96 protein-coding genes, 1 pseudogene and 3 riboswitches (2 of these 100 only partly in view) are annotated in these 115343 nt (G+C 51.0%); of the genes and pseudogenes, 24 read left to right on the top strand and 73 right to left on the bottom strand.

Annotated elements, in window-relative coordinates:
* The 7 genes from Dvar_RS32080 to Dvar_RS32110 form a co-directional block, all read right to left on the bottom strand.
* Positions 1–109 carry the 5' end (the start) of an adenylate/guanylate cyclase domain-containing protein gene (locus Dvar_RS32080; protein ID WP_419657200.1) on the bottom strand. 1058 nt of this gene lie to the left of the window's left edge, so only the first 109 of its 1167 coding nucleotides appear in the window; the start codon lies at positions 107–109; the stop codon falls past the left edge of the window.
* Between the two features lie 174 nt (positions 110–283).
* Positions 284–4297 (bottom strand): acyl-CoA dehydratase activase, encoded by a 4014-nt coding sequence (locus Dvar_RS32085; protein ID WP_419657201.1) that lies wholly within the window; start codon positions 4295–4297, stop codon positions 284–286.
* An 18-nt stretch (positions 4298–4315) separates the two neighbouring features.
* Entirely contained in the window at positions 4316–5011 is a 696-nt protein-coding gene (locus tag Dvar_RS32090; protein ID WP_419657202.1) for an FmdE family protein, read from the bottom strand.
* A 127-nt stretch (positions 5012–5138) separates the two neighbouring features.
* The gene (locus tag Dvar_RS32095) at positions 5139–6422 is read right to left on the bottom strand and encodes a hypothetical protein (protein WP_419657203.1); all 1284 of its coding nucleotides are present in this window, start codon (positions 6420–6422) and stop codon (positions 5139–5141) included.
* A complete protein-coding gene (locus Dvar_RS32100) occupies positions 6419–7246 on the bottom strand; it encodes an outer membrane lipoprotein-sorting protein (protein ID WP_419657204.1) in 828 nt (275 codons plus the stop codon). The genes Dvar_RS32095 and Dvar_RS32100 overlap by 4 nt, the downstream gene beginning before the upstream one ends.
* A 12-nt stretch (positions 7247–7258) precedes the next feature.
* Positions 7259–10555, bottom strand: coding sequence for an MMPL family transporter (locus Dvar_RS32105; protein ID WP_419657206.1), 3297 nt, complete (start codon positions 10553–10555; stop codon positions 7259–7261).
* Between the two features lie 144 nt (positions 10556–10699).
* A complete protein-coding gene (locus Dvar_RS32110) occupies positions 10700–11176 on the bottom strand; it encodes a MarR family winged helix-turn-helix transcriptional regulator (protein WP_419657208.1) in 477 nt (158 codons plus the stop codon).
* Positions 11177–11602: 426 nt separating this feature from the next.
* On the opposite strand from Dvar_RS32110, the gene Dvar_RS32115 reads away from it, so the two are divergent.
* Complete coding sequence (locus Dvar_RS32115) at positions 11603–12277, top strand: class I SAM-dependent methyltransferase (RefSeq protein ID WP_419657209.1); 675 nt, start codon at positions 11603–11605, stop codon at positions 12275–12277.
* A 33-nt stretch (positions 12278–12310) separates the two neighbouring features.
* On the top strand, positions 12311–12877 hold the full coding sequence (locus tag Dvar_RS32120; RefSeq protein WP_419657211.1) for a GyrI-like domain-containing protein: 567 nt from the start codon (positions 12311–12313) through the stop codon (positions 12875–12877).
* Positions 12878–13008: 131 nt separating this feature from the next.
* On the opposite strand, the gene Dvar_RS32125 is transcribed toward Dvar_RS32120, so the two are convergent.
* From Dvar_RS32125 to Dvar_RS32140, 4 genes are all read right to left on the bottom strand, one after another.
* Positions 13009–15162 (bottom strand): TonB-dependent receptor, encoded by a 2154-nt coding sequence (locus Dvar_RS32125; RefSeq protein ID WP_419657213.1) that lies wholly within the window; start codon positions 15160–15162, stop codon positions 13009–13011.
* A gap of 102 nt (positions 15163–15264) precedes the next feature.
* Positions 15265–15903 carry a class I SAM-dependent DNA methyltransferase gene (locus tag Dvar_RS32130; RefSeq protein ID WP_419657214.1) on the bottom strand — a complete coding sequence of 213 codons (639 nt, stop codon included), beginning with the start codon at positions 15901–15903 and terminating at the stop codon, positions 15265–15267.
* Between the two features lie 521 nt (positions 15904–16424).
* Entirely contained in the window at positions 16425–17447 is a 1023-nt protein-coding gene (locus Dvar_RS32135) for a helix-turn-helix transcriptional regulator (RefSeq protein WP_419657215.1), read from the bottom strand.
* Positions 17448–17793: 346 nt separating this feature from the next.
* The gene (locus Dvar_RS32140) at positions 17794–19902 is read right to left on the bottom strand and encodes a hypothetical protein (protein WP_419657216.1); all 2109 of its coding nucleotides are present in this window, start codon (positions 19900–19902) and stop codon (positions 17794–17796) included.
* 283 nt (positions 19903–20185) lie between these two features.
* Between Dvar_RS32140 and Dvar_RS32145 the strand changes: the two genes are divergently transcribed.
* Positions 20186–21562, top strand: coding sequence for an aldehyde dehydrogenase (locus tag Dvar_RS32145; RefSeq protein WP_419657217.1), 1377 nt, complete (start codon positions 20186–20188; stop codon positions 21560–21562).
* Here Dvar_RS32145 and Dvar_RS32150 read toward each other — a convergent pair.
* The 11 genes from Dvar_RS32150 to Dvar_RS32200 all read right to left on the bottom strand — a co-directional run bounded on the left by Dvar_RS32150 (position 21546) and on the right by Dvar_RS32200 (position 38169).
* Positions 21546–21737, bottom strand: coding sequence for a hypothetical protein (locus Dvar_RS32150; RefSeq protein WP_419657218.1), 192 nt, complete (start codon positions 21735–21737; stop codon positions 21546–21548). The two genes, Dvar_RS32145 and Dvar_RS32150, sit on opposite strands and share 17 nt — an antisense overlap.
* Before the next feature lie 6 nt (positions 21738–21743).
* Positions 21744–24155, bottom strand: a complete 2412-nt coding sequence (locus Dvar_RS32155) for an efflux RND transporter permease subunit (protein WP_419657219.1) — start codon at positions 24153–24155, stop codon at positions 21744–21746.
* Between the two features lie 68 nt (positions 24156–24223).
* Positions 24224–25489, bottom strand: a complete 1266-nt coding sequence (locus Dvar_RS32160) for a DUF1302 family protein (RefSeq protein WP_419657221.1) — start codon at positions 25487–25489, stop codon at positions 24224–24226.
* A complete protein-coding gene (locus tag Dvar_RS32165) occupies positions 25486–26277 on the bottom strand; it encodes an outer membrane lipoprotein-sorting protein (protein ID WP_419657222.1) in 792 nt (263 codons plus the stop codon). The genes Dvar_RS32160 and Dvar_RS32165 overlap by 4 nt, the downstream gene beginning before the upstream one ends.
* A gap of 454 nt (positions 26278–26731) precedes the next feature.
* Positions 26732–27058 carry a hypothetical protein gene (locus Dvar_RS32170; protein ID WP_419657223.1) on the bottom strand — a complete coding sequence of 109 codons (327 nt, stop codon included), beginning with the start codon at positions 27056–27058 and terminating at the stop codon, positions 26732–26734.
* A gap of 301 nt (positions 27059–27359) precedes the next feature.
* Positions 27360–28673, bottom strand: a complete 1314-nt coding sequence (locus tag Dvar_RS32175; protein ID WP_419657224.1) for an MFS transporter — start codon at positions 28671–28673, stop codon at positions 27360–27362.
* A gap of 130 nt (positions 28674–28803) precedes the next feature.
* Positions 28804–30951 carry a TonB-dependent receptor gene (locus Dvar_RS32180; protein WP_419657225.1) on the bottom strand — a complete coding sequence of 716 codons (2148 nt, stop codon included), beginning with the start codon at positions 30949–30951 and terminating at the stop codon, positions 28804–28806.
* 171 nt (positions 30952–31122) lie between these two features.
* Positions 31123–32868 carry an ABC transporter ATP-binding protein gene (locus Dvar_RS32185; protein ID WP_419657226.1) on the bottom strand — a complete coding sequence of 582 codons (1746 nt, stop codon included), beginning with the start codon at positions 32866–32868 and terminating at the stop codon, positions 31123–31125.
* Positions 32869–33246: 378 nt separating this feature from the next.
* Complete coding sequence (locus Dvar_RS32190; RefSeq protein ID WP_419657227.1) at positions 33247–35097, bottom strand: ABC transporter ATP-binding protein; 1851 nt, start codon at positions 35095–35097, stop codon at positions 33247–33249.
* A 9-nt stretch (positions 35098–35106) separates the two neighbouring features.
* A complete protein-coding gene (locus Dvar_RS32195; RefSeq protein ID WP_419657228.1) occupies positions 35107–35991 on the bottom strand; it encodes a DUF4198 domain-containing protein in 885 nt (294 codons plus the stop codon).
* A 93-nt stretch (positions 35992–36084) separates the two neighbouring features.
* Positions 36085–38169 carry a TonB-dependent receptor gene (locus tag Dvar_RS32200; protein WP_419657229.1) on the bottom strand — a complete coding sequence of 695 codons (2085 nt, stop codon included), beginning with the start codon at positions 38167–38169 and terminating at the stop codon, positions 36085–36087.
* Positions 38170–38878: 709 nt separating this feature from the next.
* Here Dvar_RS32200 and Dvar_RS32205 point away from each other — a divergent pair.
* Positions 38879–40027, top strand: coding sequence for an ATP-binding protein (locus Dvar_RS32205; protein ID WP_419657230.1), 1149 nt, complete (start codon positions 38879–38881; stop codon positions 40025–40027).
* Between the two features lie 184 nt (positions 40028–40211).
* Complete coding sequence (locus Dvar_RS32210; RefSeq protein WP_419664195.1) at positions 40212–40964, top strand: ATP-binding protein; 753 nt, start codon at positions 40212–40214, stop codon at positions 40962–40964.
* 29 nt (positions 40965–40993) lie between these two features.
* On the opposite strand, the gene Dvar_RS32215 is transcribed toward Dvar_RS32210, so the two are convergent.
* The 12 genes from Dvar_RS32215 to Dvar_RS32270 all read right to left on the bottom strand — a co-directional run bounded on the left by Dvar_RS32215 (position 40994) and on the right by Dvar_RS32270 (position 54607).
* Positions 40994–41161, bottom strand: a complete 168-nt coding sequence (locus Dvar_RS32215) for a hypothetical protein (protein ID WP_419657231.1) — start codon at positions 41159–41161, stop codon at positions 40994–40996.
* A gap of 50 nt (positions 41162–41211) precedes the next feature.
* Complete coding sequence (locus Dvar_RS32220) at positions 41212–41910, bottom strand: class I SAM-dependent methyltransferase (protein WP_419657232.1); 699 nt, start codon at positions 41908–41910, stop codon at positions 41212–41214.
* A gap of 65 nt (positions 41911–41975) precedes the next feature.
* Positions 41976–42779, bottom strand: a complete 804-nt coding sequence (locus tag Dvar_RS32225; protein WP_419657233.1) for an ABC transporter ATP-binding protein — start codon at positions 42777–42779, stop codon at positions 41976–41978.
* The gene (locus Dvar_RS32230; protein ID WP_419657234.1) at positions 42776–43855 is read right to left on the bottom strand and encodes a FecCD family ABC transporter permease; all 1080 of its coding nucleotides are present in this window, start codon (positions 43853–43855) and stop codon (positions 42776–42778) included. Before Dvar_RS32230 ends, Dvar_RS32225 begins: the two co-directional genes overlap by 4 nt.
* 114 nt (positions 43856–43969) lie before the next feature.
* Entirely contained in the window at positions 43970–45067 is a 1098-nt protein-coding gene (locus Dvar_RS32235; RefSeq protein ID WP_419657235.1) for an ABC transporter substrate-binding protein, read from the bottom strand.
* 287 nt (positions 45068–45354) lie between these two features.
* Positions 45355–45624 carry a helix-turn-helix transcriptional regulator gene (locus Dvar_RS32240; protein WP_419657236.1) on the bottom strand — a complete coding sequence of 90 codons (270 nt, stop codon included), beginning with the start codon at positions 45622–45624 and terminating at the stop codon, positions 45355–45357.
* A gap of 71 nt (positions 45625–45695) precedes the next feature.
* Entirely contained in the window at positions 45696–46316 is a 621-nt protein-coding gene (locus tag Dvar_RS32245; protein ID WP_419657237.1) for a hypothetical protein, read from the bottom strand.
* A 144-nt stretch (positions 46317–46460) separates the two neighbouring features.
* The gene (locus Dvar_RS32250; RefSeq protein ID WP_419657238.1) at positions 46461–47480 is read right to left on the bottom strand and encodes a helix-turn-helix domain-containing protein; all 1020 of its coding nucleotides are present in this window, start codon (positions 47478–47480) and stop codon (positions 46461–46463) included.
* Between the two features lie 303 nt (positions 47481–47783).
* Complete coding sequence (locus tag Dvar_RS32255; RefSeq protein WP_419657239.1) at positions 47784–49037, bottom strand: MFS transporter; 1254 nt, start codon at positions 49035–49037, stop codon at positions 47784–47786.
* A gap of 171 nt (positions 49038–49208) precedes the next feature.
* A riboswitch (cobalamin riboswitch) is annotated at positions 49209–49415 on the bottom strand.
* A gap of 321 nt (positions 49416–49736) precedes the next feature.
* Positions 49737–50780, bottom strand: coding sequence for a helix-turn-helix domain-containing protein (locus Dvar_RS32260; protein ID WP_419657240.1), 1044 nt, complete (start codon positions 50778–50780; stop codon positions 49737–49739).
* A 271-nt stretch (positions 50781–51051) separates the two neighbouring features.
* Positions 51052–52827 carry an ABC transporter ATP-binding protein gene (locus Dvar_RS32265; protein ID WP_419657241.1) on the bottom strand — a complete coding sequence of 592 codons (1776 nt, stop codon included), beginning with the start codon at positions 52825–52827 and terminating at the stop codon, positions 51052–51054.
* A complete protein-coding gene (locus Dvar_RS32270; protein WP_419657242.1) occupies positions 52784–54607 on the bottom strand; it encodes an ABC transporter ATP-binding protein in 1824 nt (607 codons plus the stop codon). Before Dvar_RS32270 ends, Dvar_RS32265 begins: the two co-directional genes overlap by 44 nt.
* A 394-nt stretch (positions 54608–55001) precedes the next feature.
* Between Dvar_RS32270 and Dvar_RS32275 the strand changes: the two genes are divergently transcribed.
* The 3 genes from Dvar_RS32275 to Dvar_RS32285 all read left to right on the top strand — a co-directional run bounded on the left by Dvar_RS32275 (position 55002) and on the right by Dvar_RS32285 (position 58355).
* On the top strand, positions 55002–56048 hold the full coding sequence (locus tag Dvar_RS32275; RefSeq protein ID WP_419657243.1) for a hypothetical protein: 1047 nt from the start codon (positions 55002–55004) through the stop codon (positions 56046–56048).
* A gap of 96 nt (positions 56049–56144) precedes the next feature.
* On the top strand, positions 56145–56993 hold the full coding sequence (locus Dvar_RS32280) for a TonB-dependent receptor plug domain-containing protein (protein ID WP_419657244.1): 849 nt from the start codon (positions 56145–56147) through the stop codon (positions 56991–56993).
* Between the two features lie 111 nt (positions 56994–57104).
* Positions 57105–58355, top strand: a complete 1251-nt coding sequence (locus Dvar_RS32285) for a methyltransferase (protein ID WP_419657245.1) — start codon at positions 57105–57107, stop codon at positions 58353–58355.
* Between the two features lie 160 nt (positions 58356–58515).
* Here the strand turns inward: Dvar_RS32285 and Dvar_RS32290 are convergent, their stop codons facing one another.
* Both Dvar_RS32290 and Dvar_RS32295 read right to left on the bottom strand, forming a co-directional pair.
* Positions 58516–58875, bottom strand: coding sequence for a helix-turn-helix domain-containing protein (locus Dvar_RS32290; RefSeq protein WP_419657246.1), 360 nt, complete (start codon positions 58873–58875; stop codon positions 58516–58518).
* Positions 58848–59138 carry a hypothetical protein gene (locus Dvar_RS32295; RefSeq protein ID WP_419657247.1) on the bottom strand — a complete coding sequence of 97 codons (291 nt, stop codon included), beginning with the start codon at positions 59136–59138 and terminating at the stop codon, positions 58848–58850. The genes Dvar_RS32290 and Dvar_RS32295 overlap by 28 nt, the downstream gene beginning before the upstream one ends.
* Positions 59139–59601: 463 nt before the next feature.
* On the opposite strand from Dvar_RS32295, the gene Dvar_RS32300 reads away from it, so the two are divergent.
* The 6 genes from Dvar_RS32300 to Dvar_RS32325 all read left to right on the top strand — a co-directional run bounded on the left by Dvar_RS32300 (position 59602) and on the right by Dvar_RS32325 (position 62652).
* Positions 59602–60300 (top strand): class I SAM-dependent methyltransferase, encoded by a 699-nt coding sequence (locus tag Dvar_RS32300; protein ID WP_419657248.1) that lies wholly within the window; start codon positions 59602–59604, stop codon positions 60298–60300.
* Between the two features lie 15 nt (positions 60301–60315).
* Positions 60316–60684 carry a hypothetical protein gene (locus Dvar_RS32305; RefSeq protein ID WP_419657249.1) on the top strand — a complete coding sequence of 123 codons (369 nt, stop codon included), beginning with the start codon at positions 60316–60318 and terminating at the stop codon, positions 60682–60684.
* Between the two features lie 122 nt (positions 60685–60806).
* A complete protein-coding gene (locus Dvar_RS32310; RefSeq protein ID WP_419657250.1) occupies positions 60807–61403 on the top strand; it encodes a TonB-dependent receptor domain-containing protein in 597 nt (198 codons plus the stop codon).
* A 246-nt stretch (positions 61404–61649) separates the two neighbouring features.
* Complete coding sequence (locus tag Dvar_RS32315; protein WP_419657251.1) at positions 61650–61907, top strand: FitA-like ribbon-helix-helix domain-containing protein; 258 nt, start codon at positions 61650–61652, stop codon at positions 61905–61907.
* Positions 61904–62338 (top strand): type II toxin-antitoxin system VapC family toxin, encoded by a 435-nt coding sequence (locus tag Dvar_RS32320; protein ID WP_419657252.1) that lies wholly within the window; start codon positions 61904–61906, stop codon positions 62336–62338. The genes Dvar_RS32315 and Dvar_RS32320 overlap by 4 nt, the downstream gene beginning before the upstream one ends.
* Before the next feature lie 23 nt (positions 62339–62361).
* The gene (locus Dvar_RS32325; RefSeq protein WP_419657253.1) at positions 62362–62652 is read left to right on the top strand and encodes a type II toxin-antitoxin system Phd/YefM family antitoxin; all 291 of its coding nucleotides are present in this window, start codon (positions 62362–62364) and stop codon (positions 62650–62652) included.
* 206 nt (positions 62653–62858) lie between these two features.
* On the opposite strand, the gene Dvar_RS32330 is transcribed toward Dvar_RS32325, so the two are convergent.
* The 4 genes and pseudogenes from Dvar_RS32330 to Dvar_RS32345 all read right to left on the bottom strand — a co-directional run.
* The gene (locus Dvar_RS32330) at positions 62859–63683 is read right to left on the bottom strand and encodes a class I SAM-dependent methyltransferase (protein WP_419657254.1); all 825 of its coding nucleotides are present in this window, start codon (positions 63681–63683) and stop codon (positions 62859–62861) included.
* Between the two features lie 38 nt (positions 63684–63721).
* Positions 63722–65782, bottom strand: a complete 2061-nt coding sequence (feoB, locus tag Dvar_RS32335) for a ferrous iron transport protein B (protein ID WP_419657255.1) — start codon at positions 65780–65782, stop codon at positions 63722–63724.
* Entirely contained in the window at positions 65779–66015 is a 237-nt protein-coding gene (locus Dvar_RS32340) for a FeoA family protein (protein WP_419657256.1), read from the bottom strand. The genes feoB and Dvar_RS32340 overlap by 4 nt, the downstream gene beginning before the upstream one ends.
* 79 nt (positions 66016–66094) lie before the next feature.
* Positions 66095–67141 (bottom strand): annotated as a pseudogene (locus tag Dvar_RS32345) (efflux RND transporter permease subunit); the annotation flags it as partial.
* A gap of 297 nt (positions 67142–67438) precedes the next feature.
* Here Dvar_RS32345 and Dvar_RS32350 point away from each other — a divergent pair.
* Entirely contained in the window at positions 67439–68353 is a 915-nt protein-coding gene (locus Dvar_RS32350) for a hypothetical protein (RefSeq protein ID WP_419657257.1), read from the top strand.
* 36 nt (positions 68354–68389) lie between these two features.
* Positions 68390–69481: an SAM-dependent methyltransferase gene (locus Dvar_RS32355; RefSeq protein ID WP_419657258.1), complete on the top strand. Its 1092-nt coding sequence runs from the start codon at positions 68390–68392 to the stop codon at positions 69479–69481.
* On the opposite strand, the gene Dvar_RS32360 is transcribed toward Dvar_RS32355, so the two are convergent.
* The 21 genes from Dvar_RS32360 to Dvar_RS32460 form a co-directional block, all read right to left on the bottom strand.
* On the bottom strand, positions 69397–69882 hold the full coding sequence (locus Dvar_RS32360; RefSeq protein WP_419657259.1) for a VWA domain-containing protein: 486 nt from the start codon (positions 69880–69882) through the stop codon (positions 69397–69399). The two genes, Dvar_RS32355 and Dvar_RS32360, sit on opposite strands and share 85 nt — an antisense overlap.
* A complete protein-coding gene (locus tag Dvar_RS32365) occupies positions 69879–70136 on the bottom strand; it encodes a hypothetical protein (RefSeq protein ID WP_419657260.1) in 258 nt (85 codons plus the stop codon). Before Dvar_RS32365 ends, Dvar_RS32360 begins: the two co-directional genes overlap by 4 nt.
* Before the next feature lie 23 nt (positions 70137–70159).
* The gene (locus Dvar_RS32370) at positions 70160–70819 is read right to left on the bottom strand and encodes a hypothetical protein (RefSeq protein WP_419657261.1); all 660 of its coding nucleotides are present in this window, start codon (positions 70817–70819) and stop codon (positions 70160–70162) included.
* Between the two features lie 194 nt (positions 70820–71013).
* Positions 71014–71319 (bottom strand): GNAT family N-acetyltransferase, encoded by a 306-nt coding sequence (locus Dvar_RS32375; RefSeq protein ID WP_419664196.1) that lies wholly within the window; start codon positions 71317–71319, stop codon positions 71014–71016.
* A gap of 202 nt (positions 71320–71521) precedes the next feature.
* Positions 71522–72049, bottom strand: coding sequence for a lipocalin family protein (locus Dvar_RS32380; protein WP_419657262.1), 528 nt, complete (start codon positions 72047–72049; stop codon positions 71522–71524).
* Positions 72050–72119: 70 nt separating this feature from the next.
* A complete protein-coding gene (locus tag Dvar_RS32385; protein WP_419657263.1) occupies positions 72120–72371 on the bottom strand; it encodes a hypothetical protein in 252 nt (83 codons plus the stop codon).
* 519 nt (positions 72372–72890) lie between these two features.
* On the bottom strand, positions 72891–74132 hold the full coding sequence (locus tag Dvar_RS32390; RefSeq protein WP_419657264.1) for an IS91 family transposase: 1242 nt from the start codon (positions 74130–74132) through the stop codon (positions 72891–72893).
* Positions 74116–74997 carry a tyrosine-type recombinase/integrase gene (locus tag Dvar_RS32395; protein ID WP_419657265.1) on the bottom strand — a complete coding sequence of 294 codons (882 nt, stop codon included), beginning with the start codon at positions 74995–74997 and terminating at the stop codon, positions 74116–74118. Before Dvar_RS32395 ends, Dvar_RS32390 begins: the two co-directional genes overlap by 17 nt.
* 471 nt (positions 74998–75468) lie before the next feature.
* Complete coding sequence (locus Dvar_RS32400; RefSeq protein ID WP_419657266.1) at positions 75469–75624, bottom strand: NAD(P)H-dependent oxidoreductase; 156 nt, start codon at positions 75622–75624, stop codon at positions 75469–75471.
* Positions 75625–75650: 26 nt separating this feature from the next.
* Positions 75651–77504, bottom strand: coding sequence for a heavy metal translocating P-type ATPase (locus tag Dvar_RS32405; protein WP_419657267.1), 1854 nt, complete (start codon positions 77502–77504; stop codon positions 75651–75653).
* A 312-nt stretch (positions 77505–77816) separates the two neighbouring features.
* Complete coding sequence (locus tag Dvar_RS32410; protein ID WP_419657268.1) at positions 77817–78818, bottom strand: helix-turn-helix domain-containing protein; 1002 nt, start codon at positions 78816–78818, stop codon at positions 77817–77819.
* 640 nt (positions 78819–79458) lie between these two features.
* Positions 79459–80625, bottom strand: a complete 1167-nt coding sequence (locus tag Dvar_RS32415; RefSeq protein ID WP_419657269.1) for an ABC transporter substrate-binding protein — start codon at positions 80623–80625, stop codon at positions 79459–79461.
* 34 nt (positions 80626–80659) lie between these two features.
* Positions 80660–81673 (bottom strand): methyltransferase, encoded by a 1014-nt coding sequence (locus Dvar_RS32420; RefSeq protein ID WP_419657270.1) that lies wholly within the window; start codon positions 81671–81673, stop codon positions 80660–80662.
* A 57-nt stretch (positions 81674–81730) separates the two neighbouring features.
* Entirely contained in the window at positions 81731–83815 is a 2085-nt protein-coding gene (locus Dvar_RS32425) for a TonB-dependent receptor (RefSeq protein ID WP_419657271.1), read from the bottom strand.
* Between the two features lie 159 nt (positions 83816–83974).
* Positions 83975–84913, bottom strand: a complete 939-nt coding sequence (locus tag Dvar_RS32430; protein ID WP_419657272.1) for a helix-turn-helix transcriptional regulator — start codon at positions 84911–84913, stop codon at positions 83975–83977.
* 187 nt (positions 84914–85100) lie between these two features.
* Positions 85101–85307: riboswitch (cobalamin riboswitch) on the bottom strand.
* A gap of 177 nt (positions 85308–85484) precedes the next feature.
* A complete protein-coding gene (locus Dvar_RS32435) occupies positions 85485–87233 on the bottom strand; it encodes an ABC transporter ATP-binding protein (RefSeq protein WP_419657273.1) in 1749 nt (582 codons plus the stop codon).
* On the bottom strand, positions 87230–88993 hold the full coding sequence (locus Dvar_RS32440) for an ABC transporter ATP-binding protein (RefSeq protein ID WP_419657274.1): 1764 nt from the start codon (positions 88991–88993) through the stop codon (positions 87230–87232). The genes Dvar_RS32435 and Dvar_RS32440 overlap by 4 nt, the downstream gene beginning before the upstream one ends.
* Positions 88994–89059: 66 nt before the next feature.
* On the bottom strand, positions 89060–91120 hold the full coding sequence (locus Dvar_RS32445) for a TonB-dependent receptor (protein WP_419657275.1): 2061 nt from the start codon (positions 91118–91120) through the stop codon (positions 89060–89062).
* Positions 91121–91306: 186 nt separating this feature from the next.
* Complete coding sequence (locus Dvar_RS32450) at positions 91307–92299, bottom strand: helix-turn-helix transcriptional regulator (RefSeq protein WP_419657276.1); 993 nt, start codon at positions 92297–92299, stop codon at positions 91307–91309.
* 111 nt (positions 92300–92410) lie between these two features.
* A riboswitch (cobalamin riboswitch) is annotated at positions 92411–92617 on the bottom strand.
* A gap of 251 nt (positions 92618–92868) precedes the next feature.
* Positions 92869–93882: a methyltransferase gene (locus Dvar_RS32455; protein ID WP_419657277.1), complete on the bottom strand. Its 1014-nt coding sequence runs from the start codon at positions 93880–93882 to the stop codon at positions 92869–92871.
* Positions 93883–93902: 20 nt separating this feature from the next.
* The gene (locus Dvar_RS32460) at positions 93903–96011 is read right to left on the bottom strand and encodes a TonB-dependent receptor (RefSeq protein ID WP_419657278.1); all 2109 of its coding nucleotides are present in this window, start codon (positions 96009–96011) and stop codon (positions 93903–93905) included.
* A gap of 257 nt (positions 96012–96268) precedes the next feature.
* Here Dvar_RS32460 and Dvar_RS32465 point away from each other — a divergent pair, with 257 nt between their 5' ends.
* The 6 genes from Dvar_RS32465 (at position 96269) to Dvar_RS32490 (ending at position 103595) form a co-directional block, all read left to right on the top strand.
* A complete protein-coding gene (locus Dvar_RS32465; RefSeq protein ID WP_419657279.1) occupies positions 96269–96727 on the top strand; it encodes a MarR family winged helix-turn-helix transcriptional regulator in 459 nt (152 codons plus the stop codon).
* A 52-nt stretch (positions 96728–96779) separates the two neighbouring features.
* The gene (locus tag Dvar_RS32470; protein ID WP_419657280.1) at positions 96780–97337 is read left to right on the top strand and encodes a class I SAM-dependent methyltransferase; all 558 of its coding nucleotides are present in this window, start codon (positions 96780–96782) and stop codon (positions 97335–97337) included.
* A gap of 409 nt (positions 97338–97746) precedes the next feature.
* On the top strand, positions 97747–98991 hold the full coding sequence (locus tag Dvar_RS32475) for a L,D-transpeptidase family protein (RefSeq protein ID WP_419657281.1): 1245 nt from the start codon (positions 97747–97749) through the stop codon (positions 98989–98991).
* Positions 98992–99038: 47 nt separating this feature from the next.
* The gene (locus tag Dvar_RS32480; RefSeq protein ID WP_419657282.1) at positions 99039–99362 is read left to right on the top strand and encodes an Lpp/OprI family alanine-zipper lipoprotein; all 324 of its coding nucleotides are present in this window, start codon (positions 99039–99041) and stop codon (positions 99360–99362) included.
* A 315-nt stretch (positions 99363–99677) separates the two neighbouring features.
* Entirely contained in the window at positions 99678–100646 is a 969-nt protein-coding gene (locus Dvar_RS32485; RefSeq protein WP_419657283.1) for a L,D-transpeptidase family protein, read from the top strand.
* A gap of 609 nt (positions 100647–101255) precedes the next feature.
* Entirely contained in the window at positions 101256–103595 is a 2340-nt protein-coding gene (locus tag Dvar_RS32490; RefSeq protein WP_419657284.1) for an ATP-binding protein, read from the top strand.
* Between the two features lie 97 nt (positions 103596–103692).
* On the opposite strand, the gene Dvar_RS32495 is transcribed toward Dvar_RS32490, so the two are convergent.
* The 4 genes from Dvar_RS32495 to Dvar_RS32510 form a co-directional block, all read right to left on the bottom strand.
* Positions 103693–105747 carry a TonB-dependent receptor gene (locus tag Dvar_RS32495; protein ID WP_419657285.1) on the bottom strand — a complete coding sequence of 685 codons (2055 nt, stop codon included), beginning with the start codon at positions 105745–105747 and terminating at the stop codon, positions 103693–103695.
* A gap of 104 nt (positions 105748–105851) precedes the next feature.
* Positions 105852–106802 (bottom strand): helix-turn-helix transcriptional regulator, encoded by a 951-nt coding sequence (locus tag Dvar_RS32500; RefSeq protein WP_419657286.1) that lies wholly within the window; start codon positions 106800–106802, stop codon positions 105852–105854.
* Between the two features lie 191 nt (positions 106803–106993).
* The gene (locus Dvar_RS32505) at positions 106994–107494 is read right to left on the bottom strand and encodes a hypothetical protein (protein WP_419657287.1); all 501 of its coding nucleotides are present in this window, start codon (positions 107492–107494) and stop codon (positions 106994–106996) included.
* Between the two features lie 26 nt (positions 107495–107520).
* Positions 107521–107967: a flavodoxin gene (locus Dvar_RS32510; protein ID WP_419657288.1), complete on the bottom strand. Its 447-nt coding sequence runs from the start codon at positions 107965–107967 to the stop codon at positions 107521–107523.
* Positions 107968–108163: 196 nt separating this feature from the next.
* Between Dvar_RS32510 and Dvar_RS32515 the strand changes: the two genes are divergently transcribed.
* Positions 108164–108424, top strand: a complete 261-nt coding sequence (locus Dvar_RS32515; protein WP_419657289.1) for a hypothetical protein — start codon at positions 108164–108166, stop codon at positions 108422–108424.
* 526 nt (positions 108425–108950) lie between these two features.
* Positions 108951–109190 carry a hypothetical protein gene (locus Dvar_RS32520; RefSeq protein WP_419657290.1) on the top strand — a complete coding sequence of 80 codons (240 nt, stop codon included), beginning with the start codon at positions 108951–108953 and terminating at the stop codon, positions 109188–109190.
* Between the two features lie 2 nt (positions 109191–109192).
* Here the strand turns inward: Dvar_RS32520 and Dvar_RS32525 are convergent, their stop codons facing one another.
* The 8 genes from Dvar_RS32525 to Dvar_RS32560 all read right to left on the bottom strand — a co-directional run.
* Positions 109193–109651: a hypothetical protein gene (locus Dvar_RS32525; RefSeq protein ID WP_419657291.1), complete on the bottom strand. Its 459-nt coding sequence runs from the start codon at positions 109649–109651 to the stop codon at positions 109193–109195.
* A 182-nt stretch (positions 109652–109833) separates the two neighbouring features.
* Positions 109834–110547 carry a FeoA family protein gene (locus Dvar_RS32530; protein WP_419657292.1) on the bottom strand — a complete coding sequence of 238 codons (714 nt, stop codon included), beginning with the start codon at positions 110545–110547 and terminating at the stop codon, positions 109834–109836.
* Positions 110548–110821: 274 nt separating this feature from the next.
* Positions 110822–111637: a YaaW family protein gene (locus Dvar_RS32535; RefSeq protein ID WP_419657293.1), complete on the bottom strand. Its 816-nt coding sequence runs from the start codon at positions 111635–111637 to the stop codon at positions 110822–110824.
* A gap of 7 nt (positions 111638–111644) precedes the next feature.
* Positions 111645–112094 (bottom strand): helix-turn-helix domain-containing protein, encoded by a 450-nt coding sequence (locus Dvar_RS32540; RefSeq protein ID WP_419657294.1) that lies wholly within the window; start codon positions 112092–112094, stop codon positions 111645–111647.
* Positions 112095–112293: 199 nt separating this feature from the next.
* Positions 112294–112419 carry a hypothetical protein gene (locus Dvar_RS32545; RefSeq protein WP_419657295.1) on the bottom strand — a complete coding sequence of 42 codons (126 nt, stop codon included), beginning with the start codon at positions 112417–112419 and terminating at the stop codon, positions 112294–112296.
* Between the two features lie 81 nt (positions 112420–112500).
* Positions 112501–112695 (bottom strand): hypothetical protein, encoded by a 195-nt coding sequence (locus Dvar_RS32550; RefSeq protein ID WP_419657296.1) that lies wholly within the window; start codon positions 112693–112695, stop codon positions 112501–112503.
* A gap of 533 nt (positions 112696–113228) precedes the next feature.
* Positions 113229–114005 (bottom strand): FeoA family protein, encoded by a 777-nt coding sequence (locus tag Dvar_RS32555; protein WP_419657297.1) that lies wholly within the window; start codon positions 114003–114005, stop codon positions 113229–113231.
* A gap of 1088 nt (positions 114006–115093) precedes the next feature.
* A protein-coding gene (locus Dvar_RS32560; protein WP_419657298.1) for a heavy metal translocating P-type ATPase crosses the window boundary here: on the bottom strand, positions 115094–115343 show its 3' portion. It continues 1850 nt past the right edge of the window; the window shows 250 of its 2100 coding nt (coding positions 1851–2100); its start codon lies off the right edge, out of view — the gene reads right to left on this strand; its stop codon occupies positions 115094–115096.

A 115343-nucleotide genomic window follows, 5' to 3' on the forward strand; every position in this document is an offset into this window, starting at 1 on the left:
AAATGGTTTCAACCGTATGTTCGTCATCGTCCATCATCAGTTTACTGTAGCCGTAAACATCTGCGATTACGATTGCTTTCAGTTTACGCTGGATCGGGTTGTCATTCATTCGGCACCCGTTCATCAAAACGATTTCTCCAAGGCAGTACCGCTTTTTACTACATGCGGGCCAACCCTTGGAACCGGACGCAAGCGCGAGTGATGAAAGATTGTTCACAAACAGCTGACTGTAGAGCACTATCCATGCATGAAATCCCGCGGCATAAAAACCTTCTCCACCGGTTTAGAGATAATAGAGAAAGGATTCGATCTTTGTCTGATCATTTTCATTCTGGTTCCCATCAACCGTCAGATTGAGGATCGGTTTGGAGCATTGCGTTTCAAAATCCTTTCTCACGATATTCAGTGAAATTCCCGTATTCTCATAGGCTGAGGAAAGGGTGATGATACCATCAATTCGCTTCTGCTCTCCTAATATTTTGGCCTGGCGGTACCGTCCAAAAGCACCTGAATAATAACCGATGGTCTTATCCGCCTTATCAATGAGCGTTTCCGGATCCGGTTCAAAGGGGCTTTCGGCCGGAAAACAGTCCGATAGCCGGATGATTACATTTTTCAACTCCTTGATTCGTCCTTCAAGCGGTGGTGTTTTGTGGTTCTGGTCGACAAAATCCCTCCACAGGACCCACATGTATTCGCCGAGCGGTGCATAGACAACGCGGTGCCCTTGGTCTTCCAGGTTGCGCAAGCAAAAATTATTTAAAAAGTCGTTGAACAGTATCAAGGGTTCACCGATGGCAAGGATTCTTTTACCGTTATTATTATTGTTTTTATGCTTTTTACCGATGCTTCGGGCAATGTTCATGAGACCTCTAAGGGTGAGTTGACCGGCATCAATCATGACGTTGATTGCATCTAAAAGCGCGTCCCGCTGTTCCACAGAAACAAATCGGATGAGATCTCCGGCAAGCAGCCCCATAAAAACCGGCCATGCCGCTTCAAAGCTGCGGCGGGGCAAATCCTCCAGATACGGGGCAATAATATCCACATGGCGGTATCCTTCCGCATCGAGTTTTGCCCGGATGAACCGGTTCGCCTGACCGTCGATTTCAGCCCCCTCGTTTTGCGGAATTAGAAAAGTCAAGCGCTTTCCATGCCCTTCTCTCTCCCCTATCGCTTGAAGCACATCGCCCAGAAGTGCCGTCAGGGAGTAATATTCGTTGGTCATGGTGTGGCGCCGGCCCAGGTCAATGGCGTCTCCATTGGTTTGCGGGAGGGCGACCGCGTCGATGCCTTTTTTTTGAAGTATGTTCGCGAAAATCCGAGAATAGGGGTACAGGTGCGGAATGTAAAGCGTCGTTGCCGGATCGATATCAGCCATGTCGGTCTTGATAGTCACCGGGCTGTGGCCAATACCTTTTAGGTAGATTTCTGGATCCTGCACCGCAGTGTCCAGACTGTTCACAAAGGCTTCCAGGCGGGTGATGACGCCCACGTCGGAGGCGTGTTCATCCACCTCGATATTCAAGTATGGTTTTTCGCCCATCAGTTCTGCAAAATAGTGGGTCAGCACTGAATCCGGTCCGCAGCCGTGATGGGTCAGGAGAATGGCGTACATGTTGGGATGCGCCTTGATGAAATGCACCGGTTCCAATATATGCTGACCAAAAGGCCAGTACATGTTCGGATGCTCGCCACTAATGTCACCGGGGGGCAGGTGATGGAAACCCAGGACCGGATATCCCATCTCCATCAGCCTTTCGGGGATCCCCATGTTCAGCACCGGATCAGCGATTCCGTATATTTTTGAAATCAGCACAAAGGTCTTTTGGGTGGGGTCCATCCGCTTGAGGACCGCTTTTCCGTTTTCTTCGATCCGCGTTTCGAATGCATGAAGTGCCGCCATCGCCAGTTGAAGGGCGGGGCCGGTTTCCGCTTCGTTGCAGTGAAGCCGCCGGACCAGATCAGAGAACTGATTCATCATGAACCCCCGGCCTTGGTTGAAGGCGATGGTTGGCGAGAGGAGCTCGATCCCTTTGGCATCCAAATCCATGGCCCGGCGGACAACCTTGAAAGCCAGCTGCATAAAAGCACACCCGTAATTCTGCCGGGTATGTGACCTGGGATGATCCACAGTGTAAAGGTCCGGGAAAAAAATGTAGTCCACGTTCTTTCGAACCAGCTCCGCCACATGCCCGTTGATCAGCTTGACCGGGTAGCAGGTTTCATCCAGGGAGTATTCCTGCCCCAGCCGGACGGTCTCGTCACTGGTGGCATCCGAGAGCAGCACGTTGAAGCCAAGCGCCTTGAAGAATGCATGAAACATGGGAAACATGCCGTAGGTAAAGAGCGCCCGGGGAATACCGACGATCTTTTTCTTCTCGTCAAGGATCTTGTCATACCCATGGAAAAAGATGTCTGCCGTCTGGGCGTCGAACGGTTTCGCCTCCTTTTCCCACATGTTTCCAGGCGGCTTTCGCGATAGGGCCGGTACAGCGGGTTCAATGTCAAAGCCCTTGAATGTTGTTTTACCGGCGGCCTTTTCCTCTCGTGCAATGATCGACACGCCGTAGGCACCGGTAACGCTGAAGAACGGCGGTACGTAAACCGACTTTCCCGTGAGCGACCTGAAAGCGTTGACAACGCCTTGATTATAGGCCACGGCGCCCTGGAAAAAGATTTTATTTCCGATTTTTTTCCGTCCTACGACCCGGTTGAGATAGTTTTTCACGATGGCGTAGCACAGACCGGCGGCGATATCCTCGTGTTTTTCTCCCATAGCCAGGTGGGCCGCAACGCTGCTTTCCATGAAAACCGTGCATCTTTCTCCCAGGTGAATAGGATCGCCGCCGGCAAGGGCCATGTCACCGAAATCCTGGATGGGAATATCGAATTTATTGGCCTGCTCTTCGAGAAACGAACCGGTTCCCGCAGCGCAGATCTTGTTCATCTGAAAGTCCGATACCTTGCCGTTTTTCAATCGAATATATTTTGAATCCTGCCCACCGATCTCAAAGATCGTATCCACACCCGCATCCAGGACGGCGGCGGCCATTGCCTGGCTGGTGATTTCATCCTTGACCACGTCGGCACCCACCAGTCGGCCAATCAAATGCCGCCCCGAACCGGTGACACCGACTCCCTGGACTGCGATCTCCTCCTCGAGTCCGGATTTCAGCTCGCCAAGCCCCCAGCAAACGCTCTCGATGGGTTTTCCTGACGTTTTCAGGTATTTGAAAGCGATCAGGCGGCTGTCTGCATCCGATAACACCAGGTTGGTACTCGTCGACCCCACGTCAATGCCAAGCCAGCATTTCAGCGGCCCCACCACCTTGCTGTCCATTGGGACGGATGCGCAAGTATGTTTATCTTCCCCGTCATGGGAACCAAAGGAGGTCAGGGGGGGAAGGCGGTGTGAGACCTTTTTGTCAATGAACGAGATCGTCGCCGTGTCCAGTTTATTCAGCAGCCATTTCACATCCATTGTGGACTTTTTTTTACCCGCTAGGATTGCCGCGCCCAGGGCGCTCGCAACCGACGAGAAATCCGAAACGATCAAGGTTCCGGCTCCCAGTTGCAGCTCCTTCTCAAGGGCCTGTACAATAGCCTGGTTTTGGGCCACGCCGCCGGCAAAAAGAATCGGTTTGCGTCGGGGCAGGCTACCCATGACCGAAGAACGATAATTCCTGACCATGGCGTAGGCGAGTCCCAGCACGATATCGGCCAAAGGTGCCCCTTCCTGCAGATGATGGGTGATGTCGGTCTTGGCAAAAACGCTGCACCGGCCGGCAATACGTGGAATGGACGCGCCTTTTGCCGCATAACTGCCGAAGTCTTTCAATGCCAGATCCAACCGCGAGGCTTGTTCTTCCAAAAAGGCTCCGGTCCCGGCGGCACAGCTGCTGTTCATGGAAATCTGGATGGGTGATGCGTCCTGACCGCTGAAGTCCGTGATATATTTCGCGCTCTGCCCGCCGATCTCGATAATCGATGCCGTATCCCGGCGTATGGACAGACTGCCCTGAACGATGGCGGCAACTTCATTGACGCAATTGAAGCCGTTTTTTTTAGCAATATGCTTACCGCCGCTGCCCGTCACCGCACCAAATGCGATAGTATCCGGATCAAGGATCGTCAGGATATCCACCATCGTTTTTCTCAAGGCCGTGACAACGTTACCTTTGTGTATGATATAAGAATGATGGGCCACCGCATCATTCCGATCAATAACGACCGCCTTGACCGCTGCGTATCCGATGTCGAGTCCCAGACTATATGGAGAGGTCTTCGCTTCCATCCGCTTATTCTCCTTTTGTCATTTATCCGTTTTTGTTACAATCCCTTCACCTTCGACCTGAAAATATTGTTTTCCCGCACAGGCCAGGCATGTTCCGTTTGGCGCGGCTTTTGTCGACATGAACTGCTCACCGCAGTTTTGACAGATAATGCTTTCGACAATCGGTGCGTACCCAGGTAAATCAGCGCGCACCCTACCCGCTGAAAACAGGTCCTCAAAATCCTGTTTAATGAGGGTAAAGGCGGCTTCCCGGGCTGTATCCTTGAACCGTTGCTCATCTTCTTTGGTATGAACCCTGTTTTTGATCACCTTCTCCATGAGCGGATAAAATGCCGGGACCAGGCGCATGATGGTTTCACGAAAATCGGGGCGGGCACAAACGCGCACGCCCGTGTCGTTTCCCCTGATGATCAAGGTCATGGCATGCTTCCCCAAATCGCGATAGATCAATGCATTGTTGCCAAGGGTACATCCCGATACGGCCTGCACCCCATCGGTAAAGCAGGCATTGATTTCGACGATGGACATGAGATTTTCCAAACCGTCGGAACTTGTCATGACATCGCCGAACAGGCTGAGTGCGTAAATGGACGCCATGACACCGAGCGCGCTGCCTGGGCAATAATGGCCGTGGATCTCAGCTGTTTTAACCAGGCAGCGCGCCATATCCTCCTCTCTTATGGCTTCGATGAAATTCGCCCTGGGATTTTGCATCAAACGATCTCTGATAGTTCCCACGGGTCGAAACCCCGAAGACAAAAAAGCCTTGTTTTGGGAGCCTATGTTTTCCCCGAAATTCTCTCTGACTTTATCCATTTTACAAACCCTCTCTTTTTTATCCTTACAAGCTATACCTAACGGCCATATATACATTCGTATTGTTTTCAAACTGGCCAAAAAACGTATGATCCGCTTTCCCTATAAAAATGTTGGCGCCGGTTTCCAGGGTGATACGGTCGGTGAAATCGTAACTGATTTTGGGACGCAGATAGGCGTCTTCGTCGCTGGGTGAGTAATAACCGGATAGGGACAGCTCGAGGGTCTGGTTCATCAGCCGTTGGGTGAGCTGCAGGGTGATGACATGCCTGAGTTCGTCCCTTTTCGGACTGCCGCTCAGGCTATCCGTATACGCATCGTAATCAAGCAACTGCTCCACGTAATACTGCAGGCTGGCATTCAGATCCATGGCCAGGTCACGCGAATAGCCCACCACATAGCGCATCTCAGAGTTGTCGATCAGTGGATCGTCTCCGCCGGCATCATCAGTCGAATCATAATAGGCCAGTTCCATGTTGCCGATTCCACCGGCCACCTGCCCCCGGATACTGGCGCCATAAACATTCAGTTCGGGAAAGATGGCCGTTCCGGATGGTGTTTGCCCGCCGGGCCGTTTCCAGAACCCCCAATACCCATACAGGGAAACCTCATAATTGCTGATATTCCGGTACAACCGAACCGCCAGTTCATCATCCTCGAACCATTGGCCGGGTTTATCAGCGTGGAGGACGTCATCCTGCCCGGCATGGCCGGCCGCGGCAGCATCCCAATATGAAATATACTCCCCGGTAATATAGCGGTCGGCATCAAACTGCGGGGTATATACCAGATCGATGTTGGCGATCTGGTTAAACAGGCTTATCTTTGCTGCATCCGAGGGCGCTTTGAGGTATTCGCTGTCGCGTCCGATAAAATACGATTGCCAGTCCTTGGGGAAAAGATCGTTGAGAAAAACCAGATCCCCTGTCCCCCAGGTGAGGATCTGGCGTCCGATTTTTACATCCATAAAATCGCACGGCCGCGAAAAGAACCAGGCCTCTCGGATATCGCCTTCCCCTTTCTCGGTGACGCCGTCGGCCCACATATCGCCCTTGAATTTGAACTCCGCCCAATCCGTATATTTATAAAGGTCGGCCTGAAGTCTTACGTCCATTACCGAGATGTCCTTGGCGTGGGGGTCGTTCTGTGTCCGCATCCCTCCCCGCAGCTCTATGAATCCATGCACTTCCAATGGAGCAAACGAATCCAGAAAGGCGTTCATTTTTTGCCCGGCGGCGCAAACCGGAACAATGGTCAGCATCATGGCCAGGCCCAGGAGAAAACAGTCGATTTTGTTAATCCGTCTCATCGCATGGCATCCCGAGGCGGTCTTCTCAGGTAACGTTCTGAAAAAATGCTGTCACTGATACCGGTATTGTAGGCGACATTGGAAAGAACCATCTTCGTCATACTGCCATTTCTAAGGTCTTTGGCCACGGAGATGGTGACCGTCGGATAGACCACCGGCTGGCCGCTTTTCTCAGCGTTGATGGCATCCACCTGCAAGGCTTCGATCTGCCGATAGGCCCGGTCGCCCTTTTTATAAAATTCCATTTTCATCGGGATGAAGTTCTTTTTGTCGATATACGCAATGTAGTAGGCGAACTCCACGCTTTCCGGTTTTTTCGGTGTGTTTTTGACCACATAAAATTTCTCACGCGTCTCGATCAATTCATGGTAGTCATCTTCAGGACTACGTCCGGAAATATCCTCGTATAAAAAATCCGACCCCACGAAGCTGGTCCGCTTGTCGCTGGCAGCAATCCGCTTGACCAGGTCCAGCCCGGGCAGGTACAGCCAGCGATCATCGTCTTTGGTAATGTCCGCATGCTTGTGCACCATGAAAACCATTTTACGGACATCGGCCGGCCGTTTGAAAAGGGTGTAGTATTTCTGATTTCTGTCGCTGTCATCGCTGTTTTTCCGCAGCATGCTGAATTCACGCACGCGCCTGTTGCCGGCCTTGTCGATGATGATCATCGAAACATTACCCTTGCTGTCCATACCCTGGTATAAGGCCATGTGGTTGGCTCTGGTGACGATCGCATCGACGGTCATGGCACTGCTCGATTGGGCGGCAAGGCAGGTTCCCCAAAGCAACCCCAAAAGAATACCGACCATTATTTTTTTCATTTTTTCCTCCTTCTAATTTCTCATTTTTTCAACGACATCACCGATCGACACACCATTGATTTCAGCAACTTGTGAAATCGGCTGATCGGCCGACGACACCTTGACGCCCTTTTGTCGAAGGTTGGCAAAGCATTGCGTAGCGTCCCAGCCCATGTATTGCGCAATTCCCTTAAGCGAGGACTGTTCGGCACAGCCGTATGGCGGCGTTCCATAGGCATGGACATGGCCGATTTTAATAGATCGAATCCAGTGAATGATCTGGTTCATCGGCGGCAACCCCCAGAGCGTTCCCGCACAAACATAGGCCGTGACAACCACTGAACACACAAAGGGACGTGTAAGCAGGACGATTTCCCGGCGTTTGTTTTTCAGGTAAACGACAATCATCTGCCAGTTGAAATAAATGTGCAGGAACATGGCAATGACAAACAACAGACCGGTCATGATGTGGATGGCGTTCCACTGGCATTTGGTCATCCCCATCAAACGCCAGTTCGAAAAATGGGCCACGTGGGTCGGCGGTCCGATATACAGAATGAGACTGGAAACAACGACAATGCATCCGGAAACGAAAAGCGTCAATGAAGCGGTCCGGCGCCAGAATTTTTTCGGTCTCGCCGGATTGCCGATCGATTCCCGGCCTTCGCCCGCTGGAACAATCCGGTTCTGCTGGTCCCTGTCTTTCTCACTGAAGCGAAAAAGCAGGGACTGGGCTGTTTTCATCACCGCCGGCAGGACAAAGAGGGTGACCAGGCCAGAACAGGACAGGATCATGAAAAGCATGACACCGGTGGTTTTATACGGCACCAGGGTGGCGATCAAAAGCGGCAAAAAGCCGATGGCGATGACCAGCACGTTCCTGCTGATGGCCCGGGCCGGCTCACCGAACATGCCCGGGGCCACGGCCTTCCATGAGCCAAATGTTTGATAGGCCACCCGGCTGCGCTCAAGAAAATGAATGGCAAAATCAACGGCCATGCCAATTGACAGGGCACTGAGCACGGCAATGGGCAGGTCGTAGTCCTTTCCGACAAGCCCGGTCATCCCGTAAATCATCAGCAAGGTAATGGTCAGGGGCAGCATGCACAAGAATCCCCACAATGGTGAGCGGAACAGGTAGGTCATCATGACAAAGACGATCAAAAAGCTTCCCGCGAACGACTTTAAAAACCCCCATACCAGCCTCGCCTCCAGGACGAGATTGATGTAGTGCAGCCCGGCCCATTGATAGGTCAACGCCGTTGGCGGGGTGTGGTCCTTGAAATAAGCGTCGACCGCTTCTACGGTGGCCTTGGTATTCATGCTGTCGCCGGTGGGGAACTGCATCTGAATGCTGGCCGCCCTGTAATCCGGCGTGACCAGGTGCCACAGATCGTGGGGGCGGTGGCTTTGCTGATACTGCAGATAGCATTCGGAAACCCCCTGCAGTGTTTCCGGGATACGAAAATTCTCAATTCTTCCGTCAATCAACTCCTGGTTGACTTTGCGGACCACATCGGCGACCGAGTTGCTTTTACCGATCAGGCCCAGTCGCTCCAGATGTGCCTGCAGGCCGGCCATGTAGGCCAGGGTCGCCGGCTGCTTGAATGGTTTGCGTTTTTCCTTTTCAACCCCCAAAAAGGTCAGCAATTCCTGCATGGCGTCATAGCTTTGATCCGTTGCATCCACGCTGGTTTGATCACCATACGCGATCGCCTTGTCCAGCATGTCACCCAGCCGCTCCCCTTTCCCATTGGAGTGATGCATTCTTTCGCTCAGTATCCCGGCCATTGCCGGTGCGGCGGGATAAGCCTCGGCGATCTTATCTGCGTAATGCACAAGATCATCGGCAACACGGTTGATCGCAGACGCCGTGGCCACGTCATCATTGCTACCTTCCAGGACCAGGTAAGCCATATAGGTGCCACCAAAATGGCTGTTCAGGGCGATATCCGCCTTACGGATGGGATGGCTGAGGGCAAACCGCTTGGCATAATTGTCATTGACCTGGATCCGTGTAATCCCCCAGATCGACACCCCAATAAGAATAGCAAACACCACCAGCACCTTACCGGCATGGGAATAGGTCAGTCTGCCGATTGACTTCAGATACCGAGTCAATCGGTTCTGTTTTTCTTTTTCCAGCGCTCGCAGGCCAAATGAGGTCAGCTTCTCCTTTGGAATGCACATAACATAGGCCGGCACAAACACCACCGTCACCACCCAGGCAACCATGACCCCAATCCCAAGAAAAACACCGAAGACCCGGGCCGGCGGAATAGGCGCCAGGGTCAGGGAAAGAAAGCCGGCCGCCGTGGTCAGTGAGGTGTAGAGCATGGGCGTAAACAAGGTGCCCATCACCTCCGTAATGGTCTGCCGGCGTCCTTTTTCTTCGGTGTACACATCAAAAAACTCCGAAAGCACATGAACCGAATCGACCATGGCAATGGACATGAGAAAAATCGGCAACATGGAGCTTAAAATGTGAACCGGGTAGCCGCAGCCAATCATCAGTCCCATGGTGATCACGATCGATACGGTGGCGATAATCAGAGGCAGCACCACAAGCATCCACTTGCGAAAAAACAGCAGCAACAACCCACAGATGACGACCATGGCCAGGGGCGATGCCGTCGTCATCTGGGAGAACATCTCTACCCCGATCGCTCCTTCGGCAACAGGCAGGCCGGCAATATGATACGATTCATCGCCTCCCAGCGTGTCTATTTTATCCCGCAGCGCCTTGTACACCCGGTAACTGAGCAGTTTGTCGGAAAGGGGCAGGTAGATACAGATGGCTTTACCGTCGGCCGAGACCATCTGCCCTTTGAGCAGGGGATTGGACAGGGCCTTTGCCTTAATTTCCCGTGCTGCTTCACGGGTCACCGGTGGTTTTTTCATCAACCACTGAAAAGCGATCGTACCCGGGCCTTGCTGGCTCATGTGATCCACCATGGACGGGGCAATCATGTCCACTTCTTTCACCCCTGTCCATCGATCGGGGTGTTTCTCGTCCGGCCAGCGCAGTGATTTGGCAAATTCGGTCAGCGCATGGACCCGCGTTAAGGTCGCCGGATTGAACACACCGTCCGGATCATGTTCATTGATCACGCCCAGAACGACCACATCGCTCAGATTGAACCGTTTTTTGGTCTGATTGTGGAAAACCCGCGCCGGCTCATCGCTCTCGAGCATATTCTCCGGATCGGTGTCCAGAATCACTTTCGGGAAAAACGCGCCGGCAGTGAGCGTCACGAGGATGGTTACCAGGATCACCCATTTAAAATGCCGGGTGGAAACGTCAACAATACTGCGCCTGATTGGTTTCATCTACATACTCCCATATCTTTTTAGTTAAGCTTCTTAACCATTAAGCCAAAAAAATTGTCATTTGTAATCAGCATTTAGCCGTTGGCTATTGGATAAAACAGTTCAACATCCTCTTTTTAATGCTAACCGCACAGCTTGAAAAAATTACTTTTCAGAGTGTTTTGAAAGCCGCTTTTCCATCACACTGCCAACCGTCTCCATCAATACCGACAGGGTTGCGATTTGCGAGATCGGAAAGGCCTTCAAACTGTTTACCAATTCGGTAAAATCCTTGCCATGAAAGTGCTCGTGGGCACGAAAGGCGCACGCCCCCAGTTCCGTTAAAGAAAGCTCGAATTCTTTATTGCTGTGGGCGGCGGGCCGCTTGTGCAGGAACCCTTTTTTCTCAAGTTTGGCAACCAGCTGGGAGGCCGCGCTCTTGGTAATCCCAAAATGGCTGGCGACCTGGGTGACATTGATGACGTCCCCCTCACCAATGGCCTGGATGGTGTGCGCCTCCCGGGTGGAGATTGTATGGTCGTCATCCACGGGAATCGGCATCGCCTCGATACGCGCATACAGGTGTGCGATGCGCAAAAGTCCTTGGACAGCATGCTTGATCAGATCTTCCTTGGTATCCATGACTACTTAGTACAGTTTCTTAACTATTGTGTCAAGGATAAATCAGATTGCGCATTAATCTTAAACCTCTCATGTCGACCACTTTTTCTATAATAGCTGGTGTCTGCTCTGCTTGTATTTTTCTTCTTGATCTTATGCTCATAATCGAGTTAGATAGGCACGTTCCTTATTTAAAAACCACACGCGCCAAATTAAAAAAAAGTTCAACATATAATTTTCATGATCAATTCATCATAACGGTTCCACAAAATGTCGAAAAGTCCAATTTGGCGTCATTCCGACGTAAGCCGGAATCCAGTCTTTTCAATGTCTTCTGGATGCCGGATCAAGTCAGCATGACGAGTCTGGCACTGTTTACGAATTTATCAATCATGGGGACGTTTCACTATTTTCAATTAATTCTCAATGATGCCATAGGATTTTGAAATGCTAAAAAATGGGATAAAAGTGATCAACAAAAACGGATTACACTATATCACCAAAGATGACGGCAAATTGTCGACGTACAAGCCCTGGCTTGGCGATGCGTTTTCATTTCTTTATGATTTCATCATGCAGCGGTCGATCTTTCCCAAAAAATTCAGCGGAGATATGGACCGGCATCATCAGATTTTAGTGAACCTTTTAAAAGATGTGCATGAAAAGCGTGTCCTTGAACTGGCCACAGGCACCGGCAGTGCCGTCAATTTCCTGCCCAACCGGAATCAATATACAGGAACCGATATCAGCCAAGGCCTTTTAAAAAAAGCCGTAACGCGTTTTCGGGATGCCGCCTTTGCGGATGCACAATTTTATGTCACCCGCGCGGAGGACCTTCCCTTTGATGAGAATCAGTTTGATATCATTCTTTGCATTCTCTCACTCAATTTCTTTGATGACCTGGAAAGCGTTATCAAAGAGGTTAAACGCGTGGCAGCGCCAACGGCTGTTTTTATTTGCAGCGTTCCCGTGCCGGAACGAAACAAATGTCAATCCACTATCCGGGGGACCTTACTGTCTGAGACGGCGCTAGCCAAACAATTTGAAACCCATGGTTTTGACTTTGAAACCATTCCTGTTGAAAATGGCGCCCTGCTCTATTTCAAGGCCATCCGGCCATGACCCGCTCGTCAACATCATGAAAGGATGAAGTAAATGAAAATCGTCAAGCAGATAGTCGAGCCTTTGATCAGACGCATCATTCGCAAAAACGTGGTAACCCCACCCAAGGTGATCGACTTTGAGGAAAAACAATGCATTGGATACAAGATCACGACAACCTTCAAAGGCAATCAGAAAAAGAAAGATATTCCCCCTTTTTATCATGATGTCTATGACAAGGATAAGCTGCATGAACTCTGGCAGGGTGATGATCGGAATATGTTCTGCATATTCGACCTCCATGAAAACGGTCGGGATTTTGATTATTATGTCGCCGCTGAGAATAAATCCGGCATTCATGGCAAAGGTTATGCTGAAATCACGCTGCCCGAAGGGCGGTATGTGCAGATCGAGTTCATGAAGAGAAACCACTCGGCTGCGGCCCGGATTGTTTTATACATTCGAATGATCTGGATCGAATTGAACGGCTATGAAACGCGCAAAGCCCCATTGTTTATCCTGTATGACGACCGGTTCCACCGCAACTACCAAAAGTTCGGATGCGCGGGCGAGAACTATTTGGGTAATCCTGTCGCCGTTTTGCATGTTCCCGTGAAATAATCGACGTTTTCCCCAACGTTGCCAAAGCCGGAGGGTGACAGCACCAAAGCCCCAACACGGATGAAGCCAAAATAACAGTGAGAGTCCCTGGTAATGCCGGATCTGGCGCGCTCTGGCTTTGGTGAAAGGGGTTAGAAGCGGTATGCCAGTGATACGCCGATGGTCAGCGGTTCGCCATCTTCGGTAATACCACGATTTACATTTTCAAAGATCCGGTACTGGCAATCAAAAAGGTTGTTGGCCCACACGTAGCCATCCCAGTGCAGCCCCTCCAAACCGAGCTTGAGGTTGACCCGTTCATAGGGTAAGTCCTTTACCGTGTTGGCATCGTCAAAATAGCGCCGTCCAACACCGGACACCTCCACGCGGCCAAAACCGTTCCACTGTCCCCAAAGCGGACGCCGATATTGGAGACCCACGTTAAAATTGTAATCCGGTACGCCAAATACGGTATTGCCCTCGTAATCGTCACCGGTAACCGGATCATTGTACTGGTCGTATTGCGCCTCCACCCATCCAAATGCGGCCGTCAAATCTAACCCCTGCCCGATGGCATATCTGGCCTCGGCCTCGACCCCAATCCGATGGGACGCCCCAGCGTTTTCAAGAAAGCTTTGATTGTATGCGTTGAAGCGCGTGATCTGCTCATCCTCAATATCCGTATAGAAACCGGCCAGGTTCAGGGTCAGGCGGTTGCTGAAAAAACTGGATTTGCTGCCAATCTCATAGACCCAGCTATACTCCTCGTCATAGGGCAGCCCGCCCACATCGGGACTATTGAATCCACCACTGCGGTGGGCCCGGGAAAAGGTGGCATACAGCATTTGCCCCGGGATGAAATGCCAGGCCAGGCTGAGCTTGGGCAGCCAGGCGGCAAAGTCGTTTTCCAAACTCGGCTGGACGGTAGTCGTCGTGTCCCCGCCATCCGGCGTATCGTGGACGGCGGCGTCCATTTCAGCATTTTCGAACTCATACCGCAGCCCCAGGGTCAATTCGAGGGTGTTGCGGATCGGATAGGTGAATTGACCGAAAGCGGCGGCACCTTCATTGAGGCCATCGGTATCGGTCAAGCGTTCGCCGGTTCCGGGACGAAACGGGTTACTGGGACTGCCCGCCATGGCCGACCGATAATAATTGGTCCGCTTTTTGTTCTCGTCGATATAGAAATAGTACCCCCCTGTCAGCCATGTTATCCCATCCTGGTTTTCGGCGGATGCCAGTCGCAGTTCCTGGGAAAACGTGCGTTCCGTGATGCAATTTCTCATACGCGCTGCATCCAGGGGACTGAAATCCGAATCGATCCAATCTTCGTTGTCGAAGTCACGGTAACCGCTGATGGCGGTCAATCGCCCCCAAGCAGTATCGACATTGGCGTTCAATGCCAGGCCCCAGTAGTCGTTTTCCGAGGTCCCGGCAAAATCGTGTGAGTAATGATAAGCATCATCCGCGAACAGTATACCGTTTTTTACATACGCGTTTCGCTCGGTTCTGCGAAATGGAAAGGCGCCGTCGTCATGCTGCTGCCCGTCCAGGCTGAGCGAGATATCCCATTTGGGGCTCGGCAAAAAGCGCAGTTTCATTCGTCCTGCCGCACCATCCTGATGGCGACCGTCTTCACCAACGCCCGGGACATCGTTTTCCATGTATCCATCACCGGTCGTCACCAAACCGGCAAGCCCGAGAAAAAGCGTGTCGGTGACAATGGGTCCCTGTGCATAGCCCTTGAGCTGCCTCTCGTTGTAACTTCCCATCGATCCGCTCAGGCCGGCGGCAACGTCATTGTCTGGCGTTTTGGTATGCACATTGATGACGCCCGCCATGGTGTTGCGCCCATAAAGCGTTCCCTGGGGCCCACGCAGCACCTCGATGCGCTCGACATCAAACAGCGGAAAGGCGAACATATAGGATTTGGAGTAGTTGACGCCATCCACATAATACCCCATGCTCGGTTCGCTGTTGGGCAGGCTCTTGATGCCACGGATATAGCTCTGGTTGTGCCAGCGGCTGCCAAAGTCGTAGAATTCCAGGTTGGGAACATGGGTGGACAATGCAGTCATATCGACAATGCCGGAGTCCTCAATCTCCACTTTATTCAACACAGTAATGCCGTCCGGCACATTCTGTACATTTTCAATTCGTTTCTGGGCCGTAACCGTGACCGGCGCCATCTGTAAAACCGCTTCCTGCGCTTTTTCATCATCATCTAAGGCGTCCATGACCGCAGCGTCTTCAGCCCATGCTGTCTGAGCGCCAACCATCCAGAGAACCATTAGAACCAATGGCAAAAAGCATCTTTTTCTCGACTTGATCTTTTTTTTACCCCAACCTTGCATTGAACCCGACTCCCCTTTGTTTGAACGGTCGCTTCATCTATGGATGGACACGGTCTATCTTTTTTGGACCACATAGGCATTGTACCGCCCTGGTCGGTTTCCAATGGCCGATGCCCAGAACTTAAGGTCAACCACTTTTTTGAAGCCACATGAATCAAGGATTTTGTCGATAAGCGCCGGGGAATAGCAGTAAATGGAGACTTTCTTTGCATGCGAATGACGTTTCGGGTCGACCTTTTTGATCCGGTCTTCACCATCATCGCAATCGGCCACGACGAACGCAAACGTTCCATCTGCCTTGAGAATTCTCGAAAGCTCACGAAAGATCGGGCTCATATCCTCGAAAAGATGCGTCACCCCCGTACAAACGGCGTGATCCATGGAATCTGCCGGTAAAGGATACGGGGTTTTGGACAGATCGTGCTCAACCAGATCCATGCTAATCTGTTTGGACTGACAGACGTCCAGCATCTCAGGCGAAAAGTCGATCCCGTGGATTTTCAATCCAGCCTTGTGAAACAGCTCTGATGATACACCCGTCCCGATCCCCACATCGAGCAGGCGATCGCCAGGGTTAACAAACTTGTAGGCCAGACCGAAAACAATAGCCGGGTCCAGCCATTTTGATGCGATCACTTTTTCATCGTACTGCCTGGCATGGTCTGCGCTGAAAATCTTTTTAATGGTATCCATGATCCTCTCCTTTGTTGTTCGAACCATCAACGTCTCCCTGCACTCCAGGTGAGCGAATCACTGTGTACTGAATTTTTAATTTTGTTTCTGCTCCTGGCGACGCGTTTTTTACCCCGGCCGTACCGAAAGTGGCGAAACCAGCCGGCCATGCAATCTGTGCTTAGGGTTCGCGCAAAAATAAATTCACAAATTGTCAGTGTTCAGGCGCCCGCTCAGCAAGGCGCGAAGACAAAGGAATATCAGGCATATTCCGTGTTTTCGCAACGCCGCTGAGCGGGATGGATGGGCGTTGAAAATTTGAAGTTATTTTTGCGCGAGCCCTTAAACTGGGGGTAGGGTTTGAGGAATGATCGAGGAAAGGCTGCGGGCATTTACCCTTAAAGCCTGTTTGAGAAGTCTGGATCAGGACCGATAACAAGGCGGAAAGTGGCTCGAAAGCGGAGCATATATGTAATATGTGAGCATTTTGAGACAGTTTCCAACGCCGTTAGCGAGCCTTAGACGGATTTATCAAGCAGGTTTTAAATCGAGGCGAGCTGCACGGATGGCAATTCAGGCACATGGCAATCCAGGACCGATTTTCGGTAATGCTTCGGCAACACACCGAACCGCTTCTTGTAGGCCTTGGTAAACTGGCTGACATTGGTGTAGCCGACCTCCCAGGCCACCTGGCTGACATTCATCTCGGTTTGATCAAAAAGCTGTCGGGCTCTTTGCATTTTATATTCCCGCAAATATGCGAACACACTGCTGCCGTGTAATTCTCGAAAACCAATCTGAAGTTTGTTACGGCTCAGGCAGAAAAAGTTGGCAAGCGTGTTCAAAGTGGGGGGTGCCGCCAGATCACGCACTAAGAACTCTCGCGCTGCATGGATGCGTTTTTTCTCGTTGGGGCTTAAAAGCGCTCTCTTTTTCCGACTCGCCTCCTGGGACATCAACCGGCCTATTTGAAGGGAAATCAATTCCAGCGCCTTGGCTTCAAGGTATAGATATTGCGGTCTGCCATGGTACCGACCATTGAACACATCCAGAGCCGTGGCCTGCAGCAACGGATCCATCGCGCATTTTGACATGAAATCGTGATTGACCGTCCCCTCGACAATCAAACGGAAGCTCGCTGGCATGGCGCCGATATCCGCGCCCAGCATGCGGCTTAGCCGCTCAGGTGTGACATGAACGTGCAACACCTTGAGCGGCCTGCCATTGCGCACCTGCATAACACCTTCGCGGCCCGGAAAATAACCGATTCCGGCCGTACCGGCCGTTGCAGCAACCTGCCCGCCCATGACATTGGTCTTCAGCTTGTGGTTGAGCTGACCACCGATAATAAACCCAAAATCGATCATGGCCGGTTGCTTGTGGTAACACAGCGTGCTTGCAGAGTGGGGAACCAATTCCAGCCTGCTGAGCCACAATCCATCATGCAGATCGACCTGTTGCCACGCTGCAGTGATGTCACCGTTTCCGCCGGAGCCGGTTTGGGTCGCAGGGTGAATATCATAAAGGCGTTTTTCCCTTTTTAGCTCCTTGACACACTGAAGCATTGCTCATCCTTTCTGCAATAGGGCGTTTCCTTCAGAGTCTCTATCGGCAATAAAAAAGGCGCGCCAGATAAAAACGCTGCCACGCCTTCACTTCTCTGCGCGTCAAATGTCGACCGCATGCCGCAAGGCCACTCTCATACTTTTAGATATACCGATCTTAAATATAAACTACTAATAGATTTCCCTACAGACGCTGTCAACCATTTTGTGCTGATCCGCATAGCCACATCTCAACCGGCAAAGCCTGCGCACCTTGCGGGGTCACTTGCGTTGCGTGATTCTTATAGGACTGATAAGCAAAATAAAAATATAAAACTTGATCATCGAGTGACATTTGGAATATCTGTCACTGTTGCAAGCAGATCTTGCGGGCATCACCGGAATAAAATTTCAAATCAGCCCATCTCACCTTAAAGGTGTATATATTGGCACTGGCAAAGGGACCAAATAAAAATTTACCGATTTTTAAGTTTTTATTCCAGCCGGCTGCTCGAAACATAAGTTTGTCGGCATTGATTGTCTGTGTAAACGTAGAATCATCTTCCCGCTTGACATGCAGCGTAGCGATACCATCAAATTTACCAGGGGTATTGAGCTTAACGTAATACACAAAGGTCGCCCATTCATTATGCTCAATCGGGTATTCAACGGCATTTGTGGTGGGAAAGAGCGTCCAACCCGATTGCGCATGTTCCGGATCCTGGCAGTAATCAGAACTGCAAAAACGCCGAACCCGTTCCTGCTGCTGATAATCCTGCTGACAACCACCCACGGATCGGTCTTCAGAAACCCCATATAGATCGATATTCCCCTCGGGACAAGACATACTCACAGTATCCTGAAAGGCAAGCACCCAGGAACCAGGTTCTAAATCCTGACTCTTTGACGGGTCAAAATAGAGCGTTCCCCGGCTCCGTTGCGGAAGCGTGCCATCATCACTTTCAGGCAAGGCATACATACCGTGGATGATTTGGTTGCCAAGCACATCACTGCCGATCACTTTTTCTTTGAAGATAACGGTAAACTCATCCAAGGCTTCCGGAAAATAAAAATACGCGCCCATCGCTCCACTTACAGCACGACTCTTTTCGGCAACAAATTCACTTTGACCGACATCCCTGCCAAGATGCTGATCATAGGCCATGGTAATGCACGAGGTGGGACGAGACCAGCCACGCGCCTTGAGATCTAAATCTAAAAAGGGTTCATCTATAAGGAGAGCAGACCCTGCATTTTCGGATCCGTATGCGCCTGCAAATTCAGCCAGGCCATCCGAATCAAAATAGGCCGCGAAATCAGATAGATCAGCTCCATCGACATCGCCGTCGGGTTCAATGTCCGCGCTACAGGAGGTGGTAAACGTTGTTTCCTGCATTATTTTTGCGTTCAACGCGGCGTTACCATAAATTTGTAGATTTTTATGGGTAGGAATATAGCTTGTTTCCAATCGTTCCTGTAAATTTTTATCATAACGTCCAAGCTTTAAGAATCCATCACTGATGAAATGACCGCCGTCGCCACTGCCATCAACATATCTGGCCCAATGGTCCGAATCCGGCCATATGATATCGTTGAAGGTATTTTTAAAATAGCTTATATCCTGATCCGTCCATTCTATCCCTAAATCATGGGCTTCGACAATATAAGCAAGGACATTGTTACCATGGGCTGTGTCCTGCCCCGGTCTCTCAGTACTGTTCCATACCGAGGCCCAGAAATAGTGTGGATTACCATCTTCTACAGTTATCAACTGGCTTCTTAAGGAGGCGCCTTCATAATTGGGAAGGCCGCCACTATTGATATTTTCGAAAATTTCCTTATATATCGGCTTATATTTTGAATTTTCAGTAATGATCCATAATTCAAGTGATAGATATGCCCAGTGAGAAGCCATATGCGTGCGGCTTCGATATAAGTTTGCCACCCCGCGCGTATGCCATTTTTCATAGATATGTTTTTCAAGAAAAAGCAGTATGCGATCATACTGTTCTTTATAATCGGCATCATTGTATACATCAGGCGCCTTTTTCATTACGCGAAGCAGATGGGCCACATACTTCCAGCAAATGCTTTCAAACAGCGGGTACTCTCTTCCATCATCCCCTAATTCGGGGTGACTGTGATTCGCCCAGCCCAGGTAAGCATCTTTGAACTGACTCCGTGGAAGAGAGGATGAAACCGCAGCGGTCTCCATAAGATTGTTGATGTAGAACAACGCACGGTCAAGATATTCGAGTTTTTCGGTTGCCCGAAACATGGCAATGTGAGCATCTATATTACGGGATAAAGAATATTGCTGCCAACTGTCAGAAGATAAAGATCTCTCCTCATTGAGAAAATACTCAACATCGGTTTGTGTAATAAAAAGGTCTTCCCACTCCTGGACGCTCATCTCCGAAAAAGACGTACCTATCGTAAAAAAAACCAACAATAAGACCAGCCATATTTTATACATGCGCCCCCTTTTTTTAAGCTGAAATACTCATATCAATGCGATCTTGTAAAGGTTGGGCAACACTCTTCTCATGCCTGTAATATTTGACAGACAAGAGCTTACTTATTGAGAACAAAGATGTGTCAAAATGACAATAGATTGTCAATACAAAATCGCCACAATATATTGTACCTGCCATGAAAGAGGGCGATGGATTTATAGAGAACTTTTTGGTACTTTGACAGAGACGACATCGTTATGAGTGCCATAAAAGTATTAAAAACCAAACAAGGAGTGCGCAAACATGCCGAATCACAGCCGGATGAAGGCAATCGTTCAAAAACAGCGAGACTTTTTCAATCAGGGCCAGACCCGCAGCACAGTCTACCGGATCGATCAGCTCAAAAAACTCCTCGCAGCCGTCAAGGTAAGCGAAGATGCGATTCTTGCCGCACTGAAAGCGGATTTGAACAAACCGGTGTTTGAAGCTTATTCAACCGAAGTGATGCAGATTACGACAGAGCTCAAATACACCATCCGGCATCTGAAAAAATGGACCCGCGAGAAAAAAGTTCCAACGCCTCTCGAGCTTCAACCCGCCCGGAGTCGTATCCACACGCACCCCTATGGCGTGGTGCTGAATATCGCCCCCTGGAACTACCCGGTCCAGATATGCCTGATCCCCCTGATCGCCATTCTTGCCGCCGGCAACTGTGCCGTGGTCAAACCTTCGGAACTGGCGCCGCAAACCTCCAGGCTGGTGGCAACGCTCATCTCGGGTCTTTTTCCACCGGAATACTGTACGGTGGTGGAAGGCGGTGTTGAGGAAACCCAGGCGCTTTTGGCCCAGCGGTGGAATTATATCGCCTTTACCGGCAGCCCGGCGATCGGCCGCATCGTTGCCCGGGCCGCGGCCGAGAACCTCACGCCTACCCTTCTGGAGCTGGGCGGCAAAAGCCCGTGCATCGTCCATGATGACACAAACATCCAGGTGGCAGCCCGGCGAATTGCCTGGGGCAAATTCCTCAATGCCGGCCAGACCTGTACGGCGCCGGATTTTGTTGTGGCGCAAAGCCGCATTGCTGGCCGGCTGGTCGATGAAATCGGAAGGTGCATCAACGCCTTCTACGATGCCGATGCCCTGAAAAGTCCTGACTATGGCCGCATCATCAACCATCGCCATTTCGACCGCCTGGTTTCTCTCATGGAGCTGGATAAGATTGTTTATGGCGGACACGCGGACCGCGACCAGCGATACATCGAACCCACCATTATTTATAAGGCGGACTGGGATGACGAGATTATGCAAGACGAAATTTTCGGTCCGCTACTGCCGGTCCTGGAATATGAAAAACTGGATACGGTCATGGACAGACTTCTTGACAGAGAGCGACCACTGGCCCTCTACCTGTTCACCGAAAACCGGGCACTTCAACGAAAAATTGTCGGCAGCCTTAACTTCGGCGGTGGGGCAATCAATGCCACCTTGCTGCAAAACGGTAACAAATGGCTGCCCTTTGGCGGTGTGGGCACCAGTGGTATGGGCCGGTACCACGGCAAAAGCGGATTCGATACCTTTTCGACGACCAAGAGTATGGTTTCCAAACCCACATGTATCGATCCAAGTCTGCCATACCCGCCGTACAAGGGTAAGGTCAAGTTACTCAAGCGGTTGTCCTGACATGGACGATGCAAGGCGGAAAATTTCTCACCCACGGAACGCTGGCGGCAACCTTAAGCATAAAGCCCGGCAAGCCGCGCATGGCCCCATAGGACACCACGTCGACCTGGCGCACACGGCTGCTCCACTGGCGCAAAAGCGGTGCGATGCGATCACGATTGACGCCCCATGGCATCGGTGTTCAGATATCCCCTTTGGCCGGCATCGCCGGCGCCGGACGAGCGGTGGCTGCACCGCGCCTTTTTCGTTCCACCGATGTCTCATGCCCAAAAGGTTTGGCCCAGTTGAGCAGCACCGGAGTGATGAAATAATCGGCCAGAAGGGCTGCCAGGATACCGGCCGAAACAAGGAACCCCATGTTGACGAACACGTTCATCGACGAGATGAGGTAGGCTGAAAAGCACACGATCAGCACCGTGGAGGTGAGAAAAAGTGCCGTGCCGACGGAAATGAACACGCGGCGGGTGCTCTCGGCATAGCTTCTCGTGCGCATGAACTCGAGCTGGCTGTGATTGATAAAATGAATCGTATCATCCACGGCCAGGCCCAGCAGCATGGGAATGCAGGTCACCGTGATCATATCCAGCGGGATGCCGGCAAAGCCCATGATGCCACCCACGGCCAGGGCCGGCGCCACGTTGGGAACCATGCCGATCAGGCCGGTTTTAAGATTGCCGAACACGATGGTCATGAGCAGGGCAATCACCCCCAGCGCCATGAAAAAGGACTTGACCTGGCCCCAGGTCACATAATCCATCATGACGGTGAACTGGGAGATGGAGCCGATCAGAAAGACATGCGCGTCGGGAAAAAGCTGTTTGCCCCGTTTTTGAATCAACGCCAGCTCCCGGGCCGCTTCCGCGGAACTGTAGTCACCGATCTCCACCATCAGGCGCAGGCGCTGATAGTCATAGTCCACCCATTTTTCGCTTTCCATCCCCCCGGCGTTCTCATACAGCAAAAGCTGCTGGGCGATCATTTGACGGGTCTCCGGAATACGGTAGAAATCGGGATCACCGGCGCTCAGCACCTGGTTCATGTCCTTGACAATATCGACCAGGGAGGTGACTTTTTTGGTCAGGGGCAATTTTTTGACCTCCTGGACCAGTTGATCGAATTTTCTCAAAGTGTCCGGATCCTTGGCATCGCCAGGTCGGGGAAGCTCAAAGGCGACGTCGTACGAGTATAGCGCACCCACCTGCGATTGACCGATATAGTTGAGGCGCTTGATGTAAGGGACCTTGTAACCGTAGGTTCGGCGAATATCAAAGGAAACCTCGAAACGGGTAATTCCCACCATACAGACGGCAACGGCCAAAGTGAAGATGACGATACTGGTTTTGGGGCGTGAGAGCACGCGGGCCCCTAAAAAAGCCATGATCCGCTCCACCCACCGGCCGCCTTTTTGGCTGTAGACCGCATGGGGCTTGCGGTCCTTACCAAAACTTAAAAGCGATGGGAGCAGCACAATCACCAGCAGGTAGGTTACCGCCACCAGGCAGGCGGCGGTGAGCCCGACCCAGCGGATGGGCCTTAAGGGAATAAAAACAAAGGAGAGCAGTGCGGCAACAGTGGTCAGAGCGCTGAACAGAAGCGGCCAACCGGTCTCCTCGATGGCATACACGAGGGCCTGCTCCCGTAGGCCGGTTTGCAGGAAAGACCGCTTGAAATAGTTGAACAGGTGAATGGAATAGCCCACGGAGACCGCCAGGCTTAGAAAAATCGGCAGGAATATCATGGACGGGTCATTGGTGATGCCCAAATAGCCCTGGGCACCAAAGACGATCAGCATGGCGCTGACCGACGTCAATAGGGGGAACACCACCCCCCGGACGCTGCGCAGGGCAATGGCCAGTACGATCACGGTGAGCAGTAGCGACAATCCGATCAGGCGGGGGGTTTCCTTGCTAAAAAAATTGCGTTTGTCCACATTGATGACGGGCAGCCCCGCATTTTTGGGGTTCAGGATCGTGTATTTCTCCTGGGCAGTAATCTCGTTGACAATACGGCCGATGGCCAGATCAGGATTTTCGTCGGTATCTTTCTCCCACGCATCCGGTATGGGCTTCATGCGCAGCATGATCCAGGTCTGCCGGCCATCGGTCGAGACGATCCGATTTCTCATGGACGGCTTGGACAGGGCCTGGGTTTTAATGCGCTCAAGCTGTTTGGCATCCGTGGGAACCGGGTCGGGCACCAGATCGGTGATCTGCACGCCATCCGCGGTACCATAGGTGAACTCGAAATCGGTCAGGGAGACCACATCATCCGCATAGGGGACTTTTTCCTCCAGTTCGCGTCCCAGTTCGCGGATTTTCTCAAGCACCGGGGCGCTGAAAACATTGTCCGCCTCCACCAGCACGGCACAGTAGTCGTCATTGCCGAAGATCTCTTCGAAACGGGCCTTGGCGGCTAACAGGGCATCATCCTCCAAAAACCAATTGTCCTGATCGATCTCGGTCTCTAATCGACCGAGCCCCATAACGGCGGCGGCCATAATCAGGGCAAAAACGATGAGATTGCTCCACCTGAAACGCAGGATGATTTGCGCCGCGCCCCGGAACCATTGGTTGATTTTTTCAATATTTAACATGTTGCCTCCCTGCTGATATGTTGTAAGGGCGAAAAATTTTTCGCCCCTACGGTGATATCAAAACGGTTTTAGAAGCTGTATTTCGCCTTCACCCACACCTGACTATTATTCCGGTAGCGGCCGAAATCACCATCATCCCCGCAGAAAATATCGGCTCCCATCAGGAAATGAAACGCGTCGGTAACAGCATAATCCGCCTTGGGCCGGATGTAGATCTCGTTTTCGTTCAAGTCGTAGTAGAGCATGTTGGACAGGGTCAGGGTCTGGTGCAGTAAATCTTTGGAGACATTCAGCGTAACCGAGGATTCGTGGGCCTCATCAGCCAGGCGCGCGTCGTGATCGATGATGTGGCTTACGATAAACTGGGCGATCACGCTCCAGTCATTGCCGGGCGTCCAATCCACGCCAACCAGCCATTTGAAAAGGTCCTTTTGCATCGGATCAAGGGCGATCGTATCTGTCTCGTGATACTTGCCGATATAGTAGGCCGCTTCACCCCGGAAAACGTAGTCCGACCAGGGCCGCGAGAATTCGAGACCCAGCACGGTCAAGCGGTGATGCTGCGGCGCATAATCGACAAAGAAATCATCGCCCTCGATTCGTAGGGTGCGGTGGTAGGCCGGGTTGTCATCCCAGGTGTAAAAGACCGATGCGGCTGCATCCAGGCCGGACAGATAGGCAGCTGCCTTAAGGCCGATTTCACTGTTTTCCAGGCTCGTGTCCGGTTCAATGGGATCGGCCATGGTCACGTGCACGTTCTCCGGCAGTGTGGTTTCCACGGCCCAGGGATTGTCGCCTTCAGGCTGCACGGCCGGCTCGAAAACCGGAATCCAGATCAGTTCAGTAACCACCACATCCCCCAGCAGTCTGAACTTGGCCGCATCCACGGGCATACGGATCTCATCCAGGTCCCGGGTGATCGACTCGGTATAGTCCGGCGGCGAAACAATATCGGTGATCTGCACGCCGTCGGCCTTTCCCCAGATGATAATCTGGCGCCCCATGCGCAGATCCCAACCGGCCGCAGTGTACTCCAGCCAGGCTTCCTGCAGGTCCACGCCGGTTTCATCATCGATCTGCCAGTTTTTCTCGGCATCCGTGGAGACAAATCCATAAATCGCATCGAAATCCGCGGACATCTCCAGCCGCAGGCGCGCCCGGGAGGTCAGCGCGTCGTTGGGACGGTGGGTGCGCATGGATTGAATGGCCTCGGCCCATCCCGACAGTGAAAATGGCTCCAGCCAGGGACCCAACATTTCGCCCGCCATCGCCCACGTCGTGAACCCGCCAATTAAAAGAACGACCATGAACAGCAGGCCAGCTGAACGTCTCAACGAATGGCGCCTCGCTGGATGCTGGCCACCCTGAACAAGCCGTCTTTGATGCCGCTGTTGTATTGAACCGAAGACACGGTCATGATGGTCTTATGGTTGCGTGAGACGTTATCCATCTGGGAGCGAAACAACGTCCAGAATCCGTCTTGCTCTCTGAAATCCAGGGCATTGTATATCTTGAGCAGTCCGTCCTTGTCGTAATATTCGGCTTTGATCACCATGTCAGCCGCCTTATACACCCACAGTACTTTGCGGGTGTACATGTCTTCCGGATCGATGGGGACCGATTCGATTTTCCAGCAGTCATGGCCGTTCACGCTTTCCTCACCTAGCAGGGCATGAGTGTCTTCTTCGACGTTGCGATCGCCCATGTCATCATAGGTGAAATCGCTGCCCATGAAATATTCGTTTTTGGACGCCCCGCTGATACGGCGCACCTTTTTCATGGCCGGCATGTAGAGCCATTTGTCGTCTTCCCGGTCTGGGGCGTCATATTCCCAGTTTAAAAATGCGGTGCCTTTCACATCTGCAGGTTTCTTGAATACCATCACCGACTTTTTGTCCTTTCCGAAATCCTTGGAAAAGCTCTCGACTTTACGAATCCGTTGCCGACCGCTCTTGTTGACCAGGGTCATGGTCAAAATCGATTTACGATCATCGCCGTCGGGCCGTTCGTCCACGCGGGTCATGATCTTTTTTCCGGACAGTTGCTCAGCATGGGCACCCGGAATTAGAAAAAAAAGGAGCAACAATACTGTGATAAGGTTGAACTGTTTTTGCTTTCTCATTTTGCACCTATCCTAAAATCCATTAAAGGCCTTCAGACCCAGTTTGATAAATCCGTCTAAGGCCCGCTAACGGCGTTGGAAACTGCCTCAAAATGCTCACATATTCCGCATATGCTCCGCTTTTGAGCCACTTTCCGCCTTGTTATCGGGCCTGATCCAAACTTCTCAAAGCAGCCTCTTAATTTGTTCAACCGGTTTGAGTCCTTATTTAGCAAATCTTCTTATGAAACGGCTAACGGTGCAGGAACTACTTTTGTCGGTCAAAGAAAGACCGGCCTGGCCTATACACCCCAATGTTGCAAAAGCCGGAGGAAATAAAGGATTAGCGGAAAGGCGGGTGTTTCCCCCAATGGTTCAGCATTAGGGGAAACTGAAAAAGTCCTTTTTGCCAGCACTGAAGGAGGCATTGGCGGCGGGGCCGGCAAAGAGGGCCATGGAGGGAATGAAGAAGAAATTAATCGAGATATCTCAACCCAAGCCCGTAGCAGCGGCCATTTTTGCCGTCCTTTTTGCGCAGCCATTTGATTTCAGCCAGACTGATCGAACGGGGTTGCCCGCTTTCAGTTGATGGAGGCGCCTTCATACCCCCCACCGTTCTTACCACAAGGATGGTTCCGGCATTGTATTTTCCCCGGGCTTCGATATAAGACCCCTGGTTTGAGAAATTAACCATTACACCTTCCGTCGTGTTGTCCACGCCGCCACTGGTAAATGGCCGGCAAACAACGGCAACCTCGATCGACCGGCGGGTTGTGACACGCAGATCCGTTGGCTTTTTCATTATATACCTCCGCATTGTTTAAATGTAACTTTGCACAGGGGTTTGCGTTTTAAAAACTGTTTTTGGATGCCCATTGGAAAACCTCCTTGAAAATACCTGCCCTAAAAACCAAAAGGCGCAAGCGGTCCGGTCCAGCCGGAATCCCCGTTTGCGCCTTCACTCTGCTTCGCACCAATGGAACGTCGAGAATCGTAAGGCACGCAGTCTATTTTATTTATCTTCTTTTGTTTTTATACCCTATCTATATTTGAATTGTATTGATGTCAACCGTTTTTTTCTCACGATTACCGCCCATTATTGCTTACCCCACGCCTTGTGTCGTTGATGCGTCCCTATCCATGGATGCCGCGGTCGGGTTGGTCTTGCGTCGCGGGCCGATCGATTGCCTGAATCCAAGCCCATCATACCGGCAGACGAGAAAAAACGTTATACCGCCAAGTCCTAAACTCACCACCAGTACACCGGTATACCCGATGAATTCCGCCACATGCATGGACAATCCGCCGAATGCAAATGAGAAAAGCCCTGAGACCGACATCTGCAGCGTGACATCCGATCCGGCGGAGGCGGGATCGGCGTTGTCCATGATGATCGTGTACATGACGGCAATCGCAACGCCGTAGGCGATCATCATCAGTCCGATAATGGCGCAAACCATCAATTGACTGTGGACCCCGCGAACGAGAATCATCAACCCCACACTGGCCAGTCCCACCAGCCCAATGGAAAACAGCAGGGCCGGCTTGCGTCCCTGGTAACCGACGATCCAGCCGCCTAACGCACTGCCGGCGACACCGAAAAGCGGCCCCACGATGTTGAGGGAAAAACCGATGCGATCAAGCCCCCAACCCAAATCGACCAATATGGGCGTGATCAGCCCGTAGTTGACCATGTTGCCGGCTCGGAATACCAGCAGAACCGTCAGCCAATGCCAGATGCCGGGCCGCCTGAAAAAACGGACCAGCACACCGAAGCCGACGTCTTTTTCACCACGCTCCATGGGCGAGGGCGGCTCCCGAAAGCGCAGGATGACCATCAACGGCAGTGCGGTCCCGGCCGCAAGCGCCCACATGCTTCCCTGCCATCCGAGCCGGCCATACACCATCAACACAACACCGCCACCGATCATTCCGCCGATGAGGTTGCCCGCCGACTGAATACCGTTGCCAAGGCCCCGTTCCCCGGGTGCCAGGATCTTTACCGCCAGGGCGTCCGCGGCGATATCCTGGGTGGCGGAGGCAAGGCACAAGCCGGCGAAAAAGACCATCAATATGGGCAGTTGCTCCGGCATGACAAAACAGGAGGCGGACAGCATGACCAGGATCAGCAATGCCTGCATGACAAGCAGCCAAATACGATAGTGGCCATGCCGACGCGAACCGTAGCGGTCCACCAGGGGCGCCCACAGCACATTCAGGGACCAGAGAAATCCCAAGCCGTAAATCCATCCGAGTTTATCCAAGCCGGCCCCGGATTGACGCAGGATGGCGGGAATGGCCATAACCACGAAGGAAAGCCCCAGCATCTGGGAGCTGTACAGACTGCCCAATAGCACCGCTTTTTGGCATTTTTCGCTGGTAATACCGCTTTGACTTATGATCCGCGCCCACTGCATGCATCGTCTCCATGATCATCAAGAATCGTCGCGATTGCGCGTTTACAGGAGGGCGAAAAATTTTTCACCCCTACGGAAAGCCTGAACGAAGCCTGTGGCGTGCGCGCTGCGCTCATCACCTGCATGCCAGTCAAAACCGGTACCGCAATCCCACCCCGAATGTTCTCGGATCGCCGAAGTCCACCAACATGAGGTTGCTGTTGGACATAAAATCGGTGACATACTCTTCATCGGTGAGATTTTTTCCATAGACATAAAGATCCCAGTCTTTAAACTGATAACCGATTTTGGCGTCGACCACCGTGTAGGCATCTTCCTTGACAAAACTCTTATTGGCGTCATCATAGAAATAGACTTCGCCAAGCGCTTTTAGATCAACACGGGAATAAATGCCGCCGGGATGCGCATAGGAGATACCGGCGGTGGCCGTGTAGGCAGGTGTATTCGGGATGTCCTGCCCGTCAAATGATATACCGTCGCCAGCATCATAGGTATCGTATTCCGCTTCAGTAATACCAAAGGCACCGGTCAGCTCGATCGCGTCGGTGAGACGATACGACAGCTCCAGCTCAACCCCCTGTGAATGGGCACTGTCTGCATTGTCTGTATAGTAGATGCCGGTCCCCTGTGCCTTGTAGACATGGATATCCTCGATATCCATATAAAACAGCGATGCCGCCACCCGCAGTCGTTCCATGGTCCCCTTGATGCCCACCTCATAATTTTTTGATTGTTGGGGTTCAAAGCTGTTATCCTCGGCCGTGCCGGAGGTGGCAAAATAATTGAATCCTCCAGGCATGTACCCATGGGAATAGGATAGATAGGTGTTCCAATTATCGTTCAGGCCATAGCGCAAGGCCGCTTTGGGCAGAAAAACATCCCATTCTTTATCTCCGGCGTAGGAGAAATAGGCCGGCCCGGTCGTTCCCACCGGCAGATAATACATATCCAGATCAATCTCTTTGTCGATATGCTGATACCGGCCGCCCAGGGTCAGCTCAAACCGATTGGCAAACGGCACAATAATCTGGCCGAAGGCCGCATACGTGGTGCTGTCTGATTCTGATTCGGCATTCATTTCATAGTTGCCGAGAAAGTCGTAAGTCACCGGGTCGTAGTTTGGAAACTGCATGCCATAGGGCCCTTGATCGCGATCTTCGCAGTCAAAGTAAACACCGGCCACCCAGCGGATTCCGGTCTGGCTGTTACTGGACAAGCGCAGTTCCTGGGTGTAGGTATCAACCTCACTGTAATTAAACTGCTTGAGGCCCGCATACATGGGATTGGCACTGTACTCCGCATCGTAATCGCCTTCGATATCAAAATTGCTGTGGGTGGTGGTCGAGGTTAGGGTCATCGGCTCGAATGCATAGCTCAGGTTCAGGCTTTGCGAAAAGCGCGCCTGGTCTACGTCCGTGGGAACATCAAAGTCGACCTCTTCGGCATCATCCCGGTCAACCTCATCAAAATCCGACCCGCCTGGCAGTGCATACCCGTTCGTCCACGAATCTTCGGTATACTCATCGGACAGGGTGAGACGTGCCGTGAACCGCTCTATGGGGGTATACAGAAGGTAGCCGGAAATACGCCGATCCTTTGACCGATTGGCATCCGAATCCATCCCGGCATGGATATTATCGATCCACCCGTCATCTTGCTGATACTGCCCGTTAATGCCCAGAAAAAGCTTGTTTTTTACCAGTGGCCCATTCCCGTTGAATATCCCTTGCATGTAGTTGAAGCTGCCATATTCGGCGCCAACCTTTCCCTGCCAGAGATTGGTCGGGGTCTTGGTGACGATGTTGATCACCCCGCCGATGGCGTCCTTGCCATAAAGCGTTCCCTGGGGGCCGCGCAGAACCTCGATCCGCTCCACATTGGCAAGTGAGGCATCAAAAGCGTATTTGTCTGTCGTGGGCACGCCGTCGATATACAGGACTACGGGATTGTTGTTCGTAAACATGGATGGATTGAGTCCCCTGAAACTCAGCGCGTTGCCATGAACACCGGGCGAGACGTACATGTTGGGGATTTCTTGAACCACGCCGGAAATATCCTTAATGCCTTTTTCTTCCATAACAAACTCGTTGATGACCGTAATACTCTGGGGGACATCCTTGATATCCTCTTCCATTTTGTTGGCGGTCACGGTCACGCTATCCAGTTTCACGGATTGTTCACCTTCTGTGTTTTCGCACCATGCCGCCCCGGGTATTGCCAAGGCTCCAAAAAGCATCAAGCAAACCAACATCAACGCTGTTTTCAGCTTCAGATTCATTTTCTTCTCCTCGTCAGTTATCAAGCGTCCGTTCAGAAATGGTGAATTTCGCCCGAGTCCAAGGCGGCCAACAAATTCAAACCGGAGGAATATTGGTAATATTTTGAGGATTTGAATTTGTTGCCCAACGCCGGAATCGGGTGAGAGGCGCCGTTTCTGGATGAACGCTATTTAGAACTTCCACCCCTTCACTCTCTGCTGTTCATCCCAAAGGGCTTTATAAAGTCCCTTACGGGACATCAGATCATCATGGGTACCCTCCTCCGCAATCGATCCCTTGTCGATGACCACGATTTTGTCGGCGCGGGATATGGTGTTGAGACGATGGGCGATCACCACCACGGTTTTGTTTTTCACCAGTTCATCGATGGCTGCCTGGATGTACAGTTCGTTTTCCGGGTCGAGGGCTGCGGTAGCTTCGTCGAGAAGGACAATGGGCGCATCCTTGAGCAAGGCGCGAGCAATAGAAATGCGCTGCTTTTCTCCGCCCGACAGGGTACTGCCGCTCTCCCCCACCATGGTCTCGTAACCCTCGGGCAGGGCAGTGACAAAATCGTGGCAACGGGCCATTTTGGCCGCGGCGATGATCTCCTCCCGGGAGACATGGGGCCGGCCGATGCGGATGTTGTTATAAATGGTGTCGTTGAACAGGTAGACATCCTGGAACACCATGGAGATATTGGTCAGCAGATGATCGCTGGTGTATGCCTTGATACTTTTTCCGCCAATCCGGATCTCTCCCGCATCCACATCCCAAAACCGGGAGATCAGCCGCGTGAGGGTGGTTTTGCCCGAACCGGAGGGGCCCACCAGGGCGGTCAGGGCATGCTCGGGGATACATAGATCAAAGTTGTTCAACACCTTGGCGTCGTGATAGCTGAACGAGACATCCTTGAATTCGATGCTGTGATTTACGATCTTTGCCTCGACGTTGCCCTCAGGCAGGGGCTTTGTCTGGCGCAGGGCTTCCACCCGATCCACGCCGAGCTTATAGTAATTGAGCTCGGCCATGAAAATCAGCGCATGCAGAAGGGGTTCGTAGATTCGCGACCCCAAAATGAGAAACATGATATACACGGGCAGAGCAACCTCATCGGCCAGCAGCAGTGTAAAACCGAAGAGAATGATGAGGGTGAACCCGCCGTTCAACACAAAAGAGGATAGCAGGACGGTCGGTCCCGAGCCGGCTTCCAGTTTGATGCTCTGAACCTTCAAGCGATGAAAGGCCTTCTGCAGGCGGTCGAACTTGGTCCCGCCCAGGTTGAAGGCCTTGATCAGGCGGATACCCTGGATGTATTCGATCATACGCGAGGCCGAGTCCACCTTGTATTTCTGATGTTTGATGCCGAAATGATTGATGATCTTGAAAGATACCCAGGCTGCCGGCCATGCCAGGGGAATGACCAGGGCCGCGGCCAGGGCCAGTTTCCAGCTTATGAATGATAGGCAGGCCAACAGCACCAATGGGGCCGCAAGCGCCCCGCATATCTGGGGAAGCTGGTGGGACAGCAAGTTCTCGATATTGGCATAGTCGGACACGATATAGGCGCCGATGTCACCCGGATCCCGGGTGTTGTAGAACCCCATGGACAGTTTGCGAAGGTGTTCGGCAATTTCCAGCCGGCCGTCGGCGCAGATTTCGTAGCTGTCCTTGTAGGCCGAAAAATAGGCTTTGCGGCTGATCAAATAAAGCAGAATCAGCGATACAAAAAACGCCCCGCACCAATACAGGACACGCTTGACATCCAGTGCGGTACCGGGGTCTTGCAGGGGTTTGAAAAGCTCCCAGACAACCATCAGCAGTATGCCATACGGCGCACCGCGAAAAAAATACTCGGCGATGGTCCAGCCGATGAGCGGCCTGAGTCGTTCGGGCCGGCCCATGGTGGCGGCGTTCATCACGGCCTGGTAGTTCATGTTGAAATCTCCTTTTCATCATTTAAATCGGGGCCGGTGTCCCTATCGCTATCGGAATCGAAGTTCGCGGGTATGGCCCGCTCCTACAGTTTTTCATGGTGCCCCCATCACCGAGCACCTATTTGTTGAACATCGAACGCTGAACGTCCAACATCGAACGTCGAATGAGGGATTCTGTCATTTATAAGTTTTGGATGATGATGTCCTTCAATGTTGAAACGCCCGAGCAAAGCGACTTCACTATTCAGCATTCGATGTTGGACGTTCGATGTTCGACGTTCGAAAGAATCCATTGCCGTCGTATGTACCGATCACCGTTTACCGATCACTGATAACCGATCACCCCGTCACCCACTCACCCACTCTCCCGACCACCGATCACCCCCCCGCCCCAGCAACCAATGGAACCGGTCCTTCCAGAGCATCGCCTTCACCGCGCAAGCCAAGCACCCACTCCCGCGATTGGGTGTAAGTACGCCACATGTGGCTGTAGATCCCATCGCGGGCCACCAACGCGTCATGCGTGCCCCTTTCGGCAATGCTCCCCTTATCGACCACCAGAATCTGGTCCGCGTTGGTGATGGTGGACAACCGGTGGGCGATCACTAAAACGGTCTTGCCTTGAATGAGACGTGCGAAGGCCGCCAAAATCTTGCCTTCGTTCTCCGGGTCCGCATAGGCCGTGGCCTCGTCCAGCACCACGATAGGCGCATCTTTCAATATGGCCCGGGCAAGGGCAATGCGCTGCTGTTCGCCACCGGACAGATAGGTCCCGCCTTCGCCCACCAGGGTCTGGTAGCCATTTTCCAGCGATTCGATAAATCCATGGCACTGGGCCGCCCCGGCGGCCGCCACCACCTGATCAAAGGATGCCGAGCGGTTACCCATACGGATGTTTTCTTCAATGGTATCGAAAAAAAGCATATTGTCCTGAAAGACAAAGGCCACATGATCCATCAAATCCTTGGTGTGAATATTTTTGATGGGGACATCACCGATGCGGATCTGACCATTGCCGGTATCCCAGAAGCGCGCGGTGAGCATGCCGATGGTGCTTTTTCCTGCACCCGAGGGGCCCACCAGGGCGGTGACGCTGCCCGCATCGGCAACAAACGATACGTTTTTCAGCACGGGTTTCTGGTCATAGGCAAAGGTGACATCCGAGAATTCAACCGATGCGCCGGTCGGCATTTTGGGGGCATCGGGCTGAGCGATTTCCGGCTTATCCAGGATATCGTCGATCAGGCCGACCCCAAGCGTGTTCTGGTTGAGATAGCCGCTCATGTAAAGCAGCTTCAAAAGCGGGAAAAACATGCCCCCGCCCAGGATTAGGAACAAGAATACAGTGGGCAGATAATCGACATAGGACGGCGCTTTGAGAAGTAAAAAGACCGCCACGGGGGTGATAAACAGAATCGTCGACGACAACATGGTGAGAAATCCGGTATAAATCAGGGCGAATTTTTTAGTGATCACCACGCAGAAATCCTTGAAATCCGCGATGTCCTGTTTCAAGCGCTTGAAACTGTCCATGGAGCGGCTGAACACCTTGACCACCTGGATACCGCGCACATACTCGACAATGCTGGCATTCATGCGCCCCAGGGCGGCGTGATAGTCGGCATATTGTTTCTTCTGTGTGGGCCGCAGCATCATGGATGCCTGAATGGCCACGGCAAAAAGAAATACGACCAGAACGACCAATGCCAGCCGCCAGTCCGCATAAAAAAGATAGCCCATCATCAATAGCGGAAAAACGACCGCCGCCGTCACATCCGGAATGTGGTGAGCCACGAACAGTTCGATACGCTCGACATCTTCGGACATGACCTTTTTTATTTCCCCTGAGGCGCGCTTGGTGAAATACCCCAGGGGCAGGCGCGCCAGCTTGCGGGCAATGGCCACACGCAATTCATACAAGATGTTGAACGCAGCGATATGGGAGAGCATCAGCGATGCATAGATCAGGATGCCATACAGGCAAATCGCCCCCAGGCTGATGAATCCCCAGCGCCAGATCAGTGTTTTGTCCAACAACTGCACGTCCGTCGCATGGGCGGCCAGCTCCTTGATGATCATGTATACGGCCACAAACGGCGTGAACTGGGCAATGGATGCGGCCACGGCCAGAATCATCGAGCCGATCAGCCACCACTTCTTTGTTCCCGCGATCTCCACCAAGCGCGGGATGCCTGTTTTACGCTTTTTGGGCTTGGTGTGGGTTCCCATTTTTTCTCCTTACTTGACCGTGAAGGTCAGGCTTGCGCTGTGATAAACCTGTTCGGCCTTGCCATACAGATCTTTGAGTGGGCCGTCTTCGGTGACATCATCCTTGTGGCTGGCACCAATCATCCACTGCCCGCTACTCTGTACGCGAAACTGCGCCTTACCGTCCATGATGTAGGACATCAGGCAGAAACCGTCGCTCTGGCCGAAACTACTGCTGTGAGCGGTGATGTACTCGATGCTCTTGGCCGTGGCGGTCAGTGGTTTGCCGTAAAACAGAACATCCACCTCAACTAGATCGCCCACATGCAGATCGCTTAAGTCAGTGCGTGGAATAATTTCCATGCCGTGACCTAATGGTTTGGGATCCGTCCACTTGCCGACCGTGAGGCAGGATTTGGCGAAGGCCTGGTACTTGACCGCCATGAGCACCTTTTTGATATCCTTGAGTTCGCTTTTGGCTTTCAACTGCATGCGCGTCTTGCCGGATTTGTCGATATACTGGGTATAAAAAGTCGGTTGGGAGACGGCACTGAGCTGGTAGACGCCTTGGGATCCATCCTTTTTCATGGCAATTTTCTGGGCGCCCAGGTCGGCGGCAAACAGATCGAAATCGCCGTTGGACAATTCAGGTTTGGCAACCTTGAAGTCCGGCTTGAGCAGTTTGGTTTTCTTCAATGCCGGATCGAGCAGATCAAATTGCTCGATGGCGATGCGGCCGTTGGGCGAGGTCAGAATATCGTCCATGGGCAGGGCATGCCCCCAGCCCAATGAGACCATGGCGTTATGCCCACCATGGGCGTGGGACTCAAAGGCATTGATCCAGACCGAATGGGCATGGGCCATGGACGCGGTGAACAGCAGGGCAATGATCAACACGGTTGGAATTCGTTTCATTCTTTTTTTCCTTTCTTGTGCGGTTGAGATGTTATGGCTGGTGTGTATTTAATCGTTTGTTTGGTTATCTTTTTCTAAAGGTCCCTGATAGTGCTAAAATCGAAGCGATGCCATCACACCAATGGTGCGCGGTTCGCCGACCGAGTTCCGGCTAAAGGATTTACTGGTGAAATACTCCTTGTCCAACAGGTTGTTGCCATAGAGATAAAGATCCCAGTGGGCGGTTTCGTATCCGACCTTGGCATGGAACAGTTCAAAGGGTGAGCGGTCAAGGGTATTGGCTTCATCGTAATAGGTTTTACCAAAGCCTTCCATTTCCGCCCGCGCAAACCAGCCGCTGGCAAACCGGTATTGAATGTTCACATTCAGGGTATAGGCAGGAATGTATTGGAGGGTATTGTCGGTATAGTCGCCGTATTCATCGAACTGGGCATCCACCCATCCAAATGCGGCCCCTATATCCAACCCATGAAGGGGCCTGGCTCTGACTTCGAGCTCCACCCCCTGACTATGGGCCTTGGCGGCATTGGAAGCGATCCAGACACCAGGTGATGGCTCACTGTAAACATGGATGTCATCAATATCGATGTAAAACAGGGCGGCATTCATGGATAAGCGGTTGCCCAGCCAGTTGGTCTTGGCCCCCAATTCATAATTCCACGAGGTCTGGGCATCGAATTTGGCCGTTTCCTCATCGTCACCCCAGGCATTCAGCCCGCCGGCCAGATATCCCTTGGCCACACTGAAGTAAAGCATGGCATTGTCCTGGGCGTCCCAGGACAAAACGCCTTTGGGCAGGATCACATCCCAGTCCTCCTCACCTTCCCAGACGACGGGCAGGGATACGCCTGAAAACGGATCAACGCTCAACTGCGCTCCGGTGTCGGTTCGTGTCACCTCACGCTGGTAGTCCAATTCTTTGTTAATACGTTCGTACCTGAGACCGCCCGTCAACGCCAAACGGTCTATCAACGGCAGGGTCGCCTGCCCGAAAACCGCCATGGTCTCTTCACTTTGTTCTCCCGGCCAGTTGTATTTTATATCGTACCCATAATAATCCGTGGTGTCGTAGGTTACTGAGTAATCTTCGTAATCCTGCTCTTCGTCGGAGTAGTAAAATCCGACCAGCCATTTCCATCCATTACCCGCATCCGGAGACTGCACACGAAGTTCCTGGGTCCCGCCTGAGATATCGGATACGTCCGTGCTTCTGGATCTGCCATTGTTTAGATAGAGGGCATCTTGACTCCCGTCGTTTTCACGCGCCTTGTATGTAGTGATGGAATGAATCGCCATATACTCTGTCTGATAGCGAAGACTTAAAGATGAACTGAACAGGTCCGAGTCATCCTCACTGTCAGGTTCTTTGTATGCATGGTACTGCATCGCGCCTGGGGCAATGCTGACATCCGCCCCGTTGCGTTTTCTATCCACGCCGGCCTGCAGATCGACTTCCAACCGTTCCAGCGGCAGCCATCTTAAGGTCGCATGGACCGAGCTTTTTTCCCGATTATCCAAATAGTCCTGATCCGGATGATCGTTTTGCATATACCCCCGGGTTTCAAAATAATTACCCGAAATACCCAAGAACAGTTTATCTTTTACCAACGGCCCATTGACGTATCCTTTGAGCCCATAGGTTTCGCGCTCGGCGAATTGCAGGCCAACCTTTGAGGTCAACGTATTGTCAGGCCGTTTCGTGACCACGTTGATCACCCCGCCGATGGCGTTCTTTCCGTATAGCGTGCCTTGGGGACCGCGAAGCACTTCTACCCGCTGGATATTGAGCAGTTCCATGTCGAAGTGCATCGACTTGTCAAATGGCACCCCGTCCACATAAAGCACCACCGGATTTTTACCGGTAAACATGCTGGCAGCGAGTCCGCGCACAGTAACCTCATCATAGCTGCCCATTCCTTCATTGATCGTCATGTTCGGAATCATGTCGATGACATCGCTGATGGTTTCGATGCCCGCATCCTCGATTTCGGTTTCGGTAAGCACCGATATTGTCGATGGAATATCCTGAACATTCTCTTCTCTTTTTTCAGCCGTTACCGTGACGCTGTCCAACTGGTACGCTGCTTCATCGGCTGTACAGACTGTTGCCGACCATAGAAAAAGGAGTAACCAACCGCCCCAGATCCATTTGATCGGCTTTCGCATTCTATCGCTCATTTGGCATCCTTTATCGCAGTTCCGGTCCAATTTCCTACCGCCTTCCATGCACCAGTATTCGATCGATTGAAAAGCGGTAGGTCACCTGTCCCCCCCGCCTATACAGGCTCGCTGTAGATCACATAAAAATCGTTTTTCATCTTTTCCCCCTCCAGAATCGATAGGTGTTCAGATTGGCTGATGAATCCGGAAAGCATAAGTTTCTCACCTACAACAATATTAGAAAAGTCTATTTAAAAATAACGTATATACCATCGATGAAGATAAAGCGCTGTCTGCGGATGAACGATTGTTGTCGGAAGACGAAAAGGAGTGGGGGCCGCTTGCGAGAAACATTATGCCAAAGGGCTGCGACGAATTACCTGGAGCCCATCCGGATAAATGCAAAAATGCAATCCATTCTCAAATGAGGGAATAAGAATAACAAAAATCGAAAAGTTCGGCTAACCAAGCCGGCTTTTTCCAGCAATTGAATTATGCCATTTCGAACTTCCCGATTACGAGCACCGCTTCGCTAAGCACGAGCACGACGGACATTAGCGTTTTTCGTGCTAGTGCGCGTAATCGGTCATCATTTTGACAATCGCTCGATGAAATTTCTGCTGAATACCTTCAAAATTACAATTGCTGGGCTTTTTCGGGAAAACTTGTCAATTCAAAATTTGATTTTGAATTGACAAGTTTTTTGATTGCGATTATATTTTGCATTATGTACACAAGAGCAGCTGAAAAATATATCTCCCGGATTCAATCCAAATATCGCTGTATTACCATCATGGGTCCCAGGCAATCGGGGAAAACAACCATAAGCAAAAAACTGTTTCCAACGTTTGACTATTTCACGTTTGAGTCCCCCGATCTTCGGTCCCGGGTACTGCTGGATCCGAAATCGTTCTTAAAATCCATATCATCCTCTATTTTGGATGAGGTGCAAAAAGTGCCAGAGCTACTGTCGTATATTCAGGAGATACTGGACGACCCTTCAGATTCAAGAAAGCTGATCCTTACCGGCTCCAATAATTTATTGCTGCATGAAAAAATATCACAATCCCTGGCCGGCAGGACGCGAATTATTGAGCTGCTCCCCTTGCAAAGAAAAGAGCTGCCGGATAAAGAAAGGCCAGACGATATCTACACAACCTTATTCTTTGGCGGATATCCGCGAATATTCGATCAGAAGCTGGACCCTACGGAATGGCTGGAAGATTACTACCGCACCTATGTGGAACGTGATGTGCGAATGCTCCTTAATGTTGGTGATCTAACCACATTCGACCGATTTGTCAGGCTATGTGCCGGCAGAGCCGGACAATTGATAAACTATGACAGTCTGGCATCGGATGCCGGTATCTCACAACCCACGGCAAAATCCTGGCTCAGTGTATTGCAGGCATCTTATATTTGTTTCCTCCTGGAACCGCACTACAGAAATTTCAATAAAAGAATCATCAAATCCCCGAAACTGTACTTTACGGACACGGGGTTGTTATGCTACCTGCTGCGAATCACATCGCCGGAGCAAATCGCCACCTATCCCTTGATCGGTTCAATCTTCGAAAACTGGGTGATTTCAGAGTTGAAAAGAACGTTTCACCATCATGGCCGGCAGGCACCGCTCTATTTCTGGAGAGATCAACATGGGCATGAAGTAGATCTGGTTGTGGACCAGGGAGCATCCCTGTTTTGTATCGAAATCAAAAGCGGACAGACATTTCAAAAAAATTTCATCAATGCCGTCATATGGCTGAACAAGCTCCAAAACAGGTCTGATGGAGCATGTATATATGGCGGAGATGAAAATTTTCTTGTCAACGACATCATGATTCGTTCCTGGAAAGACCTGCCCGACTTGCTATAACAAATTCTCTCCCACAGTCGTGAAGGCTCGGCACGGTCCGAGACTGTTATTAAGAAATTGCATTCAGGGTTGACAGGCGTTTGCCAAACGATAACATAGACAAATTAAAACTAAGAGTTTAGATTTGTCTTTATTATGTTTGATAGAAAAATTGAAAAAGAATTAAAAATAACTGCCGAAGAATATTTGGTTATTACCATCATCGGTCCGCGGCAGTCCGGAAAGACCACCCTGGCTAAAAAATTTTTTTCGGCCAAGCACTACCTATGTAAATCTTGAAAATCCGGAACTGCGCAGCCTTGCCAAGGATGATCCCAAGACATTCATGCTCCGCTATCGGGCGCCGTTAATTTTTGATGAGATACAAAACGTTCCCGAACTATTGTCTTGGATCCAGGTGTTTGTCAATGAAAAACCGGAACTGACCGGGGAATATATCCTGACAGGCAGCCACCAGAGGCAGCGAAGAGAAGCCATAACACAGTCTCTTGCAGGAAGAACGGCCCTTTTGACCCTTTTCCCCTTTGCCCTGAATGAACTTGAAGAAAGCGATATTCAAGTTGAAAGGGAACACCTGATTCATAATGGATTTATGCCAAGGCTTCATGATAAAAAGATAAGATCGCGACGTTTTTACAGGGAGTATTTTCAAACCTATGTTGAAAGAGATGTCCGAAAACTCATGGCCATAGAAAACCAGCAGGCATTTGAGCTTTTCCTAAAACTTCTGGCAGCCCGGGTCGGCAGCGAGATCAATTACAGTTCCCTCTCCGGGCAATTTGGCATCAGTGCTCCGCAGATTAAAAAATGGCTCAGCCTTCTGGAAGCATCCTTCATTATTTTCAGACTTCCTCCTTTTTTTAATAATGTCGGCAAGAGGCTTACCAAATCCCCAAAGGTTTATTTTGTTGAAGTGGGACTTGCCTGTTATCTGTGATGAATTCCTGAAAGGCATCCGCTATTGATTCAATAAACATTGCCCAATGCCAGGATGGCCATGCACCCCTTCCATCCCAGATAGGGGTAGGCCATCAAGACGGCGCCGCCGCTCAGCAGGTTACCGATCATCCCGCCCGCAGACTGGATACCGTTGCCCAGGCCGCGTTCTTTTTCCGAAAGCAGGCGGCAGGACAATCCATCCGTGGCGATATCCTGGGTTGAAGATAATCAGGAAACGTTGCCGCTCAGCCCTTTCGCGCCAGAAAATAGAGTATCCCGCCGTTGTTGGCGTGGCGGGAAAGGCTCAGATGGTTATCGGCGCACGCCCGTTCGAGTTCTTCGAGCGTCAGGCCGTGGACCCCGCTGCGCGCCATGATCCCTTTCCAGCGGGCGTCGAATCTGGCATCGATCCCTAGTGTCGGCACGCTGCAGACGAAGGTGCCGCCGTGTTTCAGGACCCTCGCGGTCTCTGCCAACGCCTTGGCGCAATCGGGAATCAGGTGCAAGGCCGTATCCATGACAACAAGGTCGAACGCGCCTTTGGCAAATAATGGTTCCTCGGCATTGCCGTGAATAAAACGGGCTGCGGCAAACTTCTTTTTCCGCCCTTTTTTCACCGCCCGTTTCAACATGGGATAGGACAAATCCAGGCCGGTATAGTGATTGCTTTTATCAAGATAGGCCATCGCGGCACCGGTTCCACAGGCGACATCGAGAACCCGGCACGTCTGGAAGGGCTTCAGCATATTAGAGAGAATCTCGCCATGGCGCCTGGGATCGGCTTTGTGGATACGAGGACGTACCCAGTATTTCTGGGCCAGGTCATATATCAAAGCAAAATGGCCAAACGATTTTTTATGTCCGTGGTTTTCCGCCGACAGTGCGCCGGGGGAAAGGGGTATAATGCCGTTGGGGTCTGGAGCAGGCAGGGTGATATTCTCCATGGTAAAACCTCGCGAAAAAGGATTTCAGGTTTTAAATCGATACATCATCCTCACTTCGACATCGTTCAATTTCCTCCTTGCGCCTGGCATGAATTTCGGGGAAGACAACGCTCAACGGGCAAAATCGAAACCACACCGTTATTATTTTGAATAGCGGCTTTCACGCCGTAAACGGTTGCCATGTTGGTCGAGGTGAAGACCTGTTCAGGTCTGCCTCGAGCATGAACCCTGCCCTGATACAGCATCACAATCCGGTCTGCATATCTTGCTGCCAGGTTGAGGTCATGAAGAATCATAATGACCGAAATTTTCTGCGTACGGGCAAGGAGGCGAATGGTCTCCATGGTGTCCATCTGGTGAGCGATATCCAGGGCCGATGTCGGTTCATCCAAAAAAAGCGCCTGCGGCTCCTGGGCAAGGGCCCTGGCGATGAATACCCGTTGCTGTTGCCCGCCGGACAGGCAATTGACGCTTTGCAACGCGTTTTGCGCCAGATCCATCTGCTCCAGGATGCCGGCGACCACCCGGATGTCTTTTCTGCTGCTGCGCCATGAGCTGTATGGCCGTCTTCCCATCAGCACGGTTTCAAAAACCGTGGTGGAAAAACACAGGGCGGTCGTCTGCGCCATATACCCGATACGCCTTGCCAGTTCCCCGGGGCGCAACCGTCCAGGATCAACCCCGTCAAAAAGAATCCTGCCCGACTGTTTTTTAAGCAGGCAGGCAAGGCATTTGATCAGGGTGCTTTTCCCGCTGCCGTTAGGACCGACAATACAAAGAATTTCTCCTAGAGAAACCTGAAAACTGATATCCCGGAGTACCTGCCGGTCGGCGTATGAAAAAGACAGATTCTCGACAGTGATTCTCATTTCAACATCTCGTTTCTATACACAATGAGATAAACAAATAAGGGTACACCCAGAAAAGCCGTAACCGTTCCCACCGGTAGAATAACAGGCGACAGTATGGTACGGGCGAAGGTATCGGAGACAATCAGCAATATGGCACCCAACAGGGCAGATGACGGGATCAGGATCGTATTGTCATTGCCGATCATGAATCTGACCATATGCGGGGCAATCAGTCCGACAAACCCTATCGTGCCGGTAAAACTGACAATGCCTGCAACCATAATCGTCGAAACAACCAGGCACAGGATACGGACGCGGCCGACATGGATGCCTAGACTTTTCGCCGTTTCATCCCCGGCGTTGATCAGGTTCAGGTCCTTGGATTTCCAGCAAAGGTAAATGGTACCGGCAAAGACGAAAGGTGCAATGAGGCTGATTTTGTCCCATCCAGCTTTGCCCAGGTCGCCGATGGTCCAGAAGACGGCGGCCTTCACCGCATCCGAATCGCCGAAATATTGAATGATCGTGGTCATTGCCTGGAAAAAAAACAACAGCGCGATGCCGGTCAGCACCATCGTCTGGGGAGCTGCGTCCTTTTTGCCGGAAATCATTAAAATAACCCCTACCGACAACAGGGAAAAGACAAAGGCATTACCGATGACAAGATAGGGCCCGGTCATAACGCCGACCCCCAGAATGATGGCCAGGGAAGCACCAAAACCGGCGGCCGCTGATATTCCGCAAATATATGGATCGGCAAGCGGGTTGCGCAGAACCACCTGCATGACGGCTCCGGAGGCACCAAGGGCCATGCCGGTTAAAGCGCCCATGGCGATGCGGGGAAGACGAAATTCCCGGATAATGAGGCTGGTGCTGCTCTCCACGGCCGGTGATTGCCCGCTGATGAGCAGCCAGAAAACCTGCCGGATTTCCTGCAGGGAGATATCCGCGGAGCCGACTGCAAGACTGTAGAAAAAAGCGACCAACAGGACGGGAACGAGCAGCATACAAAACAGCCATTTGCCTTTCTTGTATTTGCGGTAGGCTGCTTCCAGAATTTCCGTGTTGTGGTGAAGGGGTTGAGCTACCGGCATTTCAGCATCCTGTTCATTGAGGATATCCGTTTAGAATTTCGCATTTAAACCGACGATCATGTTTAGCCAGTCTATTATCAAAAATAGTGAAAGGATCGTATCTCACTGTCGGTTTCATTTTGGATAGGCAAAAACGCCCCGCCTGGAAAGATCGACGTCCGCATGCAGAAAGCGCGTCAGATATTCCTGATGCAGGGTCTGAGGTTCCAGGTCCGGAAACAATTCAGGATGAAACCATTTCGCCACATACGCCAGATAGAGCGGAAGACCTGGTGAAAACATGAATTGGGAGGCAATCATGAACACGTTGCCTTGTTTGACAGCCTTGCTGGATGCAAAGGCGGGAAGCGCCATGATCTGCTCCCGGTAGGAGGCAATTTTGGAAGGATCGTCAACGGTTGACCCATAGGCACCGTGATTCAGCCCCTGGCAGATGATGATGTCGATTTTCTGCTGTATCAACCACTCCGGATCCACTGTTGGCCCCCACATACTGGAAAAATTTGCTGCAATGTTTATCCCTCCGAGAATATCGTTGGTTGCAACCATGCCTGGAAATTGATCGGAGATGGTCGTGAAGTCTGCTGCACCACCGAAACTCCAATTCAAAAAAAAACGTTTCCGTTGCGCCCGAGTCAGACCGGATGTTTTGGCCACGATGGTTTTGACGATATGGTCATGCCAGTCCAGATACGCTTTTGCTTTTGTTCCGCCATCGAAGATTGCTGCTAAAATTTCAAAATTACTTTTCACCGTCTCCGGGAGAAACATATCCAGGGCCACGACCTTGATGCGAGATTTAATCTTATTGTTCATCTCTTCAAATCCCGTGGAATGCGTTTGGATGGTAAGCAACAGATCGACATCCAGCGCCAACAGCTTTTCGTAATTCACGTTGTATGGACCCGGCGTATCCGTTGCGAACACCGGTATATCCTCTATCCCCGGATACAATTTTTTGTCGGGGGCAATCATGTATCCCCGTCCCACCACCTTGTCCCAAACGCCCATAATTTTTAGCGCCTCGCCAAGACATGTACCGCTGAACGCAATGCGTTGAACCGGTTGCGCGATGGTAACCGTTCTGCCCATGGCATCGGTTATGATCACTTCATTTTGTTTACCCAGCGCCAAGGTCTGATCAACACCTATCCCCAAAAACAAAAACAAGAGAACGTATTTAAAACAGCTGGGAGTCTTTGTCTTTTTCATCACGATCGCCTCATCCGTCTATAATCACAGTGCTGCAATAGCTGGGTTAATGTGATCCGATTAGAGCCTGTTTGAGAAGTCTGGATCAGGCCCGATAACAAGGCGGAAAGTGACTCAAAAGCGGAGCATATATATAATATGTGAGCATTTTGAGACACGTTCCAACGCCGTTAGCGGGCCTTAGACGGATTTATCAAACAAGCTCTTACACAAATAGGCGATAAATAGATCACACATTGAACAAATGCGCTAACGCTGGCGTGTTTTTTTTTAGCGCTATTGTTTGTTTAACCGCTGCACAAAGAAACCCCCTTGTTGCACTTGCTGGGGATGACACCGAAATATTTTTTAAAGGCTTTGCTGAAATGGCTAAGGCTAGAATAGCCGACGGCATAGGCCGTTTGCGTCACATTAAACTCTCCCTCCCGAATCAATTGGCCGGCGGTTTCCATGCGTCGGCGATGCAGATACTCAAAGGGAGTGATGCCATAAACCGTTTCAAAGCACTGATAGAACTTGCTACGGCACATCCCGATCGCTCCTGAAAGCTCGGTCATGGTGGGTGGATGTTCCAAACGATGAGATAACAATTCCGCTGCATGACGGATGCCTTCAATTTCGCTTGGGGTCAGGTTCTTTTTTTTGGTTCTGCACGTTGGTTTCGTGCATCCAGTTGCTCAATTTTATGGGCGATCAGCTCCAACATCTTTCCTTCAAGAAAAAGCTGCTCGCTAACGCCTTGGTAAGAACAGCCGAGCATCTGGTGAAGTGCAGACTGCATCCCCGGCGTAATTTTATTAACTTCACGGTATGCGTCCTCTTTATCGACCTTTAAAATTGATGGCAGTTGTTCGAAACCTTTTCCGGCAAGCGTCGTTATGAAGCTTGGATCCATTTGGATGGAAACCCGAAGGACTCTTTCCGTTCCGACGGTTTCAGTGTAGGAATCGACCTCCGGGAAAGAGAAAAAACCACTTTGCCCGCCTTGTATTGTAAATGCTTTTCTGAAACAAGGCGACAGCGCCTCGATCTGACCTGAAAGACAATACCCGAAGCCATAGCACGACTTTGGGTTTATCGTTTTAAGCACTGTCGGCTGATTGAGTGTGTAATCCCATACAATCAACCGGATTCCGGACTTGCAATATAGGGTTTTAATGTAACCCTGTCCGTTGGATGCCGGAATGACCATCATGTTGGTTCCCGTTTGGGCTGGTGGGTTTTTGAAATGCAACACAATCTGTTTCATCTTGGATTATCCATTGTGGTCAAGTTAAAATCATCTTCCGTTCCATTGGATTCAATGATATAAAACGTCCTGTTGACATAAAAAATCCTTAACCGAACATAAATTCGGTTAAGGATTTTCGTTTTCAGTCCTAAACATGAGATATTATTGGTGCGACATCGAACCTGCGCCCATGCATCTGCTGGGCGACGCGCCGAACTGTTTTTTAAAGGCCTGGGAAAAATGGCTGATGCTTTCGTAGCCTACGGCGTAGGCAGTCTCGGTGACATTGAGTCCGCGACCCAGCATTTGTCTGGCCCGATTGAGGCGTTCGCTACGCAGATACTGAAACACCGTCATCCCGTATATCTCACGGAAACAACGATTCAGTTTGGGATGGGACATGCCCGCTTCCCGGGCGAGCTGGCCCAACCCTGGCGGGTTTTCCAGGTTGCTGAGCAGAAGGTCCCTGGCGCGTTCGGTGCATTTCCGGTCAATAGGGTGCAGACGATGTCCGTCTGGTGCCGGCTGATGCCGGTCAGCCGAGATCTGGTGAAGTTGATGGGCAATCAGTTCCAGGGCCCGGCTCTCAAAGAAAAGCTTACGGGTCATGCCGCCGAATGGGCAGCCGATCAGCTGCTGCAATGCTGCACGCATCGCCGGCGTGATCGTATGGAGGTGGTAAAAAAGATCCTCCTGCCGCTCCTCCAGGAGACCCCGCATCACCGGATCAATCGCGTTCAGGTCATCTTCAAAATAGGAGCGAAGCCCTTCCGGTGAAATAACGATGCCCACCTGGCGATGCGGCACATCCATGCTCATGCAACTGGTTCCATTTGGGTCCGGGCAATAGAAAATACCCTGTTTCCCGGATGACATTTCAATGGGTGTCTGTTTGCGACCGTATCTGGCCATGGATTTACCGGACATGCAGAAGCTGAAGGAAAAGGCGGCCGGATGATCTGCCAGGGTAAAATGGATATTCTCACGAAACAGGCAATCACAGGCCCAGACATCGAAACCCGGCCTTATTTTGGTTCTGGAGATCCGGAACTCGCCGAGATCACCGGATCCATTCCAGTAACACTCAAAACGCTCCGGATTGTCCTGCCTGATATCCACCAACGCCGACGGTGAAGATAAGCCGTCGTTATGGGTGTAGCGAATATGATCGAGCATGGCCATTTGAACTATCCGATCTGCTTCCAATTCGACATGATGATAAGGTCTTCAAAATCTGAGATAAAAATTGCCGGTTGAAGTCCCCCTGGAGGCGCTTCACAATCATCTTCACGTCACACATACCAAGAGCCGTCCGCAGATATAAGAGTTGTAAAAGATAATTAGACTTTTCTAACTACAAATCACTGTCGGCATTGTCAACCTTTAAATTTTCCGGCCATGCCGATGATCCGATGCTTACAGAATTCGATTCCAAATGCAGCTTCCTTAATTCACATAGTCACCTTTTTGCGTATCGATCAACAGTCAATACACATCCCCCAATGCCACATGGCCGATCCCTTCTTCCACAGGCCTCTTGAAATACAGTGAAAGCCCAAGCGCCAGGCATGCAAACGCGCAAGCCACCATCACCACCGCAAGGTAGCCCAGATATCCGGCCAATGCCGTGCTGCCGGCCGCCGCGATAAACATCACCAGCGAGTACACGCTATACTGCAGGGTAAAGTCGGTAGCAGGGCTCGTCAGGGAAGCATGATCCATCATCATTGTGTTCATCAGGGCCGACAAGGCGCCTTGGATCAGAAAATACGCACCCACCGCACAATGAATACGCAAATCATCCGGAGGGCCAATCAGCGGCAATGTCAGGGCCAGCAAACTGACCACCTGGGCAATGGCCGTAACGATCAGAACAGAAAAACGCGACCAATGCCGCAGGAGCCAACCCGTGGAAAGAGAGGCTGACACGCTAAGGGCGGATCCCAATACATTCATGACCATGCCAATACGCTCCATGGACCATCCCGTGTCGACCAGTATCGGTGTTATCAGGGCATAGGCCAGGGCGCTGCCAACCGGATAGATTAACAGCAATAAAAGCCATTGTTTGTTCCCGGGGAGTTGCCAGAAACTCAAGAATCGGCGCAACAGCGCGTGGTTATCTTTGGAACCAATAGAATATGTCTTTTCCCGAAAGCACAGCACCTGGAACAGGGAGACCGACGTGCCCAATGCCAGGATGGCCAGACATCCCTTCCATCCGATATGAGGGTATGCCATCAAAACAGCGCCGCCTCCCAACAGGTTGCCGAGCATCCCACCCGCGGACTGGATGCCGTTGCCCAGGCCGCGCTCTTTTGCGGAAAGCAATCGGCAGGCCAATCCATCAGTGGCGATATCCTGGGTTGATGAGAAAAAGGCCAATACGGCGCATCCGGCAAAAACAGCGTTAAATTGCGTTGCGATGTCGAAGCAGCCGATGACGACCAGACACAACACCATCCCGGTCTGGGTCAACAGCAACCAGCCACGATAATGGCCGAGCCGGGAGAAGCCATAACGGTCAATCAAGGGCGCCCACAGGAACTTGATCACCCAGAAAAGCCCCAGAAGATAGATTACCCCCAACCGTTCCAGGGGGACCCCTTGGCGGCGCATAATCGCCACCAATGCGATCCAGAAAAAACCCAACCCAAAATGCTGGGTCATGTAGAGACTGGCCAGCAGCAGCCAGGTGCTCAGTGGTTTGCGGGTCATTCGTTCTGCCGTCGTTTCCATATCAACTGCACCTTTGCGATCAAGAATGTGAGAAGCCTCTGAGAGAAACAACACATTGATACTTCATCAAAAAGAAAAATCCCCGCTTCCACAATACAATGGAAACGGGGATTCCGTATTCAATCCCTGACGGCGCAACAATAGGTTTAAATAACTCCTTACCCGGGAGCAATTCCAAACCAATCCGCAGGCAGGTCTTCTGGCTCCACATCCATCTCGACGGCCTTCCCATTTGGGCATTGCCAAACAGTGACACGAGTTGCCGAGATGCCCGCTTTGAACCAGTCAAAGCATATGTGTTACAGCGGCGGGTCCGCTCCCGACTTTAACGGGATTCCCTCTTCAGTTATTACGAACACCTGCGAAATTAAAAACGTTAATGTTTAAACATCTCATATTGTCCGATGTCAATCATTTTTATTTTCTGCAGATGTCCAGTCCAGCAACAAGGGAATCAACAGTCAGTCATCTCTACCTTAAGTTTTGTAAAGAACTGCAAGGATATCATTCAGCGGCCGCAATATTCCACTTCTGGACAGGTGCGGCAATGCAGAAAAGCAGAAGCATCACCGCCGCCAGCCGCCATTCGACCAGAAACCATGCCTGCTTCAATGCCCCCCTTCCCAATTGATGGTGGCATATCGACTCTGAATTGATTGGGAGTTGCCGTCGGCCGCGGAGTGCCAAGCTGGGTTGTGCTCATACCATTGCTGAGCCGATGGTTATTTGGTGCGACATCGAACCTGTGCCCATGCACCTGCTGGGAGAGGCGCCGAACTGTTTTTTAAAAGCCTGGGAAAAATGGCTGAGGCTATCGTACCCCACGGCGTAGGCGGTCTCGGTGACGTTAAGACCATTGCCAAGCATTTCTCTAGCCCGGTTGAGCCTTTCGTTGCGTAGATACTGGAACACTGTCATGCCGTATATCTCACGGAAACAACGGTTTAGTTTCGGATGGGACATACCGGCCTCCCTGGCAAGCTGTCCCAACCCCAGCGGGTTTTCCAAGTTGCTGACCAGAAGTTCCCTGGCCCGTTCAGTGCTTTTCCGATCGTTCGGGTGCAGGCGATGCCAGTCTGGTGACGGTTGATGCCGGTCAGTCGAAATCTGGTGGAGTTGATGGGCGATCAGTTCCAGGGCCCGGCTCTCAAAGAAAAGCTTACGGGTCATGCCGCCGAAAGGACAACCAAGTAGTTGCTGCAATGCTGTACGCATGGCCGGCGTTATCATATGCAGGTGGTAAAAAAGATCATCCTGCCGTTCCTCCAGGATGCCCCGCATCACCGGATCAATCGCGTTCAAGTCATCTTCAAAATAGGAGCGAAGCCCTTCCGGTGAAATAACGATACCCACCTGGCGGTGCGGCACATCCATGCTCATGCAACTGGTTCCATTCGGGTCCGGGCAATAGAAAATGCCCTGTTTCCCGGATGAGATTTCAATGGGCGTCTGCTTGTGACCGTATCGGGCCATGGATTTACCGGACATGCAGAAGCTGAAGGAAAAGGCGGCCGGATGATCTGCCATGGTAAAATGGATATTCTCACGAAAAAGGCAGTCACAGACCCAGATGTCGAAGCCCGGCCTTATTTCGGTTCTGGAAACCTGGAGATTACCGAAATCGCCGGATCCCTTCCAGCAATATTCAAAACGCTCCGGGTTGTCGCGCCTGATATCCATCAGTGATGCCTGTGAATACAAACCGTCCCGGGGGGTATAACGAATATGATCGAGCGTGGCCATTTGTACAATCCAATCTGTTTCCAATCCGAGATTGAAAGTGAGTATTAGGGCCATAAAAAAAGGTGGTTGTCGTTCCGCTGGAAGCGGCTAACAATCACCTTCACTTCGCACGCGCCGTTGTCCGGCCGGGCGTCGTAAGTTTTGACTAATATAATTAGATTATTCTATCTACAGATTTTTTAACGGTTTGTCAACTTTTTTTTGGCAATGGCCATGCACGAAAAAAGACGCACCAGAAAAAAGCATATAACATCTCAATAATTGATGTAGTTCAGCCGCCTATAATATTCCATTCTTTGACCCTCTGCTGAGCACTCCACATGGAAAAGTACCTTCCCTGCCCGGCCATCAACGCAGTGTGATTTCCCTGTTCGACGAGTTCACCGTTTTCCACCACCAGGATATTGGCCGCGCCGGCAACGGTGGACAGCCGGTGGGCGATCACAATCACGGTCTTATCCGTCACCAACGTATCGATGGCTTTTTGCACCGCCACTTCGCTTTCGGTGTCCAAGGCCGCCGTGGGCTCGTCCAGCATCACGATGGGGGCGTCCTTGAGTATGGCTCTGGCGATGCTGATCCTTTGTTTCTCCCCGCCTGACAGCGCCCCTCCGATATCTCCCACTTGCGTATCGTACCCGTCCGGAAGGCGGCGGATGAACGCGTGACAAAATGCTTTTTTGGCAGCATCTTTCACCTGTTCGTCGGAGGCATCGGGATTGCCCATCCGGATATTGTTTAAAATCGTGTCATCAAACAGATAGACATCCTGAAAGACGACGGAGATGTTTTTCATTAAATTTTCCTGCGAGATATGCGGAAGATCAATGCCGCCTATTTTTACGGTGCCGGACTGCGGGTCCGCATAGCGCATGATCATTTTTGTGATCGTCGTTTTACCGGAACCGGACGGTCCCACCAGCGCCGTGAGCGTTCCGGCGGGAATGGTGAATGACACATTTTTTAAAGCGAACTGCTCTTCCCGGTCATAGGCAAAAAAAACATGATCAAATTCAATGTCAAATGCTTCAGGCATGGCTGCCGGTGCAGCCACCTCCAGATTTTCGATTGCCAGCAGTTCCTTGATTCTGGTAAAGGCGGCATCCACGATATCAACCACCTGAGCAATGCTGGTAAACAACGATAAAGGCTCACTGAAACGTGAGATGATCACCAGAAGTGCGGCAGCGGCAGACAGGCTCAGGCTGCCGTTGGTGATCATCAGCACCCCCAGTGTCAGTACGGCGACCAGACCGATTTCCACAATGCCGGACATCATAACCGTCGGCACTGTTTTATCCAGGATCCCTTTCGCCTGAACTTTTCTGAGATGGCTGATCGACGCCTGAAGTGCGGCGGATTTCTCACCGGTCTGATTGGCCGAACGCAGGACAGGCAACCCCTGTACATATTCAAGCACATCGGATTCCACGATGGACAGCGCCTTTGCATTGGCTGCCTTTTCTTTGCTGGATCCGGTTCTGTTCCACTTCTGGACAGGCACGGCAATACAGAAAAGCAGAAGCATCGCCGCCGCCAGCCGCCATTCGACCAAAAACGCGGCAGCGATTATAATGGCCGGCGGAATGACCGTCTGAATAATAATGGAACTGACGATCCCCATGGACAGTACGGCATATTCGACACCAACGGCAAAGACATAATTCAGTGTTCCGGTTTTATACCGATACATCTTTTCCAGAGGCATGCTTTTGAGTTTTTCTCCGAGATTAAGCCTCAGTCTGTGGGTAACGTCCACGATCGTTCCGGAAAAATCAAAATCATGCCCATACCATCTGCAAGACAGTTCAACCGCGACCAAGGCCACCATCACCCCCAACCAGCGCACGGCACCGCCCACCGACGGCTCAGTCCCGAACAACGACCTGAGCAAAGGGAAAAAGCATAATAACGCCACAGCCTGAAAGGTAAAGGACGCAACAAATAAAAACATGCTCCGTTTATATTCGGCTCTGTTGTCTCCGGCAATAACAAGCCCTGCTTTATACGACTCCATAATGGAGATGATCTTTTTGTCTGAATTCATTTTGTTCCTCTTGTGCACACAAGTTCCATGACTGGGCCTGCTCGTAGTTATGCCACAGATGAGCATATACGCCGTCACTTGCTATCAGTTCTTCATGACACCCTTTCTGAACAATCCGGCCTTGGTCAAAAACAACAATCTGATTAACATTTTTTATGGTGGACAGTCTGTGGGCGATGATGATGACCGTCTTGCCTTTCATCAGGCTCGAGACCGCTTTGATGATCGCTTCTTCGTTTTCCGGGTCGGCAAAGGCGGTCGCCTCGTCCAGCACAACGATGGGGGCGTTTCTGAGGATTGCCCTGGCGATCGTAATTCTCTGCTTTTGGCCTCCGGAAAGCCGGATGCCTCTGTCTCCGGCAACCGTCTGGTAGCCATCGGGCAATGAAGTGATAAAGTCGTGTATCTGTGACGCTTTTGCCGCTTGGGCCACTGCTTCGTCTGACGCATCGGGTTTGGCCAGCCTGATGTTGGCAGCGATCGTGTCGTTGAACAAAAACGTATCCTGAAATACAAAAGAGACATGACGCATCAGCGTTTCCGGGAGCATGTCACGCACATTGGTACCGCCGATTTTGATCGACCCGCTCTCGACATCCCAGAACCTGGGTATCAGTTTGGCCACCGTGCTTTTCCCGGCACCGGAGGGGCCCACCAACGCCGTTACCGTACCTTGGGGGACATCGAAGCTGACATCTTTCAATGCAAAGCGATCCCTGTTCTCATACCTGAAGCGGACACGGTCGAATGCGACAGAAGCGTCTTTGGGCTGCTCAGGCTTTTCCGCCACCGGCATCGACTTCACGGCCATGATATCCTGTATTCTGTATGCGCCGGCTTCGGATTTTTTGATAAAGTTATTCAGCCACATCAGCGGCATCAGGGCATCGGCCATACCGGTACTGATCATCAGCAACGCGATAAAATACGGGAAAGCGAGCGTTCCGGCCGATACAAAATAGATGCCCGCGGCAGATACGACCAGCATGGTGGGCATGGGGCTGAGCACCAGCAGCCCGATCCTTGACGCTTTCCCCGAAGACGCATACCATGACTTGACGGCGACTCTGAATTCGTCCAGTACTTTTGTATACCTTCTAAAAGAACTGGTTCCCACATCAAATGTTCTGACCACGGGCATTGCCTGAACGAACTCGATGACTGCCGAGTTGATTTTCTCCTGGCTTTGATCATATTTTTTCCTGAGGACTTCATTATCCTTCATTGCCAATCGCATGAAGATACCGCCCAAAAGCAGCACAGCGATGCTGACCAATGCCAGACGCCAGTCGATCACAAACATCATGATCAACGATACAACGGGACCGGCGACGCTTTTTCCCAAAAAAGGGGTGCTGTCCGCCACAAAGGCATGGAGCATGTTCACATCTTCAACTAGGATTTTCTTCAGCGATCCTGAGCCGGTATGGGTGATAAAGCCAAGCGGAACCTTGGCCAGATGATCTGACAGCCGGGTTCTGAGGATCTGCTCCAGGCGAAAAGCACCCAGATGAGAAATCATAAACCCTCCGGTTCTGCACAAAAAACCCAATATTACCAGCAAGACGACCAGCAGTAGCAGCTGTTTCAGATCGAGCGCCTGACCCCACACCGCCGCGCTTTTCCCGGTGATCACAACATGGAGTGCGCCCGCCATGAAATAGATACTGACAATGGCAAACATCGCACCCAGTGCGGCGGTGCAGATGGCCGCGTATATCTGGGGCATGACGGGATCCATGATCGCCCACAGACCGCGTTTGATTTCGCTTTTTTTCATCCTTTTTACCCTATTCTCGCACTAAAAAACCATGCGGCACCGTACATAGAAAACCCCGTCTATTCGGAGTGTCGATTATTCAACAAATAGTTAGGCTAACTGATGTCGTATATTACCACCGAACGAGCTCCAGGACTGTTGGTCGATGTACAAAATATGTTGATCGCTGAAAATTATTACCTGTTTTTCTGGTTGGCCGGAAAACCGGGGAGCCGAGACACTGAAAAGAGTTGACAAGCCGCCGGCCAAAAGATTAGGAAACCGTACCAAGATAGAGTTGTCTAATAAATTGGCGCAACATGCAAATGGGAATCGATGCGAAGGCGGTCAAGGCGCGGCAGGGGTTGACTCGCCGCATTTTTCATACACCGGATGAATGGGTTCAGGAAAGACAATGAAAAGCGGTCTAAAAAAAATCGGTCAATCTCTTTTTTCTTTCTGTTTTATCATCATGATTATTGGATCGGGGCACCTGTTCATGATCACCATAGAGCATTTTGACATGAAAATATCCGTTCAGGAATATGCACATCCCGGCAGAAAAGGGGGATGGCACGGAGACGTATCACAGCGGGTAGAACTTCAAAAGATGATTGATAAGCGTGTGGCCTCTGGAAAAGAAAATGAGCTGGAAATTTTCCAAAAGGCGTTACCGTCTCTGGATAAGGACGACGGATTTGACTTCAACATGCTGCCCGTTTCCGCTTTTTTGGTCATGTGTACACTCCTCAGTTCGATGTTGGCCCTGTTATTGCTCGTTTTTTCCCGCTTCACTAAAAATAATGTTATGCAGACGCTTATGGGGATTCTTGCCGGCTTTTGTGCCTGGTTTACCGTTGAGTTGGGGCTCACCATGGCGGCGCGACAATTGGGTGTGGCAAAGCGATTTGACATATACAACAGTATGATTATCGGAACCCGCGGTGAGTTTGTGCTGCTCAAATATTCATGGGTTTTTCTCGTTCCGGTTCTTTTTTATCTTCTTTTTCAGGAAAGCGTCAGATGCAACATGTTTATCTTTCTTCGCCGGCAGTTTTACCTGATGCGCGGCGCCGTTGCCACGGGACGGATCGACAATTACGCACCGAGGGTCGCCTTTTTTTTCTCGTCCGCGGTTTGGTTTTTTTATGTGGTACTTCTGCTTGCCTTTAATGAAAGGATTTTCGGCGCCACCAGCTGGTTTACTTTCCTGGTCTTTTTTATCTGCTTTTCCTGCTCCGGGTATCTCTGCTATCGTCTTTTAAAGCAGGCGAGTTTCGGCGCGAATTTACGCTATGCTATCGGTGTGGCCCTGGTGTTCTGGACAGATATCGAGATTTTAGAAAAATGGGGGGCCATGAAGGGTCCCTGGCTGACCTACCAGCCACACACAGTGGTTATTTTTATTACCGCATTGCTCTTGGGCGGATTTATGATTGTAAGGGAAACCAGAAGAAGTTAGTCAACCGAACTCTGCTTAAAAAATTATTTTCATCGTTAGCGGCTGTCCCCAATCCGTGGTTTAGATGTCCAGGTAACATTAACCAGGAGGAAAAAAATGAACCATCAGTGCAGAGATTTCCTGCTCCCGGTCCTTGCCGCCGTGTTCTTTTGGGGGTCGGTTGCTGCGGCGGCACCGCAAGAATCAATCGATGAGCAGTCGCTTGAAACCATTATCGTTACTGCGGAAAAGCGTGAGCAGGATATTCAGGACGTCCCGGCCAGCGTCACGGCCTTAACCCGGACCCAGATCGAGGATGCAGCCATCACATCAACCACCGAAATCTACCGCTATGTCCCCAACTTCAGTTCCCCGGCCATGGGTAATGGCGGCTTCAGCTATTACAGCATCAGGGGCCAGAGCAACGCCACTCAGTATACCCACTCGGTGGGCATTTATATTGATGACGTGCCAGTGGGAACCGGCCACAACATGACCAACAACATGATTTTCGACCTGGAACGTATCGAAGTGCTCAGGGGGGCGGCGGGAAACCTTTACGGCATGAACGCCTCCGGCGGGGTGGTCAACATTATCACCCGGGAACCCGGTGATTCATGGACGGGAGAAGTCAATGCCGCCATCGGCGATTACAAGACCCGCAAGGCCAAGGCATCCGTCAGCGGCCCCCTCGTAAAAGACCGGCTTTCCATCGGCATCTCAGGCCTATATGAAAACCAGGATAAGGGGTATCTCAGCACCGGCACCTCAAATCCGGACACGGTTGACGCAGCAGCGGGCCGGGCCCGGGTCAAGTGGACCCCGACCCCGGCGTTGTCGGTCCTTTTTTCGGCCTCGGCTGAGCATCAGGACAACGGCCCCAGAAACTGGATTCCCAGAGACAACTCCCCCTATGACATCCCCGATTTCAACGTGGATGACGAACACAATGACATTGACATTTAATCCCTCAAAATCAAATACAAGACCCTTTGGGTCCGGGTCACATCGGTTAGGGCAAGGGAATCGAACCGGCTGGACACCCGCTACGCCCTGGACCTGACCGGTGCCGGTCTGATGGCCACCCAGTACTCTGAATCCGGCACCAACTACACCCAGGAAATCCGGTTGAGCGCCCCGGACGACAAGGCCCCCTTTCAGTGGCTTGTGGGCGGATTCTACTTCAACGGGGACAACACCTTTGACCTGAAGGGGCTGTATGACGCCTACCTTTACGGGTATACGCCCGCCCCGGGCCTGATGACCGTCGAGGATCCCTATTACACTCTTTTGACCACCCGGACCTGGGCCGGTTTCTGCCAGATGGGCTATACCTTTAGGGACAAGCTCACCCTTGATTCTTTATACCGCATGCTGATCGCGCCGGTACGGGCAAGGCTGATGATCACCGGCATCCGGCTCAACCTGTTCAGTCACCTGGGAACCCCGGTGTCGGCCGGGGCCCTGGCCCAGACCCTGGGCACCCATCCCGCCAATACGGCCCTGATGCTCGACGGCCTGGCCGCCTGTGACCTGGTCTTTAAAACCCGGGGCCTGTACCGGAATACCCCGGCTGCCGAGGCCTTTCTCGTCCAGGGTGGTTCGACCGACCTGGGCGGGCTGTTTTCTGCCTGGGCCCACGACCTTGACACGGACACCATGCTGGGCCTGGTAAAGGAGGGCCCTCCTCCGGCAGACCCACCCGGTGAGGAGGTCTGGGCGGAATACGCCCCGGCCATGGCCAACCTTCAACAGGCCGGCATCGCACAGCGGATTGCCCGGATCATCTCAGCCCTTCCCGAATTTTCCTCCTGTTCCTCTCTCCTGGACTTAGGGGGCGGCCCCGGTCGCATCGGCATGGCCATTGTGGCGGCCCATCCCAGCATGACCGGAATCCTCTTTGACCGGCCGGCCGTGGCCAGGGTCGCCGAGCGTTTCATCGAAATGGACGGGATGCAGGCGCGTATGACGGCCATGGGCGGGGACTTCATCCATGATTCCATCGGAAAGGGGTATGACCTTGTCTGGGCAAGCTCGGTGCTGAACGCCGTCCAGAGGGATGCAGACCGGATTGTGCGGAAAATATATGACGCCCTGAATCCGGGTGGGGTGTTCGTCAGTTGCCACGACGGGCTCACCCATGAACGCTGCAAGCCTGAATTCATGGTGCTCGGCTGGCTGCCGACCGCCCTGGCCGGCCAGGATATGGGTCTTGACAAGGGATTCATCGCCGATGCCATGGCGCGTGCCGGGTTCAGGTCCGTGCAATCCAGCACGCTTGATACGCCCATGGGCCCGATGGCATTGGATACCGCCCGCAAAGGATAGGATAGGCAGGCGCTTTTTATCAAAACAGCATACAGCCGGCGCTTTGATAGTGGAATGGGTCGGGAACCAGGGAGCGCCCCTGTTTTGCATCGAACCCAAGCCTTCGGCAACAATCGAATTCGTCATCAACCCAGTTCAGGACTATCGATTATAATTTCGTCTACATGATAAGAGACTTGCGATATTCAGAGGGCCGGATTCCGTAGGCTTTGAAAAAAGCGGCGGCAAAGTGGCTTGAGCTGCAAAACCCCGATTCATAGGCAATCCATGTCAGATCAACCGACTTTTCTTCAATCAGCATCCGGGCATAGGAGAGGCGCTCTTTCCTCAGATATTCAAACACCGTGCACCCGAAGACGGCCTTAAACCCTTTGCTTAGTTGGGTATGGCTCATTCCTACCTGTTCGGCCAGTTCTCTGAGAGAAGGCGGGTAAGCAAGCTTTTTTATCAGCAGATCCCTGGCCCGGCAAATACGTTCCCTCCCCCCGGGCTTCAACGGGGGGGGCTTTGGAAGGAACAATCGGGGGGAAAGACCTGTTCCAATCTCAGGGCAATCAGTTCAAGCGCTTTGCTCTCCAGATAGATATTGCCGAACCTGCCTTTGTGGGGATTGTTCAAAATTTGGTAAATCGTGGTCTTCATCTGGGATGTCATGATGTGGTCTTCATAAAAATGGCGGCTTTTAAACACCTTTTCAGGAGGATCACCGGATTGTTCCTCCCGGGAGTGGACCGGGTTGAACAATTTTATTAAAAAGTCAGGTGAAACGTGTATGGCAAGCATAAGCACTTCTTGATGCCCCTTGATTTTACGTTCAGCAACACGATCTTCAAAAAAAAGGGTATGTGACCGGCCCGGTGTTATTGTCACCCGACCCGGACGGCAGGAATCCCAGGAAAAACCATGCCCTTTGATGCAAAAACCAAGAGAGAAGAAAGAATTTTCCAATGTAAACCGGGCCATATAGTCTTCGGTAAATCTACAGCGGCATATCCCCAAGCCCAACCCTTCACATATCGAGAAAGAAGAGAAATAACCGCTTCCTTGTTGTTCCGGTAAAGGGCGGATGACTTCATTTGAACTGGCAGCCGCATCTTCAGGCGCTAAGGGTTTAAAATTTACAAAGTCACCTTGATCGTTTTTGATCAGAACTTGAGAGAGCATCGTCTGTTCCCTTTATGACAGCGATCAGCTTTTAGGTATTAGCATTTAGCTTTCGGCATTCTACCAATTTTATAAGGTTCTGGTGCAAAAAAACCTGGCCGACATGGCAGGGATCATAAGAAACGGGCCGCCGGAGGTGCCTCAAACGCAAGACTGGCAAAGCGAATCCCGTTGGGAGCGCGCGGTGGCGCATCTGGCAATAGGCCAGCGCGCCGGCACGGCCGCCATCTATGCGGATCTGGTCGAAAAACTGCCGGGATTCAAAGGGATCAAAAAGATCCTTGATCTTGGCGGCGGGCCCGGGCTTGTCGGGGCGGAAATTCTTGGTCGTCTTCCTGGGGCAAAAGGGGTGCTCCTATATCTGCCGGCCATCATCTCCCTGGCCGAGCAGGAAATCAATAAACAGGGGCTGGCAGACCGGATCTCCTTTATTGCCGGTGACTATAATGAGATTGGGTTCGGCAGTGGCTATGAGCTGATCTGGGCCAGCCATAACCTCTACTTCGTAAAAGACAGGGTGGCTTTTTTCCGGCGCGTAAGAGAAGCACTGGCGGACAACGGTCTCTTTGTCTGCCTTCACGAAGGCTTGACCCGCGAGAAGACCGCGCCCGCAAGTATCGTTCTGATGCGGCTTTCCAGTGCACTGGAAAAGGAAGGGCGGGGCCTTTGCTTTGAGAAAGGAGAAATTGCCTCTTACCTTAAACAGGCCGGCTTTAACCGGGTTGATACAAGGATGATTGAGTTGCCGGCAGGTGAGTCGGAGCTGGTGGTGGCAAGGTAAAAGAGGAGAGAAAACATGCACCATCAATCTAAAGAAAGTAAATTGCAATCCAACAGGGTATTATCCCTTGCATATACCATTGTGATGATCGCCTGCCTTTTGAGCCGGCCGGTCTGGGCAGAGGACGACAAAACCAGCGAGTCAAGCGTTCAGCTTGGCGATATAACGGTTACTGCAACCAAAATGTCCACACAGGTGGATAATGTACCAACCAATATCAACGTTATTACCCATGAAGAGCTGAAAAAATTCCCCGGCCATTACAATGTCATCACCGTGCTTCAGGAGGCAAACATTCCCGGACTGTTTTTTTCCACCAACGTTTTTGGCGGCGGAAGCGCCAGTACTCAAATGATACCAAAGGGCTTTATGCCGCAAGCCTGACCTGGGATCAATTTGAAGAAGACCCTTCCCAAAATCCCACTACCGGGGCTGATTCTGACTATGAATCGGAAAATCTTCTGGGTGCCCTGGTTTATAGACAGCAATTTGGCAACCATGAACTCATGGCAAAAATGGAATTTCAGACCTGCGATTATCAACTGTACTGGGGCTTTTTAACCCACATGGAATCCATGCAGGCACATCCTGAAGCAAGCATGACCTTAAACCATGATATCGCAGGCATGGCCAACAAACTGGTGATCGGCGGGGAAACCCGTTCAAAAGGGATTGAATTGGGAGCCGGCGCCAGACTGCCGCATGGTTTTTATACGTCTACCAATTTTACTTACCAGGAAGCCAAGTTTGAGGAATTGATCAGCATGGGGGTTGACTATTCCGGAAACAAACTGACCGGTGTACCGGATACAATCTTTGCCTTTACACTGGGCTACCTAAATAAACGCTTCGGCGATATTTCACTGAAACCCGTGTACACGGGCAAGCGGTATTTCAACTATGCCAATACCAATGAGGATGATGGTTTCTGGGTTTTGAACGCCAGATATTCAAAAAAAATCGGGCGGGCTGAATTCTATCTTGTAGCCAACAACCTGTTCGACGAAAGCGCTGTGGGCGACGGCAGCGGCAATCTCGGCAGTGAAACGCTGTATCCGATAGCAGGGTTCAACACAGTCTTCGGTTTGAATGTTGAGTTCTGAACAGTACGCGGTGACGCCGTTTATTATCACCAAACCTGTTCCAACACTTCTTGCCCCCGAACAAAAAAAGTTGGTTGCTGAACTTTCAGGCTTTCTACAATTGACAAAAACGATTGCATTGCATACATTGATTGCACAATTTATATCGAATGTGTTGTTACCACGCAACTCAACTCGATGGTTGCATAAAAAGATGCTTAACTTATTGTTATCTATTGTTATCTAATCAAAAATTGAAGGCATTAAATGGGAAGTTTAACGATAAGGAACGTAGACGATTCGCTGAAGGCAAAACTGCGCATGGTTGCCGCCATGAACGAAAGATCGATGGAAGAGGAAGCCAGACAAATTCTTAAGCGATTCCTATTGGAAAAACGCTGCTCAGAAGGGATCGGCTCCCGGATTGCCAACCGTTTTTCTGATGCAGGGGGCGTAATTTTACCTGAAATTCAGAGAGCCATACCACGTTTGTTAACGGACGTTCATTCGGATACGGAAAAGTGATCCTTCTTGATACGAATGTCCTGTCGGAATTGATGAAACCGAGGCCGGATAAAAAGGTTGTGTCCTGGCTGGACGAGCAATCCGAGTGGGACCTTTGGACCAGTGCGATAACTATTGCAGAAATATTCCTCGGTATTGCACTTCTCGATGATAGAAAAAAGAAATCGTTGTTGTTTGCATTGGCTCAACAGATGTTTGATGAAGATTTTAAGGGTAGATGTTTACCATTCGATGACCAGGCCGCGGCTGAATACGCAATGATCGTGTCGGAAAGAGCAAAAAATGGCAGGCCTATCAGTGTAGAGGATGCACAAATTGCGGCGATCTCCAAAACGGCAAACCTGATCTTGGCAACCAGAAACGTCAAAGATTTTGATAATATCGATGGATTGGAGTTGATTAATCCTTGGGTTGCCAACAATTGTAAATAACCGTAGGAAAGGAGGCTGCAAAAATGTCTATTACAACGATCACAAGCAGACATTTCAATCAGGATGTCGGATATGCCAAGCGGGCAGCCGAAAAAGGACCTGTTTTCATAACGGATAGGGGCCGGCCGTCACATGTTTTGCTATCATTTGAGCAGTACATGAAAATTTTAGGACAGAATCCGGATATTCTGGAACTTGGTATTTTGTTGATGGAAAGAAGAGATAAAGAACAAGGCAAAATTCTTCGTCTCTTGTTCGACAGGCAGGTAATACCGGCATTCAGCCAAAGAATTACTGAAATGGAACAAGCATAGCCCAACGCTGTGCCGGGCTCCATGTACCGGACCGGAGATCCGACCGGGATGCAATGATTGCCGCAACAGCGCTGGTCCACGGCATGACGGTTGTGACCCGCAATGTTTCCGACTTTTACGATACCGGTGTTTCGATTCTAAATCCATGGGACAGCTAATCGCTCACCGTGGGTCTATCTATAAAACAAGTTCCCATCGACTTATATCTATTGAGAAGATTCAATTCTCATATGCACCATGGAGCATACACCAAGCATATCCGTAATGACGGACATGATTTTAAAAGCCAGAGGAACAGCTTTTTTCATTCCCTTCGACATGGGTATTGCACTTATCACCTTGATCCTTTTGTCCCATTTTTCGAGGGATTGTACAGGTTTCAGTCCCCATCCACCATCCATGGGCATCCCCATCCCCCCTTTTTTTAATACTTGCTTTTTCGCAATTTTCATTCCCATGGGCGACAGCGAATCAAAGTAAAACTCGCAGTCCTCAAAATAGTCTGCTGCTTTAATAAAGAACGTTTTGATCTGCTCTTCTTCGAAATAGTAAAGCACCCCACCGGCCAGAAACAGCAAACCATCCCGGACCTCTATTTCCTCAAACCAATGGGTATCCAAAAATGAAGAAGCAATGCTTTTGTGACGATCACTGTCTTCATAAAAATGTTTTCTGAGTGCAATCACATCCGGCAGGTCAAGCTCGTAAAACATGATCTTGCCGTTATCAATCCGGCTGAAGGTGGTGTCCATCCCGCAGCCGATATTAACAATGGTCGCCTCGGGATGGTTGTCCATAAATTCAAGCGCCGTGTTGTCCGTATGCAGGCTGCGGGCGACCCAGCCATGCTGTGACATGGCTTGCGTTTTTTCGATATCTGAAAAATCGTAATCAAAATTTTTTATAATTTCCACGGCGTTCTCATCAACCAGTCGCGGGCTTTTCTTTTGTGTTTCATATGCCCTGCCCCATAACGGCAGTAAGAGGGTTTCCTGAATGGAGCCTTTTTCGATTTTGATTTTTTGTTCCATCTATTCTTCTCCTTGTTATATAGTGTCCGGCCGCGGTACTACAATACCAGCAGCCCAATCCGATACACAATCCCCGCGATAATCAGCGCGGTAACGACATAATAGGCCGCCAGCTTCAGGGTGTAGCCGGTGGAGCCTGTTTCCGACCGGATGGCGGCGATGGTGCCGAAACAGGGGATGTTGAAATAAAAGGCAAAGATAAATGCCAGGGCCGAGGCTTTGCTGACGGTCGATCCGATCGCTGTCGACAGGGCGGCGGCATCATATGCGATAGGCGAGTAAATCGTGCTTCCGAGAGAGGTCCCGATCTCGGACAAGCCGAAAAATACGGCGATGGCGCCCAGGGTCGCCTCCTTGGAGAAGGCGGCGATGATAAATGAGAGGGCCAGCCGCCAGTCGAATCCCACCAGTTGGGTCACCGGTTCTAAGAATTTCCCGAAACCATACAATGCGCTCCGGGTGATGTCGCCGCTCTCGGTATAGGTCAGGGCCCAGACCCCCAGGATGGTGATCAGGATGGCGCCCCCGGCCTTTACGGTGACGGCCTTGGTCTTGCCCCAGACATACTGGAAGATGGTCTTCCAATTGGGCATGTGATACGGCGGCAGTTCCATGATGAGCCCGGGCGTTTCCTCTTTCCGGACGCTATTATCCCTGAAGAACCATGCCGTAAACATGATATGAAGAATCGACGTGATAAACAATGCGCCGGCGATGAGCGGCGCGGCGCCCACGAAAAAAATTCCGGACAAAAGCGCCACCACGCCCCAGATCCCGGGGCAAGGCACCGCCAGGCTGGCGGCAATGGTGACCTTTCGCTGATCTTCGGAATCGATCACGCGGGCCCCCGCGACAGAAGCGATGTTGCAGCCGAATCCGCTGATAAACGGTAAAATAGACTTGCCGTTCAGCCCCAGGGTTTCCATGAGGTTGTTGTAGACGAAGGCAATGCGGGCAAAAAGGCCGATATCCTCCATGAGCCCGAACACAAAGACAACGGCGATAATAAAAAGGACCATCAATACCGACACGTACAAAAAGGGGATGACGGCATCCTTGGCAAAGGAAACCAGTATGACCGGCAGGTCCAGGGACACACTGGCCGTATCGATCAGCCCGGTCAAGTGGGGCATCAGAGAACTGGCCCCCATCCAGAAGGGCATCACGACCAAAAAAGCGGCGGCAAAGGCCAACACAATCAGAAAAATCGACATCAGCTTTCCGAAAAGCCAGTGGGTGGCCAATCGATCAAACCAATTTTGAATGGAACGCTTCCGGCCCGAAGCCACCGCCACCGCCCCGGACATGGTCGCAGATATCCAGTTGTACCGGGCATTGGCAATCTGCAGGGCGCCGTCCGAGAACGCCGCCAGAGCCGACTGAATGCCTTTCCATTCTTCCCCGGAGACGGTCTGCCGGACAAGCTCGGAAATCTGCTGGTCCGATTCAACCAGGCGGGCGGCCAGCCAGTCCCTGCCGTATCTGCCGATGCCGTTTTCGGGAACAAGGTCGCGCAGCCTGTCGAACCGTTCCCCGAGGATGTTGCGGTATGACGCCGCCAGGGATTGATCCGGCAGCGGCGCGCCCTTTTTCTTCAGGTCGTCGATCTTTTTCTTCAAAGATTCAATGCCCTCGCCCCGGGCGGCGTTGATGGCGACCACCGGAACCCCCAGTGCGGCTTCGATTTTGGCAATATCGACGACTTTGCCCTGCTTTTCGGCCACATCCACCATGGTGCAGGCCACCATCACCGGGATATCGATGCCGACGGTCTCGGAAAGCAGGTACATGCTCCGCTGCAGTTGGGATGCGTCCAGCATAACGATCAGTGCGTCGGTGGATTCGGAAACGATCTGGTCGCGGGAAATCAGCTCTTCTGCGGAATTGGCACTCAGACTGTAGGTGCCCGGCAGGTCAATCAGCGCATATGTACTGCCGTTGTGGACCAAGGATCCGGTTTTCTTCTCGACGGTTTTTCCAGGCCAGTTGCCCACATGCTGCCGGGAACCGGTAAGCCGATTGAAAAGTGTCGACTTGCCTGTATTGGGTTGGCCGGCCAATCCGATGCTGGCGGCTGTTGTTGATATTGCATTACTCATTGTTCCGATCCTTCCTTGTCAACCTTGATTTTACCCGCCTCCTTCTTGCTTAGCGCAACAAGGGTGTCATGCGCATAAAGCAACATGGGCATGCCAAAGGTATTCTGAAGGATGTCTACGCTTGATCCGATGGCGATTCCCATCGATGAAATGCGACTGATAAACCGGTTGTCCCCTTCGATCGAGGCAACCCGGCATGTATTGCCCTTCTTGTGATCGGTGAGATTCTTCATCAAACCCTCCTAAATGGTAACGCCTCACATAAACCCCATTTTCACGTCGATACGGCGCGCCGATATTGAAGAAAAAGGATAAAAAGGCCCCCATGGTGGTCACCGTGGTAAGCAGGCAAGGCAGCCCCACCGAGGAAAAGGTTCTGATCATGGCCTGTCTGCGCGGCATTCCCCGGTCCAAATCGTCATGGTATTCGGATATAAAATGGATGGAATCGCCGATCCCCACACAGATCAGCAGGGACGGCAAAATGATGATCATGGTGTTCAGGGAAAATCCAATCCAGCCGATGGCCCCCATGGTCCATACGATGCTGATCACCACAATGGTAATGGGCACCGCCACCCCCCGCACACCCCGGCCGAGCCAGGCCAGCAGCACCATCTGGATCACCAGGCAAAGCCCCATGAATGTCGGCGTCTCGCTGCTTGCCAGCTGATCGAAATCATAGTGAAAGATAGGACCGCCCACAAGGTAGGGATGAAGCCCTGCAAATTCGGGCCGCCCGAGTATCTCGCGGATCTTGGAGGCGATCTCGCTTTCCGGATCCGGATGAGGGCCGTCCTCCGGGTATTTTTTCATTTCAAGGACAATGGCGTACGCCTTGCCGTCCTCGGCCACAAGGCTGTTGATATAAGATGCCTCGCTCAAGGCCTTTTCCCGCAGGCGGTCCATCACTTCCCGGGTTTCGGGGATGCTGTCGAAAAGCCCGTAAATGGAAATGCCCTCCTGTGTGCCCTCGATGTATTCAACATTGCCGAGCCAGGTCATCTCCTTAAGGTAGGGCACCTCCCTTTCCAGAGCCCCGGCCAGACGGCTGAGCAGCCGGATGTTTCCCGATTCGAAAAAATCCTCCGATTCGAACAGCAGGACGACAAAATCCTCGTTCCCGAAAATATCCCGGAACTTGTCCAGCAGCTTGACGCTGGGATCATTCTCCACAAACCAGACTTCATTGGAATTGTCGAATCTGAGCATCCGCATGCCAAAAACAGCGACGATGGTGATGCCGGCAAGCAAAATCACCCACAGCCATCTGCGGCCAAGCATGAACTCCCCCAGCCGGGCAAAAAGGCGAGAGGATAAGACGGTATCCGGGTTTCGAAAATCAGTTTGATCACGCATGGGCAGGCCTCGCTATTTCAGAGCCGGATAGGGATAATTTTCAAGACAATCGCATATGAAACACTATACACACACAACAATGGTAGACCGTACTAACACACCAGGAAACAAAAAGCTGTCTGTGGAAGAACAATTCGTATCGGCGGGTGAAAAGGGCAGCGGTTCAATGTATCCTAATCCAATCCCTTGACACCGTGCCGAATATTTAACATATAGTCCCTTAACAAAGTGTTTCCCATGCGCCCTTTTCGCATACGTGACGTATCGACCATACCCTCAACAGTGAATGTGATGTTCATGAAAAAAAAGATACTTGCCGTTTACTTTTCACAAACCGGACAGCTTCGAAACGTTGTTGACGCTATCGTTGGCCCTCTTTCAGCCGAAAATGATGTCGAGGTTGTCTACGAGGAATTAAAACCCAAAAAAGCGTTTCCCTTCCCCTGGCAGTTGGATCGGTTTCTGGGCGTCATGCCGGAATCGGTTCTGGGGATTCCATGCGAAATTGAGCCGGTATCAGTGGATCAGGACGAGCCTTTCGATCTGATTCTCATCGCCTATCAACCCTGGTACTTATCCCCTTCCCTTCCCCTGCGCGCCTTTTTCAGCGATCCGGCGGCCCCAAAGCTATTATCGGGGAAACCGGTTCTGACGGTGGGCGGAAGCCGTAATATGTGGGTCCGCGCCCATCAGGACCTTATCGGGCTTGTTAATGAGGCGGGGGGTCGTCCTGTGGGCAACATCAGCCTGTGCGATACGGCGCCGAATATGCTGAGCGCCGTTACCATCGTTCGGTGGATGATGACGGGAAAAAGAGATCGGTTTCTGTGGATCTTTCCCCCGGCGGGAATATCCGAAGCGGAACTTCGGCGTGCGTCCCGGTTTGCCCCTTTAATCGGTTCGTCGCTTTTATCCGGGCGGTTCGATGGGCTTCGGCAAGATCTCATCAATGCCCAGGCCGTGAAGGTAAATCCGGAATTGGCCATCCTTGAAGAGAGGATCAAATTTGTTTTTCGGCTGTGGGCCCGGTTCATCCGTGCCAAAGGGGCTCCGGGTGATCCTGCCAGGCTCGGTAGGATACGGTTTTTCAAGTGCTATCTGATATTTATGCTGTATCTGGTTTTTCCGGTGGTCAACCTGTCGCTTAAAACCTTCAACGCTTTTCGAAGAGGATCAATTCAAAAACGCATCGCTGAAATTCAGGCACGATAGACCCGGAGTAATGTTTTTCGAGTGGAGAGGAATGGTATGACAAAGGAACTTTTCTCGGATAATTCACATCAGGACGTTGCTGGCGCTGCATGGGATGCGAACAAACTGGCAATGGCCCCTATGGCTTTTCAGGCGATCCGTCTGCTATGGAAAAAAGGGGTCTTGAGTGCCCTTGAGAAGACCTCGTACCAGGGAGGCAGCAGCATCGAAGCGCTGGAGAAGGATACCGGCGTCAGCCGTTACGGTCTTACGGTGCTGCTGGAGGCGGGGCTCGCAGAGAAGGTGGTAAAAAAAACCAATGATAAATATCGGTTGAGCAAAATCGGATTTGTCATTCTTAACGACAAAGCCACCCAGATCAACTTCGATTTTGCCCAGGATGTCTGCTATCAGGCCATGTTTCATCTGGAAGAAGCCATCGATCAGGGCAAACCCAGTGGACTCAAAGTCTTCGGACAATGGCCCACCATCTACAGGGCGCTCACCAGTCTGCCGGAACCGGTCAAAACCAGCTGGTTCGCTTTCGATCATCACTATTCCGATTCCGCCTTTTCCAGGGCACTGGAAATCGTTTTTTCCGGGGAAACCAAGCCGCGAACGCTTCTGGATATTGGCGGAAACACCGGAAAGTGGTCCTTACGATGTGCCGAACATGACAAGGACGTCCGCATCACGGTGGTTGACCTTCCGGAACAGGTGTCGGTTGCAGACCAAAATGTTCGTGACGCCGGTCAATCCGATCGGATCGACTTTTTCCCCGTCGATTTGCTCGACGATGCCTCCTCACTTCCGGAAAATCGGGATGCCGCCTGGATGAGTCAGTTCCTCTGTTGTTTTTCGGAGTCCCAGATTGTGAGTATCCTCACGCGAACCCGAAAGGCCCTGAATCCCGATGGAAGGGTGTTTATATTGGACACGTTCTGGGATCATCAGCGCCTGGAGGTCAGCGCCTATTGCCTCATCATGACATCCCTTTATTTCACCTGTCTTGCCAACGGAAACAGCCGTATGTACGACGGTAAAACCATGCTGCGGCTCATTGATCAGGCTGGACTGGAACTCGTGTCGGAACACCGAAACCTCGGTCTCAGCCATTCGTTGCTGGTATGTAAAAAGAAAAGCAAATAGTCCGTGGATTCCATCAGGTTGTCCACAAACAGAAAGGACCGGATCTGTGAATAGGATTTCTGGGTGGCGTAAACCAGGGTCATCATAAAGTAGATGAACTTTCTCACCGAGTTGGACACATCGCAGATCATCCAGATATCCGGCTTTGACGGTTTTGGTGCCATTCGGACCCGTTTCACGGGAACCTGACCGGTTTTCATGGACAGGCGCACGGTGCGGGCCAGGTTGACTCTGCCTTTGCGGCAGGTCTTGAGGCGCCGCCCCTGGCGCACGGCCAGTTTCCTGCCCAGCTTTTTGACCTCCCTGCCGACCGCCGCCATCTGCCCGTCGCCACAGTCCACGAAAGATGTGGTCCTGGGATTGCGGGACCTCATCGTCTCGACCAGAAACGCCTGGCTCATATTCCTTTCAAGCTGGAAATCCACCTCGGTTTCGATGAGATCATTCCAGCGCTCGAGAGTTCTGGACGCCAGTGCAAGGTCCTGCTGTTCACTGTCATCCGGCCCCCGGCCCGGGCAATCAGGTTAGCGGCATCCAGCCAGCCGCAGGCCTGCTGGAAACAGGCCATCGCGTGTTCCCGGTTTTCCACGGCAGGATCAAGGAGGAGGCCGAATTTCCTGAACAGGAAGTGAACCCGGCCCAGGTTGCCGGCCATCGCCGCCCGGGTTATCTCTTCTTTCAGGGATGGCCCGCCGCCACCGGCGGCCCGGAAGCGCCGTACCGGCTGCGGGCGCGTTCCAGGTCCGGACCAAGGTACAGCTCCACCAGCCACATGACAAAGCCCGCCCCCCACGGGGCCTTGACCATGGTCGCATTCACCAGATTATAGAAAGCGTACCTGTTAATGCCTTCATAGCATTGGAGCCGAATCAGTTCTCTCCCCAAAACCCGGCTCCACGCCTTTGCCAGTCCGGTCTTTCCAGCCCCGGCCGGCCCTTCCACCAGCAGGGGTTTGTCCAGCAAGCAGGCGTATTGCAGTATCTTGACGGTCGCCCGGTCCGCAATGTACCCCTGCCGTCGTAATCCATCGTCAATCTCTTCTGGTGTCATGCGTTGAATGCTTCCCTGGTTATCTCCTTGATCATGCGACACTACACCAATCACCAAGCCCACTTGTATATACAAAGCGCCGATCGAATAAAAACGGATCTCAGCATTTTTTATACCCGGGGCGTGTTCGGAGCGGGAAAAAGCGCACTCCAGAAGATCGGAAAACTTTTTTTGCTGAAACGGCGATTCAGCCATTTGAATGCACAATCCAACGCCCGGAAATAAAAACGCCATATCGATTACAAATTGATAGGGATGAGGATCATAAACCCACACTTTTCTTGCCATAAATACTTCTCCTTTTGGTCGAACGTTCTCTATTGAGTTGTTTGTGACGCCTCTGGCGGCGTGGGCAAGTCAATAGCTTGCAGCTCGCGAACGTTCAAGCCGCTGGAGACGGCATGAACGCCCACAATGAGGGGCCGGAAAACGAAATACGATAAATATTTTAACAATCACAACTATCTGAACGTCCATAGACTTCAAAAATCGCCGCTGTTTTTCCCGGTCCCTTCAATTGTGTTGTTCGGATTCATCTTTATCATGTATCTAATCCCACCGATTACGCCTTTATCCCCCCACCCTTGTTTCTTGTAAAAACCATATGCTCGAAGCATTGTGTTCACATCTGTCGTCAGCCATATTTTATCCCAGCCTTCTGCCCACAACCAGTCTTCCACTCGATTTAAAAGTTTTGCTCCTATACCAATTTTTTCGTATTCAGGAATTACGGCGATGACCCACATTTCCCCATCTTTACAAATGACCAAAAGGCGATATTGCCCTATAAAATAGGACGATTTTTATAACATCTGCATTTTTTTCAACTGGTTAATTTGGTGCGGCCCCTTTTCTGTCCCTTTTCTCTTTATGGAGTGTCCACCCATTTATCTTTTACAAGTCTCCAGATTTTCCCAGAGACTTTATCTATACGAAAAGCTTGCCACTGTTTGGGAGGAACCTCCGCCAAATAGATCTCATATAATGATGTTAGGCATTTTCATCGTGATTTACGAAAATCAATTGACTTGTATCAAAACCTAGTTCTTTTGATATGCGCTTGAACTTTTCAATTATTTCTTGTTGTAGATTCGGTGTTCGGGAAAGTAGCCATAGATAGGACGTATCTGGTCCAGAAACAAATGCATATTCGTAACCTTCTTGATCAATTTCAAAAACTACATATGACCCATAAAACGGACCCAAAAAAGAGACTTTGAGATAACCTATATTTACGTCATCGACAAAGTATGCTTTACCTTCAGCTACTTTCCATTCATCGTCTTCAATTGAATAACCCCGGTTTATGACAGAAACCCCGCCATCATCACGTATCGAATATTCAGCAGTAATTCTTTCAAGGCCACGTTCAAATGAGTGATCTAACCTTGCAATTTCATACCATTTACCCAAGTAACGATCTAACTCAAAGTTTTCCACCGGTGTCACTGTCTCCGGCATTCCAAGACACCCTGTTAAAATAAATGCTACTAATGTATAAAGCGAGATTCTCATCATATTACCTATCGTCGATTTGCCTAACGATTGAGCGCACCGGCCCGCTTTTTGGTTCCGGTGACGCGATGGGTTATGTTTCTTTGTTTATAAATGCTTTGTTTTCTTTTACTGACTCTAATGACCAGCCTTCTATTTTATATGATTCGATATATTCGTCTAATTCATCTTCTTCAAAATATTCATATTCTGTTTCGTTTTCCATTAATGGCTGTAGCATTTTCTCTGGCAATGATCCTTCGCGATGGGTTACTTCTGCTATCCTAAAAGGGAAATAGTCTCCCATTTTTTCATTTTTTAATTTTACCCATACGTGGGAGAGCATAAAATTCAACATTCTTTGAAAGAGATGCTAATCGTTTAATGCTTATTAGATAGAGTGTGACTTTTACTTTAATCATAATTCATTTGAAACATAAAAAAACGTAGAGAGTTTTATCCGTCGTCCCGCCATACCATTGAAAACGAAAAGATGCATTCCACTCAAAAGCTGATCTGAACTCAAAATCTATTTGTCGCGCTGCGGGATGATGGATAAAACTGGTTGGACTAAGACAATTTAGAACATATTCTTAAAATGACTACCATTTTATATGGGGATTGTAAACACAGGACTGCCTCGCTGGTTCTGGTACAAGGACAGAATTAAAATTCTGGGGGTGATCGTGATTGTTGAATGGGTGAAAACACCGGACAACCGATCCTTTTCGTCATCAATCGCAATTTATGAGAATGCCGATTTAGAGCATTTCATGACTTGAGGACAAACCAATCCCATTACTTTCAGCGCCTTAGAAATGCACGCCCAAGCTATCCCTGGAAAACAAGTTCGTGGATCGATTCGCTAAGAATCCTTATCGCTTACAGACGATGGCCTCAAAATATGGAAGGAACTGTTTCCGGACCCTTCCGGGATGTCGTATATCTTTTTCATCGTTCCTTGTTTGCAGCTTGGGCACCTCAATATGTCGATACCAGCCTGTGCCATCATTATTGCCTGGACGGATTGATCCTGCACCACGGGAATATCGGAGGACAAGTTCATCAACAAGCGGCACAGGCCAATGTTCTTTTTCTTGCTACGGTTCGATAAAAAACCATAATGCCGGATGCGCATGAACCGCTTGGGCAGTACATGCAACAAGAACCGCCGGATGAATTCGACCGCATCGAGGGTGACCGTTTCGGTCGTCTTGCGTTTCCTGTTTTTAATCGTGAACGTCACACGGCCGTCAGAAAAATCAGTGATGCGATGATTCGATATGGCAATTCGATGCGTATAGCGCCCAAGATAATCGAGCACCCATTCCGGGCGGTCAATGGGCGGTTTGGTATAGACCACCCATTTTTTCGACCAGAGCTGTTTGATCAAGCGCCGGAACCCTTGACGGGTCCCTAACGCACGGGTATTGCCGGGAAAGCACAACTGTTGCTTGCTATATGCATTTTCCAGATACGATATGAATTTTCCCCGGAAAACCTTGGAAAGCGCCTTGACCGGAAAGAGGAATTCCCCTTTGCTGCTTATCCATTCCTTCCCATTGTCGGTGAGCACACCACCGGGCACCAGGCAGTGCAGGTGAAAATGATCCATCAATGTTTGCGTACAGGTGTGCAAAATAGCGATTATTCCCAACTTACCGCCAAGGCCGTTATCCGGATTCTTGCCAAACTGCATCAATGTCTGGCTCGACGCTTGAAACAGAAAATCCAGCATGAGTGGCTTGTTACACAAAATCAAAGGATTCAACTCATGAGGCAGGGTAAAGACATTGTGGAAATATTTGACCGGCAAAAGTTCGGCTTGCCGTGCAGATAGCCACCGTTGCTTGGTGATGGTCTGGCATTTCGGGCAATGCCGGTTGCGGCACGAGTTGTAAAGGATGCGTTCGGTTGCGCATTGATCACACATTTCAACGTGTCCGCCAAGATAAGCGGTACGGCAATTTAAAATGTCGTAAACGACTTTGTAATGTTCCGGCGGCATCTTGTATTTTTTGAGATAGTCGCCGATGTGGGTCCGTAAAATATCCGCCACTTCCACCTGACGGTTTGTTGGTTGGGGACAACTATTGATTGGATTCATCGTTGTCCTCCCACGGCGGCGCCAGTCGTTCAGGCTCTTCAATGAAATCCAATGGGCTCTGGACCTTTGCCAGTCCGTTTCTGGAAACATGAAGATAGACCATGGTGGTGGACAACGAGCGATGGCCCATGAGAATTTGTATCTTGCGCACATCATAACCGGCTTCCAGCAGATGCGTTGCAAAGCAGTGCCGAAGGCAATGAATGCCTCTGCCTTTGGTGATGCCGGCATCGCGTTTGGTCCGGCTGTACATCCTCTGAATTGATGTGATGCTCATGGGAGTGTTTCGGTTTTTACCGTAAAACAGCCAATCTGTCGGGCGATATACCTTCCAATAGGCCCGCAGTTCCTTCAGCAGTTTTTTGGAAAGCAAGGTATCACGATCTTTCATGCCCTTGCCTTGATAGACCCGGATCACCATCCGTGCACTGTCGATGCTATTGACTTTCAGTGCTGCCACTTCACTGACTCGAAGTCCTCCAGAATAAGCCGTCATCAATATCAGCCGATGCTTGAGATCCGCCGGTGTATCGATAATCATGCGAACCTGATTTCTACTGAGGACTTCAGGCAAAATTTTCGGTTTGCGACGACTTGGCAGATTCAATGCGATGTCACAATTTTCCAGCGTGTACTGGTAGAAAAACCTCAGTCCTGAAATGATAACATTTCGCGTACTGGGGCTTTTCCCTTCATTCTTAAGATGAAGCAGGTAGTCTTCAATTTCTGTTTGCGTTAAAAGATCTGGTGACTTCTTGTGAAATTTTGCCAAACCTTCCACTGCAGCCAGGTATGACTGATGAGTCCTTGGTGAGAAATCTTTTAGCTCCATTGCCCGGACCATCTTTTGACGTAGTTCTGACATGAGTTCCCTCCGTTGCATTATAAAATTGTGAATTACGGGATTACACCGCTGGAGGGAACGATAACTGAAACAAAGAAAAAATGGAAACAAGGAAGGAATATTTATAAAAACGGTTAGTTAACTGCCGCGTAGCGGCTTAATCCAACCTAGTTTAGACGTCCTAATAGGCGCTTTATAATACGCCCATTTTGCAGACGAAATCGATTTAGAAGCCCAGATGGGCTTCTAAATCCCGAATATCCTGGTTTAGGAGCCCAATTGGGCGCCTAATCATTTGGCTATCAGGGTCATAACTTCGTTGTTTTTCCCAACAATCGGAATTATACCATGTCGATCTTTCCGAGTGCGATTAGGGGCACCGCCTCGCAGAGCACGACGGGCATTGGCGTTTTTTGTGCTCAGCGAAGCGGTGCCCCTAATCGATCATTATGAAGCTAACGAATGAAACTCATTTTGGTTCTATCCTCTAAACTAGGCATAAGCATCTGCCTTCTGGTAGAAGACTCTGTCCAGAAAACCACACAGCGACGCATTCGGGCCGGCAAAATAAACGGGAGATCCGACAATAAAGCCATCGGCCTGTTTCAGCAGATCGATGCATTCATTGACTTTGTCGTCCTTGACCACGCAGTACCCTGTTTTTCTCAACTGGATTATAGGCGCTTCGGAGTCGATTCACCGCGCACCAGCCGGGCGGAGTTCGTCACCACCAGCACCGAACTCAGGTGATGAACCAGGGCCGCGGCCCAAGGGGAGAGGAGTCCGGCGGTGGCGAGCGTGATGCCCACGGTGTTGAAACCGACGGCCCAGGCCAGGTTCTGGTGGATCACCCGAATCAGCTTTTTCCCGGTGCGAATGACGGTGAGAAGTCCTGCGGCGTCCTCCGGCAGGATGAGGATGTCGGCAGATTTCACTGCCAGCCCGGCCCGCTCCCGACCGATGGAAACCCCAACATCCGCGGCGGCCATGGCCACGGCGTCATTGACCCCATCGCCCATCATGAGCGTGGGAGCCTGTGACCGCAGCGTTTTCACCATGCTTGTTTTTTCCGCAGGAGTCAATCCCCACCTGCAGTCATCGGCGTTGACCCGGGCCGCCACCCGTCGTACCTCGGCATCTTCGTTGTCGCCGGAGGCCATGATCACCCGGTCGACCCCCAGGTCGTGAAGCGCGCATCCCAGACTTTGCGCCCCTTCCCGCAATGCATCCTGAATGGTGATGACGCCTGCCACGACACCGTCGATGCCAATCCAGACGGGCCGGCCCTCGATCTTCAGGTCCGAATCAATGTGTATACCCATGGCGGCCATTGTTTCGGAAGTCCCAATGATCACCTCCTGGCCCCCAACCCGCGCCCTCACGCCAAGCCCCGGCAAGTATTCGGCCCCTTCGGTCTTCAAAGGCTGCACCCCCTTTTCAGCCGCAAGGGACACCACGGCTTCGGCAATCGGATGGCTGAACTGCGATTCCACCGAGGCGGCGATGCGAAGCAGTTCCGTCCTTGAGGAGCCAAAGGATTCGATGGCTGCCACCGTGGGTCTGCCCGTGGTGACGGTGCCGGTTTTGTCCAGCACCACGTTGGCGATGCGTCCCGCCGCCTCCAGGGGCACGCCGCCCATTGCCAGGATGCCCCGTCGGCTCAGCCCGCCGATGGCGGCGGCAAAGGCCGTGGGAACGGACAGGGCCCATGCGCAGGGGCATGCCACTGCGGTTACGGCGGCCATCCGGGAAAGCCCCGCCGCCGCATCCCCGGAAAAAAACCAGGTGACGGCAAACACCCCAATGGCATAAAGCACCACGCCGGATATGAAAACCTGGGTCGTCCGTTCAGCGGTCTGATGCATTTTGGGTTTCGCTGTCATGGCATCACGCATTTCTTTTGCCAGCAGGTAGAGAAACCCCTTGTCACCGGCCTTTTCGGCCCGGACCTTGATAGGCGCCGAAAGACAGACGGCGCCCGAGAGCACGGCATCGCCGGTCTTTCTGAACTGAGGGAAGGGCTCGCCGGTGAGGGCGGACTCATCCACCGATGCACTGCCCTCCACAATAACGCCGTCCACCGGGATCATCTCTCCCTGGGGAACAATGGCCACATCTTCTGGGAGCACTTCATCCACTGCCAGAACCCTTATTTTCTCTTGACGAATGACCCGGACACTGCGGCCCGTTTCCCGGGCCAGCGCGTCGATCCGGCGCCGGGTTTTTTCGATGATGGTCAGGGAGACGGCGAGCCCCAGGCTGATGAACCACGCCACCAGGGCGCCGCCCAGGGGTTTTCCGGCCAGAAAGGTAGCGATCATGACCGTCACCACCAGAAGGTCCGCCGTCACCCGTTTGGTCCGGACCATGGCCAAAGCCATGGCCCGGGCGTACATGGCAAAGCAGACGATATAAAACCCCATACCAATCCAGAACGGCGGTTTGAAATTTGAAAAATGGTGCCATGAAAATCCGAGCACCGCCCCTGCAGCAATGATCATGCGGACAAAAAAAACGTTTGAAGACACGATTCCTTTTCACCTCTAATTCTGAAATGTCGCGTAAAGCGGCACCACCACGAAAAATAACCACAAAATGTATTTTTGAGCCCTATCAAAAATAGAGATTCCTAATAGCAGGCGGGCAGGATTTGTCAAACTTTTTTAAACGGCGATGGTATAAGGGCGCAGGAAAAAAATAATTACACCATCTTGCTTGTCCTTGTGCCCGTCTACGGCGTTCCATCCACCGGCACAGATTCCAAATATGCACCGGCGAATGCGCCTTGTAGACGGACGCAATTCCGGCGCAATCTGGTGCAATTATTTTTTTCCTGCACCCTAAGGCGCGCCAATGCAACGACTGGGAGAAGAGCCGAACTGTTTTTTAAAGGCCTGGGAAAAATGGCTGATGCTATCGTATCCAACGGCGTAGGCGGTCTCGGTGACGTTAAGGCCGTGGTCGAGCATTTGTCTGGCCTGGTTGAGACGCTCGGTGCGTAAGTACTCGAAAACTGTCATGCCGTATAGCTGGCGAAAGCACCGGTTCAATTTGGGATGGGACATACCGGCTTCCCGGGCAAGCTGGCTCAGTCCAGGCGGGTTTTCCAGATTGCTGACCAGAAGATCCCTGGCCAGTACGGTACGCTTTCGGTCGCTCGGATGCAGACGATACCCGTCTGGCGGGGGCTTATGCGAGTCATCCGAGAGCTGCTGGAGTTGATAGGCAATCAGTTCCAGGGCCCGGCTCTCAAAGAAAAGCTTGCGGGGTATGCCGCCGAATGGGCAGCTTAGCAGTTGCTGCAAAGCTATACGCGTAGCTGGTGTAATCGCCTGAATATGGCAAAACAGATTGTCCTGTTTTTTCTCCAGGATGTTACGCAAAGCAGGATGAATCGATGGTAAATCAGATTCAAAGTAGGATCGCAGCTGTTCGGGTAAGATGATAATTTCGACCTGGCGAAAGGTCATATCCACATCCATATAGCTGGTTCCGTTGGGATCCGGGCAATAAAAAACCCCCTGTTTTCCAGGCGACATTTCAACGGTTTGTTTTTGACGACCATATCGACAAATTGCTGTTCCAGAAAGGCAGAAGTTGAAGGCAAAGGCAGCGGGATGATCCGTGAGCGAAAAATGGATGGGTTTGTGAAACTGGCAATCACCGGTCCAGACGTCGAATCCGGGCCGGATTTCGGTTTTGATGAATCGTAGATTACCAAAAGTACCGGCGCCGCTCCAGCAGCATTCGAATCGTTCAATAAGATTACAGTTTAGATTCAATGCGGTCTGGGCACAAAGACCGTTCTGGGGCGTGTAACAAATATGATTGGGTTCCAGCATCTGACTATTCCTTGTTGCCCCCCAATGTTGCATAAAAAGATTGAGAAAAACCGCCAATTGCTACAGCCATCGAATACGAGACTTATCCGACGATCATTTTTAGAATCAACCACCGGTGCATTCCAGAATGGGGCGAATCTTTCTCCATCTTTTCCCCTCCGGTTTTTGCAACATTGGGGTTACACCTGATCGCACCGTAAGCTTGAAATAAAAAAAAGGCGCATTGGGCTTGAGCGATCCCCCCAAAAACGCCTTCACTTCATACGCACCATTAAATCGGCCGCATACCGTAAGGAACCCCTAAATTAGTTAGGCAGATCTATTTCTATAGATGTGTCTCCAGGGCTTTGTCAACCATTTTTATTTTTCGTTAGATAAAACAGCTATGAGCGGATGATTGCGGCACGTATCCCAAACGTTTGGCGATATCATTCCCACCCATTTTCCGTAAGTCAATCCCATCCAGGAGAAAATGAAAGCGTTACCGACAATCAGACAAGGTCCTGAAAGAATGCCGCCACCAAATATTTTTGCCAAATTCGCGCCACCCCCAGCTGCGGAAGAGATCCTCGATATATAAGGGTCTGCCAAGGGTTGCGGTATTTTGCAGTTCTCTGTTCATACAATTTCTAATCTTTGATCATTTGTTCGGATAAACAAATACACCGTTCCGGGACAGATCATGATCAAGCCGCATAAACCTTTTGAGGTACGCCTGGTGTACCGCTTGGGGATTCAGATCCGGGAACAGTTCCGGATGAAACCATTTGGCCAGATAGGCGTATCCAACAATAAACTGGGGCGTGGCAAAAAACTCGACCGGTATCACGTACACTTGATTGTTTTTTACCGCTTCACTGCCAGAAAAGGCTGGCAGATCCATTACCTGTTGTCGATGGTGTCGCACAAGCGCAGGATCATCAACACCGAAACCAAACCCGCCGTGAATGTAATCCATGATGATCAGCATATCTATCTTTTGAGTAACCAACCATTCCGCATCAACAGAGGGTACCCATCCCCCCCTTGACGGCAGTTTCGCTGCAGTATTAGCGCATCCGGTTATTTCATTTCTCTTTGGGATCCCGGCTAATTCATCTGTAAACGTCTGCATGTCGTCGACGCTGCCCCATCCGGTTTTAAAAAAAACCGTTGGTTTGTCTGTAACTGTTTTTGTTCTGTTGGATATCATTTCCAGAATAGCGTTGAACCATTCAATATACGCTTCTGCCTCTTTTTCTTTGCCAATCAGAACCCCCAGCGTCTCTAGATTGGCAATGAATTGTGAAGCGTCATGAAAATCAAGGACAGCAACCGGGATATTCGGCTCCAGGTGGGCTACCATTTCATCAAACCCGCTGACCGGGATGTTGGCCGCGAGAAAAAGATCTATTCCGGCACCATATATTTTTTCATAGTTGAGTTCATATACATTTTGTCCGGATTTGACCACTGCAATTTTATCAAGACCGGGAAATATCGTCTCATCCAATCGCCTGCATCTTCCGGCCACCTTATCCCAGGCATCAAGAATCATTAACGCGTCAGCGGTTGCGATATGACTGAAGGCGATTCGTTTGACCGGATGCTTGACTGTAACCTTCCTGCCCATGCCGTCTGTGATGGTCTCATAGCCCGTTTGGGAGGAAGATTCCTTTTTTACTGTATGCGTCTGGCTCGCTGCCAGGTTAAGAATAGTATTACCCGGTGCCTGAATTCCTTCTTGCCAGATTTTCCCGCTCGCCAATGCGACGTGGACGATGAGCAGCACGATAGCCAGCAAAGCAGCTAATGATTTTTTCCTCATTTTTCTCTTTGGTTTCTGTTTTCATCACCATTGTTTATTTTTTTGCAATATCCAGCTCCAAGGGCATCATGGACGTTTCAACAATCGTGCTGTCCACGGCCGAAAACCCAACGTTTCGCATGGCGTCGGCGATTTCACCGCTATTGAACATCAAATCCTGTCCCGAAAACATCCATGACATGCAGCTCAATACAAATGCCTCCGGCCGGGTACGCTCATGCGTGGCGCCATCGGCCAGACTGACGAATACGCCCCCCGGTTTGAGGGCGCGATAAATCTTTTTGATCATGGTCTCCAGGTCAAAGCGAGCAAAATTGAGCGTTGCGCTGGCCCAGATCAGATCATAATCCTCACCGATGGGATCGTTGAGGTAATCACCGGCCATGGTCGTTACCCGATCGGCCATCTCATACTCGGTGATGAATTCCTCGGCCACCTTGGTTACCGCCGGTTGATCAAAAACAACCCCTCTCATGCTGGGATGTTCGGCCACGATGGCAATGCAGTGTAGCCCCGGTCCGCCACCCAGATCCAACATTTTCTCAAAGGATTCAAAACCATCGATTTGGGCGACCCTGGCGGCCATTTTTTGAGCGGTCCCCCCCCGTTCGTAGTTGGCCATGGACCGGGCATAGGCTTCCCAGATGGCTTCACCCCCCAAATCGGATGGCGCGTCACGGGGACCAAAGCGCACCGTATGCCCCATATCCGCCAGAACACCGGCGGACATTTTATCCATGATGGAAAACATCTGGCCTTGGTAGGCCGGGCTCTGACTGTGCAGGGCCGCTTGCGTGTCCGGACGGTTGTGGTAACAGCCATCTTTTTTATCCAGCAGCTTCAATGCCGTCAGACCATCCAGCAAAAACCGCGTGTACATGGGGTGGGTGCCTATCTGAGCGGCCACCGACTGGCTGGATTGCGGCGTTGCCAGGTAATCGAAAATGTTCAATTCAATGGCGGTAAGGAGCAATTTCGTTTTGGTGCGACCATTGATGATGTCATAGAGTGTATCCATTCGAATATCTAAATCAGGTAATTTTTGCATACGGAGTCTCCTTATTAAATTCTCTGTATTATTTATCCCATGTTTGCCTGCATGGTTTTAAAATCGGCAAGTCACCTGCAGCCCAACCGCTCCCGGATCGCTGTAAACGGCGTAATAACCGCTCCAAAAGCCAAAAGAATCGTATTGCTCGTCGAAAACATTTTTGCCATAGAGGTAGACATCAAAATGCGCTGTTTCATATCCGATCTTGGCATTGACGATTTGGTAGGCATCCCGTTTGTATTCGTTGGCCTTGTCAAAGTACATCTCTCCGTAGCCGATCAGATCGGCCCTGGCATATAAGCCATTGCAAAAACGGTACTGGGCGCCAATGCTAAAGGTGTACTCCGGGGCGTAGGGATTTTTATTCCCTGCATAATCCCCCATCACATCTTTGAATTCATCGAATTCAATATCGATGTATCCAAAGCCGCCAATCAGGCTAAGCCCATCGGTGACGCGGGTGGTCATCTCCAGCTCGATCCCCTTGCCGGTTGCTTCGGCTGCGTTGGTCAAATAGGTTTCAGCCGGTGCAACAGACTCGGTCACCTGCATGCCGGAAATATCCATCAAATAAGCGCAAGCATTGACAACCAACCGGTTGTCAAACAGCGTGCTTTTCGCGCCGATTTCATATGACCACAAGTCCTCTTCATCAAAGCTGTAGTATTGCGGATCCGAGGCAATAAAATTAAATCCGCCGGAACGATACCCCTTGGAGGCACTGACGTAGGTCATCATTGCCGGTGAGAAACTATATTTCAGGGCAAGCTTGGGAGTAATCGCATCCCATGAATCATCGATTTTCTTTCCGCTGATATGATCTTCAAACGTTTGCTCTTCCGTCTCATAGCGCAAGCCGCCAACCAGGCTGAACCGCTGAGACAGCGGATACGTCAGGTTGGTAAAAACAGCGTATGCCGTCCCGTCAATCTCCCTGTCCTTGACACCCGCCATGCTGGGATAGTCTGAGAAGGTTTCAGTATGGATATCTTTGAGATCCTTATCAGCATAGATTCCCGTAAGCCACTTCAGGCTACCATTGTCATAGTCCAGGCGCAGTTCCTGGGACAATTTACTGTATTGACTATCCTTATCGGTATGCATCAATGTTGCCGGGCTAAAATCCCAATCATTGGCAAGCTTGTCATCCTGGACGCTTCGCGCCGTGACCGACGTCAGTTGAAACGACCCGTTGACCTCATAATCGATTTTAAGGGATTGGAATTGGGATGCGCTATTGTTCTCACTTTTAAAATTGGAAGATACCTTGCGATACTCAGCAGCAGGCATCCCGAAAGCGGCCGCCCCGGTTTCTCCCAGATTCATCTTTACCCCACCCTCGTCGTATTGGATTTTTGATGCAACAAGAGAGATGTCCCACGGATCCGTCGGTGTCCACCTCAAATGGGCCCTGCCGAACCAGTGCTTTCTATCATCAAAGGGTTCGCCGGTTGTCGTGTTCTCGATAAACCCGTCTTTTTGGTGGAATTTACCTGCAATGCCGATAAAAAGCTTGTCTGCGAGGATAGGGCCGCTAAGGTTTGCGGTATAGGTCTGCGCCAAGCCGTCACCGGTCTCCTTGGAGAGCAGCTTGCCTACATCGGCGGACACTCTGGTCCGGAAATCGTTGTCCGGCTGCCGGGTAATGATATTAATCGCCCCGGTTTCCGTGTTTTTGCCATACAAGGTCCCCTGGGGCCCTCTGAGTACCTCTACGCGTTCAACATCGAGAAATGAATCCTCAAATCCAATATTTGACAGGACCGGGACACCGTCTACAAAAAGTCCGGCAGATACCGTCAGCGTCTCAAGGGGGGCCTGAATCCCTCGCATGGACGGTGAATACATGCCAGGGCCGCCATTGCAAAAAATCATGAAATTGGGGACAAAATCGGCAAGGTCAGTCACGGACTCAATTTTCCTGTCCTCAACCCCTTGCGCCGTGAATGCGGTGATCCCCATGGGTACGTCCTGAACATTTTCCTCTGTTTTCTGTGCCGTGACTGTCATGGGCTCCAGAAAATCTGACGTTTCAGACTCATTTTGGGGTGTTTGTCCGGCGATGACCGGCGGGATGGCTGAAAACAGCAGAATAACCGCGCATAGCAAAATCAATGGTTTTAAAAACATTTTCATCATGCTTCCCTTCTTCGCATCAAGGCTTTTTGATCTGACGGACCCAACCACGCATACTCCGGCCAACCGAGAGCACTTCAAATTGCCAAGGCTGCAGATTATAGTATATATGCTGGACCGGTGCTGGTAACTGACGCTCTTTTATTAGCCCGATCGTCTTTTTTAATGAGAATTTTTACTGGGCAGGTAACCAAAATATTTTTTAAAGGCCTTGGTAAAGTAGCTGGGGCTGGAATAGCCCACCATAAAGGCGGCTTCAGTGACGTTCATGCGTCCGTCGGAAAGAAAGGCCATGGCCGTTTCAAGACGCCGGTTGCGCAGGTATTCAAAGGGGGTGATACCGTAAACCATACGGAAACAGCGGTGCAGTTTGCTTCGGCACATTCCAACCGATCGGGCCAGTTGATTCAGATCGGGCCTGTTTTCCAGATCACCGGCCAGCAGACGCGCGGCTTCCCGGACACGATTCATGTCCGAGGAAGGCAGTGGCCTGGTGTTGGGGTTCAGGCTCTCAATGGCTTCGATTTGATCGATTTTATGGGCCATCAGTTCCAGGACCTTGCTTTCAAGAAAGAGGCGCCGGGCCAGTCCCTGGTACGGACAATTGAGTATCTGGAACACTGTGGTGCGCATGGCCGGTGTAATTTGGCCTTCATGGCGGGATATCCCGGCTGACAGATTCTCAAGCTGTGACGGCAGGACATCCATCTCCGCTTCGACAAAGGAGCAAAACCGCTCCAGATCCATCAGGATCGTAACGCGCAAGAACCGTTCCGTCCCGATGGTTTCAATCAGACCGGCCATGTTCGGAAAACAGTTGAAAACGGCATGACCCGGCTTGACCACCTTTTCCTCTTTTTGGCCCGCCGGCTGTATGCGACTGCAGCCCGATAGGCAGAAGCCAAATCCAAGGGGCGCCAGGGGAGGAACATACTCCAGGACGATGGGTCGTCGAAGGGTATAATCCATCGTGATCAATTGCATCCCGGATTTAAGACGGACGCTTTGAATGTGCCCCTTTCCTATGGACGGGGAAAGGGTGATCCGTTCATTTTTGGTTATATCCGTTAGGACTTGAAGCGATAGAGATATTTTTTTCATTTCAACCGTTTCCTGAAAGCTAGGCCGGGTAGTCCATCAACCGTTCAAAGTCATTTCCTCCCTCAGAAATCAGTTGCTTGAGATCAAAATAAAAATCCCCGCTTCCACAATACAATGGAAACGGGGATTCCGTGTTCAATCCCTGACGGCGCAACGACAGGCCGAATTGACTCCTTACCCGGGAGCGATGACAAGCCCATCCGCAGGCAGGTCTTCTGGCTTCACATCCATCCCGGCGGCCTTCCCGTTCGAGCATTGCCGAACAGTGACACGCATTGCCAGGATGCCCGCTTTGAACCAGTCAAAGCATATGTGTTACAGCGGCGGGTCCGCTCCCGACTTTAACGGGATTCCCTCATAGGTCCTTGCGAACGCCTGCGAATTAACAAACGATGTTGTTTAAAACATCTCAGATTGTGCCATGTCAATCGTTTTCCTAAACTGGGCGATTGTCGAGCTTAGGTTTTTATTGCCTGGCAATATCCAGTTCCATGGGCATCATGGGCGTTTCTGCAATCGTACGCGCTATGGTTCTTTTTGATGAAGGAACCCCGCTGCCCGTGGGAGCCTATCAATTAACCAGATTCCCTTTCATTTTCCAACTGCGGGCGGTTATCCGCTTCGTCCATAATCGATGATAGACGCCTTGTTTTTCCAGCAACGCCTCGTGCCTGCCGCGTTCAACAATTTCTCCCTTGTCAATGACGAGAATCTGGTCCGCATGCCGGATGGTGGACAATCGGTGGGCAATGACGATCAGGGTTTTGTTGTTGACAAGCGCCCCGATGGCTGCCTGAATGTATTTTTCGTTATCCGGGTCGATGCTGGCCGTGGCCTCATCCAGCAGCACAATGGGCGCATCCTTGAGGATGGCCCTGGCGATGGAAATTCTTTGCTTTTCACCGCCGGAAAGAGAGCTTCCCGCTTCGGTGACCAGGGTGTCATACCCCTGGGGCAAGGCGCTGATAAAATCATGACATCTTGCCGCGCGGGCCGCAGCCATGATTTCTTCGTCGGTGGCATCGGGTTTACCGAATCTGATATTGTTTTTAATGGTGTCATGGAACAGATAGACCCGCTGAAACACCATGCTGATATTCTCCAGCAGACAATCGGTGGTCATTTGCCTGATGTCCGTGTCGCCGATAGTAACCGCGCCCTCGTTTACGTCCCAGAACCTGACAATGAGATTGGCAATGGTTGTTTTGCCGGAACCCGATTGCCCCACAAGTGCGGTCATGGTGCCGGGCCTGGCGGTGAAACTGATATTTTTCAACACCGTTTTGTCATCGTAGGCAAAGCTGACGTCCTGGAATCCAATCTCGTGATTGTCGATGATAATATCCCGGCCATCCCTCCCCATGATGGGTTGATTTTTCAACGCCTCATAACGATTGAGGCCTGCTTCTCCCACTGCAAAGGTAGGAATGGCGCCGCCCAGATTCATGGCCGGCAAAAACACGTAAAAGGCAAAGATCACAAAAACCAGCGTAAACTCAATGCCAAGCGTTCCGTCTTTGTAAAATACAAGGCTGGTCCATAGGATCAACGCTGTGGCCACAAGAAAGCCCGCCTTGTAGACAAAACCAGGCGGGATATAGCGTTTTTCAAACCGGATGCTGCCCGCTTTGGTATCTCGGATGGCTTTTTTGGCGGTCTTGGCTCTCTTCCCCGCAATATTGAACGCCTTGATGACCGAAATCCCCATGGCGTATTCCAGGATGGCCTCGGTGAGCTTGCCCTGCTGTTCCTGCCTGAGGGCCGACTCCTCCCGGCAGATCTTTTCTATCCACCCGGCAAGCCCTATGGACACACCCGACACAATGATGGCAATGGCACCGATGCGAACATCGGCCACGGACAGCATCACACAGCCGATCAGGGTCATGGCAACGGCGGTGACCATGATATCCAGATCCCGTATGGCCCTTTCCTCAATAAAGGTGAGATCGGTCGAGATGATCGCGGCGACCCGGCCCAGATTCCCCCGGGTAAAAAATCCCATGGCAAAATACCGGAACCGGTCGCCGATACCAAGCCGCTGCCTTTCGCAGGCATCGTAGGTCGCCAGAAACATGAGATGATCAATCAACCAGGCGAGCAGTATCCTGATGAGAACCGCCGACAGCATGACCACAAACACCAGGAGAATGTCGCTTTCAGTCAGCGTGTCATTGGCCAGTTTTGTAAAGGCATAAAGAAGCATGGCCACCGGCACATTGGCAAACAGGCTTTCAAAAAAGGCCAAAAAGATTCCCCGCTGAACCCGTTTCCGATGCCGGCCCAAGAAGGCCATGATGCGTTTGTAATAGGCAATCATCTGGTGCCTCCTCCCACGTTGATACTCCACCCGGCAACTTTTTCATGGGCCTGCCACAGCCGCCTGTAAATCTGGCTTGACTGCATCAGCTCCCGATGGGTGCCTGCCTGGTGCACCTTGCCGCCATCGAGCACCACAATCTGGTCCGCATGCACAATGGTGGACAGACGATGGGCAATGACAATCACGGTTTTGCCAAAAATCAACTCCCCCAGGGCATCCTGGAGCTTGTCCTCGTTTTCGGGGTCGGTGAAGGAGGTTGCCTCGTCCAGAATGATAATCGGCGCGTTTTTGATGATGGCCCGGGCAATGGTGATTCGTTGCCGCTCCCCGCCGGACAGGGTCGAGCCGGACGCCCTGACAACAGTATCGTATCCGCCGGGTGTCTGCATGATGAAATCATGGCAGCAGGCGGCTTTGGCGGCCTTGACAATTTCTTCCTGGGTGGCGTCGGGCTTGCCGATGCGGATGTTCTCCTTGATGGACATGCGGAACAGAAAATTGTCCTGGGACACATAGCTGATGCACTGCATCAGATGATCAACGGGAATATCCCGGACAGAGATCCCGCCGATTTTGATATCCCCGCTGTGATAGTCCCAAAAGCGAACCAGAAGCCTTGCCAGGGTGGTTTTGCCTGCGCCGGATTCACCCACGAGCGCACTCAAGGTATTTTCAGCAAAAGACAGCTGAATATCTTCCAATACATTCTTGTCCGTGTAGGCAAAACACAAATCCGATATGTCAATATCAAAGCGTTTCGGCATCTGAGGATGACCACTGGTGCACAGTTCTTCCTCCTGGAGAATGGCCAGAAGATGGGCGGATTTCTCACGTAGCACGGCAACGGCGGGTGCAAAAGCCATCAACCGCAGAAGCGGGCCGCCCATGGAGAGGGCCAGCATGATCGAAAGGACCAGCTTGCCGATGGCCAGTTCCCCGGCCATATGGAGGTACAACCCCGCGGGCAAGGCAAAAAGAAGCGGAGAGGTCATCACCACCTTGTAAATGGCCGTGTATTTCCATGAGGACTTGGCCCAGTCGGCGGTGTAGGTTTTGAAATCCGTGACAGAATCGCTGTACTTTTTATAGGATGTGGCGGTTTGGTTAAAAACCTTGATGACCTCCATGCCGTTGATATAGTCAACGATATTGTCATTCATGTTTTTTGAGGCCGCATAATAGGCCTTCAGTTTTTTTACACCCTGAAGCATGACGAGCAAAAAGGCGGTCATCCCGATAAGCATCACGCCCAGTGTTGCCAGGGCCATTTTAAAGCTGATGACAAAAAGCGTGATCATGGCGACAACCAGCGTGGCAATATTGCCGATGCCCTCGGGTATCATGTGCGCCAAAAGCAGTTCCATTTCCTCGACATTGTCGACAAAATTCTTTTTGATTTCCCCATGCCCCCTTTTCCGGACATTTCCCATGGGCATTTTCAAAAGCTTTTCCGCAAGGGCCGCTCTCAAGTTGGCCAGGATGCTGTAGGCCACAAAATGGGAGTGATCCAGCCCCAGATACTCAAGGCCGGTTTTTACGAGCAAAAAAACAAGAACAAGTGCTGCCACGGTAACCATATAGCCTGTGGGTAAAGGGGCGTTGGCAAATAGTCTCGTAAAGATATGGGCAACCACAAGATAGGCCGCCATATTTGCCACGCCGCTGAGCAATAGCTCGCATACGGAGACAATCAGTCTGCCCCGGTAAGGGGCGGCAAAATCCAGTATCCCGTTCGGTTTTCGTATTGCTTCTTGCATAATCATCCCTTGGCTGTTTCTTTCATCGGGTATGGGCATCTCAGTTCCGCCACCGCCATTGGGCATTTAAAACCGCCAGTTCACTTGCAGACCAACCTCTCCCGGATCGCTGTAGATCGTGTAAAATCCGCCCCAATAACCATAGGAATTGTATTCCTCGTCAAAAACGTTTTTACCATAGAGATAGACATCGAAGCGTTCGGTTTCGTAGCCGATTTTGGCATTGACGAGTTGATAGGCATCCCGTGAATACTCATTTGCCCGGTCGAAATACATCTTGCCATAGCCGATCAAGTCCGCTCTGAAGTATAAGCCGATAGAATTCCGGTATTGCGCACCGATGGTATAGGTATAGTCCGGCGTATAGGTATTCCGATTGCCCTCGTAATTACCCAGCTCATCGGAGAAGTCATCGAATTCCAAATCCGTATACCCAAAACTGCCCATGAGGCTCAGTCCTTCGGTTACCCTGACCACTGCATCCACCTCAACCCCCTTCCCCGTGGCCTTTGCGGCATTGGTCAGGTAAGATAGGGTTGGCGAGACGGCATCATTGACCTGCATATCGCTGATGTCCATATAATAAACCGCGCCGTTGAGAATGATTCGGTTGTCCAGCAACATGTTTTTGATTCCGATTTCATAGGACCACAACTCCTCTTCATCATAGCTGTAGTATGGAGAATCGTTTGGTGCCGACGCGTTGAATCCACCGGAACGATACCCTTTTGACGCGCTTGCATAGGTCAGGATCTCGGGGGCAAAATGGTATTCCACGCCTATTTTGGGTGTAACGGCATCCCAGGAATCGTCGAATTGTCTATCGTCGAGATTATCTTCAAATTCCTGATCCTGCTGTTCATAGCGCAAGCCGGCAATCAAATTGAGGTGCCGGGTCAGTCCATAGGTAACATTGGCAAAGGCGGCGTAGGTGTCCCCTTCAATATCCCTGTCGGTGACACTGGCTATGCTTGGATAATCCGATTTGATCTCGGTTTTCAGATTTTTATAGTCATTGTCATAATAAAGGCCGAACAGCCCTTTTAATTGCGTCGAGGCATAGTTCAGCCTCAGCTCCTGGGCCATGGCCTTTAATTCATGATCTTTTACGACATGGGATAGCGTCTGGCTGGTGAAATCTAAATCGCCATCGGCTTTATCATTGTACGCTCTTCTTGTGGTAATCGACGTCAATGTAAACGAGTTGTTGATATCATATTTAATTTTTAGCGCTTGCGAATTTTCACGTGGTGTGAGCGTTCCATCAAGATTGGATTCAACTTTGCGATCCCCAGGAATGGAAACCCCGTACATGGCCGCGCCGTATTCCCCCAAACTCATATTTATCGATCCGTCGTCATGTTCAAGCATCGTAGCAATCAATGAGATATCCAGTTGATCCATCGGTGTCCATCGAAGATGGGCCTTACCCGACCAGTGTTCTCTGTCATCGGCGGTATCGCCGGCGGTTATGTTCTCGATATATCCATCGCGTTGATAAAATTGCCCGGCCAGGCCCAGAAAGAGTCTATCCTTTTGTATCGGGCCACACACATTGAACGAGATGTCTTTTTTTAGCTTATCCCCGGCTTCAGCGGATAGCATCCGACCCAATTCACCGCTGACTCTCCCCTGGAACTGGTTGTCAGGCTGTGCGGTGATAATATTGACGACACCGGCTTCCGTGTTTTTACCATACAGGGTGCCCTGCGGTCCCCTGAGAACTTCTATGCGCGCTATATCGAGCAGTGCATCTTCATATCCGAATGCCGACAAAACCGGTACGCCGTCGATGAAAAGCCCGACCGACGTCGTATAGGAGAGAAACGGTGCATGAATCCCCCGCATGGATGGTGTATTGATGCCCGGTCCACCTTCATTGAACACCATAAAATTGGGCACGAAATCCGCAATTTCGCTGATTGATTGGATTTTCCTGTCCTCGATGTCCTGCTCGCCGAACACGGATATGCTCATCGGCACGTCCTGAACGTTTTCCTCCTGCTTCTGGGCCGTAACCGTCATCGTTTCCAAACTGACATCCGTTTGCTCCCCGGCAATACCCGATGTCGCAATACAGCAAACCAGCAAAAGTCCTCCCATTATCCAGCCACTCAGATTTTTCATCCCCCCTCCTGTTCCTTGCCCATGCAATGAAATGGGCCCAGACCACAAAGGCTTGCCGAGCCGGTGGTCAATTAGCGTGACAACCCCGTGCTCTTACACCGGAAAGGGTTTGGTCTGCGAATCCCATTTGATTTTTTATTTGTCCGAAATGAATGATAAAAAGGGAATTGAAAATTCAGATGTTTACTAAGCATTAACAATGCACTGATGAGGATTCATGCCGAATTGATTGCGAAACGCCCTGGAAAAGGAGGACAGGCTGTTGTATCCCACCTCAAAGGCCGCCTCCGTGACGTTCACCTGACGGGATTCCAGCAGCTGCTTTGCCTGCTGCATTCTTATCTTTCTCAGATACCCAAAAGCGGTGGTATCGAACACTTGATGAAACCCACGGTTCATTTTGGCGTGTGACATTCCAACGGATCGGGCAAGGTCAAACAGCGTTGGCGGGTTTTGCATATCTTCGGCTAAAAGCGATGCAGCCTGATGGATCTTTTCGATGTCCACCAAGGTGCTACCACCGACATCCAGAGGCGTCTGTGAGCGCCGGTCAATCTGCTTCAACCGGCAGGCAATCAATTCCAGCGTTCTGCTCTCGAGAAACAGCCGGCGGGTAGGCCCGGTGAGCGGGCAGCGCAGGATGGATTCGACGGCAGTGTGGATTTCCGGTGTAATGGCGCCGGGTTGATAATACCAGGAGTCCCTGGATCCATCCGCAATTGATCTGAATGCGCTCGGAAAATGTTCACAATCGCCCCCCACAAGCGTGTTAAACACGTTGGGCTCGATAATGATCGAAAAAGAAATTCTACGCGTATCCTCGCCATCCACGACGGTGCCGGACTGGCAAGGAAAATAAAACAGCGGGCACTCACCTCCACATGTTGTCACGGACCGGTCCATTCCCACACAACGGCCTTGCATTCGACCGGAAACGCAAAATCCGAATCCAAACCCGGGCCGATTGCAGGTGACCTGCCACACACAATCCTGTTTCACCTGATAGTCAGCGATAAACAGACAAAATCCCGGACGGAATTCTATTTGTTTGATGATGCCTGTACCGATCATCTCCGGTAATTGCCAGCATGCTTCCCCAGACCCCGTAAAATCGGACCAAACACCGCCGGACAGATCCATTTCATATCCGTTTATCGCTTTTATGGTAATTTGGTGCATAATAACATGTCCTCAAAATAAAAATCCCCGCTTCCACAGTGGAAACGGGGATTCCGTGTTCAATCCCTGACGGCACAACGACAGGCTGAATTGACTCCTTACCCGGGAGCGATTACAAGCCGATCCGCAGGCAGGTCTTCTGGCTTCACATCCATCCCGGCGGCCTTCCCATTCGAGCATTGCCGAACAGTGACACGCATTGCCAGGATGCCCGCTTTGAACCAGTCAAAGCATATGTGTTACAGCGGCGGGTCCGCTCCCGACTTTAACGGGATTCCCTCATAGGTCCTTGCGAACGCCTGCGAATTAACAAACGATGTTGTTTAAAGCATCTCAGATTGTACCATGTCAATCGTTTTCCTAAACTGGGCGTTTCAAATTTCTTCGAATTACAGACTGTGTAAATTTTATTGTGTATTTCGAAGTTTTTCCTCATAAATTTGAAACCCGTTGGGATTGCCGATCTTACCGCATCTACCGCGTTAGGTGGCTTCCCGCATAGGCGACTATAGCGGAAAGCCACCTGCCTTGTATCTGCGGCAAGCTCGACAATCGCCCAGCTTAGGTTTTTATTTCCTGGCAATATCCAGTTCCATGGGCATCATGGGGGTCTCGACCGTCGCGCTCTCCACGGATGCAAAACCGGCACGCTTCATCGCCTCGGCGATTTCACCGCTGTTGAACATGATATCCTGCCCCGAGAACATCCAGGCCATGCTTCCCAGGACATAGGCCGCAGGCTGGGTACGCTCTTGCGTGAGCCCATCCGCGTGGCTGACGAATACGCCGCCCGGTTTCAGGGCATGATGGATTTTCTCGATCATCGCGTCCAGTCCGGCACGCGCGAAATTGAGCGTCGCACTGGCCCAGATCAGATCGTAGCCTTCGCCAATCGGGTCGTTTAAATAATCACCGCCCATGGTCGTCACCCGATCCGCCATCTCGTACTCGGCGATGAATTCCTCGGCCACCTGGGTTACCGCCGGTTGATCAAAAATAACCCCTCTCATGTTGGGATGTTCGGCTACCATGGCCAGGCAGTAAAGCCCTGGCCCGCCCCCTAGATCCAGCATTTTCTCAAAAGATTCGAAGCCCTCAATCTGCGCGATCCTGGTGGCCATTTGTTGGGCCGCGCCACTCCGCTGGTAGTTGGCCATGGAGCGGGCATGGGCCGCCCAGATGGCTTCGTTGCCTAAATCGACTGGCTCATCTGAAGGCCCGGAGCGTAACCGCTGGCCGATATCCGCCATGATGGATGAGGACATCTGGTCCATCATGGAAAACATCTTGCCCAGGTAGGCCGGGCTCTGGCTGTGAAGCGTCACCTGCGTATCCGGGCAGTTGTGATAGCAACCATCTTTTTTAAACACCAGGTTCAATGCGGTGAGACCGTCGAGCAAAAAACGGGTGTACTCTGGATGCGTGTCCAATTTGTCGGCCACTGCCTCGGCGGATTGCGGCGTGGACAGGTAGTCAAATACTTTCAACTCAATGGCCGCAAGCAGTAATTGGGACTTGGTGTGGCCGTTGGCGATATCGAACAGTGAATCGATCTGCAAATTTAGTTCAGGTAGTTTCTTCATGATAATCCTTTCATTGTTGTTTAAAAACGACAGGTCACCTGCAACCCAACTTCTCCCGGATCGCTGTAGATGATATAGTATCCATCATAGTAGCCATAAGAATTGTATTCCTCGTCAAAGATGTTCTTGCCGTACAGGTAAACGTCAAGATGCTCGGTTTCGTATCCGATCCGGGCGTTGACGAGCTCATAGGCATCCCTTTTGTACTGGTTGGCCCGGTCCAGATACATCTCTCCGCAGCCGATCAGATCGGCCCTGGCATACAGGCCGCTTTGGAAACGGTACTGGACACCGATGTTGAAGGTGTATTCCGGGGCATAGGGATTCTTGTTACCGGTGTAATCCCCCAGGGCATCCTTGAAGTCGTCAAATTCAATATCGATGTAGCCCACACCGGCCATCATGCTCAGGCCAGAGGTAATGTTTGCCGTCATCTCCAGCTCGATGCCCTTGCCCGTGGCTTCCGCCGCATTGGTCAGGTACGACTCCATGGGGGTCACGGCCTCGGTCACCTGCATATCGGTGAGATCCATCAGGAAAACGCAGCCATTGATCATCAGCCGGTTGTCCCAGAACAGGTTTTTCGATCCGATTTCATAGGACCACAATTTCTCCTCATCGTAGGAATTGTATTGGGGATCCGAGGCAAACGTGTTGAACCCGCCCGACCGGTAGCCTTTGGACACACTCACATAGGTCATGGTGGATGGTGTCCAGTTGTATTCCAGGGCCAGTTTGGGAGAGATTTCATCCCAGGAATCATCGATGGTGGTATTGAGGATATGATTCTCGTATTCCTGGTCCTGGATCTCATAGCGTAGGCCGCCGATGATGCGAAGCGACTTGATCGGTGCATAGCTGATCTGGCCAAAGGCGGCGTAGGCCTCACCATTGAAATCACGACGCGTCGTGGATGCCATGGCCGGGAAATCGGAATCCGATGCGAAACTGAATTCATTGCGGTCGTTGTCATAATAAAAGCCCGCCAGCCACTGCAGGTTTTCGGACGATGAATCCACACGCAGCTCCTGGGATATCTTGGTGTAGGTGCTGTCCTTATCCGAATGCATCAGCGTCATCGGGCTGAAATCCCAGTCATTGGCCATTTCATCGTCGAAGACCCGCCTGGCGGTGATGGACGTTAGCGTCAGCGTATCGCTATAATCGTAGTTAATTTTCAGGGCCTGGGTATCCGTGCGAGCCTGGTTGCTCCCTTGAAAATTGGAAGCCACCTGACGGTCCGCAAATCCGGACAGCCCGTAGGCGGCGGCGCCAAATTCGGTCAAACTCATATTGACGGCATCGTCGTCATATTGAAGCATCGAAGCAATCAGGGAGACATCCACCCGGTCCGCCGGCGTCCAGCGCAGATGTGCCCGGCCAAACCAATGCTGCCTGTCATCGACGGTATCACCGGTGAGGGTGTTTTCCATGAAACCATCCTTCTGGTAGAACTTTCCGGCGATGCCCATAAAGAGTTTATCGGTTTTAAGGGGGCCGGAAAGATTGAGCGTGTAGGACTGTTTCAACCCGTCGCCGGTCTCAAAGGAAAGCAGTTTGCCCACATCGGCAGAGACTTTCGCCCGGAAGTCGTTATCCGGCTGCCGGGTGATGATGTTGATCGCCCCGGTTTCCGTGTTCTTGCCATAGAGCGTGCCCTGGGGTCCCCGCAGCACCTCTACCCGTTCGATGTCCAGAACGGTATCCTCGTAACCGGTGGAGGACAACACAGGCACCCCATCTACAAAAAGCCCGCTGGACACCGTCAGGGTTGTCGCGTTGGCATAGATGCCTCGCATGACCGGGGCGTTCATGCCTGAGGCCCCTTCATTATTGATCATGAAGTTGGGCACATAATGGGATAGTTCCCCGATCGATTCAATGTTGCGGTCCTCGATTTCCGTTTGGCTCATTACCGTGACACTCACCGGCACCTCCTGAATGTTTTCCTCCTGCTTCTGTGCCGTCACCGTTATTGTTTCGAGTTCAACGGCTTTGCGTGATCCCGTTTGCCTATCCGTTTCCTCAGCCAAAACAACACCAGCTCCAGCCGTCCAACTGATGATACCAAGCAGAAGCAAAACCCAAGTGAAACCGGCTTGAACCACCCCATCCAGTCCTTTTTTCATCACCGTTCTCCAATCCGCTCATGTTCAACCCATATGGCTCGATACTTTTATAAACCTAAGTTAATTTGAAGCTACTAACAAAGAAGCCCTATATCACTCCGATCGACTTTCCGGCTAACGCTCGATGAACATTTATTGACGCAAAATGAAAAAAGACAGGCTCTCAGAGGTCACCCCAATAGCGATAAAAATTTGAATCGTTAATGTCGGGAATTTTTTGTTGACATTGGCGTTTAGCTTATATACACAATCTGGTTATGAACGAGAACAACGTATCACCCCTTGCGATTGCTGAAAAATTTAGCCGTGTGGTCAAGTTGTGGCATAATTTGGAAAAGAAACCACAGAAATTTGGCACTGATGAAGATCTTTACAGTTCGGAAATACATCTGATTGAAACGATCGGAGAAAACAATAATTTCAGTGTTACCGATATTGCCAAGCAGTTGGGTGTGACCAAGGGAGCCGTGTCTCAAACACTTAAAAAGCTTGAAATAAAAGGTCTTACCGCTAAACATGTCGATCCGCATAATAGCTCAAGGGCCATTGTAGAACTGACATCCAAAGGGAAAATGGCATTTTATGCGCATGCGCATTGGCATGAACAAATGGACGGTGGATTCAAAACGTACATGAATAGCCTGACACAAGAACAAATGGATCTGATATATGAAGTGCTGTCCAATGTAGAAAATTTTTTAAACCTCAGGTTGTAATTTTTTTTGAAATTAGCGTATAGCATATAAACACTTAAAAAAGAGAGGTAAAATGAAAACAGCATTTTTCGGAAATAGAATGGACCGGATGCCGGACGTTGCTTTCAGGATGATGGCAGCCATATTCAAGGTAAGAGATAAATTCTTTACAGTGGACAACCTTCTTGATCAATTTGAGATTTATAAGGGCCAGACGGTTGTTGATTATGGTTGCGGGCCCGGTTCATATATCAAAAAAGCATCTCAACTGGTTGGCGATAACGGGCAGGTAATGGCCGTGGATATCCATGAACTTGCCATCAAGTCGGTTGAAAAACGAATTTCCAAGGAAAACCTCTTTAATGTAACTGGGCATGTGGCTAAAAACGGCGCATGTCCACTTGCAGATCGTACCGCAGATATCATCTACGCCTTGGATATGTTTCACATGGTAGGTGACCCGGGTTCATTTTTACAGGAATTGAATCGAATCTCAAAGCCATCCGGCTTTTTATTCATCGATAACGGCCATCAAACCAGAGATGAAGCCAAGGAGAAGATCATGGCTTCAAAAAAATGGGAAATAGTAGAAGATAATAAACGGTTTATGAAATGCCGGCCTATTGGATGAGCAGAAATTGCCTGTCTTAAATTTGACGGATTCGTGAAAAGTCCGAGATCTGCGCCTGCGATTCATCCTTTTAAGGCCAAGACCAAAAGCGTCATGGTCAGGCAGGCGCATAGTCTTCCCGTAATAAACAACAGCCATTTTCTCTTCATCTCAGTTCCTCTCATTCCAATGGATCAAATGCGGGTACCCTGCTCTGAAATACCAACTAATTTGACATGAAACCCAAATATCGATAGTTAAACGTCTCTGCTAACGCGCATATTTTGTTAACCAAGCTGAGCATTCCAAACTTTTGTTTTTATAAATTTAGAATGGGTAAACACGTATTTAACTTTGTGGTGATATGATCCTCGAGCGAAGACTTGACCGACACCGCTTATCCACCAGGCGTCATCTTACGATTGCGTTGATGGCCATCTTATTGGTGACGGGCTGTGCAGGTATGCGCGGATATCTGGAAAAATCGCTCCCACTGCCGGAATACCCGGAGGATGCGATTGAACAAAATGATTTTGTGGTCGCCGAAGACGTGGACGTAATTGGCCGTTTGGCGACAATCAAGCTGGAAAAGGAAGATACGTTGCCGGATATTGCGCGACACTTCAGCCTGGGCCTTGCCAACATCAGTGCGGCCAATCCGGGCGTCGATACATGGGTGCCTGAATCAAAAAGGCGGATCCTGTTGCCCCTGTACTTTATTTTGCCCGATACCCGGCGTCGCGGCATCGTGATCAACCTGGCCACCATGCGACTCTTTTATTTTCAAAAAAACGGCAACCCGATGGCCGTGTCGACCTACCCGGTTGGCGTCGGCACACAAGAGCGGCCCACTCCCATGGGTGAAATGATCATCACGCGCAAAAAGCACCGGCCGACCTGGTACGTTCCCACCTCGATTGCCGCGGACCATCGGAAAAAAGGCGACCCGCTGCCAGCCATGGTCCCCCCTGGGCCGTTGAATCCATTGGGGGAATATGCACTCTATTTGAGTGAGCCGACCTATCTGATCCATGGTACGAATAAACCGGCCAGTATCGGCCTCAGGGCAACCAATGGCTGCATCAGGCTCTACCCTAAAGATATCGAACGTCTTTTTGAAAAAACCCCGGTGAAGACACCGGTGCTGATCGTCAACCAGCCCTATCTTGTCGGTTGGCGTGACGGTGTCGTTTACCTGGAGGCCCATACGCCCTTTCAAGAATCAGGTACTGCCAACTGGAAAAGGGTCTATTCAAAATTGAAGAATATTGAACAGCAATCAGAAAGCCCTCTGGACTGGAAAAAGGTCAGGACGGTCGTACTCGAGGCTCGCGGCATTCCCGTGCCCGTATCCGTGAACCGTGATCGTGCCAGCATGGCTGCTGCGCAACCGATCAGACTCAGGCACCCGGAACAATTTTACGGCCAACCGGAAATACCGGCCTTCCATACGGGCGCCTGGTATGTTCTGGCAGCCAGCTTGCAGGAACAAACCGAGGCCCGGAGGCTGGCGGCCATCATTAACCACCAGGGGCCGCCCATTCCTGCCAGAGTGCTGTCCGAAGGCGATCGGCACCGTGTTCTGGCCGGCCCTTTCGATAACAGGCGTGCGGCCAAGGACGCCGCCAGACGTTTGAAAATCGATCTGGAACTGGATGCGGTTCTGTTTAAATAGTGCCCATCCAAAAATAGATAAACGCAAACAAGAGGAGGTGTTTCATTATGAAGAAAATGATTTCAGGGATTTGCATGATATCTGTGCTCGCGATTGGTATCGGGGGGTGCGCGACCCAAAAGGACCTCGAGGCGGTACAGGCCCGGGAAAAGGCGATTGCCGCGAAAGCGGATCAGGCGGCCCAGGATGCGGAGGCAGCCAAAATGGCCGCTGACGAGGCCATGGCAAAGGCGAACGCAGCCATGACGCGCGCTGAAGAGGCCGAACAGCGAGCCCTCGAAAGAGAGCGAATCGCAGCGGAAAAGGAAAGAATAGCTGAAGAAAAGGCCAGAAAAGCCGATGAAATGTTCCAGAAATCAATGATGAAGTAAATCGCATTCAAGGTCAGCTTTCAGCAATCAGCCGTTAGGCCTGTTTTTTTTGATGACATGGTGATACCTGGTTGAAGCCCATTCACGGCATTGTGGTTATCACGGCCACCGTAGGGGCAACCCCCAGTGGTTGCCCTTTACCCCTCCCATTGATTTTGTTAGCCGATCCACACAACAAGATGATGGCCCGGCTTCAAAACCAGGGCAGGCACAGGGGCCTGCCCCCACGACCTGGGTGACCGCATATTTACAAACATTTCAATATTTTATAATCGTCCGAGTTTTTAGCCTATTTTGACTATTAGGTGAGTCAGTATGGAATACTATAAATGCGGTTACCCTGGATCGGTTGCCCATGAAATACCGAAAGGAATATGCGGGCATCTTCGCCGCTTGATCCTCAGCATCATGATCATTACGATCCTTGCCGGCGGCTGCAGTCACATGGATGAAAAAGCGCTATCGCAGGAAGCCAATCATCTGTTCAACCAGGGAAACTACGACTCAGCCCTGGATAAATACGCGCAGATGATGCAGACCCATCCTGCGGTGACGGACCGCGTTCTCTTCGAAATGGGGGTCATCCATGCCTATCCCAACAACGCAGACAAAGACTACCAGAAAGCGCTTGACTGTTTTCAGAAAGTCGTCCACGATTACCCGGACAGCGACTACCGGCACGACAGCCAGATGATGGTTCTTCAAATTCATAATGTCAGCCTCAAGGATCAAAAAATCGCCGCCCAGCAAGCAGCGCTGGAGCGTTCCCGGAAAGCGTTGGAAAGCAAATCGGAGGAGGTCGCCAAACTGCGGAAAACGGTTACAGCGCTTGAAGAGAAAGTTTTCGCCGTCAGGATGGAACCCGCCGATAAAGTGTTGATCGAAAAGCAAGCACGGCGATTGACGCTGCTCTCAAAAGGCGAGGTGATCAAATCTTACGCCATTGCCCTGGGAGGCAACCCGGTTGGGAAGAAAGAGAGAGAGGGGGACAACAAAACCCCTGAAGGAATCTATTTTATAGATTCACGAAACCGGAAAAGTGGTTATCACCTGTCGCTTCACATTTCCTACCCCAACGAGCAGGACAAAAGGCGAGCCAGGAAGCTGGGTGTCCGTGCGGGCGGTAATATCATGATCCATGGCATTAAACGTTGCTATTCGTCGGTCGGTACTGCGCATGCCGAAATTGACTGGACCAAAGGTTGTATCGCAGTGACCAACCGGGAGATGGAGGAGATCTATAAGCTCGTGCCTAACGGCACACGCGTTGAGATCACACCGTAGACTAACCCACCTACATATTTGAAAAGACAAGTTCTTGACCGCCGCTGAGACGGTGGATTACCGGTACAAAATCACAGGCGGGGCAATTCTTGTAGGTATCTCCATGTATCACAGATGAACCCGTCCGATCGCGCACCCCAATATCTTGTATTTCCTTTACAATCTGATAAGCTATGCGTATTTATACTAAGCGATTACTGTTGATGCATGCCTCTTCTGACCGCTGACGATTACCGTTTTTAGTGAATCAAAATCGACTTTCGACTACCAACGCGATTGTGATAACATTTTATCTTTGCGATTAATGTAGGTATACAAAATCCATTCATGCCCCGATTATGGAAACGAGGAGACTGCCCAAAGGGCTATTCCCAAGGGCTGCACATTCCCTCTCATGAAACCACGCTAACAGGAAGGCTTATTCCTGGTGGTTGAAAAAAGTGATTTAAATGCTCCGCATTACGGAAGGTGAACGTATGGCCTACATCGATTGAGCTTCGCGCCGCAAGATGAAACGAGCATGCGAAAACAAAGGGGGGCGTCATCTCTATTAGTTTGAGGGGCAATGACATGCCATGAAGGCGTGACGAAGACAAAGGACCATTGGCCGTGACCGAAAGACAACGACTATATGCATTACAGGTCAACCAGTTATACAACAGATTACATGTAGGTATAATTGCCACCCTGCTCAATGCGCTCATTCTTGTTTTTATTCTAAGGGAACTGATCCCTTTGTCGGTATTAACCCTGTGGTTTTCAGCCCTTTTTTTCATATCATTTCTTAGGTGCCTGCTTTATTATCAATATAAACGATCATCACAAGCACCTGCTGATGTCGTCCGCTGGGAAATGTGGTTTTTGGCCGGCCTGGCCTTTTCCGGAATCTGTTGGGGCTCTGCCGGCATCTTCCTGTTTCCAATCGAATCCGTAACACATCAGATGTTTATCGCCTTTGTGCTGGGAGGGATGGCCGCCGGTACCGCGGGGACATATTCTGTAAGAATAATTACTTTTCCTGCCTTCAGTCTACCCACCTTATTGCCAATCATTATAAGGTTTTTCCTCATCGCAGACGACATCCATTTTGCTATGGGGGCAATGGTTTTGCTTTTCGGAATTCTGATGTATTTAAACGCAAAACGCATCAACTCAGTGACGATATCTTCACTAAAATTGCAGTTTGAAAATAAGGATCTTGTTAAACATCTATCCGTTGAAAAGGTGCGCGTTGAAAAACTCAATGAAGATTATTTATTTGAAATCAACGAGCGCAAACAGGCAGAGGATGCGCTTAAAAAAGCCCATAACGAATTGGAACGGCGGGTGAAGGAGCGCACTGCTGAATTATCAAACACCAATGAGCGACTTAAGCAAGAAATAGAAACGCGTAAGGGTAAAGAGCAAGCGCTTCGGGAAAGCGAAGAAAAGTATAGGGAACTCATCGACAACACCCCCGACCTTTTTTACCGCACAGATATGGAAGGAAGGATTACTTTTATATCTCCTTCTGTCCAAAAGTTATCCGGGTATACAATGAATGAAGCCATAGGGATGATGATGGCTAAAGAGGTTTATGCCTATTCTGAAGAGCGTGAAATCTTTCTGGCAAAACTTCTAAAAGATGGCTATGTTAAAAATTTTGAGGCGAAACTAAAGCGTAAGGATGGCACCATTTGGTGGGCATCCACGAATGCACATTGCTTAAAGGACAAAGCGGGCAACATACAGGGGGTGGAGGGAATTACAAGAGATGTTACGGACGTCAAGCGGACAGAGGAGAAGCTGCGCGAGACTCAAGAAAGGCTCTTTAGATCCAAGAAAATGGAATCGCTGGGTCTTCTGGCAGGCGGTGTGGCCCATGACTTGAACAACGTTCTGTCAGGAATTGTCAGTTATCCGGAATTACTTTTACTTGACTTACCTGAAGACAGTAAACTCAGAAAACCTATTGAGACTATTCAAGAATCCGGGTACAGGGCGAAGGCGATTGTCCAGGATCTGTTGACCGTTGCAAGAGGAGTTGCCACAACAAAAGAAGTACTGAACATAAATAATCTGGTTAGTGACTATTTGAATTCTCCTGAGTATAAAAAGCTCAAACAATATTATCCAACAGTTACAATCAAGACCATTATCGATTCCGATCTTTTCAATATAAGGGGTTCTGTTATTCATATCAGAAAGATATTGATGAACCTGGTCTCAAACGCCTTGGAAGCCGTTGAAGGGAGCGGCACTGTCACCATATCAACCATTAACCGTTATGTAGACAGACCTCTGAGGGGCTATGATAACGTTCGAATAGGTGAATATGCTGTTCTGACGGTATCAGACGATGGCACGGGAATAACATCATATGACTTAGAGAGGATTTTCGAGCCATTCTATACAAAAAGAGTAATGGGCAAGAGCGGCACTGGATTAGGTCTGGCCATCGTGTGGAATGTTGTACAAGATCATAAAGGTTACATAGACGTAAAAAGTGACGAGAACGGCACAACATTTGAGTTGTACTTTCCTATAACAAGAAATGAAATATCCGACGAAGATTTCTTCATACCCATTGAGAACTACAAAGGAAACGGAGAGACAATTCTTGTAATTGATGATGAAGAAAGCCAACGAGAGATATCATGTAATATATTGGATGGTCTTGGCTATAAAACTAAAACTGCCTCCAGCGGCGAGGAAGCCGTTGAATATTTGAAAGAAAATCGTGTAGATTTAGTTTTGCTTGATATGATTATGGATCCGGGCATTAATGGACGAGAGACTTACGAAAGGATAATAGAAATTCATCCTAATCAAAAGGCTATCATAGTCAGTGGATTCGTTGAAACAGACGAGGTGATAAAGACCCAAACATTGGGTGCAGGTCAACATATAGATAAACCATTTACATTAGAAAAGATAGGTTTTGCCATTAAAAAAGAATTGGAGAAATGATAACTGAAAAAAACCGAATTTTCACCTTTTGCTAATATTCTTGAAATACAAAATAGGCAGTCGCCATAAGGTAAATTAAAGCGGATGTTACTCTCTTTCAAAACCTCAGGGTAGCCTGAATCCCAAATGTGCGCGGCGCGCCAAGGATTCCCTTATCCACACCGCCCCTGCTGTTGGCAAACGTGTAATAGGTTTTATCGAATGCATTTTTCATGTAAAAGAAAATGCCAAATGTATCGATTTGGTACCCTATCCTTGCATTGGCAATCACATAATCGTCCTGGCTGTACAAATTATCCTCACCGAAATAACTCTTGCCGGTCCAGATCCCCTCAGCGCGCAGGAAAAGCCCCCATGGGCTGAGGTACTGCGCTGAGAGCCCGGCCTGATAGGCTGGCGCCAGGGGCACATGGTTGCCCACATAGGCTTGGGTTTCGTGTTCGGTGAATTCCGATTCGAGCAATCCGAAAGACCCGGTTATCTGCAGGCCTGTCAGCGGTCGCAGCATGGCCTCCAATTCGATGCCCCACAGCCTCGCCTCGGCGGCATTCTTATAGCTCATCTGCCAGCTCGCAGGATCGGTATACATGATCTGAATGTCGTCCACCATCGTGTAAAAACCGCAAAGGTTGGCAATGATCCGGTTGCCCAGCCAATCGGTTTTCACACCGGCTTCGTACGACCAGGAATACTCCGGGTCGAACATGGCGGCCTGTGGCGTGTCTCCGGTATGAGAAGAGAAGCCTCCGGCCTTGTAGCCCTTGGCCACGCTGGCATAGGTCATCGCCGAATCATTGATCCGGTAGTCGATCATGAACTTTGGAGAATAGGCGTCCCAGGTTGCCGAGGCTTCATAATCACTGATGACCGTACCATTGCTGTCATGTTCAAAGTCGGTCTCGCGTTCGTCGCGGTCATAACGCAGTCCCGCCGTTGCGGTCAGTCGATCGAAAAACGTATACCCGGCCTGTCCGAACAGAGAAAACGTTTGCGTTCCAATGGTTGACTGGGTTTTATCTTCGGCATAGACACCGGTCGGCGCCCCAGCCCCGCCGGTGTCATTGAAAACACTGTTTCTGTTATCCTCTTCCCCGTCCAGATAGAATCCGCCCAGCAGCCACTGGAGATTTTGTTTCTCGGCATTGGATGCCAGGCGGATTTCCTGCAACCCCTTACGGCTTTCCTGGCCGGCAACCATATACTTCAAGTTATCCCCACCCGAGGTATAATCCTTGCCGACAATGCTGTCATATTCACCGGATACACCAGCCGTAACGGCGGTCAAGTCAAACCACGGCGCATGATGCCGAATGGTCATGGAATAGATATTACCGGACACGTCCACATCTTCATCCAGGCCCATGTTCTCGATTTTGAACGGATCGTCATCCGTGCGCACCCACTCGCCATAGTCGGACGCATAGTCTTCACTGGCCACTGTTAAAAGGATCTCTGTCCGGTCCCCAGGGGTCCATCTGAGTTGAGCCCGGCTTGAGAGGCGGTCTTCCTCATGGGTATCGGTTCCAGCTTCTTCGATGTAGCTGTCGCGACTCTTGTACTTTCCGGCCAGCCCCACAAAAAGGTTGTCTTTGACCACCGGACCGCTGACCATCGCCTGATAGGCTTGCGATTCATAATTCCCATATTCCATAACGGCATTGGCCCTTGAGATGTTTCCGGGCTTGCGCGTAATAATGTTGACGACCCCGCCGGCAGCATTGAGTCCGTACAGGTTTCCCTGCGGTCCCCTTAAGACCTCGATACGTTCGGTTTCATAAATATCGTTGAACTTGGCCCATGAGGAAATACTCGCAGGCACGTCATCGATATAGATGCCAACCGCTTCCGAAGCGTTGATCAGGTTGTTCTGCCCCCGGATGCTGTAATATCCGCCAACCGCCCCCATGCTGTAGGTCGCAAAGTTGGGGACGTAAAGATGGACATCATCCAGGGAATCGATACCCGCATCCTCGATTTGCAAATCGCCCAGAACGGAGACACTGCCAGGCACATCCTGAACATTTTCTTCCTTCTTCTGCGCCGTGACGATCATCGTGTCCAACACGGCCGCATCCTTTTCTTCAGCAAAGATTGGAAACGCCACAAGACAAACCATCCATAGGCCGCATACCGCACCAAACCATTTTTTCATGAACGCCTCCCAATGTCCGATTGATCTATGTAGATGAAAGATGAAAATAGCGAGAATTGAGGCATATGGCTAACGCTGGCGTCTTTTTTATTGACGCTGGCGTCTCACTGGCTCCAGGATCGTTTTAGTAGTTCACCCGGTGCCAGCCCAAAGGTATTTTTAAAGGCTTTGGCAAAATAACTCAGATTGGCGTATCCCACACTCAATGCCGCCTCGGTAACGTTGACCTCACCCCCCTGCAACAGCTGCATTGCTGTCTGCAAACGCTTATTGCGCAAGTACTCAAACGGAGACAAGCCGTAAACAAGGCGAAAACAGCGGTGCAGTTTGCTCCGGCTCAGCCCGACGGACCGTGCCAGCAGATTCATATCAGGGGGATTTTCAAGGTTGTTGACCAAAACCTCGGCGGCATGATGCACGCATTCCTGATCCGACGATTTCAAGGCACCGTTTGAGGAACGCCCGTTGGGGTGGAGCTGTTCTATTTTATGCGCCAGCAGTTCCATGGCCTTGCTTTCCAGAAAAAGCTGCCCGGTCATTCCTGAGTAAGGGCAATGCAGAATCTGGTGCAAGACAGCCTGCATCAGCGGTGTGATGGTATCGATAACCCGGGTGTGGTGTTTTTGTTCCACACGGTTGAGGACGGGAGAAAACAGATCCTCCTCCCCTTTGCTTAAAATGGGCAGGAAATCATCGTCAATGATCAGATAAACTCTTAAAATGGAAGGGGTTCTGATTTTTTCAACCCGTTCAATGCTTTCGGGAAAGCATAAGAAGCCGCTTTCTCCCGCCTCCACAGTGAAAGGGGTGCGACAGCAGGTAACACGGCAGTCAAACCGTCCATTCAGACAGAATCCAAACCCGACAGACCGTTCACGCTGGGCACTGAAAAAAGCCGTCGGTTGATGGGGCTGCAAATCCACCACGATCAGCCGCAATCCTGAGGCAAAGGACCGGATATCGATCCCGCCACGACCAATGGCCGGCGGCAAATCGATTTTGAAGGTATCCGGCGTGGACGCCGGCTGGGGGTCGCCGAGTACGATTGTTTGCATTCTTATTCCACGGCCAGTCACGCTTTTTACATGCTGGTGGGCAGCCCGGACTCGAAGGCATAAATCCGGGCTGCCCGTTAACACCCGAATGCCGACGCTTTCAGGTGGTGGAGGGTGCAGGAAAAAATTTATGACCAGATTTGCACGGGGATGCACAAGGAGTCAAAAAAACCGTTGAATAACGGTCATCATCAATTATTCTTAAAGTAATCCTTGACCAATTTTTCAAATATTTGTTTGCGGTCTGGATCGTCGATTTGGGACAGTACTGTTTTTTTTAACAGCGTAAAGTCATTTAAATCGGTTGATGTATGCTGCTTCCATTGGTGCACGGCATCCTGAAAAACGATATTTGCAATGGGACCGATAACTTTGGCGAGACAGGTTTGCATGCCTTGCGTCACGTCATCCAAGGAAGCGCTGCCAATCAATGATGGCTCTTCCTTGGTCAGAATCTGTTGGTTTACCAAGCCTTGGGTATCCTTCAGGCTTAAATTCAGCTTCATGCTCAATAGCTCCAGATTAATAGTGGTTTCGCGAAGAAGAATGAAATAATGCTGAGACGCAGGTAAAAAATAATTGCCCCATCTTGCGTGTCCTTGAGCATTGTCTACAACGTTCCATCCGCCGGCACGGTTTTTCCAATATGCACCGGCGGATGCATCTTGTAGGCAAACGCAAATCCAGCGCAATCTATTGTATTTATTTTACCTGCACCCTATAGCAATGATGTGATGGATTTGGTCCAATCGGCGATTTCCCCACTGGCGTCCCCTGGATCGCCGTCGATCTTAAGACCGTCGGTCACCAGCTTGCCGCCCAGCTCCCCCATCTTCTCTTCCAGCATATCAACGGACCCACAAAAATGCTCATATGTGCTGTCCCCAGGGGCAAAGACGGCAAAGGGTTTCCCGTCCAGCTTAAGACCATTCAGCTTTTCGTAAAAGTCGGCAAAATCTTCCTGGAGTTCGATTTCATCGTCGCCGTAGGCCGGGCACCCCAGCAGAAGTAAATCGTGTTCGGCGGTCAGGTCGCCCACCTGTGCCTGGGTCACGTCTTTTACTTCTGCCTCGAACTCCAATTGTTCAAGTTCCGCCTTGACCATACCGGCCATGTCTTCGGTATTACCGGTGGTCGAACCATAGATGATCAATGCTTTTTTCATTATCCTGCCCTTTCATTTAATTTTATGTTGGCAATGATTGTACGATGGAAAGCTTCTGTGTATATTGTCGAGGCGGTCTTGCTGAAAACTTCCGCGTCTTATGGCAAATCAGCACCCGACTTCCGTTGGGAGCAATGGAGAACCCTTTTTTTCCCTTGAAATAGAGCCAGTCGCGCCTCATGGGGCGGCGTGTCATATGCGATCGGAACAAACTGACACCATCTTCAGTCACCTGGCGGATGTCAACGGTGCTGACGAATACCCGTTTCGCTTTGACATCCCGCCGGAGCAGTTTGATCAGCTCCCAGGCACACATCCCGTTGAAGTCACCATAAAGATGAAGATGCAGATTTCCCGCGCTATGACGGCATACGATTCGAAATCCCGGGTTCAATCCTATTCTCCTTTATTGTCCGACATGGGCGATTCAAATTCTGGTATGCATGAAAATTGGTAAGCATAGTAATACGGTAGGTCATTATTGCCTCCCAGAATTTGAATCGCCCAGTTTAGGTCCGAATAAAAAAGGCGCATGGACCACCACTTTTTCACCGGTGTCCAAGCGCCTTCACTGCCAATCGCTGGCGGTATTGCCCGATTGCCGTAAGACTGCCTTTTTTTTATTTTTAGATTCTACTTTTAATAGAAGTATCTATTTTATTAATTGTTAAATGTCAACCTTTTTTTGTGCACCCACCTCCGCTTTTCTGTTGACCCCAATGCTGCTTAAAAACTGCCTGACTCGTCATGCCAGACCTGATAAGCCTGCCCCGGGCTCGACCCGGGGGCATCCAGAACATATTGAAAAGACAGGATTGGAAGACATGGACAATCTTGTCTTTACCTTCCACGCCGTTCCCAACCGGTAGCTTTTCGGCTACGATACAACAAACGCATCCTATGGTATCCGTTCATTCGCCCACAGCGGCTGGGGAGCGACGATTCGCTACGACTTTGCCAAAGACAAGGGGCAGCCGATCACCATGTGCCGATTCGGCCCCACCTGCGAAACGCTTTTCGTTGCCAGGGGAACCATTGTGGGTGGCATTGGCTATGAGGATGTCAATTGCAGCGAAGGGGTCATTTTTCAGGTTGCGGATGCAGACACTTTTTTTGAGAAAATGAGCCTGGTGGGCAATCATATTCCACTGGTTTACGGCGACCACTTCGACCGGATCATTAAATTAGGCCATGTGTTGGGGCTGGACGTGTTGACTGTTTAGGTCTAAACGGTGGCGGCCTTGCGATTGACGGCCTTGTTCAACCCAGCCTCAATCAGATAGGAAAGCCCGCCGGCGGTGATCGCCAGGGCGCTCAGGTGCAGGGCGTGGCTTTGCCTGACATCGGCGGTGAGAAGAGTGGCGATGGTCGTCGCCAGGCTGGTGGCGGCGCCGTGCATCACACCGCGGCCCAGGGCCTGGGATACCGTCATTTTCCCCTGCCGCACGTGGACCAGGTTGCGGCCGAAGTTGTTCGCGCCGCCAATCACCGCGCCGACAAGCGCAGCAGTTACGGGTTCACTGATGGTCGGTGGAATGTTGAACGGCCGCCCCGCCGGCACAGCGGTTTGGTATTCCGCAGGCAAGGCAGCGGCAGGCGGGAGCAGCCGGGTTGGAATCGCCGGTGCGACGGGTTGATAGGGAACCGGCTGACCGGCAGGCGGTGTAGTATATCTCCAATCCATAGATACCTCACTATTGTCCATCCAGAAATGGCCAATTTGCCCGATATCGGCGTTGCGCGAAAAATTTAATCCTCGGAATATCAACTATATGCCTGTGGTTAAATTTTTCGGGCGCCTTGATCTCAACCAAATTTTCCTATTTCTGGACGGGCACTCACTAATGAAAACGCAACAATCTAATTCTATGCAGCTACCAGAATATGCTCTGCTTGCCCCGGTCGCAGATGAAGGTGCAGCCCGTCATTGGTGCTGATTACGACGGTCGCATGGGTGGCCAGGTTGAATATCTGAGCTGGTGCCACGGCATCCAGAAAAATGGTTTGCCCGACACGGATTTCTTTCTTCCCGAGCGCATCCAGGGAACGCGATCCACCAAGCAGCTTTTCCACAAAAAAGGGTTGCCCTTTGCCGGCCGAAACAAACTGCAGGTGGCGGTCACCAATACGCCCCCAGACCTTGGCGGCCATGCCTTCAGGGATGCGCACCGTCGCATTTTTACGGACGACAACCGTGTAATCCATGCGGGGCAATTGGCGAAGATAGACAATCTCCCCATCTTCTTTCAACCCTAGTGTATTCAGGGTATCGGCCAAATTGATAGAGCCGGTCGTGCCCTTGATATGACCGCGCTGTCCAGGTTTCATGTCCATCAGCGGCATACGGCGGCCATCATCAAGGTGCACGATCACGCGTGTTGCCATGCCCCCGCCCAGGACTACTTCTCCTTTTACACCGCGAACACGCACCGGGTGCACGAGTACCTCTTCATTTTCCCGAGCTACCGTATCACCCCGAAAAAGCCCCAGGCGGGATAACAATGCTTTTATCCCGGGTTCGGTAATGTTGGTGATGGTTAATAGGCGCTCAAACGGTGCCTGGTTCAATGGAATCGTCATAGTATATGGCTGTTGGGATGCTTCCAGTCGTCGTCCTCCCGATCAAGGCAGGCAAGGCGTGAGACCACCAAGGTAATTGGTCAACTCGCCAGGGTTGCCCCTGTGTGTTGCAACGTTGGAATTCCCCTCCATGGTGGTGGGGGCGCACTTTTTCACATACACGACCACGGCAATGCTTTGGTAAAAACCATGTTATCAAGACCATACATCATGTTGATAGAATCTTCAAATATTTTTTAACACTTCAAACATAACCGGTCGGATCAAGAAAAAATCATGAAAACTTCCGGAAAAGTATTTCCCTCCGGCTCGATGTGGTGGCGGTCGCTACTTTTTGGGGATCGACACCGTTTTCCCTCAATACATAAAGCTGCCTGAGCATGGCGATATGAAGCACACAGGGAATCAACACCCGATACGCCGGCCCCAATACGTCAAACAGGGTCCACAATGCGGCAATCCCCAGCCCCACGGCCCCGGCAAAAGCAGCTGACCAACGGGCCAGCGATGTGCCGGCCACAAAAGTAATCCCCCGCTGAAGCGATGCCCGGGCCACCGCACCAGCCACGATCAGCGACAATTGGTAGGAAACGATTCCACCGCCGGCGATGATGGCCGTCTGCAAAAGCGCCATTGGAAACTCTTTGGGCAGATCGTCGGCACTGGTTTCAGGCATGATCCCTTCGATCAAGCTCTTTTTTTCCTTATCGCTCATCTTCTCCCACGATTTTTCCAGAACCTTTACCAGGATCTGCTGTTCGATCTGGTCGATGGTATCGGTCTTGGCGGTCTTCACCTTCAGGCGCGAGGCCACCTTCAAAACGATATCCCGATAGGCGACACCCGTTCCCCCACGAATGATATTCAGAATCGTGTTTCCACCGTATTTTTGAATTTCACCGATGATCTCATCCACATACTTGGTATGGTCGGGGTGCCAACGCCGATATACCTGGGTGCTTTTCAATTGCGAGGAAACCCCGCCTTTTTGCGTGAGATATCCCACCAGATTATCCAGTTCTTCACTACTGCATTTTCTCAGCAAGGGAATCAGATCATGATCCGGTTCCCTGAGTTTGATCTCCGACATGCATGCCTCATTTCAATAAAGTTGCGATTCGCGTAGCCAACGATGCACAGACCTTCCCGCCCAACTCATTTTTTGCCGCAAACGATCCGGCGATCAAGGTCAACAGCCCACGTACGCCGGTTACCAGGGCCTGCCCCACCTCTGGTGAATCGAGTCCAATTTCCGACGCCACGTCAATACTGCGGTCCGCAGTTTTAATGAGGCTGGCGAACACGTCCCACTGCGCTTTAGTTAGCTGAATACCCTGTCGTCCCAAATCATAAAAAATCTCATCGGGATCCTTAATCAGCCCAACGACAAGATAGAGCTGAAAAAAAAACTGTTCCCTGGGATCGACGCCGGCTTCCCAACGCTTGACGGATGTGGCTGGGGCACCCACCATAGAACCGAATTGGGCCAGGGACAGACCATAGCGTGTTCTGATGGCAGCAATTTCCTTGCTGAGTTCTAGTTTCATGCAAGCCTTTCATAACTGCATCACAGTCGTATTAAAAATACAATACGCAGTAATCACGCTGAAATCAACCGGGATCCGCTTTAGAACGTTGGCATCGCCCAACCTTTTTGTGGAATCGGCAGGCGTCTATGGTATCCTCACTAGGATGGCGCCCGCCGATTACGCGGTTAAGCTACATTGTTGGCTCGGCCCAATTCCATCAAGCCTTCTCCGCTTTTTTTTCGCCTTCTTTTTTCCCGGATTTTTTTCCAGCCTTGTAGACCAGGTAACCTGCGGTTCCCAGAACAATCCACCCCAATGGGGTCACAAGCAATGGTAAATGCATACAATCACCTCCTTTTGTTATTGATCTCGTCCCACCGTTACGGCGCTTGCGGGGCAACCCGTCATGATGCCACCAAGCCGGCTAGACGTTTTCCTGTGTTTCCTCTTCCTTGCTGGAAAACTCTTCACGCACGGCGGCGGCGGCTTTCTTGGTGGCCGATTTCAACTGTCCGGCCTTTTCAGCAGCAACCTCCTTGAATTTTTTGGCGCTTCCGCTTTTGGCCACCAATCCGCCAACGACGCAACCGGCAGCAAAACTGAGAATCGCTCTAAGCATGGTATCACCTCCTGATTTGGGATGTTGTGCAATTTATTCTTTACAGTGTTACGATATCATAACACTTATATAAATATTTGCCACTTTGGTGTCAAGCTTTTTATTTGCGATTGGTTGGCGGTTGCCGGTTCTCAGTTATCGTTTATCAGTAACGCAAGTGCGGGAGGATAGATGAGTAAGAGGTGAAAGCGGGAAAGGCGGGAAATGGTGAACTGTAAACTGTAAACTGTAAAGGATCCTTACAATCCAACACCCCAGAGACCGAAGACGGTGACGGGGAGATGGGGTGATGGGGTGATGGGGTGAGGCGGTGATCGGTTGTCGGTGAGCGGTTCTCGGTGATGGGTGAATGGAGAATGGAGATCGGTCAGCAAAAGGCACAGGTCGAAAAGTGCTGCCAATGAGAAGAACGAGGGGTATGGAAATCCTTCCGGTGATCTTCAAGCCGCTCACGGCGGAAGGATTTCGTCTATTCCAGGAAAATGTCAATCAAGGAGGAGCCGAATTCAAACACTTTTCAAGCTATGGTTTTTCTATGCCTTAATGGGCCTGTTCACCTTCGTTTTGAAACTGCTCAAATCCTTGTCGGGTTGATAATAGGTAACCAGGATATGCTTTGCCTGCCCCGGCCTGAGATGAAGGTGCAACCCGTCATTGGTGCTGATCACGACAGACGCCTTGGCGGCCATTTTGAAGATTTGTGCCGGGGCCACCGCTTGGAGGTAAATGGTATGCCCCGGGACAATCCCCTTTTCCTTGCATGACGCCTGGGAATGCAATCCACCAAGGATTTTTTCCACGTAAAACGGTTGTCCCTTGCCGGATGAGACGAACTGAAGATGACGGTCACCGACGCGCCCCCAAATCTTGGCGGCAATGCCTTCCTGAATACGCACTTTCTTGTCCTTGCCAACCAAGACCGTGTAATCCATGGGCGGTAGTTGCCGAAGATAGACAATCTCCCCGTCTTCGCGCAACCCCAACGTGGTCAGGACATCAGTTAATTTGGCCGAGCAGATGGTCCCCTCGATGTGACCGCGTTGTCCGGCGTGCATATCCGTCAGCGGCATCCGCCGCCCATCGTCCAGGTGCACAATCACGCGCGATGCCATGCCCCCGCCCAGGACGACTTCCCCTTTGCCACCCCGCACACGCACCGGATGCATCATTACCTCTTCGTCTTCCCGAACGACCTCCGCATTTCCAGGGAAAAAACCCAATCGTGAGAGCAAGGCTTCCAGCCCGGGTTCGGTGATGTCGCTTATGGCAAGTGCATGGTCAAACGGAGCCTGGTCCAATGGAATCGTCATGACATATGGTTGTATAGATGGTTTCAGTCTTCGTCCTCCCGCTTTTGTATTATTGGGGCTGCCTTTTCTCATAAACGGCGCCGCATTTGCTGAAATCAATAATGTTAGAATATATATCATTGGATTAGAAGATTCAAATATTTTTTTAATCTTCAAACACAAAGAATCTTTGTAGGTTGGGTTGGACTTAAGCGAGACCCAACACAGACGGGGAAGACGGGCATGATGATTTTGTTGGGTTGCGTTCCTCAACTGAAGCCTACGGGACGCCGAGCCAATGGGGCAGGTTGCACCACAGGCGTTGCCCGACACCGCATGATCCAATCGTTGTCGTTTTCGTAATCGATTCTTTACCTTTCGATTAGGATCGCAATTGGAACGTATTGCGGAAGAGCGGAAGAGCGGAAGAGCGGAAGTGATGGAGACTGGGTGATGGGGAGATGGGGTGACGCGGAGATAGGGGGAGCGGTTGTCGGTTATCAGTTACCGGTTTACGGTGATCAGTAAACACTTGTTGGTGATGGGTGAATGGAAACATAAACCAAGGATTAAAAGCCAAGTTAACCGTCGCCGGTGATGAGTTGTGTGGATCGGCTAACAAAATCAAGGGGAGGGGTAAAGGGCAACCACTGGGGGTTGCCCCTACGGTGGCCGTGATAATCACAATGCCGTGAATGGGCTTCAACCGGGTATCACCATGTCATCAAAGAAAAAACAGGCCTAACGGCTGATTGCTGAAAGCTGACAGCTCAGCTTGGGTTTCTTAAACCGCCCTTTTCAGACTCAATAACAGCGGGGAAATCCGTGCATTCAGAAAAAATAGAAGAGAAATTCCAAATGCGGTTACCCTGGCTTGTTGGTGAGCGGTTATCAGTCATCGGTTGTCGGTGATGGGTGAATGGAAACACCTCATCGGGACAATAAGCGGGCTTATACCTTAAAGCTTACACCTTGAACTAGACGGGGGCATCGGTGATCAGAGAACGCGAGTGCTGGAGGCGAGATGAGAGAGATGAAAGCGGGAAAGGCGGGAAATGGTGAACTGTGAACCGTTAACGGTTCCAACGCTCCCAACGACCCAAAGGCCCCTACCCCCTATTGGCCGAGCGACTCCCCAGGGCGGCATAGCCAAGGATACTCACCGTACTCATGTTATGCAACAGGGCCGAGGCAACGGGCGGGAGCAGGCCCAGGGTGGCCAGCAAGAGCACGATGGAGTTGAAGCCCACGGCCGACTTGAAACAATTGTCGATTACTGTCCGCGTGTGGGTGGCGACCTGCCTGGCCTTGAGCAAGGCTTTCAGATCGTCTTCCAGAAGCAGCACCATGGCCGCCTCC

The organism is Desulfosarcina variabilis str. Montpellier (assembly GCF_048565275.1).
Taxonomy (GTDB): Bacteria; Desulfobacterota; Desulfobacteria; order Desulfobacterales; family Desulfosarcinaceae; genus Desulfosarcina; species Desulfosarcina variabilis.

Bases quoted from the DNA above. Each gene is read 5' to 3' on its own strand.
- Dvar_RS32085 (WP_419657201.1), bottom strand. From the start codon at position 4,297: ATGGAAGCGAAGACCTCTCCATATAGTCTGGGACTCGACATCGGATAC.
- Dvar_RS32090 (WP_419657202.1), bottom strand. From the start codon at position 5,011: ATGCAAAATCCCAGGGCGAATTTCATCGAAGCCATAAGAGAGGAGGAT.
- Dvar_RS32095 (WP_419657203.1), bottom strand. From the start codon at position 6,422: ATGAGACGGATTAACAAAATCGACTGTTTTCTCCTGGGCCTGGCCATG.
- Dvar_RS32100 (WP_419657204.1), bottom strand. From the start codon at position 7,246: ATGAAAAAAATAATGGTCGGTATTCTTTTGGGGTTGCTTTGGGGAACC.
- Dvar_RS32105 (WP_419657206.1), bottom strand. From the start codon at position 10,555: ATGAAACCAATCAGGCGCAGTATTGTTGACGTTTCCACCCGGCATTTT.
- Dvar_RS32110 (WP_419657208.1), bottom strand. From the start codon at position 11,176: ATGGATACCAAGGAAGATCTGATCAAGCATGCTGTCCAAGGACTTTTG.
- Dvar_RS32115 (WP_419657209.1), top strand. From the start codon at position 11,603: ATGCTAAAAAATGGGATAAAAGTGATCAACAAAAACGGATTACACTAT.
- Dvar_RS32120 (WP_419657211.1), top strand. From the start codon at position 12,311: ATGAAAATCGTCAAGCAGATAGTCGAGCCTTTGATCAGACGCATCATT.
- Dvar_RS32130 (WP_419657214.1), bottom strand. From the start codon at position 15,903: ATGGATACCATTAAAAAGATTTTCAGCGCAGACCATGCCAGGCAGTAC.
- Dvar_RS32135 (WP_419657215.1), bottom strand. From the start codon at position 17,447: ATGCTTCAGTGTGTCAAGGAGCTAAAAAGGGAAAAACGCCTTTATGAT.
- Dvar_RS32140 (WP_419657216.1), bottom strand. From the start codon at position 19,902: ATGTATAAAATATGGCTGGTCTTATTGTTGGTTTTTTTTACGATAGGT.
- Dvar_RS32145 (WP_419657217.1), top strand. From the start codon at position 20,186: ATGCCGAATCACAGCCGGATGAAGGCAATCGTTCAAAAACAGCGAGAC.
- Dvar_RS32150 (WP_419657218.1), bottom strand. From the start codon at position 21,737: ATGCCATGGGGCGTCAATCGTGATCGCATCGCACCGCTTTTGCGCCAG.
- Dvar_RS32155 (WP_419657219.1), bottom strand. From the start codon at position 24,155: ATGTTAAATATTGAAAAAATCAACCAATGGTTCCGGGGCGCGGCGCAA.
- Dvar_RS32165 (WP_419657222.1), bottom strand. From the start codon at position 26,277: ATGAGAAAGCAAAAACAGTTCAACCTTATCACAGTATTGTTGCTCCTT.
- Dvar_RS32170 (WP_419657223.1), bottom strand. From the start codon at position 27,058: ATGAAAAAGCCAACGGATCTGCGTGTCACAACCCGCCGGTCGATCGAG.
- Dvar_RS32175 (WP_419657224.1), bottom strand. From the start codon at position 28,673: ATGCAGTGGGCGCGGATCATAAGTCAAAGCGGTATTACCAGCGAAAAA.
- Dvar_RS32180 (WP_419657225.1), bottom strand. From the start codon at position 30,951: ATGAATCTGAAGCTGAAAACAGCGTTGATGTTGGTTTGCTTGATGCTT.
- Dvar_RS32185 (WP_419657226.1), bottom strand. From the start codon at position 32,868: ATGAACTACCAGGCCGTGATGAACGCCGCCACCATGGGCCGGCCCGAA.
- Dvar_RS32190 (WP_419657227.1), bottom strand. From the start codon at position 35,097: ATGGGAACCCACACCAAGCCCAAAAAGCGTAAAACAGGCATCCCGCGC.
- Dvar_RS32195 (WP_419657228.1), bottom strand. From the start codon at position 35,991: ATGAAACGAATTCCAACCGTGTTGATCATTGCCCTGCTGTTCACCGCG.
- Dvar_RS32200 (WP_419657229.1), bottom strand. From the start codon at position 38,169: ATGAGCGATAGAATGCGAAAGCCGATCAAATGGATCTGGGGCGGTTGG.
- Dvar_RS32205 (WP_419657230.1), top strand. From the start codon at position 38,879: ATGTACACAAGAGCAGCTGAAAAATATATCTCCCGGATTCAATCCAAA.
- Dvar_RS32220 (WP_419657232.1), bottom strand. From the start codon at position 41,910: ATGGAGAATATCACCCTGCCTGCTCCAGACCCCAACGGCATTATACCC.
- Dvar_RS32225 (WP_419657233.1), bottom strand. From the start codon at position 42,779: ATGAGAATCACTGTCGAGAATCTGTCTTTTTCATACGCCGACCGGCAG.
- Dvar_RS32230 (WP_419657234.1), bottom strand. From the start codon at position 43,855: ATGCCGGTAGCTCAACCCCTTCACCACAACACGGAAATTCTGGAAGCA.
- Dvar_RS32235 (WP_419657235.1), bottom strand. From the start codon at position 45,067: ATGAAAAAGACAAAGACTCCCAGCTGTTTTAAATACGTTCTCTTGTTT.
- Dvar_RS32240 (WP_419657236.1), bottom strand. From the start codon at position 45,624: ATGACCGAGCTTTCAGGAGCGATCGGGATGTGCCGTAGCAAGTTCTAT.
- Dvar_RS32245 (WP_419657237.1), bottom strand. From the start codon at position 46,316: ATGAAACAGATTGTGTTGCATTTCAAAAACCCACCAGCCCAAACGGGA.
- Dvar_RS32250 (WP_419657238.1), bottom strand. From the start codon at position 47,480: ATGGCCATGCTCGATCATATTCGCTACACCCATAACGACGGCTTATCT.
- Dvar_RS32255 (WP_419657239.1), bottom strand. From the start codon at position 49,037: ATGGAAACGACGGCAGAACGAATGACCCGCAAACCACTGAGCACCTGG.
- Dvar_RS32260 (WP_419657240.1), bottom strand. From the start codon at position 50,780: ATGGCCACGCTCGATCATATTCGTTATACCCCCCGGGACGGTTTGTAT.
- Dvar_RS32265 (WP_419657241.1), bottom strand. From the start codon at position 52,827: ATGAATTCAGACAAAAAGATCATCTCCATTATGGAGTCGTATAAAGCA.
- Dvar_RS32270 (WP_419657242.1), bottom strand. From the start codon at position 54,607: ATGAAAAAAAGCGAAATCAAACGCGGTCTGTGGGCGATCATGGATCCC.
- Dvar_RS32275 (WP_419657243.1), top strand. From the start codon at position 55,002: ATGAAAAGCGGTCTAAAAAAAATCGGTCAATCTCTTTTTTCTTTCTGT.
- Dvar_RS32280 (WP_419657244.1), top strand. From the start codon at position 56,145: ATGAACCATCAGTGCAGAGATTTCCTGCTCCCGGTCCTTGCCGCCGTG.
- Dvar_RS32285 (WP_419657245.1), top strand. From the start codon at position 57,105: ATGGCCACCCAGTACTCTGAATCCGGCACCAACTACACCCAGGAAATC.
- Dvar_RS32295 (WP_419657247.1), bottom strand. From the start codon at position 59,138: ATGCTTGCCATACACGTTTCACCTGACTTTTTAATAAAATTGTTCAAC.
- Dvar_RS32305 (WP_419657249.1), top strand. From the start codon at position 60,316: ATGCACCATCAATCTAAAGAAAGTAAATTGCAATCCAACAGGGTATTA.
- Dvar_RS32310 (WP_419657250.1), top strand. From the start codon at position 60,807: ATGGCAAAAATGGAATTTCAGACCTGCGATTATCAACTGTACTGGGGC.
- Dvar_RS32315 (WP_419657251.1), top strand. From the start codon at position 61,650: ATGGGAAGTTTAACGATAAGGAACGTAGACGATTCGCTGAAGGCAAAA.
- Dvar_RS32325 (WP_419657253.1), top strand. From the start codon at position 62,362: ATGTCTATTACAACGATCACAAGCAGACATTTCAATCAGGATGTCGGA.
- Dvar_RS32330 (WP_419657254.1), bottom strand. From the start codon at position 63,683: ATGGAACAAAAAATCAAAATCGAAAAAGGCTCCATTCAGGAAACCCTC.
- feoB (WP_419657255.1), bottom strand. From the start codon at position 65,782: ATGAGTAATGCAATATCAACAACAGCCGCCAGCATCGGATTGGCCGGC.
- Dvar_RS32340 (WP_419657256.1), bottom strand. From the start codon at position 66,015: ATGAAGAATCTCACCGATCACAAGAAGGGCAATACATGCCGGGTTGCC.
- Dvar_RS32350 (WP_419657257.1), top strand. From the start codon at position 67,439: ATGAAAAAAAAGATACTTGCCGTTTACTTTTCACAAACCGGACAGCTT.
- Dvar_RS32355 (WP_419657258.1), top strand. From the start codon at position 68,390: ATGACAAAGGAACTTTTCTCGGATAATTCACATCAGGACGTTGCTGGC.
- Dvar_RS32360 (WP_419657259.1), bottom strand. From the start codon at position 69,882: ATGAGCCAGGCGTTTCTGGTCGAGACGATGAGGTCCCGCAATCCCAGG.
- Dvar_RS32365 (WP_419657260.1), bottom strand. From the start codon at position 70,136: ATGGCCGGCAACCTGGGCCGGGTTCACTTCCTGTTCAGGAAATTCGGC.
- Dvar_RS32370 (WP_419657261.1), bottom strand. From the start codon at position 70,819: ATGGCAAGAAAAGTGTGGGTTTATGATCCTCATCCCTATCAATTTGTA.
- Dvar_RS32380 (WP_419657262.1), bottom strand. From the start codon at position 72,049: ATGATGAGAATCTCGCTTTATACATTAGTAGCATTTATTTTAACAGGG.
- Dvar_RS32385 (WP_419657263.1), bottom strand. From the start codon at position 72,371: ATGCTCTCCCACGTATGGGTAAAATTAAAAAATGAAAAAATGGGAGAC.
- Dvar_RS32390 (WP_419657264.1), bottom strand. From the start codon at position 74,132: ATGAATCCAATCAATAGTTGTCCCCAACCAACAAACCGTCAGGTGGAA.
- Dvar_RS32395 (WP_419657265.1), bottom strand. From the start codon at position 74,997: ATGTCAGAACTACGTCAAAAGATGGTCCGGGCAATGGAGCTAAAAGAT.
- Dvar_RS32410 (WP_419657268.1), bottom strand. From the start codon at position 78,818: ATGCTGGAACCCAATCATATTTGTTACACGCCCCAGAACGGTCTTTGT.
- Dvar_RS32415 (WP_419657269.1), bottom strand. From the start codon at position 80,625: ATGAGGAAAAAATCATTAGCTGCTTTGCTGGCTATCGTGCTGCTCATC.
- Dvar_RS32420 (WP_419657270.1), bottom strand. From the start codon at position 81,673: ATGCAAAAATTACCTGATTTAGATATTCGAATGGATACACTCTATGAC.
- Dvar_RS32425 (WP_419657271.1), bottom strand. From the start codon at position 83,815: ATGATGAAAATGTTTTTAAAACCATTGATTTTGCTATGCGCGGTTATT.
- Dvar_RS32430 (WP_419657272.1), bottom strand. From the start codon at position 84,913: ATGAAAAAAATATCTCTATCGCTTCAAGTCCTAACGGATATAACCAAA.
- Dvar_RS32435 (WP_419657273.1), bottom strand. From the start codon at position 87,233: ATGATTGCCTATTACAAACGCATCATGGCCTTCTTGGGCCGGCATCGG.
- Dvar_RS32440 (WP_419657274.1), bottom strand. From the start codon at position 88,993: ATGCAAGAAGCAATACGAAAACCGAACGGGATACTGGATTTTGCCGCC.
- Dvar_RS32445 (WP_419657275.1), bottom strand. From the start codon at position 91,120: ATGAAAAATCTGAGTGGCTGGATAATGGGAGGACTTTTGCTGGTTTGC.
- Dvar_RS32450 (WP_419657276.1), bottom strand. From the start codon at position 92,299: ATGCACCAAATTACCATAAAAGCGATAAACGGATATGAAATGGATCTG.
- Dvar_RS32455 (WP_419657277.1), bottom strand. From the start codon at position 93,882: ATGAAGAAACTACCTGAACTAAATTTGCAGATCGATTCACTGTTCGAT.
- Dvar_RS32460 (WP_419657278.1), bottom strand. From the start codon at position 96,011: ATGAAAAAAGGACTGGATGGGGTGGTTCAAGCCGGTTTCACTTGGGTT.
- Dvar_RS32465 (WP_419657279.1), top strand. From the start codon at position 96,269: ATGAACGAGAACAACGTATCACCCCTTGCGATTGCTGAAAAATTTAGC.
- Dvar_RS32470 (WP_419657280.1), top strand. From the start codon at position 96,780: ATGAAAACAGCATTTTTCGGAAATAGAATGGACCGGATGCCGGACGTT.
- Dvar_RS32475 (WP_419657281.1), top strand. From the start codon at position 97,747: ATGGCCATCTTATTGGTGACGGGCTGTGCAGGTATGCGCGGATATCTG.
- Dvar_RS32480 (WP_419657282.1), top strand. From the start codon at position 99,039: ATGAAGAAAATGATTTCAGGGATTTGCATGATATCTGTGCTCGCGATT.
- Dvar_RS32485 (WP_419657283.1), top strand. From the start codon at position 99,678: ATGGAATACTATAAATGCGGTTACCCTGGATCGGTTGCCCATGAAATA.
- Dvar_RS32495 (WP_419657285.1), bottom strand. From the start codon at position 105,747: ATGAAAAAATGGTTTGGTGCGGTATGCGGCCTATGGATGGTTTGTCTT.
- Dvar_RS32500 (WP_419657286.1), bottom strand. From the start codon at position 106,802: ATGCAAACAATCGTACTCGGCGACCCCCAGCCGGCGTCCACGCCGGAT.
- Dvar_RS32510 (WP_419657288.1), bottom strand. From the start codon at position 107,967: ATGAAAAAAGCATTGATCATCTATGGTTCGACCACCGGTAATACCGAA.
- Dvar_RS32515 (WP_419657289.1), top strand. From the start codon at position 108,164: ATGCGATCGGAACAAACTGACACCATCTTCAGTCACCTGGCGGATGTC.
- Dvar_RS32520 (WP_419657290.1), top strand. From the start codon at position 108,951: ATGTGCCGATTCGGCCCCACCTGCGAAACGCTTTTCGTTGCCAGGGGA.
- Dvar_RS32525 (WP_419657291.1), bottom strand. From the start codon at position 109,651: ATGGATTGGAGATATACTACACCGCCTGCCGGTCAGCCGGTTCCCTAT.
- Dvar_RS32530 (WP_419657292.1), bottom strand. From the start codon at position 110,547: ATGACGATTCCATTGAACCAGGCACCGTTTGAGCGCCTATTAACCATC.
- Dvar_RS32535 (WP_419657293.1), bottom strand. From the start codon at position 111,637: ATGTCGGAGATCAAACTCAGGGAACCGGATCATGATCTGATTCCCTTG.
- Dvar_RS32540 (WP_419657294.1), bottom strand. From the start codon at position 112,094: ATGAAACTAGAACTCAGCAAGGAAATTGCTGCCATCAGAACACGCTAT.
- Dvar_RS32545 (WP_419657295.1), bottom strand. From the start codon at position 112,419: ATGCATTTACCATTGCTTGTGACCCCATTGGGGTGGATTGTTCTGGGA.
- Dvar_RS32550 (WP_419657296.1), bottom strand. From the start codon at position 112,695: ATGCTTAGAGCGATTCTCAGTTTTGCTGCCGGTTGCGTCGTTGGCGGA.
- Dvar_RS32555 (WP_419657297.1), bottom strand. From the start codon at position 114,005: ATGACGATTCCATTGGACCAGGCTCCGTTTGACCATGCACTTGCCATA.